The sequence below is a fragment of the Neobacillus sp. NPDC058068 genome, from assembly GCF_042885335.1.
In the GTDB taxonomy this organism is placed as follows: Bacteria; Bacillota; Bacilli; order Bacillales; family Cytobacillaceae; genus Neobacillus.
In genome coordinates, this window is sequence record NZ_JBHVSI010000014.1 from 1 (window position 1) to 84,102 (window position 84,102).

At 39.9% G+C, this 84,102-nt stretch carries 71 protein-coding genes, 7 tRNA genes, 1 riboswitch and 2 other annotated features; of the genes, 22 read left to right on the forward strand and 56 right to left on the reverse strand.

Features of this window, described 5'->3' with window-relative positions; genetic code table 11:
• Window positions 1-16: 16 nt before the first annotated feature.
• The 8 genes from ACFVSW_RS16845 to ACFVSW_RS16880 form a co-directional block, all read right to left on the reverse strand.
• Window positions 17-93, reverse strand: a tRNA-Arg gene (locus ACFVSW_RS16845).
• Between the two features lie 59 nt (window positions 94-152).
• Window positions 153-239, reverse strand: a tRNA-Leu gene (locus ACFVSW_RS16850).
• 62 nt (window positions 240-301) lie between these two features.
• Window positions 302-386 (reverse strand) — tRNA-Leu (locus ACFVSW_RS16855).
• A 29-nt stretch (window positions 387-415) separates the two neighbouring features.
• Window positions 416-490: transfer RNA gene (locus ACFVSW_RS16860), tRNA-Gln, on the reverse strand.
• Window positions 491-546: 56 nt separating this feature from the next.
• Window positions 547-618 (reverse strand) — tRNA-Glu (locus ACFVSW_RS16865).
• Window positions 619-628: 10 nt separating this feature from the next.
• Window positions 629-719, reverse strand: a tRNA-Ser gene (locus ACFVSW_RS16870).
• A 4-nt stretch (window positions 720-723) separates the two neighbouring features.
• A tRNA-Asn gene (locus ACFVSW_RS16875) sits at window positions 724-798 on the reverse strand.
• 108 nt (window positions 799-906) lie between these two features.
• Window positions 907-1,380, reverse strand: coding sequence for a SprT family protein (locus tag ACFVSW_RS16880; RefSeq protein WP_387317820.1), 474 nt, complete (start codon window positions 1,378-1,380; stop codon window positions 907-909).
• A 95-nt stretch (window positions 1,381-1,475) separates the two neighbouring features.
• Here ACFVSW_RS16880 and cmpA point away from each other — a divergent pair, with 95 nt between their 5' ends.
• Entirely contained in the window at window positions 1,476-1,589 is a 114-nt protein-coding gene (gene cmpA, locus ACFVSW_RS16885) for a cortex morphogenetic protein CmpA (RefSeq protein WP_007083554.1), read from the forward strand.
• A 17-nt stretch (window positions 1,590-1,606) separates the two neighbouring features.
• Here cmpA and ACFVSW_RS16890 read toward each other — a convergent pair whose 3' ends face one another.
• From ACFVSW_RS16890 to acpS, 6 genes are all read right to left on the reverse strand, one after another.
• Entirely contained in the window at window positions 1,607-3,790 is a 2,184-nt protein-coding gene (locus ACFVSW_RS16890; protein WP_387317821.1) for a Tex family protein, read from the reverse strand.
• 169 nt (window positions 3,791-3,959) lie between these two features.
• Window positions 3,960-4,310 (reverse strand): type II toxin-antitoxin system endoribonuclease NdoA, encoded by a 351-nt coding sequence (ndoA, locus tag ACFVSW_RS16895; protein WP_007083556.1) that lies wholly within the window; start codon window positions 4,308-4,310, stop codon window positions 3,960-3,962.
• A 4-nt stretch (window positions 4,311-4,314) separates the two neighbouring features.
• On the reverse strand, window positions 4,315-4,596 hold the full coding sequence (locus tag ACFVSW_RS16900; protein ID WP_024030950.1) for a CopG family ribbon-helix-helix protein: 282 nt from the start codon (window positions 4,594-4,596) through the stop codon (window positions 4,315-4,317).
• A gap of 267 nt (window positions 4,597-4,863) precedes the next feature.
• Window positions 4,864-6,027 carry an alanine racemase gene (gene alr, locus ACFVSW_RS16905; RefSeq protein ID WP_387317822.1) on the reverse strand — a complete coding sequence of 388 codons (1,164 nt, stop codon included), beginning with the start codon at window positions 6,025-6,027 and terminating at the stop codon, window positions 4,864-4,866.
• 299 nt (window positions 6,028-6,326) lie between these two features.
• Window positions 6,327-7,340 carry a LolA family protein gene (locus ACFVSW_RS16910; RefSeq protein ID WP_387317823.1) on the reverse strand — a complete coding sequence of 338 codons (1,014 nt, stop codon included), beginning with the start codon at window positions 7,338-7,340 and terminating at the stop codon, window positions 6,327-6,329.
• Window positions 7,341-7,494: 154 nt separating this feature from the next.
• Window positions 7,495-7,842, reverse strand: a complete 348-nt coding sequence (acpS, locus tag ACFVSW_RS16915) for a holo-ACP synthase (protein ID WP_387317824.1) — start codon at window positions 7,840-7,842, stop codon at window positions 7,495-7,497.
• Window positions 7,843-7,933: 91 nt separating this feature from the next.
• Here acpS and ACFVSW_RS16920 point away from each other — a divergent pair, with 91 nt between their 5' ends.
• From ACFVSW_RS16920 to ACFVSW_RS16935, 4 genes are all read left to right on the forward strand, one after another.
• Window positions 7,934-8,662, forward strand: a complete 729-nt coding sequence (locus tag ACFVSW_RS16920; RefSeq protein WP_387317825.1) for a rhomboid family intramembrane serine protease — start codon at window positions 7,934-7,936, stop codon at window positions 8,660-8,662.
• 246 nt (window positions 8,663-8,908) lie between these two features.
• On the forward strand, window positions 8,909-10,453 hold the full coding sequence (locus tag ACFVSW_RS16925) for a spore germination protein (RefSeq protein WP_387317826.1): 1,545 nt from the start codon (window positions 8,909-8,911) through the stop codon (window positions 10,451-10,453).
• Entirely contained in the window at window positions 10,454-11,614 is a 1,161-nt protein-coding gene (locus ACFVSW_RS16930) for a Ger(x)C family spore germination protein (protein ID WP_387317827.1), read from the forward strand.
• A gap of 228 nt (window positions 11,615-11,842) precedes the next feature.
• Complete coding sequence (locus tag ACFVSW_RS16935) at window positions 11,843-12,958, forward strand: GerAB/ArcD/ProY family transporter (protein WP_387317828.1); 1,116 nt, start codon at window positions 11,843-11,845, stop codon at window positions 12,956-12,958.
• A gap of 34 nt (window positions 12,959-12,992) precedes the next feature.
• Here ACFVSW_RS16935 and cshA read toward each other — a convergent pair whose 3' ends face one another.
• From cshA to ACFVSW_RS16960, 5 genes are all read right to left on the reverse strand, one after another.
• Window positions 12,993-14,474, reverse strand: a complete 1,482-nt coding sequence (gene cshA / locus ACFVSW_RS16940) for a degradosome RNA helicase CshA (RefSeq protein ID WP_387317829.1) — start codon at window positions 14,472-14,474, stop codon at window positions 12,993-12,995.
• 231 nt (window positions 14,475-14,705) lie between these two features.
• On the reverse strand, window positions 14,706-15,395 hold the full coding sequence (locus tag ACFVSW_RS16945; protein ID WP_387317951.1) for an alpha/beta hydrolase: 690 nt from the start codon (window positions 15,393-15,395) through the stop codon (window positions 14,706-14,708).
• 34 nt (window positions 15,396-15,429) lie between these two features.
• Window positions 15,430-16,809: a UDP-N-acetylmuramoyl-tripeptide--D-alanyl-D-alanine ligase gene (locus ACFVSW_RS16950; RefSeq protein WP_387317830.1), complete on the reverse strand. Its 1,380-nt coding sequence runs from the start codon at window positions 16,807-16,809 to the stop codon at window positions 15,430-15,432.
• Window positions 16,810-16,964: 155 nt separating this feature from the next.
• Window positions 16,965-18,044, reverse strand: a complete 1,080-nt coding sequence (locus ACFVSW_RS16955) for a D-alanine--D-alanine ligase (RefSeq protein ID WP_387317831.1) — start codon at window positions 18,042-18,044, stop codon at window positions 16,965-16,967.
• Window positions 18,045-18,189: 145 nt separating this feature from the next.
• Entirely contained in the window at window positions 18,190-18,966 is a 777-nt protein-coding gene (locus tag ACFVSW_RS16960; RefSeq protein WP_387317832.1) for a hypothetical protein, read from the reverse strand.
• A 500-nt stretch (window positions 18,967-19,466) separates the two neighbouring features.
• On the opposite strand from ACFVSW_RS16960, the gene mgtE reads away from it, so the two are divergent.
• Both mgtE and ACFVSW_RS16970 read left to right on the forward strand, forming a co-directional pair.
• Entirely contained in the window at window positions 19,467-20,825 is a 1,359-nt protein-coding gene (gene mgtE / locus ACFVSW_RS16965; RefSeq protein ID WP_387317833.1) for a magnesium transporter, read from the forward strand.
• Window positions 20,826-20,979: 154 nt separating this feature from the next.
• The gene (locus tag ACFVSW_RS16970) at window positions 20,980-22,167 is read left to right on the forward strand and encodes an FtsW/RodA/SpoVE family cell cycle protein (RefSeq protein WP_387317834.1); all 1,188 of its coding nucleotides are present in this window, start codon (window positions 20,980-20,982) and stop codon (window positions 22,165-22,167) included.
• Window positions 22,168-22,350: 183 nt separating this feature from the next.
• Here the strand turns inward: ACFVSW_RS16970 and ACFVSW_RS16975 are convergent, their stop codons facing one another.
• Entirely contained in the window at window positions 22,351-23,871 is a 1,521-nt protein-coding gene (locus ACFVSW_RS16975; protein ID WP_387317835.1) for an RNA-guided endonuclease InsQ/TnpB family protein, read from the reverse strand.
• 187 nt (window positions 23,872-24,058) lie between these two features.
• On the opposite strand from ACFVSW_RS16975, the gene uptA reads away from it, so the two are divergent.
• On the forward strand, window positions 24,059-24,652 hold the full coding sequence (uptA, locus tag ACFVSW_RS16980) for an undecaprenyl phosphate transporter UptA (RefSeq protein ID WP_387317836.1): 594 nt from the start codon (window positions 24,059-24,061) through the stop codon (window positions 24,650-24,652).
• Window positions 24,653-24,708: 56 nt separating this feature from the next.
• Here uptA and ACFVSW_RS16985 read toward each other — a convergent pair whose 3' ends face one another.
• From ACFVSW_RS16985 to argS, 4 genes are all read right to left on the reverse strand, one after another.
• Window positions 24,709-25,887 carry a NupC/NupG family nucleoside CNT transporter gene (locus ACFVSW_RS16985; RefSeq protein ID WP_387317837.1) on the reverse strand — a complete coding sequence of 393 codons (1,179 nt, stop codon included), beginning with the start codon at window positions 25,885-25,887 and terminating at the stop codon, window positions 24,709-24,711.
• Window positions 25,888-26,271: 384 nt separating this feature from the next.
• A complete protein-coding gene (locus ACFVSW_RS16990; RefSeq protein WP_387317838.1) occupies window positions 26,272-27,465 on the reverse strand; it encodes an MFS transporter in 1,194 nt (397 codons plus the stop codon).
• Window positions 27,466-27,555: 90 nt separating this feature from the next.
• Entirely contained in the window at window positions 27,556-28,020 is a 465-nt protein-coding gene (locus ACFVSW_RS16995) for a DinB family protein (protein WP_387317839.1), read from the reverse strand.
• Between the two features lie 73 nt (window positions 28,021-28,093).
• Window positions 28,094-29,788 carry an arginine--tRNA ligase gene (gene argS, locus ACFVSW_RS17000; RefSeq protein WP_387317840.1) on the reverse strand — a complete coding sequence of 565 codons (1,695 nt, stop codon included), beginning with the start codon at window positions 29,786-29,788 and terminating at the stop codon, window positions 28,094-28,096.
• Window positions 29,789-29,839: 51 nt separating this feature from the next.
• Window positions 29,840-30,054, reverse strand: a binding site (T-box leader).
• 287 nt (window positions 30,055-30,341) lie between these two features.
• On the opposite strand from argS, the gene ACFVSW_RS17005 reads away from it, so the two are divergent.
• Complete coding sequence (locus tag ACFVSW_RS17005; protein ID WP_024028896.1) at window positions 30,342-30,596, forward strand: alpha/beta-type small acid-soluble spore protein; 255 nt, start codon at window positions 30,342-30,344, stop codon at window positions 30,594-30,596.
• Between the two features lie 39 nt (window positions 30,597-30,635).
• On the opposite strand, the gene ACFVSW_RS17010 is transcribed toward ACFVSW_RS17005, so the two are convergent.
• On the reverse strand, window positions 30,636-31,208 hold the full coding sequence (locus tag ACFVSW_RS17010) for a TetR/AcrR family transcriptional regulator (RefSeq protein WP_387317841.1): 573 nt from the start codon (window positions 31,206-31,208) through the stop codon (window positions 30,636-30,638).
• A gap of 187 nt (window positions 31,209-31,395) precedes the next feature.
• On the opposite strand from ACFVSW_RS17010, the gene ACFVSW_RS17015 reads away from it, so the two are divergent.
• Genes ACFVSW_RS17015 through ACFVSW_RS17025 form a run of 3 tightly spaced genes read left to right on the forward strand, consistent with a single transcriptional unit; the run spans window position 31,396 to window position 35,254 of the window.
• A complete protein-coding gene (locus ACFVSW_RS17015; RefSeq protein ID WP_387317842.1) occupies window positions 31,396-32,967 on the forward strand; it encodes a spore germination protein in 1,572 nt (523 codons plus the stop codon).
• Window positions 32,964-34,166, forward strand: coding sequence for a Ger(x)C family spore germination protein (locus tag ACFVSW_RS17020; RefSeq protein ID WP_387317843.1), 1,203 nt, complete (start codon window positions 32,964-32,966; stop codon window positions 34,164-34,166). The genes ACFVSW_RS17015 and ACFVSW_RS17020 overlap by 4 nt, the downstream gene beginning before the upstream one ends.
• A complete protein-coding gene (locus ACFVSW_RS17025) occupies window positions 34,163-35,254 on the forward strand; it encodes a GerAB/ArcD/ProY family transporter (protein ID WP_387317844.1) in 1,092 nt (363 codons plus the stop codon). Before ACFVSW_RS17020 ends, ACFVSW_RS17025 begins: the two co-directional genes overlap by 4 nt.
• Window positions 35,255-35,505: 251 nt before the next feature.
• On the opposite strand, the gene ACFVSW_RS17030 is transcribed toward ACFVSW_RS17025, so the two are convergent.
• The 5 genes from ACFVSW_RS17030 to ACFVSW_RS17050 form a co-directional block, all read right to left on the reverse strand.
• Entirely contained in the window at window positions 35,506-37,521 is a 2,016-nt protein-coding gene (locus ACFVSW_RS17030) for an ABC transporter ATP-binding protein (RefSeq protein ID WP_387317845.1), read from the reverse strand.
• A 63-nt stretch (window positions 37,522-37,584) separates the two neighbouring features.
• Complete coding sequence (locus ACFVSW_RS17035) at window positions 37,585-38,628, reverse strand: asparaginase (protein ID WP_387317846.1); 1,044 nt, start codon at window positions 38,626-38,628, stop codon at window positions 37,585-37,587.
• A 64-nt stretch (window positions 38,629-38,692) separates the two neighbouring features.
• Window positions 38,693-39,634, reverse strand: coding sequence for an ABC transporter permease (locus ACFVSW_RS17040; protein WP_387317847.1), 942 nt, complete (start codon window positions 39,632-39,634; stop codon window positions 38,693-38,695).
• A 5-nt stretch (window positions 39,635-39,639) separates the two neighbouring features.
• Window positions 39,640-40,575 carry an ABC transporter permease gene (locus ACFVSW_RS17045; RefSeq protein WP_387317848.1) on the reverse strand — a complete coding sequence of 312 codons (936 nt, stop codon included), beginning with the start codon at window positions 40,573-40,575 and terminating at the stop codon, window positions 39,640-39,642.
• Window positions 40,576-40,660: 85 nt separating this feature from the next.
• Window positions 40,661-42,307 (reverse strand): peptide ABC transporter substrate-binding protein, encoded by a 1,647-nt coding sequence (locus tag ACFVSW_RS17050; RefSeq protein ID WP_387317849.1) that lies wholly within the window; start codon window positions 42,305-42,307, stop codon window positions 40,661-40,663.
• Between the two features lie 256 nt (window positions 42,308-42,563).
• Between ACFVSW_RS17050 and pepV the strand changes: the two genes are divergently transcribed.
• Window positions 42,564-43,973, forward strand: a complete 1,410-nt coding sequence (pepV, locus tag ACFVSW_RS17055; RefSeq protein ID WP_387317850.1) for a dipeptidase PepV — start codon at window positions 42,564-42,566, stop codon at window positions 43,971-43,973.
• Window positions 43,974-44,046: 73 nt separating this feature from the next.
• Here pepV and ACFVSW_RS17060 read toward each other — a convergent pair whose 3' ends face one another.
• From ACFVSW_RS17060 to ACFVSW_RS17075, 4 genes are all read right to left on the reverse strand, one after another.
• Window positions 44,047-46,155, reverse strand: a complete 2,109-nt coding sequence (locus tag ACFVSW_RS17060; protein WP_387317851.1) for a sigma-54 interaction domain-containing protein — start codon at window positions 46,153-46,155, stop codon at window positions 44,047-44,049.
• A 166-nt stretch (window positions 46,156-46,321) separates the two neighbouring features.
• On the reverse strand, window positions 46,322-47,104 hold the full coding sequence (locus tag ACFVSW_RS17065; RefSeq protein WP_387317852.1) for an ABC transporter permease: 783 nt from the start codon (window positions 47,102-47,104) through the stop codon (window positions 46,322-46,324).
• Window positions 47,105-47,110: 6 nt separating this feature from the next.
• Window positions 47,111-47,914 carry an ABC transporter permease gene (locus tag ACFVSW_RS17070; protein WP_387317853.1) on the reverse strand — a complete coding sequence of 268 codons (804 nt, stop codon included), beginning with the start codon at window positions 47,912-47,914 and terminating at the stop codon, window positions 47,111-47,113.
• Window positions 47,911-48,888, reverse strand: coding sequence for an ABC transporter ATP-binding protein (locus ACFVSW_RS17075; protein WP_387317854.1), 978 nt, complete (start codon window positions 48,886-48,888; stop codon window positions 47,911-47,913). Before ACFVSW_RS17075 ends, ACFVSW_RS17070 begins: the two co-directional genes overlap by 4 nt.
• Before the next feature lie 207 nt (window positions 48,889-49,095).
• Here ACFVSW_RS17075 and ACFVSW_RS17080 point away from each other — a divergent pair, with 207 nt between their 5' ends.
• The gene (locus ACFVSW_RS17080; RefSeq protein WP_387317855.1) at window positions 49,096-50,001 is read left to right on the forward strand and encodes a nuclease-related domain-containing protein; all 906 of its coding nucleotides are present in this window, start codon (window positions 49,096-49,098) and stop codon (window positions 49,999-50,001) included.
• A gap of 683 nt (window positions 50,002-50,684) precedes the next feature.
• Here the strand turns inward: ACFVSW_RS17080 and ACFVSW_RS17085 are convergent.
• On the reverse strand, window positions 50,685-50,810 hold the full coding sequence (locus ACFVSW_RS17085) for a bacitracin ABC transporter ATP-binding protein (protein WP_387317856.1): 126 nt from the start codon (window positions 50,808-50,810) through the stop codon (window positions 50,685-50,687).
• Window positions 50,811-50,946: 136 nt separating this feature from the next.
• A riboswitch (cyclic di-AMP (ydaO/yuaA leader) is annotated at window positions 50,947-51,092 on the forward strand.
• Window positions 51,093-51,231: 139 nt separating this feature from the next.
• Between ACFVSW_RS17085 and ACFVSW_RS17090 the strand changes: the two genes are divergently transcribed.
• Window positions 51,232-53,058, forward strand: a complete 1,827-nt coding sequence (locus ACFVSW_RS17090) for an APC family permease (RefSeq protein ID WP_387317857.1) — start codon at window positions 51,232-51,234, stop codon at window positions 53,056-53,058.
• 62 nt (window positions 53,059-53,120) lie between these two features.
• On the opposite strand, the gene ACFVSW_RS17095 is transcribed toward ACFVSW_RS17090, so the two are convergent.
• From ACFVSW_RS17095 to ACFVSW_RS17105, 3 genes are read right to left on the reverse strand one after another with little or no spacing between them, the layout of a single operon-like run.
• Entirely contained in the window at window positions 53,121-53,759 is a 639-nt protein-coding gene (locus ACFVSW_RS17095) for a hypothetical protein (RefSeq protein ID WP_387317858.1), read from the reverse strand.
• 15 nt (window positions 53,760-53,774) lie between these two features.
• On the reverse strand, window positions 53,775-54,173 hold the full coding sequence (locus tag ACFVSW_RS17100; RefSeq protein ID WP_387317859.1) for a permease prefix domain 1-containing protein: 399 nt from the start codon (window positions 54,171-54,173) through the stop codon (window positions 53,775-53,777).
• Complete coding sequence (locus ACFVSW_RS17105; RefSeq protein ID WP_387317860.1) at window positions 54,170-54,499, reverse strand: PadR family transcriptional regulator; 330 nt, start codon at window positions 54,497-54,499, stop codon at window positions 54,170-54,172. The genes ACFVSW_RS17100 and ACFVSW_RS17105 overlap by 4 nt, the downstream gene beginning before the upstream one ends.
• A 286-nt stretch (window positions 54,500-54,785) precedes the next feature.
• Here ACFVSW_RS17105 and ACFVSW_RS17110 point away from each other — a divergent pair, with 286 nt between their 5' ends.
• The 3 genes from ACFVSW_RS17110 (at window position 54,786) to ACFVSW_RS17120 (ending at window position 58,945) form a co-directional block, all read left to right on the forward strand.
• On the forward strand, window positions 54,786-55,694 hold the full coding sequence (locus ACFVSW_RS17110; RefSeq protein WP_387317861.1) for a nuclease-related domain-containing protein: 909 nt from the start codon (window positions 54,786-54,788) through the stop codon (window positions 55,692-55,694).
• A gap of 955 nt (window positions 55,695-56,649) precedes the next feature.
• Window positions 56,650-57,699, forward strand: coding sequence for an ROK family transcriptional regulator (locus ACFVSW_RS17115; RefSeq protein WP_387317862.1), 1,050 nt, complete (start codon window positions 56,650-56,652; stop codon window positions 57,697-57,699).
• A gap of 13 nt (window positions 57,700-57,712) precedes the next feature.
• Window positions 57,713-58,945: an MFS transporter gene (locus ACFVSW_RS17120; RefSeq protein WP_387317952.1), complete on the forward strand. Its 1,233-nt coding sequence runs from the start codon at window positions 57,713-57,715 to the stop codon at window positions 58,943-58,945.
• Between the two features lie 206 nt (window positions 58,946-59,151).
• On the opposite strand, the gene ACFVSW_RS17125 is transcribed toward ACFVSW_RS17120, so the two are convergent.
• From ACFVSW_RS17125 to ACFVSW_RS17190, 14 genes are all read right to left on the reverse strand, one after another.
• Window positions 59,152-59,847, reverse strand: coding sequence for an AIM24 family protein (locus tag ACFVSW_RS17125; RefSeq protein ID WP_387317863.1), 696 nt, complete (start codon window positions 59,845-59,847; stop codon window positions 59,152-59,154).
• A gap of 652 nt (window positions 59,848-60,499) precedes the next feature.
• A complete protein-coding gene (locus tag ACFVSW_RS17130) occupies window positions 60,500-60,859 on the reverse strand; it encodes a hypothetical protein (protein ID WP_387317864.1) in 360 nt (119 codons plus the stop codon).
• 231 nt (window positions 60,860-61,090) lie between these two features.
• Window positions 61,091-62,008, reverse strand: a complete 918-nt coding sequence (locus ACFVSW_RS17135; RefSeq protein ID WP_387317865.1) for a class I SAM-dependent methyltransferase — start codon at window positions 62,006-62,008, stop codon at window positions 61,091-61,093.
• 170 nt (window positions 62,009-62,178) lie between these two features.
• Complete coding sequence (locus tag ACFVSW_RS17140) at window positions 62,179-62,730, reverse strand: DJ-1/PfpI family protein (RefSeq protein WP_387317866.1); 552 nt, start codon at window positions 62,728-62,730, stop codon at window positions 62,179-62,181.
• Window positions 62,731-62,823: 93 nt separating this feature from the next.
• Entirely contained in the window at window positions 62,824-63,576 is a 753-nt protein-coding gene (locus tag ACFVSW_RS17145) for a hypothetical protein (RefSeq protein WP_387317867.1), read from the reverse strand.
• A gap of 4 nt (window positions 63,577-63,580) precedes the next feature.
• Window positions 63,581-64,300 carry a hypothetical protein gene (locus ACFVSW_RS17150; protein WP_387317868.1) on the reverse strand — a complete coding sequence of 240 codons (720 nt, stop codon included), beginning with the start codon at window positions 64,298-64,300 and terminating at the stop codon, window positions 63,581-63,583.
• Window positions 64,301-64,507: 207 nt separating this feature from the next.
• Window positions 64,508-65,530: a DUF4179 domain-containing protein gene (locus ACFVSW_RS17155; protein WP_387317869.1), complete on the reverse strand. Its 1,023-nt coding sequence runs from the start codon at window positions 65,528-65,530 to the stop codon at window positions 64,508-64,510.
• Window positions 65,523-66,056, reverse strand: coding sequence for a sigma-70 family RNA polymerase sigma factor (locus ACFVSW_RS17160; RefSeq protein ID WP_387317870.1), 534 nt, complete (start codon window positions 66,054-66,056; stop codon window positions 65,523-65,525). The genes ACFVSW_RS17155 and ACFVSW_RS17160 overlap by 8 nt, the downstream gene beginning before the upstream one ends.
• 872 nt (window positions 66,057-66,928) lie before the next feature.
• Window positions 66,929-67,756, reverse strand: a complete 828-nt coding sequence (locus ACFVSW_RS17165) for a DUF1835 domain-containing protein (protein ID WP_387317871.1) — start codon at window positions 67,754-67,756, stop codon at window positions 66,929-66,931.
• Window positions 67,757-67,788: 32 nt separating this feature from the next.
• Entirely contained in the window at window positions 67,789-68,403 is a 615-nt protein-coding gene (locus tag ACFVSW_RS17170; RefSeq protein ID WP_387317872.1) for a DUF6518 family protein, read from the reverse strand.
• Window positions 68,404-68,472: 69 nt separating this feature from the next.
• Window positions 68,473-69,966 (reverse strand): PH domain-containing protein, encoded by a 1,494-nt coding sequence (locus ACFVSW_RS17175; RefSeq protein WP_387317873.1) that lies wholly within the window; start codon window positions 69,964-69,966, stop codon window positions 68,473-68,475.
• The gene (locus tag ACFVSW_RS17180; protein WP_387317874.1) at window positions 69,963-70,457 is read right to left on the reverse strand and encodes a PH domain-containing protein; all 495 of its coding nucleotides are present in this window, start codon (window positions 70,455-70,457) and stop codon (window positions 69,963-69,965) included. The genes ACFVSW_RS17175 and ACFVSW_RS17180 overlap by 4 nt, the downstream gene beginning before the upstream one ends.
• A 51-nt stretch (window positions 70,458-70,508) precedes the next feature.
• A complete protein-coding gene (locus tag ACFVSW_RS17185) occupies window positions 70,509-71,414 on the reverse strand; it encodes an ABC transporter ATP-binding protein (protein ID WP_387317875.1) in 906 nt (301 codons plus the stop codon).
• A complete protein-coding gene (locus ACFVSW_RS17190) occupies window positions 71,414-72,103 on the reverse strand; it encodes an ABC transporter permease (RefSeq protein WP_387317876.1) in 690 nt (229 codons plus the stop codon). The genes ACFVSW_RS17185 and ACFVSW_RS17190 overlap by 1 nt, the downstream gene beginning before the upstream one ends.
• A 167-nt stretch (window positions 72,104-72,270) precedes the next feature.
• Here ACFVSW_RS17190 and ACFVSW_RS17195 point away from each other — a divergent pair, with 167 nt between their 5' ends.
• The 3 genes from ACFVSW_RS17195 (at window position 72,271) to ACFVSW_RS17205 (ending at window position 76,098) form a co-directional block, all read left to right on the forward strand.
• Complete coding sequence (locus ACFVSW_RS17195; protein WP_387317877.1) at window positions 72,271-72,987, forward strand: response regulator transcription factor; 717 nt, start codon at window positions 72,271-72,273, stop codon at window positions 72,985-72,987.
• A complete protein-coding gene (locus tag ACFVSW_RS17200; RefSeq protein ID WP_387317878.1) occupies window positions 72,974-74,701 on the forward strand; it encodes a sensor histidine kinase in 1,728 nt (575 codons plus the stop codon). Before ACFVSW_RS17195 ends, ACFVSW_RS17200 begins: the two co-directional genes overlap by 14 nt.
• A gap of 152 nt (window positions 74,702-74,853) precedes the next feature.
• Window positions 74,854-76,098 carry an aminopeptidase gene (locus tag ACFVSW_RS17205; protein ID WP_387317879.1) on the forward strand — a complete coding sequence of 415 codons (1,245 nt, stop codon included), beginning with the start codon at window positions 74,854-74,856 and terminating at the stop codon, window positions 76,096-76,098.
• Window positions 76,099-76,160: 62 nt separating this feature from the next.
• Here the strand turns inward: ACFVSW_RS17205 and ACFVSW_RS17210 are convergent, their stop codons facing one another.
• Together ACFVSW_RS17210 and ACFVSW_RS17215 are read right to left on the reverse strand one after the other, a co-directional pair.
• The gene (locus tag ACFVSW_RS17210) at window positions 76,161-76,667 is read right to left on the reverse strand and encodes a DUF1648 domain-containing protein (RefSeq protein WP_387317880.1); all 507 of its coding nucleotides are present in this window, start codon (window positions 76,665-76,667) and stop codon (window positions 76,161-76,163) included.
• Window positions 76,668-76,916: 249 nt separating this feature from the next.
• Complete coding sequence (locus ACFVSW_RS17215) at window positions 76,917-78,530, reverse strand: acyl-CoA dehydrogenase family protein (protein ID WP_387317881.1); 1,614 nt, start codon at window positions 78,528-78,530, stop codon at window positions 76,917-76,919.
• 95 nt (window positions 78,531-78,625) lie between these two features.
• Here ACFVSW_RS17215 and ACFVSW_RS17220 point away from each other — a divergent pair, with 95 nt between their 5' ends.
• Window positions 78,626-79,018, forward strand: a complete 393-nt coding sequence (locus ACFVSW_RS17220) for a MerR family DNA-binding protein (RefSeq protein WP_387317882.1) — start codon at window positions 78,626-78,628, stop codon at window positions 79,016-79,018.
• 414 nt (window positions 79,019-79,432) lie between these two features.
• Here the strand turns inward: ACFVSW_RS17220 and ACFVSW_RS17225 are convergent, their stop codons facing one another.
• Together ACFVSW_RS17225 and metG are read right to left on the reverse strand one after the other, a co-directional pair.
• A complete protein-coding gene (locus tag ACFVSW_RS17225; RefSeq protein ID WP_387317883.1) occupies window positions 79,433-80,719 on the reverse strand; it encodes a serine hydrolase domain-containing protein in 1,287 nt (428 codons plus the stop codon).
• A 1,126-nt stretch (window positions 80,720-81,845) separates the two neighbouring features.
• A complete protein-coding gene (metG, locus tag ACFVSW_RS17230) occupies window positions 81,846-83,483 on the reverse strand; it encodes a methionine--tRNA ligase (protein WP_387317884.1) in 1,638 nt (545 codons plus the stop codon).
• Between the two features lie 48 nt (window positions 83,484-83,531).
• Window positions 83,532-83,786: a binding site (T-box leader), on the reverse strand.
• Window positions 83,787-84,102: the final 316 nt, after the last annotated feature.

The window sequence follows — 84,102 nt, forward strand, 5'->3', positions numbered from 1 at the left end:
CTACTTCCCGTTTATATGGCGCGCCCGGAAGAAGTCGAATCCACAACCTTCTGATCCGTAGTCAGACGCTCTATCCAATTGAGCTACGGGCGCATCTCTTAAAGCAACTTTTAAAGTATAGCATCTTCATTTTCTGATGTCAACACTTTTTTTGGTGCGGCCGAGAGGACTTGAACCTCCACGGGTTATTCACCCACTAGGCCCTCAACCTAGCGCGTCTGCCATTCCGCCACGACCGCATGATAATTAGCGACAAAGACAATCATAACACATTAACCACATTAACACAAGAGGAAATGTTTGGTGCGGGTGAAGGGAGTCGAACCCCCACGCCTTGCGGCGCCAGATCCTAAGTCTGGTGCGTCTGCCAATTCCGCCACACCCGCGTAATAAAGCTTATGAATAAAAAAAGTAATGGCTGGGCTAGCTGGATTTGAACCAACGCATGTCGCAGTCAAAGTGCGATGCCTTACCGCTTGGCTATAGCCCAATGTTGATAAAGTTTAAGAAACAGGAAATGAATTCAATGTCATTCCCCGCTCCTGATGACCCCTACGGGATTCGAACCCGTGTTACCGCCGTGAAAGGGCGGTGTCTTAACCGCTTGACCAAGGGGCCGATAATATTATGGCGGAGAAGGAGGGATTTGAACCCTCGCGCCGGTTACCCGACCTACACCCTTAGCAGGGGCGCCTCTTCAGCCTCTTGAGTACTTCCCCATAATGGCTCCGCAGGTAGGACTCGAACCTACGACCGATCGGTTAACAGCCGATAGCTCTACCACTGAGCTACTGCGGAATAATTAAAAACAATAAGGCAAATGCCCTATCGACTCTTTACATTATAATGACGATACAAGCTAAAGTCAATATGATTTTTCAATAAGATTTTTGCCAATTTCTTACGTCATTCCAAGGTTACTTCTTTTATTTTCTTTAATTTGCCTTTGCATTTTCCACAAACATATCTGTTAGTATCAATACTTCTTTTCCTTCTATATGAAAGCTGGCATTTTGTACATTGATATAAAAGGATTTTCTTTACTGCACGCTTTACCTCGCGACTAGAAAGCTGTGTGCAAAATCGAGGTGCCCCTGTTTTTTTTAATAAATCCTTAAATTCCTGATCCTTATGCTGATAGCCCTTCCCTTCAAGATGAAGATGGTAATGGCAGAGCTCGTGTTTGATGATGCCGATTAACTCCTTTTCACCCAGTTCATCTAAATATTTTTTATTAATTTCTATATTGTGTGAGCTAAGAAGATATCTCCCGCCTGTTGACCTTAATCTCGGATTGAACGATGCTTGATGGTTAAATCGTTTACCAAATGACTCAACCGATATTTTTTCGACCAATAATTGAAGTTCTGCCTGTTCCATTTTACTCCCCACACTTTCCGAGCGAACGTGACAACCTATTATAGCATATCATTATATATACTTTATTTACGATGAACTTTTCGGGAGGTTTCCCTATGCCAACTTGGTTGCAAAACCAAATGAAAAGAGCTTTCTATGAGAAGGACCGCTACCAGATTAAGCTGTTAAACCAATGCTGGTTTTTTTACAGAAAAAAACACTGCTCCTAGAAGCAGTGTTTTTAACATTAATTTGAAGGAGATAACATGGTTAAAGCGACGCGCCCTTTTTTCATGTCAACCGAGTCAACCCAAACTGTTACTACATCTCCTACGGAGACAATATCCAGTGGATGTTTCACAAATCGATTGCTGAGCTTAGAGATATGAACAAGTCCATCCTGTTTCACACCAATATCAACAAACGCACCGAAATCAACGACATTTCGAACGGTCCCTTGCAGCTCCATTCCCGTTTTCAGATCTTCTAACTTCAAGACGTCCTTTTTCAAAAGCGGTCTAGGTAAATCATCACGCGGATCACGTTCCGGTCTTACTAAGGCATCAATAATATCCTTTAAGGTTAATTCACCGATCGCAAGTTCTTCAGAAACAGATTTCAAATCAAGGCCGCTTAGTGCCTTTTTCAACTCTTCCGAACCCAAATCATCCGTTGTAAAACCTAGGCTGGCTAATAGCTTCTTCACTTCATCGTAATTTTCTGGATGGATTCCTGTCCGGTCAAGCGGCTGCTTTCCATCTAATACTCGCAAGAAGCCAATCGCCTGTTCATAGGTTTTCGCACCAAGGCGCGGCACTTTCTTTAGTTGAACCCTGCTCGTGAATTTTCCTTCCTCTTCGCGTTTTTTAACAATATTGTTGGCAGCCGTTTTGTTCAACCCAGCAACATATTGTAAAAGCGAGGATGAGGCGGTATTTACATTTACCCCGACACGGTTAACCGCTGTTTCAACGACAAAATGCAAGGAGCCAGAAAGTCGCTTTTGAGAGACATCATGCTGATATTGACCGACACCCACTGATTTCGGATCTATTTTCACCAGTTCGGCTAATGGATCCTGTAAGCGCCTCGCAATCGAAACAGCACTTCTCTCTTCGACCTGGAAGTTCGGAAACTCTTCTCTGGCAAGGTCAGAGGCAGAATAAACGCTGGCCCCTGCTTCATTAACAATCAAATAGAAAATTTCTTCCTGCATTTCTTTTAAAATATCGGCAACAAACTGTTCAGTTTCCCTTGATGCCGTCCCGTTGCCAATCGCGGCCATTTCTACCTTATACTCGCGCAAGATTTGAATAAACTTTTCGCGCGCTTCTTTTGTTTTCGAGACCGGTGGATGCGGATAGATGACATCTATTTTCAACACCTTGCCCGTTTCATCAACGACAGCCAATTTACAGCCTGTCCGGTAGGCTGGGTCGACGCCGATGACCACCTTTCCTTTTAACGGCGGCTGCAGAAGTAAATTCCTTAGGTTTTCAGAGAAGATATGGATGGCCTGCTCTTCACCTTTTTCGGTTAATTCACTGCGAATTTCCCGTTCAATCGATGGCTGGATTAATCGTTTGTAACTGTCTTCAATTGCCTCTAACACGCTTGGAGCTGAAGGAGAGTGCTGAATCTTGATCCACTTTCTTGATAGATAGGTCATTATTACATCTGCATTCATTTTAATCGCTACTCTTAGAATATCTTCCTTTTCACCGCGATTTAAGGCAAGAATTCGATGGGGAACGATTTTGTTAACCGGTTCTTCGTACTCATAGTACATTTCATAGACATTTTTTTCGTCCTTTTCCGCATCCTTTACCACAGAAATAACAGCACCAGATTTAAATGTCTCTTTCCGAATCCACTTGCGGCTCTCTGCATCATCAGAAACCCATTCAGCGATGATGTCCTTGGCACCGGCAATTGCATCATCAACAGCAACAACTTCTTCGGTTAAAAATTCCTTTGCTTTTTCAGTGACGCTTTCCCTTGAAAAAGTCATTAGCCATTCAGCAAAAGGTTCGAGTCCTTTTTCCTTAGCAACGGTAGCCTTTGTCCGTCTCTTTTGTTTATATGGTCGGTATAAATCCTCCACCTCTTGAAGCTTTTCCGCCTTCGTAACGGCTCGGCTAAGTTCTTCTGTCAGTTTCCCTTGCTCCTCTATAATCCGAAGAACTTCTTCTTTTCTTTGTTCAAGATTTTGTATGTATTGCCACCGTTCCAGTATGTTTCGGATTTGCACCTCATCAAGGGCACCCGTCATTTCTTTTCGGTAACGCGCTATAAAAGGAACCGTATTGCCTTCATTTAATAACGAAATAACACTTTTCACTTGTTTATAAGAGATTGCTTGCTCCGCAGCTATCTTACCTAAAAGCTGTTCATCCTTTACAACTGTATCATTCACAAAACAGTCCTCCATCCTTTTTTCCTTATTGTAACAGAACCACTGGACCATTTCATTTATGGGCGCTCTGCCCCTTTTCCACGCAAAAAGAAAAGCAAGCTGTTTTAGCTTGCTGGGCAGAATGAGAGTATGAGGTCAAGATATGTACGAAAACACGCTCTTCCAAAAAAGAGCGTGTGTTTAACTAAAATTCGATGAGTCCCAGGCTTACTTGCAAGGCTTCATCCACTTTCTCCATCATTTCGTCATCGAGATGGGTGATTTTGTCGGTTAACCGCTGCTTATCAATTGTACGAATTTGCTCTAACAGAATGACCGAATCTCGCTCAAATCCGTAGCGCTTCGCATCAATTTCTACATGAGTAGGAAGCTTCGCTTTTTGAATTTGAGCTGTAATCGCTGCAACAATCACTGTGGGACTAAACCGATTCCCGATGTCGTTTTGGATGACAAGTACAGGTCGGACGCCGCCTTGTTCAGAACCAACAACTGGGGATAGGTCCGCGAAATAAACGTCACCACGCTTGACAATCAAAGGTTTACCCTCCGCTTACAAGACGTTCAACTGTGTGTTCTGCCTCATATTCTGCTTGGAATGCTTCTGATGCAATTCTAAGATTGATCTTTGCCATTTCCATGTAGCCACGTCTCATTGACTCGCGAATTTGTCTCTTTTTTCGTTCGCGTAAATACATTTTTGTTGCTTGGTAGATAAACTCACTGCGGTTTACATTCTCTTGCTTAGCAAAACCATCTAATTCAGTTAAAAGATGTTGCGGTAACTTCACTAAGATTTCCGTAGTTGCGCCGGATTCAGACACAAACATACACCTCCACCATCACTACACACCAATTTTTTATCTAACAAGAACTACATTTTAAAACGCATAAATACAACGCCTTATGAAGCAATCTTAAGAGATGCGCCATTCGACGAGTTATAGCTGTACCATATTTTATAATAACACTAATCATGCCTACTGCATAGACTAAATATAATCTACTGTATTATAAGCCAATAAAAGGTGCTTTTATGCACAAATTACCGCAATATCATAAATATGTTGGATATTTCTTATTTACGACCATTAATTGTTGAGAAGCGCATTTTTTAAATCGACAATTTGCCCGCCCCGTTTATAAAGACGCGGAATGCGATTAGCAATGATACACGGCACTTCATAATTGATGGTTTCTAATTTAGCAGCAATTTCGTTAACCGACAGGAATTGATTCTTTTGACCGCCAATTAACGTAACCGTCGTGCCAACAGGAACATAATACGGAAGACGAATCATACATTGATCCATGCAGATTCTGCCGACAATCGGCGAACGCTTGCCGTCCACTAGCACATCTTGGCCGCTAAGCTTACGGATCCACCCGTCTGCGTAGCCAATCGGGATTGTGCCAATCCACTCTTCCCCCGCACTTTCATAAGTTGCACCGTAGCTGACCTTTTCTCCCTTTTCCAGCTTTTTCACATGAACAAGCCTTGATCGTAATGAAAAGGCTTCTTTTAATGAAAAGGGGATTTCTTTTTCCATTTCAATGGATGGCGTCAACCCATACATCGCAATTCCAATTCGAACCGCATTGAAATAGGCACCAGGAAAGCGAATAGCTGCTGCACTGTTGCTCGAGTGCACAAGCTTAGGACGCTCTGCTAAAATGCTTATCATCTTTTCAAATACCGACAATTGCTGTTGAAAATAGGTCATATCCAGTTCATCAGCCGTCGCAAAATGGGTATAAATCCCTTCTAGATGGAACCGTTCATTCTTAACAATGATTTGCTCAATTTCTCTTAACTCCACGGGTGTCCGAACTCCAAGTCGACCCATCCCTGTATCTACTTTGATATGCAATGAAATTCTTTCATCCATTTTTATATGATTTAATGCCTCTTCCAGCCATTCCTTCTGAAAAACAGTAAGGGTTATCGCAAATTTAGCTGCCACATGCACATCTTCAGGCCGTGTAGCACCTAAGACTAGAATGGGCGCTTTGATTCCTTTATTCCTTAGTGCAATGGCCTCATCCATAAAAGCAACTGCCAAATAATTTGCCCCTGCTTCTAGTGCTGTTTTTGCCACTTGGGCATCCCCGTGCCCATAAGCATTCGCTTTAACCACTGCGATAATATTTACTTGTCTAGGCAGGTGTTTTCTTACGGAGATGACATTTTCAGCGATACAATCTAAATCGACCTCTGCCCATGTATCCCGATAGAAATATCCTAACTCATCCATACTTCCACTTCCTACTGACTAAAATTAAAACATTCTTCATTTTATCATATTATGAAAAAAACTGCTTTTTGTTGGACCAGGTAAAAATTAGAACCTCTAGCAGAACAAAAAGCGCAAGCGCCCTGGTCAGCGGCGTATGGCCTGGAGCGCTCCAACTGAGATAAAGGAAACACGAAGAGCCGGAGGCGATTCGATGTTGACTTATCGTAGGGCGGAGCGTGAAGGACACTAGCCGCTAGGGCGCTGGAGCTAGATTCAAAAAAAACAGGCCCTTAAAAGAGCCTGCTGTATAAGATATTTTATTTTACTGAATCGCCTTGAACAGATTCTGCGACCTCAATCAGTTCTTCCTTGGTTAGGTTATTCGATGCAATCATGTAATCCACACCGCCATCGGACCAAGAAATAGATTGGTCAGAAACGGCTCCAATCGTAACTCCTAAGTCAACAATATCTCCTTCTAGATAGGTTGGAGTGGCTAATACCGTTTTCGCTGTTACTTTTTCCTGGATAAGTGTAAACGACTTTTTACCATCATAGGTGAGGATAACCCGCTTCCCATCTTCAATCTTTACTTCCTTTTCACCAATTAATTTTGTACCTTTAAGCTCAAAAGTTGGATATTTAACAGTAAACGCATTATCTTTAGCATCCGCCATTGCAGGCAGCCCAACCTGCGCACGCGTCATGTTCTTCTTCATATCGAAATCGTCCTTTTTAAAGCTCGCTTTAAACTTAACCTTAGAAAATTCAACCGTCACAAGAGCATTCCGGTCGGGGTCCATTACTTTTACGACAGCAGGTGATAAATCATTTTTATTTAGCTTAATCTCTTGGAATGGCAGCATACTATTATTTTGATAACGGGTTTTTGTTTCAAATATATAATAATCTTTTGTGGTCGAGAATTTAGCATCTTTATCCATAACAATATCTTTTATCAATGATTCATACAGGTAAGCTTGACTGCTGTTTTGCGGCCAATCGCTTTGGAAACGGAAACTTTTATTCAGTGCCGGAGTTAGGACAAATACGCCTTGATTATTTCGTAAAATCATTTGACTCTGATCTTTTTCAGCATTTTTCAAATTGACGCGATAGAAGGTAGGATCTTTATGCCAAATTTCTACGTTATAACTCTGTGAATCAGTACCCATTTTCAACGTCATTTTTGCATTCACCTTGTAGCTTGTTAAGTCCTCCTGTTTACTCTTTAGCTCTTTCACCACATCACCTTGTGATTTAGAGCCACAGGCAGCTAGTATAAATACGACCATCAGCCCTGTAATGAGCAGCAAAATCTTTTTCCTCATTCCTTCAACCCCTTCTTGTCTCATTTCTTATGATTAAAAGAAGAGAAAGGCAGGGAAGGACCATAGCTGACCTTGTCTCTCCTATTTCCCTATGAATATATGAGACAACCTAGGGGAATATGCGAAAAAGGTTTCTACGCTTTTTATATTTATTTTACTCCTCAATAACAACCTGGGCGACCGCATAGTCTCTGCTGTGCGAGATGGACAAATGGGCTTGAACCTCAGGCTTTGCAAAAAAAGGCTTTCCGAAACTGTTCGTTTCGATTTCAATATCTAAAAAGGAAAGTTCCTTCCCAATCCCGGTGCCAGCTGCCTTGGAAAAGGCCTCCTTTGCAGAAAATCTTCCTGCTAAAAACTCTACCTGTCTGCGGGAGGACAACCCTTCAAACTTAACTTTTTCCTTTGGTGTTAAGATGCGGTCAACAAATTTCATTTGTGTGCTAATGATTTCCTGAATCCTCGAAAGTTCAATAATATCAATTCCAATACCTTTTATCATCGTTCATCTTCCTTCTATTTATTATCCTAACAGCATAATAGTGTACAAGACGGAAATTAAGGCTATTATGGTTAGTGAGAGGAGGTTTATTATGTTTACCAGAACCGAAAGTTTTCGCGAATTCATTCGCTTTTATCCAGTTGTTTCTATTATAATCGCCATTCATTTAGTCTTATACTTGCTAACAGCTTTACCCTTCTTCCCAAACTATTGGTTCTTCGAAAACCTTTCAGGGGTAAACCTTTATATTATGGAAGGGGAATATTGGCGGCTGATTACCCCGACCTTTATGCATAGCGGCTTTGCCCACGTGCTGTTTAATAGTTTCTCGCTTGTTTTATTCGGTCCGGCACTTGAACGCATTCTTGGCCGCGGCAGGTTTATATTCGTTTATCTTCTATCCGGCTTGATCGCCAATGTTGCTACACTGTTACTCGAACCGTTAACCTATATCCACGTCGGTTCTAGCGGTGCGATATTTGGACTATTTGGCTATTATATTGCGATTATCATGTTTCGCAAACATTGGCTATCGAAGCAAAACTCACAAATTATCCTTACTCTTTGTGTCATCAGTTTGATTATGACCTTTTTACAGCCAAAAATAAATATTACCGCCCATCTATTTGGCTTACTTGGCGGCTTTTTACTTGGGGCGATTCCTTATTTCAACAAAAAGGACTTTGCTGACTCACTTAAAGGCACGACAAACTGGGTCAGCAGCAGAAGGAAAGGTGCTGCCGCGCAATCTCCCGTGAAAATGCTGATTTGGGCCGTGATCATAATCATCGCCATCATCGGATTTTTAGCGCAAAAATAACAGATCCTTTTCTGCCCCAATTTTGTCCTCATGAACCTCCATGAGGACAGGTAAACTCCTATTCGCCCTTACATTTATCCTCATGAAGACTTCCTTAGGGGGAGGTTTCTTTTTTTGGTTCAATATACATGCATCCCCCCCTAACTCCAATTATTTTTAGTATACATCGAATAATATTTACCCCCAAAAAGTATTTTAAAAAGAAAATGGGCATTCTAACAAAAAGTTCGCGGCGGGGTGAATTTAATGCCAATTTTCTCGAAAAATAAACGCAAAGCCGTCCAAAACAGCGCCCATGAGCAGCTGTTTTTGGGCGAGGATTATGACATTCGCATGAAGTGGTTTAATGCCACCTTTCAGAACAGTGATGATATCACCTATCACGAATTAACAGCCAATCAAACCCGCTGTGGAATCGTATTTTTACAGTGTATGGTCGACCAACAATTATTTGACGACCAAGTATTAAAGTATATTGTATCACCGAATTTCGCTTCATCTCGAAAGGATTTATTACATAAGATTCTAGATCTGCAATCGATAAGTACGATGTGCACTAGCATTGTTACCGATATTCAGGAAGCAGCCGATTCAGTCCTTGATGGAAAAATCATCATTTTTTTCGAAGGTGACAGCCGCATGCTTGTGATTCCGCTTACAAGCTTTGAAAAAAGAGCGGTAAGTGAAACGGTCAATGAAAATGTAATCAGAGGGCCAAGAGAAGCGTTTGTGGAGGATATCCATACAAATATCACGATGATTCGCCGAAAAATTAAATCTCCTGACTTAAAAATGGAACAGTTAGTCATTGGAAGGTACACAAAGACTAAAGTAATAATCGGCTATATCAAAGGGCTTTGTAAAGAAGAGTTAATCACTGATATCAAACAACGGATTAACCAGATTGAGATTGATGGCGTATTGGAGAGCAGCTATATAGAGGAGTGTATCGAGCAATTCCCATTATCACCCTTTCCTCAAACCCAAAAGACGGAGCGCCCAGATGTTGCCGCTGCCGCCTTATTAGAAGGAAGAGCCGTTATCTTTATGGACGGGACCCCGATACCCCTGATGGTCCCGGTGACAATGTATATGTTCCTCCAATCTGCTGAGGATTACTATCAACGATTTTTCCTTTCTAGCTTTATTCGGTTGCTTCGTTATATCTATTTACTCGTTTCATTGCTTTTCCCTTCATTTTATATTGCGATTACCACCTTTCACCCAGAAATGATTCCAACCACCTTATTAATTAGTGTGGCGGCATCAAGAGACAACGTCCCCTTTCCTGGTTTAGTGGAAGCATTTATTATGGAGATGGCATTTGAAGGGCTGAGGGAAGCAGGAATCCGAACACCAAAAGCAATCGGGCAGGCCATTGGGGTCCTTGGGGCGTTGGTGATTGGCCAGGCAGCCGTACAGGCAGGAATTGTGTCCGCTCCAATGGTGATTATCGTTTCGCTTACAGGAATTGCATCATTCATTATTCCAGGATATGATTTTGCGTTTACAATCCGATTACTACGCTTCCCTATCATGATATTAGCTGGATCATTCGGTATATTTGGTTTGATGATTGGCTGCATTCTTATCTATATTCACGTCGTAAACCTGCATTCTTTTGGTATACCCTATCTATCTGCAACGGCGCCATTACGTCCGAAGGATTTAAAGGATGTATTTATTCGTGCACCATGGTGGTTAATGAAACGCCGGCCTTCGTTTGTCGCAAGCTCTAACTCCAATCGATTAACAATCAAAAAATCAATACCTGAGGATGATGAGGATTAAATGAAAGCGCTAAAGTGGGCAATGATAATGAGCACCTTATTATTAACAGGCTGCTGGTCCAGAGTCGAGATCAATGACTGTGCTTTTGTTACGGCTATGTATGTGGACAAAGCCGCTAATGGTCAAATGGAATTAACGCTAGCGTTTCCGCTCCCAAATCGACTTGTTCCAGGCACGGCGGGCGGTTCTGCAGCACCTGGAAATCCATATTCACAAGTCTCTAAAACGGGAAGAACAATTACAGAAGCCTATCAAAAAATGCAAATAGATTTACCGCGAAGAATTAGTTGGGGGCATACTAGAATCATTGTCGTTAGTGAAGAAATGGCAAAGGAAGGAATAGGTCATATTTTAGAATTTATTGCGCGTGATCCGAAATTAAACATTAATAACGCCGTATTGGTTGCACCGGGAAAAGCAAAAGATATTGAATATCTTGTTCCGGCATTCGAACGCTTCCCAAGTGAGATTATCCGGGAATTCACCCAAGAAAAGGTCACTTTATATACGACCCCAAAGGACTTTCTCGAAACAGAAAATGGCGATATGATTGTTGGCTACTTAACTAAGGAGAAGGAAAAAATTGTAAGCGAACAAGGAAAGGAGGCCATGTTTGTAGGTACAGACGGAATGGCTTTGTTTCATGGTTATAAAATGGTCGGTAAGATTGGCCTGAAGGAAGGGCGCGGGGCTTTATGGCTGCGAAATTCGATAAAAAACTCCTCAGTTTCCATTACATCGCCAACAGATAAAAAGCTCATTAGTTTATTAATCTTAAGGTCAAAGACGAAGATTCGCCCATCCCAAAAAGAGCCGTTCACATTTGACGTTTATGTCACCGCAGAAGATGATATTTCCGAGTCTTATTCCAACATCGATTTGACAAATGCGAAAAACATTTATCAGCTCGAGAAAATTGCTGAAAAGGAAATTAAGGACAGAATCAACGAGGCCATTAAGGCCTCTAAAGAAATGAAAGCAGATGTTTTCCAATTCGGCGCATACTTATCCTGGTATAAGCCTAAAATATGGAAAGCCATTAAAGAAGATTGGCCAACTGTTTATCATGAAAAGGTGAAGTTAAATATTCATGTAGATTTACACATTAAACGGCCTGGTGCTGAAAATAATCCAATTTGGATAAAGGAAATTAATTCATGATCATGATTATTATTCTCTTCTTTCTATTTACATTTGGTTACGAGTGGGCATACCTAAAGAGGAAAAATCGCAAAAGGAGAACGTTCTGGATTGTCTTTTGCATTATGGGGGTGTCTTTTTCTTACTGTATTGCGACAGTTGTTTTCAAAAACATGCCAAGTCCCAATACTTTGATTCAATTCCTATTTACCCCCATCCAACAGAAAATTTTAGGTAAGGTGGATTAACTTGAAAACTGCACAGATTTCACAGAATCAACTGTTACTTTTTTTAATTCTTTATTTTTATTCCACCTTGGTTGGATTTTCTGCGAGCCACTTAATCCACATATCCCAATATGATACGATACTAGTGCTTTGTATTAGCGGATTGGCAGCGGGGATTTATGCCTATTTTACGATCAAGCTTGCGAATCGAAGACCTAATGAATTTTTCTTTCATTACGGAAAGGAAATATTCCCTCAATGGATTCATATTCTTTTTATGGGATTCTATTCCCTTTCCTTTCTTCATACAAGCGCGTTTGTTCTAAGAGAATATGAAGATTTTATCGTGCAAACCTATCTTGGAGAAACACCTAACTGGGCTGTCGGCGGCATGCTTGGGATAGTGGTGGCGATAACCGCGAGATTAGGAATTCAAACTTTGTTTCGTACAGCGCAAGGCTTATTTTTCCTCACCCTCATTGCCGATATATCCAATACTATTTTCATTGGAAAGGAATTGAAATGGGACCGCTGGATGGCCTTTATTACGAATCATAGCGGACATGGAATATTTGCAGGAACTTATATGACCATTCCCTTTTTTGGCGAGGTCATTGTATTGGTGTTTATCTTTCCTTATTTAACACAAAAAAATAAAACCCTTAAATCTGTATCTTGGGCTATTGTGCTGGGATTACTATTAATCATTGTCAACTTCGTCTTTTTACTATTACTCTTTGGACCAAATTTAGCGAGCCACATTACCTACCCGATGTTAGAAATGGTTCGCTATATTCGTATCGCTGATTTCATTGAAAACTTAGATCCTTTTTTAATTTCGATTTGGTCGACCACCGTTTATTTAAAAATTTCTCTCTTATTCTTTCTTTCTGTTCAAATACTCGCTCAATTTTTCCGTTTGAAAGATCACCGCCCCCTGACTTTTTCACTGGCAGCAGTTATGGTCGCATTATCACTGCAAATGTCAGGTGGTTCAGCATCACTTACCAGCTTTTATACAAAATCATGGGCAACCTATTCCTATTTTATCGAAGGTGTCCCCATTCTTTATTTACTAATGGATACCTTAAAACGATTTATCAAGAAAAGGTCCGCCAAAAAGTATAAGGACATGTAAAAAAGCATGGACAAATTGTCCATGCTTTTCTTTATTAATGATTAAAAGTTCTAGGTTTCGATGATTTGCCGCCGGTTCTTTTTTCACCGCTTCTTGGCTTGTACGGTGCTTTTTTTCTGTTGCGATCTCCGCTGTATGACCCTCTAGAGTCATCTCTTCTGCGACGGTCACGGTCCTGCGGTTTTCTCTCTCTCTTTTGCGGAAGCTGTTCTTCTGTCAACTTAATCGGTGTCGTATCCGGTTCTTTTGTTAACATTTTCAACACAGCTGCGATAACTGTTGAAGCATCATTTTCTTCCAGCAATTCTTGAGCTGCTGCCTTATAATAGTGCAGGTTGTTTGATTCAATCGTTTGGACGATTTTTTCAACAACTGCCTTTTGTTGACCTTCTAGTGCTTCATCAAGCGTTGGAGCCTTCATTTTTTCCATCTTGCGTTTCGTTGTTCTTTCCACGACGGCAAGATAAGACTTTTCACGTGGTGTAATGAATGTTAAGGCTATACCTTTTTTACCAGCACGGCCCGTACGGCCGATACGGTGAACATAACTCTCTGGATCCTGTGGAATATCAAAGTTGTATACATGGGTAACCCCAGAAATATCGAGACCCCTTGCAGCGACGTCTGTTGCTACAAGAACATCGATTGTACCTTCTTTAAACTTACGAAGTACAGATAAGCGTTTGGCCTGGCTTAAATCGCCATGAATCCCTTCTGCCGTATATCCTCTTAACGTTAATGCTTCTGATAATTCATCAACACGGCGCTTTGTCCGGCCAAAAACAATCGCAAGCTCCGGTGATTGAATATCAAGCAGCCTTGTTAGCACATCAAATTTATTTCTTTCTTGCACTTCAAGGTAATATTGTTCAATCGAAGGCATGGTCAATTCTTTCGTTTTCACACGAACAATTTGCGGATCCTTCATGAACTTTTCTGCCATTCTTTGAATCGGCCCCGGCATGGTTGCTGAGAATAACAACGTCTGGCGTTCGGACGGTGTCGCAGCAAGAATCGATTCAATGTCTTCAATGAAGCCCATATTTAACATTTCATCTGCTTCATCAAGGATAACAGTAGTTACAGTATCAAGGCGCATCGTTTTTCTATTAATATGGTCAAGAACCCGACCAGGAGTTCCAACGATGATATGTGGGGCTTTTTTCAACGAACGGATTTGACGGCTGATATCCTGTCCGCCGTAAATCGGAAGGACACGAACTCTTTTTCCGGATCCGATTTTATAAAGCTCTTCCGATACTTGAATCGCTAATTCACGTGTTGGGGCAATGATAATCCCTTGAATGGCATCCTGTTTTACATCTACTTTTTCAACCAATGGAATCCCAAATGCAGCTGTTTTACCCGTTCCTGTTTGAGCTTGCCCGATCAAATCAATATTTTTCAAGCCCAATGGAATCGTTTCTGCCTGGATTGGTGTTGCTTCCTCAAAACCCATCTTGAGGACAGCATTTAAAGTGGCCTGACTTAGGCCCAGTTCTTCAAACTTTGTCAATGTTTTCATTCTCCTTCATCTATTTGAAAATATTTTTGCAAAAGTGCTGAATATATTTCAAGTTACGCATCAAAATGCGGTAATAGGTACTTCTTTATTTTACCAAAAAAAAGACACTCTCCGCAGGAGTATGCCCTTTTCAATCGTTCTTTAGACACGTTGATGGTTATTGTACCACAATTGCTGGCAGCTTGCAATAAATACAAGTTTAATCTTATCCTAAACCGGTATTTACCGCTCCATCAAAAAGTCTAACACTTGAGAAAATAGGGCAGTGTTCTCCTCACAGTGGCAAATAAGATGTTTGGATTGCTTAATAAACAATAGCTTTTTCTCCTTTGCACCTATGGTACGATATAAGTATTCAGCACTTTTGGGCGGCACAATCCCGTCGCACTCACCTTGTGCAATTAACGTCGGCACTTTCACCTGATTTAACAACGGCTTAATAAAAGTAACTAGTCTGCGGAATTGCAAGGTGGCCGCAAAGGGGGTTTCTGTTATTTTTCTTTTATAGTGCAGAAATAATTCATTATCACGCAAGTTTCCGTGCAGGGAATCTAAAAACGCCATTTTTATATCAGCAGCGAGCTGTTTTGGATTAATATAATATGCCGCGGCGCTAAGAAGAATCAGCTTTTTGACAGGATAATTAGCGGCTAGATAACTGGCAATAAGGCCGCCCATGGAAAAACCAATCACATACACTTCATCACAAATTTCACTAAGCTTGCCGAGTTCACCCCCAGCGTGATCAATCCACTCTTGGTAATGGATTCCCTTTAAAGAGCTAAGTTCCCCGTGTCCAGGCAGCGTAGGAACGCTAAAAACCCAATCAGTCCGTTCCTGTAAATAGCCGACAAGCGGCTCCACTTCATAAGGTGCACCCGTAAAGCCATGAATGCACAAACAGCCAATCATCCTTTGCTCCACCTGCCAATTACTCCCGATTTTTTTATTTGTTTTGCAGTGCCATTACGATTTCTTCTAATTTCATACCCCGTGAAGCTTTCACCAAAACTAATGTCGCTTCATCGACATACTGTTCTAACTTTTGAATCAGTTCTTCCTTGTTTGTATAAGCAAACACTCGTTGTTCTCCTAAAACCTTGCTTGCTCCTTTGGCAATGTCTTTTCCCAATGTCCCAAAAGTGAACAGATAATCAATTTTATCGGCATCTAAGCCTTCACCTATTTGAAAATGGTATTGTTCCTCTTGTGGTCCAAGCTCGAGCATGTCACCAAGCACAAGAATTTTTCGCTCATACCCCTGGATGTTGGCCACTAATTCGATTGCTGCCATCACGGAAGTCGGACTAGCGTTATAGGCATCATTGATAATCTTTTCCCCGCGCCGTCCCTCGACAAGCTCCATCCGCATATTTGTCAGCTGGATGCCTGCTAAACCCGCATTTATTTTTTCAAATGGAATTGAAAAATACTGTGCAATCTCCATGGATGCCAGTGCATTTAAAATATTGTGGGTTCCTAGAACAGGGAGCTCGAAGACAACTTCTGAACGGTTAATTTTGAAGCGATTCCCTTGTTCCATTTGCGTTATTTCTGTCGGGTAGATATGATTGGTTTCCTTTCTGCCAAAAGTTTGAACCCGGACATTGCCTTTAATTTGTTGAATCCGCTCCATTAGCAGCGGCTCATCACCATTTAGAACAGCCAGTCCACCATTTTGCAGTCCTTCTAAGATTTCAAGCTTTGCTTCCGCAATTCCTTCCCGTGAACCAAGATCAAGCAGATGGGACTCACCAATATTCGTGATGACGACGGCATCAGGACAGGCAAGTTTTGTCAAGAACTCAATTTCGCCCCTGCCGCTCATCCCCATCTCCAAGACAGCAATTTCTGTATCCTCGCTTAAACCCAAGACAGTTAACGGAAGTCCAATATGGTTATTATAATTCCCTTCCGTTTTTTGCACCTTGTATTGGATGGATAAAAGACTGGCAGTCATATCCTTCGTCGTTGTTTTCCCATTGCTTCCCGTAATCCCGACTACTTTAACAGGTAATTGTTTCCGATATTTCCGTGCAAGTTCCTGCAAGGCAACCAGGCAGTCATCAACCACGAGAATCGGCAAATCGGCCGGCGGGTTCGGAACATCCTTTTGCCAAAGGGCTGCGGCTGCACCCTTACGGATGGCTTCCTCGACATATTTATGACCGTCCGCATTCTCCCCTTTAAAAGGAACAAACAAGTTCCCTGTTGCTATTTTGCGGGAATCAATCGTAACCCCCTCAATCATAACATCAGCAAACGGACTGATATCATTTGCAGCGGAAACCATTTCCGCAATCTGCTTCAAAGAACGATTAATCATTTGATACCCTCCTTTTTTTAAAGTAAACTCGCCGATTGGCGCGCCCGTTAGGGCGGTTCATGAGGCGTAGTTGCACTTATGCCTGATAGGAAAGTTATACTTTCCTATCGGCAAATATAAACGGACACGGCAATCAACCGTGTCTCCGAATGTTTTTAAAAAGTATATTTTATCTGTTGCTTTTCTTCATGTCTTTCTTTGGCAAGATTGACGAGACGCTCAATTAATTGCGGGTACTCCAACCCGGTATGCTTCCACAAAAGCGGGAACATGCTAAATGGGGTAAAGCCCGGCATTGTATTCACCTCGTTGATTAACGCCTTTCCGTCCTTCGTTAAAAAGAAATCCGCACGAACGAGACCTGAGCAATCCAATGCTTTAAACGCTTGAATTGCCATTTCTTTTATCTGCTCGTATTCTTCCTCTTTAATGTCAGCAGGAATAATTAAGGCCGTATCGCCATCCTCATATTTGGCTTTATAGTCATAGAAATCCGTTTTCGGAACAATTTCACCTGGAACGGAGCATTCCGGATAGTCATTCCCTAGGATGCCAACCTCGATTTCACGAGCAACAACACCCTCTTCAATAATAACTTTACGGTCAAATTGAAATGCTTCCACGAAAGCCGTTTCTAGTTCAGCCCGATTCGTACATTTGCTAATACCAACACTCGAGCCAAGATTTGCCGGCTTCACAAAACAAGGAAAACCGAGCTCTGCCTCGACCTTAAAGTACGCCTCTTCTTTTGAGTGCTCCCATTCACTTTTGATAAAGGCAACGTAGTTTACTTGTGCGAGCCCGGCTTGCGCAAAGACATTTTTCATCATTACTTTATCCATTCCGGCGGCTGAAGCAAGCACCCCGTTCCCCACGTACGGCACGTTTAGTAATTCTAATAATCCTTGTACTGTCCCATCTTCCCCGTTTGGTCCGTGCAATAACGGGAAAATGACATCAAGCGGTGCTTCCACTTGTTTTTCTCCGTGGAATAGTGCTGGTGCCAAAGATAAAGGCGATAATTGATTGTCAGAAGAAAACTCAAGCGCATTAACATTTTCTACCGGCCCGCTAAGCTCTGGTCCTTTAATCCACCGGCCTTCAACATTTATGTAAATAGGATGAATTTCAAACTTTTCAAGATCCAATGCTCGAATTACAGCAAGGGCTGTCTGCAGTGACACTTTATGCTCGGCAGATTTTCCTCCGTATAATAAACCTAGTTTTGTTTTCATACCAAAACCTCCATATTCTCATTCACGTTATTATTTTAACACTTTATTAAATAAGAAAGGAAATGCAGCAATGTTTTTTCTATACAGTAATTTATGACATCCACTACTTGGTTAACTACAAAAAACCTCCCCAATAAGGGGAGATTTAAATGACAGTTAACTTCCATTCCTTTGTTTTTTTATCAAAGATAATTTTCGCATGGCAGGGTTTATTGGAGATTTGTTCGTATTCCTCGTACATATCATCCATATTCGCGAAATCGCCCATCACCCAAATGGGAATTTCAATTCGTGCGCGTTGATGGTCCGCGTCCCTTAGAGAAATGCAAATACCTTCTTTGATGAAGGGTGTTAACGACAGGAGAATTTCCTTATTCACTTGGGGATAATCACGTTTTTTCCTAATCCCAAGGATTGTTTTTTCCAGCTTTAGCTCCCCAAGCTTGCCGGCAATTACTCCACTTAGTAAATGGAAAAAATCCTTAAAGCTTCGGTAATAGATTTTATTTAACCAGCCATCATCTTGTGCCAAGTAAACAAAACGATTGCCCAATTTATTATAAAAAGGCAATTTTAAATGCTTCTTGTGATGCCCTAGAAACAGTAATTCAGCCATTTCTTGGTCAGAAAGTTCATTTAAAACTTCTTCCTCAAGAAAATCTATCCAGCAGAAATTTCCGTATCCATATACATCTTCTTGTGCTAATTTGTTAATTCTTTCTTCCGGACAATATTCGAGTTGGGTATGCATATTAAAATCAGCGTCATCAAAGCGATGCTTTAATAAAAGCAATTGATTTAATGAACCTGAAAAAGCAGCAGCAAATTCACCGAATTCGATACCGTAGGACAATACATACTGATCTGATTGATTTAAATGGACATAGATGAGATCCCGTATGTCTTGATGATGCTTTTTCAAAGCCAAACTCCTCCGATCAAACTTGGGTTAAATGATGATAAAAAGACAATTTCCAAGAAACTGCCAAATGGTTTTGTCAATACTTCCTCATTTTATCAAATAATAGGATAAATTGCTTATTTCAATTCTTTTACAAATAATATTTTTAGATTAACATCATGACTTTGCTCTTTCCAATCGTTAACAATGTCAAGAATTCGATTTTCTTCCTGTTATTACATATACTATCTTTAAGGTTCTATAAACTATTATTCGGATTTTTTTATTTTTTAAGCTTTGTTAAAAGTGAATGTTGATTTCCGTTCCAGGCGCTTCGCTTTCCGCGGGGCGGGCGGTGAGCCTCCTCGGCGCTAAAGCGCCTGCGGGGTCTCACCTGTCCCGCTGCTCCCGCAGGAGTCTCGCGCCTTCCACTCCAATCAACATTGTACTCACAATCAACAATGTGCTTTAACACAGCCTATTTTTATAAACCGCACCATGGGAAAGGAGCGCGTCCAAGCATGATCAAAGATATGACGCAAGATGAAATCACCCTATATATCATTAAAACGCTAAAAGAAAACAAAAAGGCAGAATTTGAAGCTGTAATTGAAGAGCTTCATCCCTATGATGTCGCCAAGATCTATCAGGACTTACCCGAGAAACATAAAGGGAGATTCTTATTATTTTTGAAATTTGACGTCCTTGCTGACCTGATGGAAGAGCTTGATAAGGAAGAACAGCTCGATTTATTAAACAAGCTCGGCATTGAAAAATCCAGTAAGGTCCTCGATTTAATGGATAATGATGACTTAGCGCTATTATTAAATGAGCTGTCTCCCGAAAAAAAGGATTCCCTTCTCTCGGGGATGAAGACAGAAGAGTCCAATGCCGTTAAAGGAATTATGAATTATCCACCGGAAACAGCGGGTAGAATCATGACCAACCGCTTTGTCTGGATTCGCGATTATTTCTCCGTTAGAGAAGCAGTCGATAAGTTTAAAGTCTTTGCTGAATTTGCTGAATCGATTAACTATTTATATGTTACTGATGAAGCGCGAAAGCTGGTTGGCGTTGTTTCTTATCGGGATTTATTGCTAGCGGAGCCGGAAGAAAAGATCCGCACGATTATGTATGAACGGGTTATTTCCGTTCCAGTAACGGCTGACCAAGAGGTTGTCGCACAAATGGCAGAACGGTATGATTTCTTAGCGATCCCCGTGGTTGATGCGGACAATGTCCTTGTCGGGATTGTCACGGTCGATGACATCATCGATATAGTAATCAAGGAAGCAAATGAAGATATTGAAAAGCTATCGGCATCAGGTAAATCGATTGACTTTGAAACGAAAACGCTCGTTGCTGCAGCCAGACGGCTTCCTTGGCTGATTTTACTATTATTCATTGGGCTTATTTCAGGAAGAATCATCTCCAGCTTTGAGGATACGCTCCAGCAGGTCGTTGCCCTCGCCTTTTTTATGCCGATGATTGCCGGAATGACCGGGAATACAGGTACACAATCGCTTGCGGTCGTTGTACGCGGGCTTATTTCGCACGATATTGATAAAGGTGTCGTTACCCGTTTAGTGATGCGGGAACTCGGCGTGGGAATAACCATCGGGGTGACATGTGCAATCCTAATTTCGATTATCGCTTATATTTGGCAGGGCAATCTGATATTAGGCGCTGTTGTTGGCTGTTCACTTTTCTTCACGCTCATTATCGGGACACTTGCTGGAACGATTATTCCGCTTATTCTTTACCGCCTCAAGATTGACCCGGCAGTGGCGTCTGGACCGCTGATTACCACCTTAAACGATATCTTTTCCTTGCTCACCTATTTCGGGATTGCAACGATGTTTTTAAAGCATTTAACGTAACCTATTTTTCGGCAAAATAAAGTTGAAACATTTACTGGTAAGAATCGTCATGTTCTATAGATGGCTGTAATATTTTCCCTGAATAGGCTATTGTGAGCAAACTCTTTATTTGCTAGGCTAGAAGGGAATGATCATAGAAAAATGGGTGTAGCTAATGGACAAACAAATGAAAAAAGCAGATCGCTTTGATTGGACGTTAACATTATTATTATTTCTTTTTTTCCTTGTTAGCTGTGCGGCCATTTATAGCGCCCAAGCCTCGGGACAGTATGGCGGGAAGAACTTTTTAGTCATGCAAATTTTTTGGTATTGTTTAGGGGCCGCTATTATATCCGTTGCCATCTTTATCGATGGCTATCAATATAAGCGGCTTTCTTGGTATTTATATGGTTTCGGTCTCATTTTACTTATTGCCGTTTATGCTGCCCCGGAATCAATCGCACCTATCAGAAACGGAGCGAAAAGCTGGTTTGTCATTAAAGGAATCGGGCAGATTCAGCCTTCGGAATTCGTCAAAACCTTTTTAATTTTAGCCCTAAGCCGTGTCATTACATCCCACCAAGAAAAGCATCTTGAAAAATCACTGAAGACTGATTTTCTTTTACTATTAAAATTAGGGATTACAACGGCTGTGCCGCTAGGATTAATCATGCTCCAGCCCGACCTTGGGACAGGGCTTGTCATTTTATCAATTTTAACAGGGCTTATCTTTATTTCCGGGATTTCGTGGAAAATCATTATCCCTATTTACAGTGCAGGTGCGTCGCTCGCTGCGCTTATTTTCTATCTTGTTTTAATTAAGCCTGAATTTCTTGTAAAATACCTCCACGTACAAACCTATCAATTTAACCGAATTTACGCCTGGCTTGACCCAGAGAATTATGCAACCGATTCAAGCTATCACTTGCTGAAATCAATGAGGGCTATTGGCTCAGGACTCATAACCGGCAAAGGTTTCGGCAATCGCGAGGTGTATATTCCGGAGGCTCATACCGACTTTATCTTCAGCGTTATTGGCGAAGAGTATGGCTTTGTCGGCGGCAGTATTGTAGTTGGGCTCTTCTTTCTGCTCATCTATCATTTAATCAAGACCTCATTGGACACCAAGGATCCGTTTAATACCTATGTTTGTACAGGCATAATTAGCGTGATCACCTTTCACGTCTTTCAAAATATCGGTATGACGATTCAAGTGCTGCCAATCACGGGGATACCACTGCCGTTTATCAGCTATGGCGGCAGCTCGCTGATGGGAAATATGTTTGCCATGGGTCTTATATACAGCATTCGTTACCATCATAAAACCTATTTGTTTTCTTCAGAAAATTCGTTAAGTCAATAGGCATGAGTAATGCGTTCCGCTGTTTTTCATTATTTAGGTATATTCGAAGGAAAGGCACCATATTTATTTCTTTATGAGACAAACTGTTATGAGTATCCCCATAGCTAAAGCTAGGGGTTTCGAAAGAATAGGCTTAAAAGCCGCATTGTCTTTACGTGGGCTACCACAGGTCCCGCTAATACATCAGGCCGAAACCTTCAGCTTTGCTTTTTTCTTCCGTTTTGCTTTTTTCTTACTTTTCACGATGATGATCTTCTTAGGAGATTGAAGGAAGTGTTTTCTATCAAGTCCTTCAAAGGCATCGCCAACATGTTTCCGAATAATATTGAACGCCCCATTTACGTCAGCGTGTATTTGAATGTTTGACCCTGTGATTTTATAAAAAGCTCTTTTCACTCGCTGTCCGCTAAAAGTTGTTTGGTGTTCTTCACCAAATGTCGGAATCGGATCCTTTGTTAAAAAACAAGACTTGGATGTGTAGCTTTCTTCGCGGGTAATGACCTGAATTCCTTTGCGTTCGGCTTTGTAACGAATCATGTCAATAAATGTCGTGTAGGGGATTTGGATGAAGGTTTGTTTTGTTGATTTTCTCATGTTTACGTCTAATTTCCACCCCGAATTTTTCCCGATAATGATGGTGTCGATTTCTCTTTCTATGGCAATAAACACTACTCTAGCACTTGCCTTGTGTAAGAAATCCATCACTCGATTGTTTCTTTTTCGGTCCAATGCAACCAAACGGTTCGTCGTAAATACGCCTTCTTTGGGACTCTTTCCGTTTCGAATGATACTCATGTAATTGGCTCGTAATTTATTATAGTATTGATTAATGGATTTTAACCATGTGCCCTTGATAAGCAGAGGTTTAAGCCCCGTGTTATCGACGATAGTTGCCAGGTTATCTACTCCTAAATCAATACCCATTACTTTTTTCGGCTCAAAAATAAATTGATTGTTTTGTTCTGCTGTTCTTACAATCGCCTTTTCTTGCAGTTCAGCTTTGAAAACGATTTCCACAACATAACGACCATAGGAAGGTACGATCTGAACCTGTTGCAGCTTTCCTTCTGAAAGGGCTACCTTTCCTAATTTCAGTTTAAGGCTGGTTCCAGGTAACTTGAGAACATTCCCTTCCTTGATTTCTGTGATTTGATTCGTTAAATAACACGTTGTTCTGTCTGTTTTTGATTTATATTTAGGAATCTTTGGTTTACCCGAAAAGCAGCTTGGATTGATTTTGTATTTTTTTGACGCTTCGAAATAACTCTTCCAATCATCAAATACTTTTTTCATCGTTTGTTGATTAGACTGTGAGGGCATGGAAGTGTAATCAATCTGCTTCATGACTTTAAATAAGGCCTCTACAAAACTATACCCAATGAATGATTGATCTTTGGTTGGCATTTTAAAGAGTTTTAGCTTCGGTTCCAGTTCTTTGCCCTTTTTATCTACTTTCTTAGGCTTTTCCATTTCCTTTTCATAGTGTTTCTGTCGAATTTCATTCATTATCGGTAAATGTGTTTCGATATCCATCAGAGCTTGTAGTTGATTTTCATTTTTCTTTTCTGCCTTCAGAGCTGTATATACCTGTCGAACGTAGTAATTCGTAATATTATACAAATTTTTCGCTTTGAAGCAGAGAGAATCACAATATTCGAATAGTTCATGTTCTGAATGGATTTGTATTTTATAGGCGCTATACATTCTTTTCACCTCCTCCAAAAGGAACCTATGTTCTTATTATGTCAAATAGATTGATAGAATACAAAGTATTTGCCCATTTCAAAAGATAAAAAAAGCAGCGTAAAAACCATACATGAAGTTAGGGGTTTTACGCTGCTTTATGATAAACTAGATAAAGTTATAAATAAAACATTAGCGAAGGTGAACCATGACAGAATTTATAAATAATATATTGGAATTCTTATCCCATTTAGGATATTTCGGTATTGCCATAGGATTAATGATTGAGATCATCCCAAGTGAAATTGTTTTAGGCTATGGCGGCTATATGATCTCGCAAGGACATTTGAATTTTGTCGGAGCAGTTATTGCCGGAACCATCGGCGGTACGATTGCCCAGCTTTTTTTATATTGGGCCGGATATTACGGCGGCAGACCTTTTTTGGAGAAATACGGAAAATACGTACTTATTAAAAAGAGTCATATTGACCTTGCGGAGCAATGGTTTACTAAATATGGCGCCGGAGTTATTTTCTCCGCACGTTTCATTCCCGTTGTAAGACACGCGATTTCGATTCCAGCAGGAATTGCAAAAATGTCAGCTAAAAGGTTTACTCTATACACGGTGGCAGCTGTTTTGCCGTGGACGATTATATTCCTTTATGTAGGGAAAGTCCTCGGTAGTAACTGGGGCGATATTAAAGATAAAGCACATCCTTATGTACTACCAACTATTATTGCGGCAGTTATATTAGGTGTCATTTATTTTATTATAAAGAAAACAAAGAAAACCACCGATTAAACGCGGTGGTTTTCTACTTTTGAAAATTTCCGTATGCCCCAGGCATCATAAGAAGATTATAGCATCAGGCCGGTGATAGCTGCTGTTAATAAGCTAACAAGTGTTGCTCCATAAAGTAATTTAAGACCAAACCTTGCAACAACGTTCCCTTTCTTCTCGTTTAAGCCCTTGACTGCCCCTGCAATAATCCCAATTGATGAGAAGTTTGCAAAGGAAACGAGGAATACTGAGACGATACCGATTGTTTTATTTGATAAAGAATGGCTGACTTTGCCTAAATCGATCATCGCGACAAACTCATTAGACAACAATTTGGTTGCCATGATTGTCCCAGCCTCCACTATATCGGATGCAGGCACGCCGACGATAAAGGCGAACGGTGCAAACAAATAGCCTAGCGCTACTTGGAAACTAATCCCGAAAATTCCAGCAAACACATGGTTAATAAAACTAATTAAGGCAACAAAACCTATTAGCATTGCTCCAACAATAATAGCCACTTTAAAACCATCTAATATATATTCACCAAGCATTTCAAAAAATGTTTGTTTTTCTTCTTGGATATCAAAAATATCTTCTTCCTCACTAACTACATACGGGTTAATGATATTGGCAATGATAAATCCGCCAAATAGGTTTAAAACCAGCGCCGTTATGACGTATTTCGCGTCAATCATTGTCATATAGGCCCCTAAAATCGAAGCTGAAACCGTTGACATTGCCGATGTACACAAGGTATACAGCCGATGCTGCGGCAGATGAGGAAGTAGTTTTTTTACTGAAATAAACACTTCTGATTGTCCAAAAACAGCCGAGGCGACGGCATTATAGGATTCTAACTTTCCCAGACCATTTATCTTGCTCAAGATTAAACCAAGATAACGTATGATGATTGGGAGCACCTTGATGTGCTGCGCGATCCCTATTAGTACGGAAATAAACACAATTGGCATTAGAACATTTAGGAAGAAAGGCATTTCCCCCTTATTGGCTATCCCGCCAAATACAAAATTAATTCCGTCAGCCGCATAAGTTAGAAGATATTCGAACAACCCCGATATCCCTTTAATGATTAAAAGACCAAATTCGGTATTTAGTAACACAAATGCCAGAATTAGCTGCAAAATGATCATCATGACGATCGGCTTAAACTTAATCCCTTTTTTATTGTAACTGACGATATAGGCGAGTAAAAAAATAATCGCTAACGCCGCTAAAAAAATAATAAATTTCAAATCTTTTTCTCCCTTTCCTGGTGTCAGATTAATTAAGTAATGAAGTGAGAAATTATCAAAATAATTCGACAAAAATCGACAGAACTTCTACACACAAACTCGATTATAAAATTACAATAGAATGGCTGTCAATTCAAACGGATAAAGTAACAATATTCAGGTTTCCCCCACTTTTCAAATTTATCCTTCTTTCTATGCCCAACTTAGAAAAGCGCAAGCGCCCTGGTCAGCGGCGTATGGCCTGGAGCGCTCCAACTGAGATAAAGGAAACACGAAGAGCGTAGCGATTCGATGTTGACTTATCGTAGGGCGGAGAGCGAAGGACAGTAGCCGCTAGGGCGCTGGAGCTGGACAAAAAGAAAAAACAGCTTGGTCAATAGCTGCTTATTCCTCTTGGACCATCTTTAAACGATCCTTATATAAGAAAAAGAAATAAAGTAACATCGAAATAAAAACGGATATCGCTGCCGCTAGATAAATACTGCTGTAGCTGAATAGGTAGCCAATTTGGCCGAACACGATGGCTCCTGTACCAATTCCTAAATCAAAAAAGGAAAAGAAGGTGGCATTTGCCATTCCTCTTCTATTTAATGGCGCTTTTTCTATCGACCATGCCTGCAGGGCAGGCTGTACCGTCCCAAAACCAAGACCATACAGACAAGCTGCTGTATAAAGAATGGCGCTATTAGGAAGCCAGGCTAACAAAAGCATCGCTGCCAAAATCAACATAGTTCCAGGGATATAAACCGCCCGATGCCCCTTCCGGTCATATAGTTGACCGGCAAATGTTCTTGTCACCATTAAGGCTATAGCATACAGAAGGAAGTACCATTGAATACCTCCGATATGTTCTTTTGCTGTGTATAACGGCAGAAAGGAGGCAATTCCGCCAAACGTGACCGTCAAAAAGAACATCAGCATGGATGGTCTCAGTGCACTTTTTTCATATAAATCGAGCTTAGCATTTGTTTTCTTCGATTGTGGCTCCACTTTTTTGTAGCTTATTCTTGAAGACAGCAGAAAAGCAACTATTCCTAAACCGGCACAAATTAAGAAAAAAAATTGAAATGATAGGCTGCCGTTTGTTAAAGCAAGCCCGAGCGCAGGACCGAAAGCGAGTGCCAAATTCCCCGATAAGCCATAATAACCCATTCCCTCGCCCCTTCTTGATGGAGGGATTAAATCGGTAGCGATGGTTCCCGAAGCCGTCGTGGAAAATCCCCAACCCACCCCTTGAACCACACGCATGACAAATAAGAGGGTGATACTTGTCAGAAACCCAAATGACCCGACAGATAGGACAAAAATGGCTAAACCAATTAAATAAACAAAGCCTCTCCCCTTTGTTTCAAGCGAATGTCCTGCAATCGGGCGCAAAAGCAGGGCTGAGAAGGTAAAGATTCCGACAACAACGCCAATTAATTGATCATTTCCGCCCAATTGTTCAACAAAAAGGGGAATGGTCGGCAGTGTCATCTGAAAGCCAAGAAAGATAAAAAAATTAGCGAATACAATAAGCACAAAATCCTTTGTCCAAATCTTTTCCTTAGGTCCTTCATTTATCATCTGTTTATCCATTTTTGCAGAGAACTTCCTTCCTATATGTTCGGATAAATGAAAAAACGTCTCTACGATTAGTAGAAACGAACTTTCATTGGATTGTTATTATTACGTTTGAGGCTTTTCTATCACGCGTTTCATGGCTTGAATTTGCCCTAGATGAAGCGACTCATGGAAAACCGCAAAATTTGCGAGTTCACCAAAGGTTTCTTGACCAAGGAACGGCGTTTTCAGCTTTTCACTGAAACTCTCTACATGAATTTCTTTAATCCTACTTAATTGCTCCTTAAGCTGCGTTGACAATTCCTGAACCGATGGAACGTCACCATTCCACTCAGCCGGTTTCGTGCCAGTCGCAAATAACCCCATATAGTTTGCTGGCAGATTGGTTGATTTTTTGGGAAAACCGAACATAAATTGTTCCGTGACAGTTAATGCATGGCCAATGTGCCAGTGAATCGTATTGTTAAATCCCTCAGGCTGTACATCAACAAGACCTTCATCCAGTGAAGCTACATTTTTCAAGAAATAGTTCCTCGTTAACTCAAAGCTCTTAAATAATAATTCACTCATTTCAACTCTCCCCTTTCTAATTTTCCTAGCTATAGTTTATACGATATTAAGCCAGTTATGAAACAAAACGAACTTACATTTCTTCCGGTGCTTCAACGCCTAATAACCGCAACCCTTCTTTAAGGACGACTGTAACACAGTAAACAAGTGCTAAACGCGCCGGCTGCTCCGCACTTTCCTCAAGAACTTTTACTTGGGTATAATATTTATTAAATGCTTGGGAAAGGTCAACTACATATTTGGCCACCTGTGATGGGTCAAGATTTGCACAGGCACGTTGAATAGCATTTGGGAATTCGATCAGCATGCTTATTACCTTCCACTCTTTTTCCCAAGCAGTATGGAAGTCAACGGGAGGTACATCCTCCTGCCAATTGCCTTTTCGTAAAATAGAGCAGGCCCGGGCAAATGTATATTGGACATATGGACCCGTTTCACCTTCAAAGCGAAGCATTTCCTCTAAGGAAAATTCAATATCGTTCATCCGATTGTTCTTTAAGTCGTGAAAAATAACGGCTCCAACACCCACTTGTTTGGCCACTTCATCTTTATTTTCCAGGTTTGGATTTTTTTCTTCGATATTATGTCTAGCCATCGTAATCGACTCTGTTAACACCTCTTCGAGGAGCACAACTTTGCCTTTTCGTGTCGACATTTTCTTGCCGTCCTTTAACATCATTCCAAACGGAACATGAACCATGGTCTCTGCCCACGTATAACCCATTTTACTTAACACGGCAATTAACTGTTTAAAATGAAGACTTTGCTCATGGCCAACGACGTATAAGGATTTAGCAAAGTTGTAATTTTCCTTGCGATAGAGAGCGGCAGCTAAATCACGGGTCGCATAAAGTGTCGCCCCGTCTGATTTTTTAATCAGGCAGGGCGGCAGCTGCTCCTCAGTCAGCTCAACCACCTGGGCTTGATCGGATTCTACCAATAATTGCTGTTCCTCAAGCAGACGAACAACTCGGTCCATTTTATCATTATAAAAAGCTTCGCCAGCATACGAATCAAATTGGACGTTCATCAACTCGTATATTCTTGAAAACTCCTTTAATGATTCGTCACGAAACCACTGCCAGAGCATTAACGCTTCCTCGTCGCCATCCTCGAGCCTTTTAAACCAGCCCCGGCCTTGGTCTTCAAGTGATGGGTCGGATTCTGCCACATCATGGAACTTAATATAAAGTGCGAGTAACTCCTTAATCGGGTTTTGTTTTACCTTTTCGACATCACCCCATAGTTTATAGGCGGTAATTAACTTCCCGAACTGCGTACCCCAGTCACCAAGATGATTAATTTTGATTGGTTTATAACCGCACTTTTCAACGATAAGTGCCAACGAATTTCCAATAACGGTTGAACGCAAATGCCCCATTGAGAAAGGCTTGGCGATATTTGGTGACGACATGTCGATTGTGACATTGCCGCCGCCCCCGAATTCATGGGCACCGAAATGGTTTGTTTGTGCGACAATTTCACTAATAACTTTTTCTGAAACCAGCTTTTTATTTAAAAATAGATTTAGGTACGCTCCCACCACTTCAGTTTGTTCGAAAATGGTTGACTGTATCTTTTCACTTAGTTCTTGGGCAATCATATTTGGTGATTTCCGTTTTAATTTTGCCAATGTAAAGCACGGAAAGGCTAAATCACCGTGCGATGTGTTTTTTGGCTTTTCAATCAGCTGTTCTAATTCAGCTGCTGAAATTTCTTGATCAAGCAGCTCAAATAGGATGGCTGCAAGCTCCTTTTTAAAATCCATTTTTAAGGACCTCCTTAATTTTTATAAATACAAAAAACCCCCGCCTCTATATAAAGAGACGAGAGTTTGAATATCCCGCGGTACCACTCTAATTGTTCAAAAAGAACCAGCTTTCCCTTTGTAACGGAGCATTCTCCGGCGTACCCTACTCGGTTTCGGGTTTGCATCTCAAAAGTGCGCTTCATCATCTGATTTGTATCAGGCTCACACCGCCCCCGACTCGCTAAAACATCCTAGATAACTACTCTCTTTTTCATTGATTTTTCCATCTTGATTATCAGTTATTATACTGGAAAGATAAGGATTAATCCAGTCACTATTGAATTTTTTTATTAAGGCAATCCTATTAGAAAGGCGCAAGCGCCCTGGTCAGCGGCGTATGGCCTGGAGCGCTCCAACTGAGATAAAGGAAACACGGTGAGCGCAAGCGAACCGATGTTGACTTATCGTAGGGCGGAGCGCGAAGGACATTAGCCGCTAGGGCGCTGGAGCTGGACATTTCTCAAAGTCAAAATTTATACATTATTATCTTTTTAACAAAGGAGGGATTTTTGTGGCGAGAAGAAATAAAATACTTGTACCGGAAGCACGGAGAGGTTTGGATGAGTTAAAAGCAAAAGTCGTTCAATCCGGGAGCCCGGAACATGCCAAATTCGAAGCTGCCGAAGAGGTGGGGGTTCCCTTGAAAAAAGGCTACAATGGACAGCTCACATCCGAACAGGCTGGAAAAGTCGGCGGCAGACTTGGCGGCAGCATGGTTCGCGAACTTGTCAAAATGGCACAGGAAAACTTAAGTAAGAGACAGTGACCTTTGGGGCCTACTATATCAGGCCCCCTCGTTTATTTTTCACTTCGGAAGCCCTTGCAATAAAAACACCTTCATAATCTCAGCAATTTGTTCCGAGCTCAACGGGGCATGATTTCTTTCCCAGTCTGAAACAAGAGCGATATACATTTTTAAAAGCAAAAAGCTGGTAATTTCTGTGTTAGCTGCAGGAATGGCTCCTTTAGCAATGGCGGTCTCAATTTTTTGTCTTAAATAGGCGATAATCTCATTTTCCACATGCTGGAGCATTTCCGACACCGCTAATGTTCCCATTTCCGCTTCCTCTTGGACAAGCTTAATCATAAGCTGGTGCTGGGAGCGAAATTCTAATAATCGGTACAAGGCACGATGGACATTTTCAGTAAACGGTAATTCCGACTGGATGACTAAGTCCGCCTCGACAATCATTTCCTTCACCAACGAAGAAATAATCTCCTCAAACAATTCTTCTTTATTTTTGAAAAAGGTATAAATGGTTCCCTTTCCGACATTCGCAAGCTTCGCAACTTGATCCATTGTCGTTGCTTTATAGCCAAATAACGAAAAGGATTTTGTCGCCGCTGCAACAATCATTTTTCTTCTATCAGGTGCCATGCAATCCACCATCCCTATTGACTAATTTAGTTTTTTGGTCACATCTATCTGATTTCACTATAGCATAGTCAATATTTCCTTTCAATTTTTTCTGTAAAGTATTTGGAAATCAACAAAACGTTTCTGGATCAATGTATATACCCCCTCCTTATTGGAAAAATATACACAGGTTAAATAAGGGGGCCTTATGATGTTTCGGTTCCGCAAGCGAAAAAATAAAAAAATTGCTCAACTTCCTGCTAATTACCAAAATGAAGCGCTGAGTTCAATCCTCTCAACAAACGAACAAATGTTAAAGGCAATTTTTCAAAACTGCTCTGACTTTATTATTCGCCCTATATTTGTAAATGGTGAAACTAACATTCTTTTGTTTTATTTAGATGGGTTAACTGACACGAGAATGTTCGAGAATGTACTGTTAAAACCGCTGATGTTTGAGGGAATTCCCACTGGATTAGGTGAGGTTCATACGCTCCGACAAGTAATTGAGCAGCAATTATTCGCAGTCACACCTGTTAATAAAGTTTCAAACTATGACAAACTAGTTGATGGGGTCTTAAAGGGCAATGTCGGTATTTTAGTTAATGGGGAGACAACAGGGTTAATCGCCGATTTCAAAGGTTTAGAACAACGCAATGTTGAGGAACCGGCGACAGAGGTCACTATTCGCGGTCCAAGGGATGGATTTAATGAATCGATTCGAACAAATACCGCGCTGCTAAGGAGAAGGATTCTCAGTTCCCGACTCAAACTTGAGTCATTAACCATTGGCGAATTATCGCAAACAAGTGTAGAGATTGCCTACATAGAGGGAATTGCTCCTGATAACCTTTTGGAAGAGGTCCGCAGCAGGCTTGGCCGCATCAAAATCGATGGGATACTCGAATCGGAGTATATCGAGGAGTTTATTGAGGATAATCCCTATTCACCATTTCCGCAAATTCAAAATACTGAAAGGCCAGACATTGTCATCGCCAATCTTTTGGAGGGAAAAGTAGCGATTATTGTTGATAACACTCCGTTTGCCCTCATTGTTCCCATGACATTCTGGAATGGGCTGCAGTCAGTTGAGGATTACTATGAACGGTTTATCTATACCTCCTTCATACGCTTTATTCGTTATATTTTGTTCATTATTTCGCTTTTTTTGCCATCTATTTACGTTGCCCTTACAACTTATCAACCGAGACTCATTCCGACGACACTGCTAATTAGTGTCTCGGCAGCTCGTGAAGGGGTCCCGTTCCCTTCTATCATCGAAGCATTGATTATGGAGTTTGTGTTTGAAGGTTTAAGAGAAGCAGGGATTCGCCTCCCAAAAGCCGTTGGGTCAGCTGTCAGTATTGTCGGGGCACTTGTTATCGGACAGGCTGCAGTCCAAGCAGGAATTGTCTCTGCTCCAATGGTCATTGTCGTGGCCACAACTGGAATTGCCTCATTTGCTATTCCTCGGTACAATCTCGGAACGGCACTGCGGATGATCCGATTTGCCATGCTGATTTTAGCCGGTATTTTTGGAATCTACGGGATAGTGATTGGCTTTATTGCACTGACCATTCATCTTGTTAATCTTCGCTCCTTCGGCGTTCCCTATTTTAGTCCAGTAGCTCCGCTGATTCCAGGAGATTTGAAGGATGTTTTGATCAGAGGACCAAGATGGACTTTCCAAAATCGTCCAACGTTTATTTTTGGCAGAGATAAACAGCGGATACCGCCTGGACAAAAGCCTAGTCCAAACCAAGGGAGGGACGACCATTGAAAGGAAGACAAATTCTTTGTTTTGGATTTTGCTTCTCCTTACTGTTTATCTCGGGATGCTGGGACCGGAAAGAATTGAATGATCGGGCCATTTGGCTGGCAACAGGATGGGATCTCGGGGAGAATGGCGGTGTTCAAATCAGCGGGCAGATTGTCATCCCCTCCAACATTCAAACCCAAGGTGGAGGCGGGGGAACAATGACGAAGGGTTTTTTCAACATTTCAGAAAGCGGAAAGGATTTCAGCGATGCCCTGCAAAATTTACAGGCGAAACTGCCAAGGGAAGCCTTTTTTGGCCAGCGCCGTGTTGTATTCTTTGGGGAAGAATTCGCTAAACGCGGGTTAAAGGAGGAAATGGACATAAATAATCGAAGCCCGGATGTCAGCCTCCGAACCGATATATTTGTCGTCAAGGGAAGTACCGCAAAGGATGCCCTAAATCTTGCTAATCCTCTAGAGAGCCATCCTGCTGTTGCTGCTTTAAAAGACCACGAACAAAGCGGAGGACGAGGTGATACCGCTTATTTAAATTTTTTATTAGCTGCAACCAGTGCGGGATTTCGCCCAACCATCCCCATAATTGAAATTAGTCAGTCACAAGAACGAAAACACTCGGGACAACAGAATTCTACCAATCCTCCACTCTTGAAGATTGCTGGGGCTGCCGTTTTTGACGAAAACCTTAAAATGATTGGTCGTATAAATATGGAGGAAAACAGACATTTGCTTTGGGTGATGGGACTGCTAAAAAAACTGACGATCAGCATTCCCAAAAATGAGGGCAATGCAAGTATAGTTTTAACGAAAATAGACAGCAAAATCAAACCAACGTTCAGCAAAGACAAACGAATAAGAATTAAAGTTTATCTGACTGGAGAAGGTGCTTTGACGGAAAGTAATACAGGATTAAATGTTGAGTATTCAAAGAATCTTTCACATCTCCAAAAGAGTTTTGAAACATATACGCAAAAGCAAGTTCAGCAAACGGTAACAAAGGTGCAAAAGGAATACGGGCTCGATATCTTTGGCTTGGGCGAGGTCATTCACCGAAAACATCCGCGTCAGTGGAAAACGCTAAAAAATGACTGGGACAAGAAGTTTTCAGAGGCAGAAATTATAGTAAAAGTAGACTTAAAGATTAAACAAATCGGAATGTCAGGTCCTTCCTTATTGTTTAAAGAAAGTGAGATAAAAAAATGAAACTGTCTGGAATGCAACTTTTTTGGTTGATGTTCTCTTTCGAAACTGGAAATATGCTTCTGCTTACCATTGGACCAACTGCTCAAGAGGCCAAACAGGATGCATGGATTTCCTGTTTGGCCGCTAGTGTTTTCGGGATCGCGATTGTCTTTATCGCCTGCAAAACTGCTCTTCTTTTTCCGAAACAATCGTTAATCGAGTTCAGTAAACTTATATTAGGTAAGTGGGTTGGCACGATTGTTATCATTGTCTATCTAATTCAATGGTTTGCTGTTATCGGTAACATTTTAAGAGAATTTGCCGATTTCACGATTACCATTCTGCTTCCTTATACTCCTCCTTGGGCTTTGATTTTAACGATGCTTTTATTAATGATTTATGTAACTACCATTGGGGGAATCGAAGGAATTGGACGGTGCAGCGAGGTGTTTGGAACCATTATATTCTTATCATTATTTGCCTTACTAATTCTTTCTGCACAAAATGTTGATCTTCTGCGAATACTGCCTGTTTTTTCAGACACAGGAATTCAGCGGATTTGGAAAGGGACATTAATCCCTCTTGCTTTTTTAGGAGAGTCCGTGATGGTGTTAATGCTCATCTCGTTCATGGATCAGCCAAAGAAAGGCCTAAAAAGTGCTGTATGGGGAATTACTGCAGCCGCATGTTTCATTAGTACCGTTACCTTATGGGTACTGATGACTTTAGGTCCCGAGTTGACAGCTAAACTGCGCCATCCTGTATTTGATACAGTCAGCTATATCTCGGTAATGGATTTTATCCAAAACTTAGAGATAATTGCCGTCCTAGTCTGGATCCTTAGTGTATTTATCAAATTATCGCTCTACTTCTTTTTTGTATGCTACGGGACGGCTCAATTATTCAAAGTGAAAAACTGGCGGAAAATGATTTGGATTACGGCGCCTTTTTTCTTCGCACTTGCCGTTTTCTATCCAAATAATTCCTACACCTTCGGCTATATGAAAACATATATGGTTTATTTTTTATTACCTATCAATATGGTAGGAATCCCCATCCTGCTTTTAGTTGTTGGGAGTATTCGGAAAAAATTTACGGTAAGCCATTGAGAATTTTTCTGAATCAAACCTGAAATGGGATATACTAATCAAACGTTTGATTAAATGTGGGTTGGAAATGTGCTTTACTAATCAAACGTTTGATTCATTACAAGCTTTATGGGGACAGCGAAACTTATCTTTTCTAACTATCACTAAATGATTGATTATAAATGGAAAACCACGACACCTTTTTTATTCGCGCCACGGCTTCTATCGTCAGTATTTTTTTACTTATCTTGTTATTATGGAACTAGATTTTTTTAAAACAAATGACAAGCAACCCAATGATTTGGTTTCGCTTCTTTCCAAATTGGTGTTACCTGGGCACATGTATCTGTTGCCATGGGGCATCGTGTTCTAAACCTGCACCCACTTGGTGGGTTACTTGGACTTGGAAGATCACCACTTAGAATAATACGATTGCGTTTCTTTTCAATATCAGGGTCCGGGACCGGGACAGCTGAAAGCAAGGCTTGGGTGTATGGATGAAGAGGCTCCTCATATAAATCGTCGGAGGTAGCTAACTCTACTATTCCCCCAAGATACATGACACCCACACGATCACTTATATGTTTGACCATCGAAAGATCATGAGCAATAAATAAATAAGTTAAATTTTTTTCCTTTTGAAGCTTTTTCATTAAATTAACAACCTGTGCTTGGATGGATACGTCTAAGGCACTAATCGGTTCATCCGCGATGATAAATTCCGGCTCAACAGCGAGCGCCCTGGCAATCCCAATTCTTTGCCGTTGGCCTCCTGAAAATTCATGAGGATACCTGTTTGCATGGCTTTTATTCAATCCTACTGTTTCCAGCAGGCGGAATACCTTTTTCTGTCGTTCTTCTTTAGTTGCTGCCAACCCATGTATATCAATTCCTTCAGCAATAATATCCGCTACTGTTTTTCGAGGATTGAGCGAAGAATATGGGTCTTGAAAAATCATTTGCACTTTTCGGTTAAATTGTTTTAGCTGGGAAAGATTCTTTTTCCCGTGAACCTGTTCCCTTTGAAATAATACTTCTCCATCAGTAACGTCATACAATCTCATCAAAGTTCTTCCTGTTGTCGATTTACCACATCCAGATTCCCCGACTAGACCTAGAGTTTCCCCTTTATAAATCGTAAAGGAAACATTATCTACTGCTTTCAGCACTTCATTCTTACCCGTTTTAAAATACTTTTTAAGATTTTTGATTTCCATTAATGGTTCTTGCTGAAAGGGTGCTTTTTCGTTCTGTTTCTTTGCCGGACTTTCTACCACTTTTATTTTCTTTCTTAAAAAATCTGATCGCTCCATTTTTGGTGCTTTTCCATGAAGCAGCCATGTAGCCGCATAATGAGTTTCTGAAATTTTATGCATGGGTGGTTCACGAAGATAATCAATTTTTAATGCGTGTTCGTTTCTTTCAGCAAAAGCATCCCCTGTTGGTGGATGGAGTAAATCTGGAGGGGTTCCTGGTATAGCAGCAAGCTCCCCTTTTGTTTCCAAATTAGGCATTGAACCTAATAATCCCCATGTATATGGATGCTGCGGGTTATAAAATACTTCTTCGACTGTCCCGGTTTCAATAATCTTTCCGGCATACATGACGGCCACTCGATCGGCAATGTTGGCAACCACCCCAAGATCATGGGTTATGATGATAATCGATGTATCCATTTTCTTTTGAATATCTTTCATGAGATCTAAGATTTGCGCTTGAATAGTTACATCTAATGCTGTTGTCGGCTCATCAGCAATAACCATTCTCGGATTACAAGCAAGAGCAATCGCAATGACAACCCTTTGCCGCATACCACCCGAAAATTGATGTGGATATTGGTTTACCCGCTGTTCAGGATTCGGTATCCCGACAAGCTTCAATAAATCAACTGTCCGTTGCTGTGCTTGCTGCTTATTTAGTTTTTGATGGGTCATGATACTTTCAGCGATTTGCTTTCCCACTGTCATCGTTGGGTTTAAGGCTGTCATTGGGTCCTGGAAGATCATCGAAATTTCGGAACCTCTTATTTTTTCCATTTCTTTCTCAGAAAGGTGCACTAAATTTTTTCCTTCAAAAAGGATTTCCCCCTCTTCAATCTGAGCGGTTTTGTTAGGTAAAAGTTTCATGATGCTTTTCGATGTGACCGATTTGCCCGAACCAGATTCCCCAACAATTGCTAGCGTTTCACCCTTTTTTAAATAGAGATTAACCCCTCTGACTGCCTGAACTTTACCGGCATACGTTTGAAAAGAAACATGTAGGTTGTTGATTTCTAGTAATTTCTCCACAATGTCTTCCCTTCCTCTCTCCTAATTAAAAACTCCAGAAACTAGCCGGTTTTTCTCCACTTATTAATTGGTAACCGTTTCACCGTCAAACTTTTCATTATGATGCTTAACTAGCTCAAAATCGGCCTCAATTCGTCCGATCCGGTCATTTCTCGCGTTTAGTACCGGTGCATTTACATATTGATCTAGTATTTGATAAATGGATTCGTCACCAATCTTTAGTTTCTTTAATACTTCCATTGCAACGACGCTTACTGCTCGCGCATTTCCATCCTCTGCCTTAATGGTAATACCGAGGCCTAAATCAACTACCCCAATACATTGAACACCCTCTGCTCCGCCTTTTGCGACAATTTTCCCATTGAAAGCAGCCATTAAATCAGTATCAAATCGGTCCTTTCCTCCTACCATTTCTGGATGCTTCATCATCGCATTGCGAATTCTTTCGAGTGCCTGCGCTCGTTCGCTTTGCTCCCAAGCGTTAGGATTTGCTAAGCGGGCAAAACCTAAGGCAGTATTCCTTAATGGCAGTCGATGAACAGGGACACCGCAACCATCGACGCTGATGTCAATTTTCTCCTTCGGATATTGACATACATCCTCAATGGCATGTAATATCCGCTGTTGATGAGGGTGCGTCAACTCTCGATAACTACTTACATCCTCATTCATATGGACTACTGCCGTTAACATTCCCGAATGTTTCCCCGAGCAGTTACTATAAACAGGTGTTAGCTCGCCGCCCGCTTTAATTAATGCATTATAGCTTTCAATATCCCTTGGAATATGGGTTCCACATTGGAGACTGTTTTCTTCTAGATGAATATGGTTGATTATGTTCATTACACGGTCCCGATGCCTTTGTTCTCCACTATGTGAAGCACAAATGAGTGAAATATCTGCTTCCTCAAAATGATAGGCATCTGCCGCTCCTGTTTCTAAAACGGCAATTGCTTGAAAGGGCTTCATGGATGACCTTGGGAAGGTTTGGCGTTCTGGATCCCCATATGAATAAAGCAGATCTCCTTGTGCGTTAACTACGGCGACATGGATATCGTGCGTACTTTCAAGATACGTTCCACGGTAAACTTTTACTGGTTTTCCCATAAAATATTCCACTCCATAAAATTGATTTTTAGTTTTCACGTTTTTTAACTTACGATGATAATCATTATTTTCTCATTTTCGGATCTAAGGCATCTCTAAGTCCATCCGCTAAAATATTAAAACTAACCATGATTCCAATAATGACTAGTGCCGGATAAAGAAGGAGATAAAAATGGTTTCTCATCCCATGAAAACCATCATTAATTAATACCCCTAAGGACGCAAGCGGCTCTTGCAGCCCCAGGCCAATAAAGCTAAGGAAAGCTTCTGTGAAAATGGCAGATGGGATGGTGAACATCATATTAATAACAATTAACCCAATCGTATTAGGGATTAAGTGGTGTAAGATTAATCGTGTATTGGAGGACCCAAGCGATTTGGCAGCTAAGATATATTCCTGTTCCTTCAATTTAAAGATTTGGGCCCGGACCAATCTCGCCATATTCACCCAACCGGTAATAACCATAGCGACTGTAATGGTGATAATACCTGGTTTCATTAACATGATTAATAAAATCACAACGATTAGATGAGGAATGCCTACTAAAACTTCAATTAATCGCTGCAAGGCATTATCGACCTTACCTCCTAAAAGAGCGGAAATTGCGCCAATTGTTACCCCGATGATTAAGTCAAGCAAGGCTGCAAGGATGGCAATATAAAGAGAAATTCTTGTTCCCTGCCAAATTCTAGTCCATTGGTCTCGTCCAAACTTATCCGTCCCTAGCCAATGTGTTTGGCTTGGTGCTTGATAGGATGCACCATAATCTGTCTGATAGTATTTAAACTCATTCATATAGGGACCAAATATGGCTAACAGGATAATAATTAGTAACGTAATTAAACTTAAAACTGCACCCTTATTCCTCTTAAGTCTTAGCCAGCTATCTTTGTAAGCGGATAAAGTCGGCCGCTCAATTTTTTCACTATCTTCTACCTTTCTGCCAACCACTTCAAACAAATCATCGGAAAATTCATCTGTCGTAAGTGCTTCTGTGTTTTTCATCCTACTCACTCCTTTGCACCGCTAATGCGAATTCTTGGATCAATAAGGCCATAAAGAAGGTCAATGATCAGCATTGTAAGAACAAAAAAGGCACTATAGAAGAGGGTAAGACCCATTATTGTCGTATAATCATTCACTTTGATAGAATCCACGAATAAACTTCCAATTCCCGGAACCCCAAAGATATTCTCAATAACAAGCGATCCTGTTAAAAGACTTACACTAATTGGACCTAAGACGGTAATTACCGGTATTAAAGCATTGCGGATTGCATGCTTGTAAATAATTTTCAGCTGTTTTACACCCTTGGCTTTTGCAGTCAGCATATAGTCCTGCCCAAGTACCTCAAGCATTTCATTTCTGGTATAACGGGCAATTAATGCAATAACAATTAATGATAAAGCAATACTTGGCATAATTGAACTCGAATAGGATTCCCAAAATGCAACAGGCAAGAGCCCAAGCTTTAATCCTACATAATATTGCAAAAGTGCGGCAAAGACGAAGTTAGGCACCGATATCCCCAAAACAGCAATAAACATCGTCGTAAAATCCCATATTGAATTGTGTTTAAAGGCTGCGATAATTCCTAAAATGAGTCCAATGGTTAAACCTAAAATGACTGCTTGTGTTCCGAGAAGAGCTGATGGACCAATTCGGTCAGCTATGATCTCTTTCACATCCTGGCCTTTAAAATAAAAGGAAGTTCCCAAGTCTCCTTGAATTAAATTCCCCATGTATATCACGTATTGGGTTGTAAGCGGCTTATCTAATCCATATCTTGCAAAAAACTCTGTTCTTTGCTCCTCTGATAAATCAGCAAGCTTCTCTTCATCAAATGGAGAACCAGGAAGCTGCTTCATTAAAAAGAAGGTTACAGTAGCAATGACAAACAGTGTAATGACGATATTCAATAATCTGACAATAAAATACTTTTTCAACCTCTCACACCTCCACTTTTGCGGGGTTAGAACCATTTTTTATGATATAAGGAGAAGAGGAAGACCCCTTCCCCATCAAAACTAGTTATTTGACTTTAGTATATTTCAACTCTAAAGGCGCACCGTAAGGATGATTGACAAATCCCTTTACATAAGGCTTTTGTAAAAATGCCGATCCTTGGTAGTAAAGCGGGCCTAAAACGGAATCATCTTTAAGCATGATTTTTTCAGCTTCAACAAGTTTTTCCATACGTACTTTATCATCAGCCTCATTCTTGGCTGTATTAACCAGTTCATCATATTTTGTATTTCCATAATTTCCACGGAATGGCTTCGAAGGTGACATCCATAAATCCAAATAAGTCATTGAATCGTTATAGTCCGCGCCCCACTTAGAAACAACCATTTGGTAATCATTATCTCTCATCGTTTGAAGTCGTCCACTATACGGTTTTGTGACAAGTGAAATATCAATCCCTAAATTCTTCTTGTATTCGCTTTGAAGGAATGTACCAGTATCTTTAGATACCGTATCATCAGCAGTTAATAGGGTAATTTCAGGAGTTTTACCCAATTCTTTTACTCCTTGTTCCCATAGTTCCTTGGCCTTTTTACTATTTGGCTTGATCACATCACCACCAAGTTCACGGAAGGTCTTTCCGTCGACTCCTGCCATTTTAGGAGCAATCAATCCATAAGCAGGCTCAGATCCATTATTTAAAACAACATCGGTCAACACTTTGGGATCATATCCTAATTGAAGTGCTTTTCGGATATTTGGGTTAGAAATTGGCTCTTTTCCTAGGTTGAATTGAATATAGTAAGAGGTAAATTCTGTTTCAGTTCCAAACTCTTTACTATCTTTAAATGAATTTACATCTGCGGATGAAAGGACTACTCGATCAAGATCTCCAGCTTCATATAAATTTAAAGCGGTACTTTGTTCTTTAATGACTTTTAGGTTGATTTTTTCAACAGCCACATTTTTCTTATCCCAATATTCAGGATTTTTCTCTAAAACTACTCCCTTTGCCTGATCGTAATCAGTTAACACATATGGACCGTTATAAAGAATGTTGTCATACTTTAGAGCAAATTGGTCGCCCTTTTCAGTAACAAATTTTTCATTTAACGGAAAATAAGTAACAAACGCAGTCAAACCTACAAAGAATGGTGTTGGTTTTTCTAGATGAACAACAAGTGTTTGATCATCTTTTACTTCGATTCCGACCGTATCAGCCTTAGCCTCTCCAGCCGTAAATGCTGCTCCGCCTTTAATATAGTCCGCAAGAATAAAAGAATACGACCCCGCCGTATCCGGATTCATCGCTCTTAACCAAGAGTATTGGAAGTCCTTTGCGGTTATTGAGTCTCCATTGCTCCATTTCACATTATCACGAAGATGGAAGGTATAGGTTAGCCCACCATCAGTTACATCAACGCTTTTAGCCATCGCTGGTTCCGGTTCATTATCCTTATTTAATCTGTATAAACCTTCCATGACATTATTTAAGACAGAAAAAGAAATCGAATCTGTCGTTTTTACTTGATTTAAATCAGGAATATCATTGTCAAGGCTTAAATTGAGTACATTTTCGGGCTTTCCATTAGAACTCTTTACGTCTTTTCCATTCTTTGTTCCAGTTGAGCTTTCCTTGAAATTACAGCCCCCTAGTACAACCATCAAACTGAGTAATAGCAAATACAACATTTTCGGCCATTTTTTTCTCAAATTAGTTACCCCCTAAAAGTTTTTTCATGTATTATTAATGCAATTTCCATGCCAACAATTGAAATCCGTTATTTTACACTGAAATTTGAATAATCAACCTTTTCTAAAAATAAATAGGTTAACCACTTTTGCATAATTTCAGTTCTATTTAGATAATTGGTTACCCTATTTTTCTTTTAACACTATTCCCATAAGAAAGGAAACTTGGTACAAAACTTGCATCTATGGTAATTGAACTGAAAAGGAGGGGCTACCATTGAATTGGAAGGAAGAAGTAAATAAAAGGAAGGATTTATTAGTAGATGATTTAACTACTCTATTAAAAATTCCAAGCGTGAAAGATTTATCAACCTCATCTGAACAAGCTCCGATGGGAGCAACAATTAAAAAAGCGCTTGATTTTATGCTGGAAAAAGCTAAACAGGATGGATTTAGGACAAAAAATATCGATAATTATGTTGGATTCGCTGAACTAGGTCCCGAAGATGCATCACACTATATTGCTATCTTATGCCATTTGGATGTGGTTCCTGCCACCGGTGAATGGGATACTGATCCCTTCTCCCCTGATATAAGAAACGGCAAGTTATACGCCAGAGGAGCAATCGACGATAAAGGGCCCACAATGGCCGCATATTATGCACTAAAGATTATTAAAGAGAATGAATTATCTTTAAAGCATAGAGTGAGGATTATTTTTGGAACAGATGAGGAAAGCGGAATGACGTGCATGAAAAAATATGTTCAAGTGGAGCCTGCACCTTTAACAGGCTTTGCCCCAGATGCAGAATTCCCGATTATTCATGCTGAAAAAGGCCAAATTAATGCTGTATTAAAATGGAGAGCGCAGGATACCCAAAATGACGATCCATTCAAGGTAGTTTCTTTTTCCTCAGGAGAAAAAGGAAATATGGTACCGGATCAAGCACAGGCTACACTCATTGGCCATAACCTTGAATATGTAGAAAGAGAGTTTATTAGATTTGCAATTAGTCAGAAGCTTGAGTTCTCCTATGAAAATAATGGAAATTCAATCAGACTAACACTAAAGGGAACATCAGCTCACGGAATGGAACCAGACAAAGGGATTAATGCAGGGAATACACTAGCACAGTTTCTCATTAAAAATTCAATTGACAATGGATCATACTTTACATTTATTTCAGATTGTTTAGCGGAGGATTTTTGGGGAGAAAAGCTGAATATCTCGTTTTCTGATGAAATAACAGGACCACTCACGGTAAACGCAGGAATTTTCCGCTTCGCACACCAAGAGGATGCCTATATCTCATTAAATATACGATGCCCTGTTGAAACTCCTTATTTAAGGACAATAGAAAAGTTAAACGAAACCGCTCAAAAATATGGATTCGATGTGGAAGAGGTAAGAGAAAAGAAACCACATCACGTTGACCAGAATCACCCAGTAATCAAGGTCCTTCAACAAGCATATGAAGAAGAAACAAATACTCAGGCGACTTTGTTAACTACTGGAGGAGCCACCTATGCTCGTTTTATTGAAAACGGAGTAGCTTTTGGGGCGGTTTTCCCTGGTAAAGAAAATACCGCCCACCAAAAAAATGAATATGTTGAAATGGAAGATCTCAATAAAGCCACAGCCATTTATGCTAACGCTATTTTCCATCTGGCAAACCTTGATTATTAATAGCTTCTTTTCAGAAAAAAAGCAAGTGCGTTAACACTTGCTTTTTTCGCCTATCAGGAAAGTATCCGTTCAACTACACCTCTATCTTCGCCCTTCGAAGTTCTCCAGCCAGCGGATTTTCTTTATAATACTCAAGGAATTTCTTTCCTTTTTCGGCAATCCTGCTTCCTTTTCTTCCTTTTTCTATGATGATTAATTCATGATGATTGAGTAACCCCTGTCTGTACCGTAGCTGCTGGTCTGTCAGATTGAATTCCCGCTTATTCAAATAGTCTACTATCGCCGACCTGCCGGCAGAGGAAACATGCTCAGAATTTAAAAACTCTAACATAACCAATATCTCAGAAAGGAACCCTTTTCTTTTAAATTCTTCCGCAATCACTTTTAATGCTTCATTCATAAGAAGGTCTGACTGGTATGTAAATGCGTTACTCCCCATCGGAAGGTCTTCTTTAAAGACAATGTCACCGGAAATATGAGCAGCATATTCTACAACATTGCGGAGCTCTCTAATATTCCCTGGCCAATGGTATTCTTGACAAAGCTCTAAGGCTGCTTTTGAAAAAGCAAATGGGGGTCTACCAAGCATTTCTTGAAATTCTTTAATAAAAATATTGATCAGCAGTGGTATGTCTTCTTTTCTTTCCCTTAGTGGCAGGAGCCTCAAAGGTAAAACATTTAGTCGATAAAATAAATCTTCACGGAATGTCCCTTCAGCAATCAGTTGATGTAGATCTTTATTTGTTGCCGCGATCACTCTAACATCTAAGGGAATGACTCTGTCCCCGCCTACCCGCATGATCTGTCTTTCCTGAAGGACTCTTAACAGGCGATTTTGAATAACAGCTGATGCATCGCCAATCTCGTCGAGAAAAATACTCCCCATATGGGCTTGTTCAAACATTCCAATACGACCACTTTTATTTGCACCTGTAAACGCTCCTGCTTCATAACCAAATAGTTCACTTTCCATTAAACTCTCAGAAATAGCCGCAAAGTTTACCCCAATAAAGGGTTGGGGTTTTCTGGGTGAATGATTATGGATGGCTTGTGCCAACACTTCTTTGCCTGTACCAGTTTCACCTAAGATTAGGATGGTTGAATTACTTCTTGCCAGCCTTTGGGCTATTTTGATCATATTTAAAACAGATTCATTGACTGTTTTAACGTCATCGAAGTAATACCTTGCTAATAAGTTTTTTTGCTTTGCTTTAAAACGGTAGTCATGCTCGATTTTTCGATAATCCTCTGCTTTCCGAAAAATGATAAGCGTTGAGTACACCTGTGCATCGATAATAATTCTCTTTTTCCTCATATAAAAGGTTGTTTCATCAATTTCGACAAAGCTTTCTTGACCGACTGCCATATTCTTAATCGCGTCACGATAGGAGTCACTTAAATCATTCAAATAAGGTTTGGTCGACTTTACCGAGTCGAGCTCCAGAATTTCTCCCGCATGTTGATTAAATACTTCTATTTGTAAGCTATTATTATAAACTAAAACCGCATCATCCATATTCTGAATGATATTTTCCAAACTCTTTTGCAATAGTTTCGAGCGAAACATTTCGTCACTAAGTTCTTTTGTAATATCAACCAACGATTGCATAAATCTTGCAGATAAATGAGTAGTTGAAGAAAAGGGTGAAATTTGGAAATGATTAAATAATTCTACTAATGTTGAGATATCTATTAATCGACTTCCAATATTAATCACTTTTTTAATATGTGTTGGCACTAACTGTGGCTCCCCGGCCGTCACAGCTATCGTAATATCTTTGTTTGGTTCTTCTTGTGAATAAAACGGACGAAAATCTAGATCAATTCCCGTTTCTTTGAGGATTCGGATAGTTTCTTCTGTCGACTGTTTTAAATCACTTACCAAATAAACCATTGTACCTTTCGGAATTTCCAACAATCCCCTAATATTTGCATAATTGATTGTTCTTTTCGTAATGATATACTGCATATCTTCAGGCAAATAGGGTTTTACCATTTTATAAACAATCGCGCTTGAAATAAGCACGAGGGAATACTTTCTTATTGAAAGATGATCCAACTCATCTACTTTTCTAGCATCAATGTGAAAATAATCTTGTAAACCAATTTCGGTTAATTGGGAGACAAGCGACTGTAACGTGTTCTTCATATATGCTACAACAAGAATACTGTTTTTTTCCAAGCATACTCCCCCACCCCTCTATAGTAGAACCCCTAGAGAATATTTTATCATATTTCAATATTTACTCTTCGTTACGTACACTTTACCCTCCTCTACCAATACCTTTCCACTTGCCACCTATAAGTAAATACTTTCTTGTCAAAAATTAACCTTCATCATTCATTGATTATGACCCAGTGGACCGATAGTGCCTGACACCAAATTTCCAGACGAGAAAACATGGAAGGATAAACAGGCTCCCCAGAACGGGAGTCAGCATATGGATAAGCTCGTTTCCGTCTGCTTTTCCGAGAATATATTGTAATGGCAGGTAATTTACGGTTCCAAAAGGAATGACATAGGTAAAGAAACGGGCAACCCATTTTTGATAAATATTTAACGGGTATTGCGCCATCTCCCTGCCTCCGTCGGTAAAAATACTTGCTACTTCAAGGCCTTGAACCGTCCAAAAACACATCGCGGCGGCAAGCATATAGATTCCGGTGAAAATAAACACACCACTCACAATCATCAGCGCAAGGGTAATGGCTTTGATTGCGCTCCACTCGATGGGAAGATTGCTTAAAGCCCAGACTAAAACAATCACACTCTGAAGCAGTCGGCCAACTCTTGTAAACTCAAATTTTGAGCCGATGACTTGAACAAAGGTACTCCGCGGCCGCACAAGCAAGCGATCAAACTCCCCTTTGATGACAAGGCTAGAAAACATGTCAAAACCGCGGGCAAAACATTCGCTCAAACTGAAGGCCATGTGGATAATCGCAAAACACAGGGCCACCTCGAAAAATTGCCAGCCCTTTATTTGCCCAAACCGTTCAAACAAAAAGTACAGGCCGGCAAAGATGGAAAAAGGGATAAAAAACTGACCAATCGATAGCAGCCAAAACGAGGTGCGGTATTGCATTTGCGATTTGAAATGGATTGAAAGATATTTAAAATAAAGTTTCACCGCTTTCTAACCTCCCTGAACTACTACTTTTTTTAGTACACCGTTAAGTGCTTTTCTACCTATCCAAACGAGGACAGTCAGATAGGACAGCTGAACGAGAATTCCGATGATTGCATCTTGCTCCGGGATATGTCCGGAATAGACCCGAAACGGAAAATCGGCCGTCCAGCGAAACGGAAGCACATAAGCTATTTTTTGCAGCCAATCCGGCATCAATGGTACAGGAATAACTAATCCGGCAAAAAATTCACTAAGAATGCCAAACAAAAGTAGTGACCCCGTAGGCGACAAGGTGATGAATACGGATATATATAAGAACATCGAGATGGCAACCAACAGCAGTAAGCCCAATAGTAAGGCGCTTAAAAACAATAAAAATGCCCATATGCTAGGCGGGGGTTCTAGGTTGTATGGTTTGGGCAAAAGATAGGCAACGATTAAAATCGGGAAACAGCGTAACAAAGCGCTCGACAAACGTTGTGCGAGGAGCTTGGCATACCAAAAGCCGTAAAGTCCGCTTGGCCGGCAAAGCTCATAAGCGATATTCCCGCTTGTAATCAGATCGAATAGTTCATTGTCGCGAAACCACATCATGACGAAAACAAGAAACGCCTGCTGCAGCCATATGTATTGAATTAATTCTTTTAAGGAAATTGGCGGTGTTTGGGCAGCGTGTTCGTAGAATGCTTCAAATACCATAATCATGATAAATCCCCAGAAAAATTGCGTCGCCACCCCGGCGAGTGCAGCCGCCCGATATTGCATCCCCATATTAAGCCGCAGCCTCAAAACCGCTAGATACATCTTCATATTTGATACTCCTTGTAGAGCTGGACGATAATGTCTTCGATTGGCTGAGTTTCAATGGTGACATCGAGGAGTTCAACCTTGTTGGACAATTGAGTAATGACCTCTGAGGTTTTTACCCTTTCCGTATCGATGCTCAGCACTATTCTTTCAGGTGTCCATGAAAGTGTGGCGGTCCCGGGGATTTGAATGGGAACAGTATTTTTTGCATAATCAGCCGTTATTATTTTAGTGGTGCCGAATTGTTTCCTTAATTCCTCTAGGTTTCCATCATATAACAAGCTGCCCTTACCTATTAAAATGACCCTGTCAGCCAAGGCCTCGATATCATTCATATCGTGTGTCGTCAGAATGACTGTGACTCCCTTTTCCTGATTAATTGTTTTGATAAATTGGCGGACAGCAATCTTTGAAACAGCATCCAGTCCGATGGTTGGTTCATCTAAAAATAATATTTTCGGATTATGAATTAGGGAAGCTGCAATCTCGCAGCGCATCCGCTGCCCTAAGCTTAGTTGACGGACGGGTGAATGGATGATATTTTGCAGTTCGAGAGTTTCAATGAGTAAGTCAATCGTAGGTTTATATTCTTGTTGTGGCACCTTATAAATATCTTTTAGGAGTTCAAACGAATCGATCACCGGCACATCCCACCAGAGCTGGGACCGCTGACCAAAGACTACACCGATATTTTTTACATACTCAGTTCGGTCTTTCCACGGTGTATAACCCATAATTGTGCATTTCCCGGTGTCAGGCGCCAAAATGCCGCTCATGATTTTGATCGTTGTCGATTTGCCCGCTCCGTTCGGACCGATATAGCCGACGATTTCTCCTTGATTAATAGAAAAGGAGATGTCCTTCAGTGCGTTAACTATCGTATGTTCTCGGTAGAAAAGTGCTTTTGCTGCCTCCCGTAGTCCCGATGAACGCTTGGCAATCTTATAGGATTTGCTAATGCCTTCTAAGTAAATCAACTTGTTTCCCCTCCCCTGCTTTTTTAAGTCACAGAGGAAAATAATAGCATTTAATGCGTTGTGGTGTCAAGAATTTTCCGAACAATGGGAATATAGCCGTTCCTTCGGAAAAATTAACAAATTATTCATTTTTTCGAGCAGTGTTGTTGGCATTTTTCTATAGAATGGAGGTGAAATGTTTTTGTGAAATAAGAAAGGATGTGGCACATGAATAAAAAGCCTCTCATAAAACCGGCCGAATTAATCATTCTGGGCTTTTTAAACACTCGGATGACTTTGTCCAAGGATGACAGAAAAAACTACTTAAGCCTTAAAAAAGGCTATGAAGGCGAGGTGCTGTTTAATTCCTTGACGGACAAGCTAGAGTGCGAATGTTTGACAGTAAACGGGGTGCTGCTTGAGTTCAACAATACTAAGTTCCAAATTGATTCATTGATTATTTTACAACAAACTATTTACATGAACGAGGTTAAAAACTTTGAAGGTGATTATTATTACGAAAAGCAATTGCTCTACTCAGCAAATGGCTCCGAGCGAAAAGATCCGCTGCTTCAGTTGAAACGTAGTTCATCTCTGCTCCGCCAGCTGCTCCAAAATCTTGGCCTTTATATGCCTATTGAGGCTCGGGTAGTTTATGTCAATCCCGAGTTCACCTTATACCAAGCCTCCCGGAACGAGCCAATTATTTTTCCTACTCAGGTTAATCGTTATCTAAAAAACATAAATACGACTCCTTCAAAACTAAATGGAAAGCACGAGAAACTAGCCAACAAATTTATTTCTCTAGATATTATAGAGCCACCATATCCAAGGCTGCCGCCATATGGGTATGATAAGTTACGAAAAGGGATTACTTGTGAGTTATGCAGCTCCTTTTCGATTTTTGTCGGTGTTAATAACTGTGTTTGTGGTGATTGCGGACATGTGGAGAGTGTTGAGTCTGCCGTAGTGCGGACTGTTAGGGAGATTAAGCTTCTTTTTCCGGATTGGAAAATTACTACCAGTGAGGTTTTTGAGTGGTGCAAGGTGATTGAGTGCAGGAAGAGGATAAGTAGGATTCTGGGGAAGAACTTTAAAATTATAGGGGTCCGGAATTGGGCTTATTATGAATAATCGCTTGATTGATGGTACCTAAACTAAACAATGTATCATATTCTTTTATCTTATTTATCCCCGTGGACCTAATGAGGGTAATCATGGTCTTCGCTTAAGTGGCGTTTTGTCTCTGGAGTACCTTACGAAGGACAGTTTTCCTCTTTCCCGGGCGACCTTTGTCCTTCGGGCGACTTACGAAAGACAGTTTCTCTCTTTCCTGGGCGACCTTTGTCCTTCGGGCGACTTACGAAGGACAGTTTCCCTCTTTCCCTGGCGACCTTTGTCCTTCGGGTGACCCACGAAGGACAGTTTCCCTCTTTCCTGGGCGACTTTTGTCCTTCGGGTGACTTACGAAGGACAGTTTCCCTCTTTCCTAGGCGACCTTTGTCCTTCGGGTGACTTACGAAGGACAGTTTCCCTCCTTATCGGGCGACCTTTGTCCTTCGGGTGACTTACGAAGGACAGTTTCCCTCTTTCCCGCGCGACCTTTGTCCTTCGGGTGACTTACGAAGGACAGTTTCTCTCTTTCCTGGGCGATCTTTGTCCTTCGGGGCGACTTACGAAGGACAGTTTCTCTCTTTCCCAGGCGACCTTTGTCCCTCGGGTGACTTATGAAGGACAGTTTCCCTCTTTCCCGGGCGACCTTTGTCCTTCGGGTGACTTACGAAAGACAGTTTCTCTCTTTTCCTAGAGTTTTGTTGTCAATTGTCCTGCTTTACCTGCATATCACTGTTTTCATATTCGGGACCGCCATATAGTTGAGAAATTTCTTTTGCCAATTCGTCTAAAAACTCATCTGTTAATATCGGTTTCTTTTGAGTAGACATGTTATCCATCCTATTCTGGGGTATGAAATATCATTATTATTTACCTACCATGGTTCAAGGATTCACGAGTCCCTAATATTATAATTTTTTTATTTACTTTTTCTAAGTACGGGAGTATGATAATCAACAGTTTCAAATTTCTAAATCGCTGAAACCTTTTGGTACGGGGGAACCATTTTTTTGGGTTATTAATAACCCAAGGGGTGAATCCTAATTATAGGTAGGGCTACTCAATGGCCCGAATCCGACAGCTAACCTCGTAAGCGTTATATGAGAAGGAAGGTGGAACTTGTGGGACATGGAATGTAATGTCTACAGGTCTATTCATTTATGACTTGTAGGCTTTTTTTGTTTTAAAATTATCTTTTGATTTCAGGAATTTTTTAAAAAAAGAATACTAACTATACGGCGGTGAACGGCTGTGATTTCTTCTATAAAGAGGTTTTTAATTGGACGTCCTTTAAAATCAACGGCTTTAGGGGAACAAAAGCTTATTAAAACAAAAGCATTAGCGATTCTTTCTTCCGATGCATTATCTTCCGTTGCATATGGTCCGGAACAAATATTGATTGTCCTTGTTACACTGGGAACCCTTGCCTTCTGGTACTCCATTCCCATTGGGATCGGAGTGTTAATTCTACTTGCCGCATTAATTCTATCCTATCGCCAAATTATCTTTGCCTATCCACATGGCGGCGGAGCGTATGTGGTTTCGAAGGAAAATTTAGGGGTTACTCCAGGACTAATTGCTGGAGGATCGTTATTAGTTGATTATATTTTAACGGTCGCAGTAAGTATCTCAGCTGGCACGGATGCCATTACATCTGCTTTTCCTGCTTTACATTCACATAAGGTAAGCATTGCGATTATATTCGTCCTGTTAATAACAATCTTGAACTTAAGAGGGCTAACAGAGTCCGCTTCGATTTTAGCCTATCCTGTTTATTTATTTGTGTTTGCCTTATTTATCTTAATTGGAGTTGGGTTATTCAACATCTTAACAGGTAAAGTTTCACCAGATTTATCTGCACCACTCGGTACACCTGTAGCAGGAATTAGTCTGTTTATTCTTTTAAGGGCATTTGCTTCCGGCAGCTCTGCACTTACAGGGGTTGAGGCTATATCCAATGCGATACCAAACTTTAAAGACCCAGCACCGAAAAATGCAGCCAAAACATTAATGGCCATGGGAATTTTACTAGCTTTACTTTTTTCCGGTATCGTATTTCTAGCCTATTATTATGGAATTTCTCCTCGTGCTGATGTGACGGTCGTCTCACAAATTGCGGAGGCAACCTTTGGACGGAATGGAATGTATTACTTTATCCAAGGAACAACGGCATTGATTTTAATCCTTGCTGCCAATACGGGTTATTCAGCTTTTCCATTGCTGGCTGTGAATCTGGCTAAGGATAAATTTATCCCAAGAATGTTTACTATTCGAGGTGACAGACTGGGTTACTCCAATGGCATCATCATCCTTGGATTTGCTTCGATCCTTTTAATTATAGCTTTCAATGGTCAGACGGAGCATCTAATCCCTCTTTATGCAGTTGGGGTTTTCATTCCGTTTACGCTGTCGCAAACAGGAATGATGGTGAAATGGGTTCGCGAAAAACCTAACGGATGGATAGTAAAGCTGATTATTAACACAACGGGGGCATTGATTAGTTTTACTGTTACGATCGTGTTCTTTTTAACTAAGCTCGATCGGGTATGGCCTGTGTTCATTTTCCTACCCCTAATCATTTTGGTCTTTCACAGAATAAGAAAGCATTATGATGCAGTAGGCGACCAACTACGGATCACAACTTGTGAGCCTGCTGTTCCGATTGAAGGAAATGTCATCATCGTACCTGTTGCGGGCATTACACATGTGGTAGAAAACTCCATCAATTATGCTAAATCTCTTTCAGCTGACCAAATCATTGCTGTTTACGTCTCTTTTGAAAGGGAAGATGAAAAAAAGTTTGAAGAGAAATGGAAGATGTGGCAGCCCGATGTTCGACTCGTGACCCTTCACTCCCACTATAGAAGTATTATTCAACCATTGACTAAATTTGTTGATACGGTTGAACATAAAGCGAGTGAATCAAATTATCAAGTCACCGTGGTGATACCGCAGTTTATTCCGAAAAAAGGCTGGCACAATATTCTTCATAACCAATCTAGCTTACTGATCCGTTCATTTTTGCTATATCGGAGAAACGTTATTATTACGACTGTGCCTTACCATTTGAAAAAATAACCTTCAAAATGGATATCAATGAAAAAGCAGAGAAAAGTCTCTGCTTTTTTTTATTAAAAAAATCACTTTATTAATTTTCTTTTATACACGAAATAGTACATACTTAGAGGCCACCATAGTACACAAAAAATTGGGTAAACCGCCCAAATGGTATCGGGTGTGGAAATCACATTCACGCTGATAAAGAATACACCGATTAACAGACTGGCATGGATGGAGAATTCGAAAAATGTCTTTTTCTTTGCATGATAAAGGGCAAGCGGCCACCATAACACGACGAAGGCTGGATAAATCACCCAAGGATACCCTGGAGAAAGAACAACATTAAGAATGGAATAATATAAAATAATACTGATGCTTCCAACCAATGCAACAGTCATTGTTAGCGCACGCTTCTCTAAAAATGTAAGAATTGGCCACCAGAAGATTGGATAAATGGCATATATCGACCACGAGTAGTTAGGTGAATTGAGATAATTCTCAACGGTCAAAAACGCTAGAATAAGTGCACTATAAGAAATGGCAAGATGTTTGTGTTTCCCCTTCCTTACACAATACAAACCGATTGGCCAGAGCAAAAGAACAAAGGAAGGATAAATAAACCAAGGATAATGTGGACTTGTTAAATAATTGACAAGTATAAAAAACACCATAGTCATTACACTTCCCGCGACTGCAAAACCTTCATCATATTTCTTCATCTTAATCAACCCTCCTTACTTTGAACGCAGCCATTTGAAATACATCGTTAACGGCCACCATAATACCGCAAATGTCGGATAGACAAACCAGATCACCTTAGGGGAATAAGTAAGATTTATAAAAATAAACAAAGCAATGATCAGCAGACTGCCCCAAATGGAATAGCCTAAATTTAATTTTGACATATCTTTCTTAACTGGCGGGTTTACACCCAGTTCCTTTTTTAAATCTTCAATATCGCCAAAATCAACGATTGCCTTATTAATCGCATCCTCCTCTTCCTTACCTTGTTCCATTAAGTCGAGCACTTTTTCTTCAAGGTTTTCTAAAACCTCCTGCTTAACGGCCTTCTTTTGCTCACTCTCTGGAACATCTTTAAACAGCTCATCCACATGATTTGTTAGCTTCTTCACTTTAATCCCTCCATAAATAAATCGATGACTTCCTTTGTTTCTATCCATTCCGTAATCATTTCTCTTAGGTAGGCTTTACCAAGCGTCGTGATTGTGTAATACTTCCTTTTCCCGCCTTGGGAAACACTTCCCATGTAAGATTCGATGAGTTCCTTTTTCTCTAGCCGCTGAAAAACCGCATATAATGTTGCCTCTTTAATCTGGAAGCGATTGTCTGTCCGTAAGCTGATTTCCTTCGATATTTCATACCCATACCTGTCTTGTTCAAAAATCAGGCGCAAGATAATCGAATCCAAATGACCGCGAATAAGATCGCTTCTTATCATGTTTTCACTTCCTTGCTCGTTAACTATTCTATCTGATAGAGTAATTTTACTTAATATTACTCTATCTGTCAAAGTAATATTGAATAAAATTTTTTAATGGGTAAAATAGAGGCTATTTATAGAAAATCTGGTATGAAGCACTGCATTATAGTGACAGGTACTTTAAGGCAGCATGGAGCTGACACAGAAGGTTCAAAAAATGTTAACAAACTATTCATTCCTTCAGGCTTTTAGTGGTAGTATTTTCCTGTAAAATGAATTTGGAAAATAAGAAAGGATGTGGCATATGGCTTATAAACCTCGTACTAAATCCACTGAATTAATTATTCTCGGATTCTTAAACACACGGATGAATTTGCCTGAAAAAGACAAGCAGCACTATTTCAGCCTAAAAAAGGGTTATGAAGGGGAGGTAATGTTTGATTCGCTGACAGAAAAGCTTCAATGTGAATGCTATATTTTAAATGATTTGCTGTTTAAGGTGAACAACACTATGTTTCAAATTGACTCACTTATTATTTCTGAAACTATTTACGTTTACGAAGTGAAAAATTATGAAGGCGATTATTTTTATGACGCGGCCGCAGACAGATTATACAAGAAGCCCAAAAAGGAATATAATAATCCACTACATCAATTGAATCGCGGCGAATCCTTGCTACGTCAATTACTCCAGAATATTGGGTATAACTTCCCTATTGAGGCCCAGGTTGTTTTTATCAATCCCGAGTTCACCCTATACCAAGCACCCCTCGACAAGCCTTTTATTTTTCCAACACAGGTAAATAACTATTTGAAAAATTTTGATTCGACACCATCAAGATTAAGTGGAAAACACAAGTTGCTGGCTGAGAAATTAATTTCACTACATATTGAAGGAAATCCTTATACACTATTACCCCCTTATAAATATGAGGATCTTCGGAAAGGGAATAATTGTGAGGTATGTAACTCGTTTTCGATTACTGTTAGTGGGCAAAAATGTATATGTGGAGATTGTGGGCACGAAGATTTGGTTACATCTGCCGTTTTGCGAAACGTGAAGGAATATATGCTTCTTTTTCCTGAGCGGAAAATTACCACTAATAATATTTATGATTGGTGTGGCGGTGTGCCGTGTAAAAAGACGATTAGAAGAGTTTTAGCGAGGAATTTTAAACAAGTAGGAGTTCATCAATGGTCTTATTATGAATGAAATAAATGAAGGACTTTTACTCCGCTTTCTTGCGGGGATTTGTCCTTCATCGACGGTATGAAGGACTTTTACTCCGCTTTCTTACCGAGATTTGTCTTTCATCGACGGTATGAAGGACTTTTTCACAGCTTTCTTACCGGGATTTGTCCTTCATCGACGGTATGAAGGACTTTTACTCCGCTTTCTTGCGGGGATTTGTCCTTCATCGACGGTATGAAGGACTTTTCCTCTGTTTTCTTGCGGGGATTTGTCCTTCATCGACGGTATGAAGGACTTTTACTCCTCTTGGCTTGCAGGGATTTGTCCTTCATCCACGTTATGAAGGACTTTTTCACAGCTTTCTTACCGGGATTTGTCCTTCATCCACGTTATGAAGGACTTTTCCTCTGCTTTCTTACCGGGATTTGTCCTTCATCGACGGTATGAAGGACTTTTTCACAGCTTTCTTACCGGGATTTGTCCTTCATCCACGTTATGAAGGACTTTTTCTCTGCTTTCTTACCGGGATTTGTCCTTCATCGACGGTATGAAGGACTTTTACTCTGCTTTCTTACCGGGATTTTCCTTCATCGACGGTATGAAGGACTTTTTCACAGCTTTCTTACCGGGATTTGTCCTTCATCGACGGTATGAAGGACTTTTCCTCTGCTTTCTTGCGGGGATTTGTCCTTCATCCACGTTATGAAGGACTTTTCCTCTGCTTTCTTACCGGGATTTGTCCTTCATCCACGTTATGAAGGACTTTTCCTCCGCTTTCTTGCGGGGATTTGTCCTTCATCGACGGTATGAAGGACTTTCCCTCTGCTTTCTTACCGAGATTTGTTTACTTTATGTTTGAGTTATTGAATGAATTTCAATTTCCATTGTTTTCAAAAATTTAATATGGTATATTAACCTTAACTTATTAAAGTTCTTTAAAAAGTTCTTTAATAAGTATTTTTAGGTGGTGAATTTAGTGAGTGAATTACTAGCTACTCCAAAATCTATGAAGAAGATCATCCTTCGTGGCATTCGTTCAACTCTTTTAGAATTTGGAAGTGCAACAAAACTTGAACTAAGCCATACATTAGAGATCAGTCTCCCGACAATAAGTAAGTTCCTAGCACAGATGGAGAAGGATGAAGAAATTATTTTAGTCGGTTTAGATGATTCAAGTGGCGGGAGAAGGGCAAAAAGATATACATACAATCCTGAATATATGCTGGGCTTAGCTATTTTCTTAGAGCGAACTGAGACGAATTATGCAATTTTTAATTGTGTTGGAGAAGTAAAGGAACAAGGGAAGGTTCCAAGTGTTTTAGTTGAGGATGGTTTACATTTATTAACTACGTACATTGAAAAATTAATGACTGCATATCCAAAAATCAGTTCTATCGCAATCGGTGTTCCTGGTTCTGTTGATAATGGAAGGATTTTTTATATACCTGGTTATGAGCAGTTTCAAAATCTTGATGTAAAAGGATTCTATGAGAAACATTTTTCTATACCTGTTGTAGTAGAGAATGACATGAATGCTGCTGTTCTAGGATATCATCATATTAGGGGGATTAATGAGAATCAATCCCTTGTATATTTGTATTCCGGCCAAAATGGTCCTGGTGCGGGATTTATGATCAATGGAGATGTGGTGCGAGGAAATACATTCTTCGCCGGAGAGGTTTCATTCGTCCCTCAGGATAATGACCGGAATTTCCGGCAAGCATTGGAAAATGGAACCGGACCCAAAAAGGTACCGATCTGCGAAGATTATCAGATTCTTGCAATTAGCAGATTAGTAGCCTCGTTTACGGCTATCATTAACCCCCATAGCATCATTTTTTGCAATGATGAAGTCGAAGAATCAGTAATAGAAAAAATCGTCATAGTCACCTCTAAATATATTCCGTCAGAACATCTTCCAAACCTTAAAATAAGTGATTGGAAACAAGATTATTTATATGGATTACAAAGACTGGGGCTTGAACTTATGTTGAATGCAACAAAAGATAAAAAAATTAAAAAGTAGGCGGGATAAAAATATGGCGACACTCCTTTTAGTGATAATTTATTTGGCTTTTATCAGCTTAGGTTTACCTGATTCATTGCTTGGGGTAGCGTGGCCTGTGATGCAATCTGATATTGGGGCCCCATTGGAGACGGCTGGATTCCTTTTTATGACCATTGCAGGTGGTACTATTATCTCCAGTTTAGCCAGCGGGAAGGTGCTTAGAAGGTTCGGGACTAGTAAGGTCACATTTGTCAGCGTCTTAATGACTGCTGGTGCTTTGCTAGGATTTCATTTTGCTCCATCGATAGTTTGGTTATTTGTATGTGCTATACCACTTGGATTAGGAGCAGGAGCGATCGATGCAGGATTAAATGATTATGTTGCTACACATTATAAGGCACACCATATGAGTTGGTTACATTGTTTTTGGGGAGTTGGAGCAACTCTTGGTCCTATCATTATGGCTCAGTTTATTTCAGGACAAAATTCTTGGAGAAACGGATATTTTGCTATTTCTGGAATTCAGCTTGCGTTAGCTATAATCCTTTTCTTCACATTGCCCTTATGGAACAAAGTGAAAAATAACAGCAATATTACCAAGAATGGAGGAACCGAAGAGTCAAAAAGTATTTCTTATGATGAAGAAGCTAAAGAAATAAAACCTTTACAAATTAAAGGAGTTAAACTGGCTCTTACATCCTTCTTGTTTTATTGTGGGGTTGAAGCAACAGTGGGTCTTTGGGGAAGTAGTTATTTGGTAAATGTTAAGGGGTTACACGTAGCACTTGCGGCACAATGGGTTTCCTTTTATTACGCTGGAATAACAATTGGTAGATTAATTACAGGCTTTATTACCTTTAAGATTAGTAATCTTACTCTCATTCGGATGGGGCAAATAATAGCATTATTGGGTGCCGTACTTCTTTTCCTACCATTGCCGTCCATTTTCTCACTTGTAGGTTTTATAATGACTGGATTGGGATTAGCACCGATATTTCCGTGTATGTTACACGAAACACCAACACGTTTTGGGAAGGAGCATTCCCAGACAATTATGGGCTATCAAATGGCTTTGGCCTATACAGGCAGTACATTTTTGCCACCTCTTCTCGGTTTCATTGCAACACATTCAACAATAGGAATCTTCCCGCTTTGTATTGTTGTTTTTGTTGCAGTAATGCTCCTAAGCTCAGAAAAATTAAACAACTTACTTAAAAAGAAAGAGTTAACAACGAGGAAAGACACAAGCTCAACAGCATTTTAATCATATAATTTTTGAATTTTTAACTTTTCCACCCATTAGTCATTTCCATAAAAAAATTCCAAGAGAAATTATAAAGAAATCGCTATATATCAATAAAAAATGACTATCAAATTAATATACAATTTGATAGTCATTTTCCTTTACATTTTTTATGTTTGCGATAGGTAACAGAACCCGTTTCAACTAAGCGGGTTTTCTTTTACTTATTACCCCTGTTTAGAATTCATATAAACCTCTTCATATGGCTGAACGACCACAAATCCATCTCCTTCAAACCGCATTTGAATTGACTCGCCGCTGCCCCTGCCAAGGAAGGTTTTGAAACTAATATCGGTTTGAATAACCGGCTGAAGGTTTCCAGACCAGGCGACGGTTGCATTTGGATCGGTAATAACGGGCTGACCCGGTGTAACTCTTAATGTGAGTGGTTCATAATGGGTAGTAAAAGCAATCATCCCGGTTCCTTCACAATAGACATTAAATAGTCCACCGGCCATCATTCCGGCAATCCGTTTCATTAATTTAATCTTCCACTTAATACTTGGTTCAAATGCAAGCAGATCATTGCCGTTAATAAAGATTGAATCGTTTTGTAACTTCAGGATAACAATCTTTTTACCGCTATCTGCAAGATATAATTTCCCCCTGCCATTTGCTTTCATTAACGAGGCGCCCTCCCCGGTTAATGCCTTTTTGAAGGCTGTCCCAAGACCGTGCTCCAGGATTCCTTCTCGGACAAATTTCATTTCTCCATGGTAGGCAACCATCGAGCCTGCCTTGGCCCAAACTTGACCGTCCAGGTTTACTTCGAGCAAACGTGGAGTCTCTAATTCAAAGAACCCCTCACCCTTATCCACTTGCTCCGTTTTTTTAATAAATTCTTCAATTGAATATCTGCTCATTCAGCACACCTTCCTTCCCTAACTGTATGTACGAAAAATAACCATGAATGTTTCATATTTTACGTGGCTCCTGTAAATTTATGCTATCTGCCGCAAATCACAAGCCTCACACCTACATTTAATTGATTAAAAAAACGAACAGTGCCACTGGCATTGTTCGTTTTCCGGCTATAAGCCTCTTTTTTCAGCAGTCAGGGACCATTTTTCTAGAGTCCTTTAAGAAAACATTTTTGTGTCTTGATATCGTTGTTTTTAACATTGTAACTGTTAATATTTTAATTAAAATCAAAATGACACCACATACATAAAAAACAAAATCTGGGCTATGGCCATAATAATAAAAAATAAAACATGAAACCCCATATAATATGAATAAAAACAATTCAAACAAAAATGTAGTAAAGATAAACAATAAATAAGAAATAACAATCTTTTTGTGAGATACATGTTTTAGAGTAAGACCTTCCCAACAAAGATTTGCTATTTTCCCCAACGAAATCACCCCAAAGGACTTTCTTTATCCTACAGTATGACCATAAGGGCTGTTTCTTAACTCTTAGTTACAAAAAAAGGCAGCACTCAATCTCTCGGCCGCCTTCCTTGCTATTATCTTCATGGTTTATAATTTATACTAGGTTTATAAAATTGATATTTATTCTTTGTGTTCTTGCAATTCTATTATCTTATTATTAATAAGATCAAATTGTATTAACTCTTTTGTATTCTTTTTATAAGTGTAAAAATACCATTTATCTGGTTCATTTTCCAAAGTAACAATTGCTTGATATTTATCAATTTCGTCATTATCGATTTGTTCGTGGAAATCCAATATAAATATATCTTTTATATCAGTTTCTTCATCATAGCCCGTTCCTACTAAGTATGAAATGGTATCCTTTTTTAGAATATTCTTTTGTTCCTGTTTTGACACATTTGACAAATATTGATAAAAACCAGAAATAATAAGTATCCCTACTAATAAAGAAATTACAAGCCATTTCTTTTTATTCAAAATTTAGCCTCCAAACTAATTTTATAAGTTCGTTACTTTAAGTAAAATTTTTCAAAATCTCTGTTTTTACTTTAACATAAATATCCAATAAATAGTTTGATCTATTAAGAAAAAATGACTATCAAATTAGCTTTCCATTTGATAGTCATTTTTGGTTATATTTTTAAATGTTTGCGATAGAAAACCGAACCTGTTATTAAAAAATTTAAATGGTGTTTGAATCTCTTCTATTTATTTATGAACGACTAAATGCGCAAAATGAAAATGGTCGAAGGCGTGCAATCCATCTTCCCGGGCTGCGAAGTATAATTCATTAATATTCGCAGGCGAGAGATTTTCATATAATAACATATTGCATTCTTGCAGTTCGCGATCCAGTTCAAACGGATCAAAGCCGGTAACCATTGGTTCACCTGTTTGGGCGGTAATTTGTCTCATTTGAGTTAATTTTTTTGAAGCTAGTTTATCATTAAAGGCGGTATCGTCAAGGTAATCAAATACGAACGAGCTTCCGTTCATGGACATAGCTGAAATAGAAGAAAGAAGTTTGTAAAAATCGCGTTTCTCTAAGTACATCACGACACCTAACAAACTAAAATAGGCATATTTCTGTTCATCATAGCCGCTTCGCTTCAGCTCGTCGCGTAAGGAATCATGTTTAAAATCTAAGGGAACAAATTTCACATTAGCAGGAATGGCAATACCCATTTCGTGAAGGCGGTTTACTTTAAATGCTTGGGTTGCGGGATGGTCTACCTCATAGATGATAAAGTCGTCTGGGAGATGTTCTTGTCTTAAGGCAAAGGTATCAAGGCCGGCACCTAAAATGACATATTGTCTTACACCTCTTGCGATAGCCGACACGAGACCGTCTTCTGCATACCTTGCCCGGCTGACTAATTGGGGAACCGTCTGGTTATTCATCACCCATTCCAACTTTTCGTCAAACGTCTTTAATGCAGCACCCTTCTCCGGATCAAAGAAAGCTATAGCATTGGCCCAGTTAGCAGCAATTAACTGTTTTTCTTCATCATGCAAAAGTGAATGAGCAACACGGTCATTAAAGACAGGATGGCTGCTCTTCGATGCATGATATCCCCTGGCAAAGCAGCTGACTAGCGCAGTTAAACTCTTTTTGGTTTTATCCAAAATAACTCCCCCTTCGTTTAAAAAGCAAAAAACTCCCAGCTAAAATATAGCCAGGAGTTCATAATACGACGGAAGTAATTATATGTAAACAAACCATAAATTATAGCACAAATAAAAATTTTTGTCAATAACTTTTTTGTTGGTGTCAGGCACCGCTGTGGATAAGTTCCTTAATGGTTTAATTGTTTAATAAATTCCCTCATGAAGCCCGGCAAATCCGGCCAGGCATGACCGGAAACAAGATTTCCCTGCACATGCAGTGGATTCTCGATATAGGTGGCACCTGCTGCTTCAACATCTGGTTTGCAGGCGATATAGGCGGTCAGCTCCCGTCCTTCCATGTATTGGCGAACCGTTGTCAAAACTAGACTTGCATGACAAATGGCGCCAACTGGTTTATTCGCTTCAAAGAAATGCGCGACAATTCTTGGAACATTTTCATTTAAGCGAATGTACTCAGGAGCCCTTCCCCCTGGGATAATTAATCCATCATATTCTTCAGGGTTCACATCTTCAAAGGCTATTTGGGCTTCAATTAAGTATCCTTTGCTTTCCGTATAAGTATCCCAGCCGATAAAGTCATGCACAACTGTTTGCAGCTTTTTCTTCGATGGCGCCGCAATGTGCACTTCATAGCCTTCTTCTAGACAGCGAAAATATGGATAATAAATCTCTAGTGCCTCAACGGCGTCCCCGGCGATCAATAAAACTTTTTTTGACATGATTTCATTCCCCCTCGTAAAAATATGGCTATTCCACCTTTATTTATATATTCTAGACTTTTCCTTTCATTCCCTCTATTTTATCCTAGGTGTTTATTCCCCATCTTTCGGAGACTCAATTTTCGATTCATTCAAATACATGACGAAATCTATGTCTCCACCTCCGCTCGAAAATCCCTGGTTATTATCACCATTTGGGATTGTCTCTTTCCCCAGTTGGTCATAGGCGGTCCAGCCAAAATACATCCTTTTATCGGGGAAAAGGGTTTTGATTAATTTATCAGGATTTTTAGCCGATTCTACTTTTTTAAATGTGTTCATGAATACTGCCCAATCATCAGGCAGCTGCAATACACCATAAGATTTCTCATGAAGGGCGACCTTTTTCGCCATTTGGACTCCGGGATCATATGTCACTTGCCCATTGCTGCCATGGAATCCTCTCTCTCTGATTAAATAAAACGTTAGATAACCGATTTGATCAGCCGGATGAATATTCCATACAAAGTGAAAGGTTGAAGGATCTTCGCTATTAATCTTCCAAATATAAGGCTGTTCTGTTGTATTAATGGAGGCAATCTCCCAATTATGCTGCTGCCATTCCCAATTACTAAAGCCATACTTGTCTCCCTTAGCAACAAACGGGACAACCCAATGTCGTTTATCGATAGAAATCATGTCTTGAATGACTTTTACATCCGCTTCTGGAAAGAGCTGATTAATTTCCTCAATCAATTGTTTATTTGTTAGAAACGGATCAGGTTTTGAAAAATAAAACCAATAAATCGCTATTGCTGACAGGACAACTACCACTAACAAGGCCAAGAACCAGATTTTTTTTTTCATCAGATTATTTCCCTCCTTTCAGCAAGGAGTCTTTACAGCGAAAATAGAGCTGTTTATTCGGTGCCGTTACCAAAATTCCTTTTCCATCAGCTTCAACGTATATAATTACTTTCACTCCGCTCCCCCATTTTGATAAAGTTCCGCTGAGTTGATAGGGAAACCGTTCGTTTATCTTTTTAGAATCAGCCCCCTTATATGTCTCTTCGTACCACTCTTCGCTATAACTCGTTTCTTGTCTCATGTTATGTAATTGGCTCTGCAGTTTTTCTATATTTAGTGAGTGATCTCCCGCAGAAGGATGAATATTGATAATAGCGGCATTTTCTACGTTTGAGATATACGTTGAAACCTCGTCTTCAGGATATAGTAGCAGATGGGCCGGAATGGCTATGAGCGTTGCTGCCAAGAAAATAAAGTTTGCCCAAAAGCCTAACCAAGCGAAACGCCGATATATCTGCCAGCGCCCTTCCATTCTCTTCAATATTCCATACAAAATCCAAACACCAAGTGGTAAGATTGGGATTTTGAGAATCGCACCAAAAAATTGCAAATTAATCGAAATACAAAAAATACCGACCAGTACACTTACAATAACTTTCCAGACCTTTGGCTTCGCAGCTTGTTTTTTATAGATGCGATAGACAATAAATCCAATAACACACCATGCTAAAAATTCAGTTATATACGCAATAAGATCCAACGAAAAATCAAAATGAATGTTCATCTCCCCGCCCCCTGTTTTACATAATTCACCATAAACCTACAAATTCCCTGCAGGAACATTATGCTTTTTCAAGAACCGGGATAATGCAACCTTACCCTGCAACTTTTAGATAGTAAGAAAAAAAGACTTAGCCCATTAAATACGGGACAAGTCTTAGAAGTAATACTTAAAAATAGTGGCTTGGGAAAAGATTGATTGTTGACATCTTTATTTCGTTTTCTTCAAAGGAACGACCAGCTCTAATTCCTTTATATCTTCTCTATACCCTTCACTATTTATATCCGCTGGCTTAAGTGTGAGTGACTTTGGTATCGTATCCATTGGCGGCAATGCTAGAACCATATGGTGTCCGTAGTTTCCAGCCATTCCCGCTTGCAGTTTTAGTCGATCATAGACAATCCCATTATTATCGACTACGGAGAAATCAAACCATTTCCATCTATCATTTTCATCTAGTTCAGCGGGGTAATCGACTGTTACATCTATTCTTGTTGATAGTGGCGAAAATGTTACTTTGTCAGCTGTTAACGTATAAACTTCGTTAACCTTCTCAGTTTTCACATCTGGATAGAACTCGTGTATATCACCCTTTATCTTTTCAAGTGGGAAGGACACCCCCCATTTACCTTTGTAGCCAAACAAATCTTTCCCATGGACAGCTACCTCAATTTTATCGCCGTATTCATTGTATTTAGCTAGAGTGAATTGATGTTGCTCAATAGTTGTTTTAGAATTGATCGGACGTTGCGTACCGGAACCAATCGCTACCTGGAATTCTTCTCCATTAATTGTTACATAATTATATCCGACGTTCTCTTCCTTAAGTGAGAGTGCTTTTTCCCCTGAATAGACCACTGTTACGATTAGCCTGCCACCATCGTAAGCCGCTTCTTTAACAGTCATCGTTAAGCCATCATGGCTATCCTGTTTTTCAATCACTGTCGCAAGTTGATCTCTCTCTATTTTATCAGTTGCAATATCCCTAAATTCCTTATAAATGGGGCCAATGAGTGGTATATTCGATAACACTGCGGCCATACCCGAGGATACAAATCCAGAGCCGAATAAGATTATACATAAACCGCAGGCAATTAGCATTGAATGCTTCGTTGTTCTGCCAACCTTCCGCATTTTCTTTGCTTGGGACATAGCGGCCTTTTCCCTCGCTAGTAACTTCTCAAGAGGTAAATCTATGTTATCAATTGATTGATTAAAGTTTTCTTTATTCATAAATATAACCCTCCTTTAAAATTGGCCTCAGTTCTTTTTGTACTCGATGTAAGTGGGATTTTACCGTTCCTTCCGGATAATTCATAATGGCTGCAATTTCCTTAATAGAAAGATCGTGATAGTACCTCAGTAAAATAATTGTCTTGTATTTGGGATCCAAAAATTTAAAGGCCTCGGATAAATCCATTGAATGGGCTATGTAATCGACGTTTTCATTAGAAATTAATTCAGCAAATATTTTCTCATCATCTGTACTAAAGTGCCGCGATTCTTTTCGAATAAAATCAATAGCTTTGAAAACGAGAATCTTTGTAATCCAGCTCTGAAAACTTTCGGGTTTTTTTAACATTTTAAGAGAAATGTATGCTTTGTAAATGGTTTCTTGATAAATATCTAAAGCATCTTGCTCATTTCTTACATATGAATAGGCAGTCCGATACAATTTCGGGCGAACAGAACTAATCAGCTGTTCAAATGCTTCATCATTACCCTTCTTCGCCTTTTGTACTAATTTAGCAATATCCATTTTTTCTATCCCCTCCTTTTCATTATAAAGTCGAATGGGGAAGTCGAAACGTTGCAACCTATTTAATAAATAGTAATATATCAACTTCTATTATTTAAGCGCAGGCACCTTATTTCAGTAGCAATATAGACTTGTAAGCATATCAACGGCTCTAGTGATCTAATCAAACGTTTAATTGGTTTTTGCACGCCAGTCATATCAACGGATCCAGCGATTTAATCAAACGTTTGATTGGTTTTTGCGCGCTAGTCCTATCAACGGCTCCAGCGACTTAATCAAACGTTTGGTTGGTTTCTGCGCACCAGTCATATCAACGGATCCAGCGACTTAATCAAACGTTTGATTGGTTTTTGTACGCCAGTCATATCAACGGATCCAGCAACTTAATCAAACGTTTGATTGGTTTTTGCACGCAGTTATCAAAAAAAGGGCAGTCCCCACCATTTTGCTTAGCGGGGGGCTGACCTTGAAATTTATTATTTCCTCCACTTTTTTACATATGAATTCTCTATGGTTAAAAATATTATTGGAGTGAGGGTGAATTACCATGATTTATGGTGAATTTAAGTGTGCAATTCAATATATTGTTATTCTGTCCTTATTAAGCTGATGAAGGACAAAACTCAGTTGGAAATAGAGGGAAGTGTCCTTCATCAGGCCGATGAAGGACAAAACTCAGCTGGAGATCGAAAGAAATGTCCTTCATAAAGCCGATGAAGGACAAAACTCAGCAAGAGATCGAAAGAAGTGTCCTTCATAAAGCCGATGAAGGACAAAACTCAGCTGGAGATCGAAAGAAATGTCCTTCCTAAGGCCGATGAAAAACACACTGAGCAAAATGATTACGATCACAGGATTTAGCTTTTCCTCTCCTAACGCAATTTCACACTGTAGTACCTCATAGCGATCAAACTGCCTTCTACATCAAAAACCCCTTTTTCTATCAGCTTTCTTAGGCGATATTCCAAAAATTCATCACCAACATATTGGTCTAAATGCCCTAGCACCTCGCCAATTAATCTGGCAGATTTCATAAAGTCTTTTGTATCCTGCCTTCTATGTAACTTTTTAGCTTTTCGGATGATAAATGGGTCGTAATAGTCTTCCGGAACACTCACAATCCTTCCATTTCTCCAGATTCTTAAAGTTTCCTGATTTTCTGATAAAGAAATCCATTCATTCTCATAATCTTCTTTATCATGGTCAGTTAGGACTCTTCCTTCTCCTTGATCATATATTATTTGGAGTTTGTCAGGATTTATTTCGCCTGAATGCAAAAAGATATATTGTCTTCTTCCTGTATTAAAAAGTTCTCCATATGACTTTGTCGTGTTAATAACGGTTATATCGTTATTTTTCCCCTTCAATATATCCAAAACAAATCGCAGTCCTATCTGTTCATGTGCGTTGTCAGCAGTCCAAATGGTAATAGGTGCCTCTACAGGAATGGATCTTATCTGATTAATGGTCTTCTGGAAATGATGCGAATATTCCTTAAATTCCCCAAATTCATCATTCTTTACGTCCTTCATCCATTCAAAACGTGACCCCTGCCCTGCTTCTTCATGTAACCCCCGAACAGGACCAATCGAAAACATATCCCAAAAGGAAATGATTTGTTCTTTTTTATCTATTCCTTTCTCCCTAAAGCCTGCTCTTAAACTGCCCGCAGAAGATTGGCCAAACAGAATATGAATCATCTTATATGCTCCTTTCAACAGAAAATTTCATTTTATCCCTGCAAGTAATAGAGTATTCCTAACCGCTCCATCAAGAAAAATAGCACAGTGACAATAGGTAGCATGCGTAAGCGTTGAAAATGATTTGCAGGCAAAATGATAAATAACATAGCAGCTGAGATGATATCAAACCCCTGGGGGATTGAGAACGTATAGAAAAAACTATAACCTTCCACCAATAGTCCACTAATTGGTAAAGCAGCACAAAGTGCAGCAATCCAGCCATTTCCTTTGGCGTACCACACCGCATAACCGCCTATCGGTGAAAGTAAGGCAATACTTCCCCAAGTGATAAAATAATCCATTGAAAAAAATCCAAACTGCACCATGGAATAGATATAATAAACAATCAGCATTGTCATTAGAAAAATAAATGTATGTAATGCCGCAGCTTTAGGCGACCGACTTCGAACGGCAATGATTGTTGCAATTACAATCCAAAAACTGAGGTAAGTTCCAATTAGCCCTATAACTGAGCCATCTGAGAAGTTTGCCAAGAATCCCAATAAAGCTCCTAACAAAAATACAAACAATACCCTTACTGATCTCTGTTGTAAGGGAGGCACTTTATCCGATTTAGCTCTGATGTAAACCAGTTTTTCTTTCATTCCACACCACCTACAAGGGTTGAGTTTCTGTAAAAAGGAAAATCTCTTGGTCAGAATGGTAAACCACATTTATTCATTTTCAATTTCAATTTCGTTTCTGCGTCCCATATACCATTTGTAAAACGAGTCAGCAAATTCTACTGGCACATCCTCAATCCCATTATGCTGTATTGGTTTCGCTCGATTGATTGTTTCTATCGAGGCAAGCCCTAACCATTTTTGAAAAATAGACCGTGTTACTTTTACTTCAATCACTTTTTCTCGTTTGGAAACGAATAAAGAAGTAGTTAGACTGCCCGTTTTGTGTTGAATGAAGCGATCGTTCAAAATATATTTTGTATGTATGAAATCTAGCCATCTTATTACAATTATTATTAATAACAAAGCAGCCGATAATATCCACCATGCTTGTCCCACCCCTAAGACAGCTGGTCTAAAATAAAATAGAACTGCCGTGGCAATCACCCAGATCCAACTCGGGCTAAATAAGCGGACCCATAAAGATTTTTTTGGTAGACGCTTCATCTTTGGTGTTACTTCATAAGTCGGTAAAATTTCCGATACCATTTCATAAGCTCGTTGAACGGGGAGGAACGGGTAAAGTGAATTAATTTCAAGCGTTTCCTCTCCGAAACTAAGACTGCCAGCACTAGTCAGCTTCACTTCGGCAAGGCCAAGCAAACGTTTCAGTATGGACTGCTTAATTTCAATTGCTTGCACCTTTTCTTTTGCAATCGAAAAGGCCGTTTCATCGATGACACCTTTTGTAATATAAATACGATTCTGGTCGGAGGAAATTTCATACTTCCCATATTTTATAAATGCCCTTGCGATTCCAAAAGCAACAGAAGCCATGATGAGGACAACGACAATGGTTGTAACAATCCACCAAGAACTGATGATATAGAAAAAGATCCCCTCTGTTTCTTTTTCCAGATGAAGGATTTCATCAATTTTAGAATAAATCGATAAAAGGAAAGGAATAAATACGAGAAAGCTTAATGATGTAAAACTTGCTTTTAAGATATCCTTTTTCATTGGTTTAAAATGAATAATTCGGATGGAATCTACTTTTTTTACTGCTATTTCTGAAGGAGACAGATTCATAGCATTATCGTTTACTTCACTTGTTATATGCTGTTCCATTCGCAATGATTCTAGTTGCGAAACAACTTCGAATTTCACAGCAGCTTCTTCACCTGTCATTCCCGTTTCAAAGCTGATGGAAGTCACTTTAAACAACCGATGAAAAAGAGAGGTATGACGGTTGACGTTTTGAATTTTTGAAAAAGGAATGGTTCGCTCTGATTTGTTGAAAATTCCTTTGTACAGATGAAACGACCGACCATCAAGTTCATATTTATGGGTGAACCATTTTAAAATAATGTAAATAAACGCCACTCCAAAAACTATGAAAAATAGGATCCTGCCATATAGAATGAAGGGTGATTGCGACCTAGCTTTGATCACAAACAAAAAAATAAAAATGAAAAAATTGTTCTTTAGTACCGACCATAGGTCAAAAAGCATCAGAAGTGGGTGGTATCGTTTTGCTGGTATCATGACTCTACTTCCTTAATTTTTGCATAATGAGCAATCTGGTTCCTTAATTCAATGGCGGCCACTTTAGGCAGGGCCGGAATGGTGTGAGAAGAAGCAATAGTTTCAATGGAAACGGAACAAAGCCCATATTTTCTCAGTACCGGTCCTTGATTAGTTGCTACCGATTGTATTTTGGTCATCGGGACTAGTAGATATTTTTCATTTAATACACCTGATTTCAATTGTAAAAACTCTTCATTGACATCATAACGCCAGCTTTTATAAAGTAGTATCGACTTAATCCATGACCAGACTGCGCCTAGCAAAGAAATCAGGAGCAATCCCTTCAGAATCCAGCCAATCCACTCTTTCCAAGAAAAACGATAGTCCAGATAAAGTAGAATCCCAAGGATAATGAATCCAATTACACTCGCAATCGTTTCACTTATGATCCATACTTTCACTGCATCCTTAGATAATCGTTTTTGGGGTCCATTCATTTGAGAATACATAAAAATCACCTTCTTTATTTCGACGCCTCTGTGTTTAGTAAGATATCGAAGTTATTCATCCAGAAATATATCTTCAAGCGATGGTTCTTCTACTTCAACACGAAGGACATCTGCCCGACACTGCTGAAACGCTCGGATGATTTCAGCAATTCGTTTCTCATCTTTTACGGTAATGGTTACATAGGGATCCTTCACTTCCAAATCCGTCCCTGCTGACTCCAGCCACTGATGTAATTTCATTTGTTCCGATGTCGGCACCGGAGAATGCTTGACCCTAACCTTGATGGTCGACCGATTAAAAGCTCTCAGTTCATCCATTGTGCCGCAATTCACAATCTGCCCTTCTTTCATAATCGCAATTTGTGTACAAAGTTTCTCTACTTCAGCCAGATTATGGGATGTCATAAATATAGTCTTTCCTCTTTTTTGCAGACCACGGATCAGCTTATGGGTATGAATTGCAGATTCAGGATCTAAACCGGAAGTAGGTTCATCAAGAAAAATGAGCTCAGGATCATGGATGATGGCTAGCGCAATCCCTAGTTTCTTTTTCATACCAAATGAGAATTTAGCCACTTTTTTACGAGCATCAGTTTCCAGACCCACTAACTTTAGGATCTCCAAACACCATTCTTTTCCGGCCGGCTTTCCTGACAAGGCCGAAAGATATTTTAAATGCTCCAACGCGGTTAAGGAGCCATATAAAGTGGAGTAATCAGGCATTACCCCTATCCGTTTCTTTACTTGATCGTTGGGACCTTTTACACCTAACAGGGAGTATGTACCAGAGCTTGGTTGAATAATGCCAGTTAACATGTTGATAAAAGTGGATTTTCCAGCTCCATTCCGACCTAAGAAACCAAAGATTTCCCCTTGTTTCACGATAAGATCTATTCCTTTTACGATTGGCGTCGCTCCATATGATTTCTTCAGCTGCTTTGTTTCAATGGCAATCATCAACATTCTCTCCTTTTAAATATAAAATTGGCGAAAAAGAGCATGATACCTGCTACTATAAAAATCACTAAAAAAGAAAAATCTTCGCGCTCTAAATAATAAAAAGGGGTAAAAAACTTCGTCCAACTCACCCAAACATTCGACGTAAACACAACCCATAATCCCAAAATCGGAAAGGAAAGTCCAAGCACAATTCCTAAAAACATCGTAAATCCAGGCTTAGGGATCAGGACTGAAAGCAAGATAGTTAAGGAAATTTGATAGGTTACTAAACTCATGGTCTGAGAAAAAATAAAAATATCGATTTTCTGTGCAAACATACTGATAATCAGGAAGGAGATTATCAGGCAAATAAACCAAAACAGCCAAATACCCAAAAATTTTCCAAGTACTATGGACGTTCTTGACGTTCTTGTTACTAAAAATCGCATCGTGCGTTCGTGTGTCTCTCGGTTGATTGTATCATGGGAAAGGCCTGTTATAAACAATTGGCCGAGGAGTAACAGCAAGCCTAAAAGACCAACCGTGTGAATATTTTCAGCTTCCTTTGCTGAAAGCTCGATCCCCGACAGTAAAAAATTCGCAAACTTGGCTGAATAATAGGAAGTTACTAATAAAATTGCAATGACGATAAGCGATTTTACCCCTTTGAATAAACTCATAAATTCCCTTTTACCGATTACATACATAGTTTGTTTCTCCTTTCCGCTTCTTTCTTGTGTGAATCTTTACCATCATTATAGTGGTTCTATCTTAACCCAACTAAAATCCCACCTTAATTGTTCCTTAATTCCTAGATATTTGGCAACTGAATGATATGATAATGTATAGATTGAAATAGAATAGGAGTTTCTTTATGCACGAGCCACAATTATTAATTGTCGATGATGAGAAAGCTATTTTACATATGTTAACAACGATTCTAAAAAAGGAAGCCTTTAACCTGATCGATACGGCAAGTTCAGCTGAGGATGCTCTTGCCTTATGTCAAACCAAACGATATGACTTAATCCTTTTGGATGTAATGCTTCCAAACCGCAGTGGTTTTGAAATTTGCCCGCTCATTAGGGAAACAACCGATGCCCCGATTTTCTTCCTGACAGCACGGTCAACAGATTTGGATAAACTTTCGGGCTTTGCATTAGGCGCAGACGATTATATCACAAAACCCTTTAATCCCTTAGAAGTCGTCGCAAGAATCAAAGCACATTTACGGCGTCACTCAGGAAAGATCACAAACACATCTAAAACGATTTACCAATATGGATCCATCCATGTAAATACCCTCTCTGGGGAAGTGGCCGCAGGAGGCAAGACTGTGGAATTACCAGCACAGGTCTATCAGCTCCTGCTATTCTTCTGTAAACATCCAAATCAGCTATTTAGTAAAAGCCAGCTATACGAAAATGTGTGGGGCGAAGAATTTCTAGGTGAGGATAATACCGTTATGGTCCATATTAGAAAGCTTCGGGAAAAGATCGAGGACAATCCAAGTAAGCCGCGTCACATTCTTACTGTAAGAGGGCTTGGCTATAAATTTGTACCAGATGGTGGCAGCCATGAACATCCATAAACGTTTTATTGTACAGTTTTTTATCCAGTTAATCCTTGTGTTTATCCTCTTTTTCTTTCTATTAATCTCCATTTGGGGCATTATTGGCTTTTCGATTATGAATGATGAGGTTACCCAAGATCTATCCAAGGCAGATGACGCTTTTTTTTCTAATCGGATTACGATACATGGAAATAAAGCAACATTTAATGATGAATTAAAATCGTTGACGGCAAATCAGAACGGCTGGCTCCTTATGCTTACACAAAAAGGCGATATCATTGGATCTTATCAAGCACCGAAACAAGTCCCGGCCCATTTTACACAAAGCGAACTGGCCGCTATACTGCTGCAAGATAGCTCTGTCACTACGGAATACACGCATTGGCTGTTAAAAGAAACTGGCCCGCAGACGTACTTACTTTTATTCGGAAGAAAGAATGCAGAGACTAGATTATTAAACGATATGAAGGCAGATGTCGATTGGAACAATCATCAGCTTCATCTTTCTGCTGCCACTCTTCAACAATTGAATGAAGAAAAAGGCTGGGCTCAATTGATTGATTCAACCGGTAAAGTACTTGATCAATACGGTACAGATAAGGAACCCATAACATACTCGATTCAGGATCTTCACAACTTAACAAAGGAAAAACACGAATCCATTGCCGCTTACTTTGATACAAGGTCAGAACAAACGATTATTGTGGGCATAAATGAATCAGGATCAACCCCAAATCTTGAAGTAAGCCTCGTCAAAACGATGACTAAAGGTTTTTTAATCATTCCTGTATTATTATTTCTGCTATTGTTGATAGGCACTTTCTGGTATGCACGTAAATTCGGGGTTCCATTGATTATGATGATGAAATGGATTCAAAATCTTGGCAGTGGTTTATTTGAGCAGCCGCAGGATCTCCATCAACGCCAGATGATGTTAAATAAAAAAGGAAAATTAAAAAGAAAGTATCGTTTATACAAGGATCTCATTGCAACCCTCTCACAATTAACGGAAACCCTAAAACAAAACGAAGCACAAAGAGGGAAAATGACGCAGACGCGGGAAGAATGGATTAGCGGTCTTTCCCATGACTTAAAAACACCGCTTTCCTCCATTTCCGGTTATGCGCAAATGCTTGAATCGAAAAATTATTCCTGGACAGAGACAGAGACAAGGGAATTCGCCGGAATCATAACGGAAAAATCAACATATATGATGGACTTACTTGAGGACTTAACCTTAACGTATCGTTTAAAAAATCAGGCTTTACCAATGGCAAAAGAACAGGTAGATATGAATGAATTTATCCGTCGAACCATCATCTATTTCATGAATAATCCAACTAACAATGATAAGGAATTTCTCTTCCATCCACATAATGGAACCATTTTCGCATCAATTGACCCCAAATGGTTTCAAAGGATTATTGATAACCTGCTAGCGAATGCTATCAAGTATAATCCTTCTGGTACGAAAATTACGGTATCGATTTCATCTATTGAACAGCATCTTATAATGATTACTATTGAAGATGATGGTATCGGGATGGACAATGAAACACTCAATAAACTCTTCCATCGCTACTATCGGGGCACCAATACAAGCGACTCCGGCAGTGGAACTGGTCTTGGAATGGCCATTACCAAACAATTAATTCATATACACGGAGGCTCCATTAATGTAAAAAGTGCGCCTCAAAGAGGCACAACCGTTCGAATCATCCTCCCCCTATAATAAAATGGAAGTGGTTCTGGATAAGCTTTAGACATTTTTTCTAATTAATAATGGAGTTAATGAAAGTTTAAGAAATATTTACTTTCAGAAATTTGGGTCTAATTGTGCTAATATGATATGGTAATTAGAAAAAAACTATTGGGGGTAAAAAAATGGTACTACCAAATTTTGAAGCAAATTTGCAAAAATACGCTAAACTTTTAGTGGCGAAAGGAATTAATGTTCAACCTGGTGATTGGGTAAAAATGACCATTACTGTTGATCAAGCTCCTTTAGCTCGATTAGTCACGGAAGAGGCTTATGCTTTAGGCGCAGAAAAAGTAATTGTCAAATGGTCCGATGACGAAATTAGCAAACTTCATTACATACATCAACCTGTAGAAGTACTGACCGACATTCCTGAATACGAAATTCAAGAATCCGAGGACCATGTATTAAATCATCGCGTAAGCCGCCTTTCTATTGTATCAAGTGACCCTGGCTTACTAAATGAAGTCGATCCTTCTAAAGTGGCTGCATATCAAAATGTATTTGGAAAAGCGTTCAGCGCTCAGCGCAAGGCGACGCAAAATGATGATTTGAAATGGACCGTTGCAGCTGCAGCAGGAGCTGGTTGGGCGGCAAAAGTGTTCCCTGACCTCACAACTTCTGAAGAACAAGTCGATGCCTTATGGGATCAAATCTTCAAAACCTCCCGCGTTTATGCAGACGATCCAATTGCTGCCTGGGATGAACATAAAGAGACATTGAATGAAAAGGCAACAAAATTAAATGAAATCCAATTCGATGCCTTGCACTACAGAGCTCCTGGTACGGATTTAACGTTAGGCTTACCGAAGAACCACATCTGGGCATGTGCTGAAAGCTATAATCCAAAAGGAGAAGAATTTATTGCTAACATGCCGACGGAAGAAGTTTTCACTGCTCCTGACACCCATCGCATGGATGGTGTGGTCCGCAGCACAAAGCCGTTAAGCTATGCCGGGACATTAATTGAAGGCATTGAAGTGCACTTTAAGGATGGCAAGATCGTGGACATTTCTGCTGAAAAAGGCGATGAAGCGATTAAGAAATTGGTGTTTGATAACGAAGGCGGTACTGGCTTAGGTGAGGTTGCCTTAGTACCAGATCCATCCCCAATTTCGCAATCAGGGATCACTTTCTTCAATACTCTTTTTGATGAAAATGCCTCAAACCACTTAGCAATCGGGGCAGCTTACCCGACTACGATTCAAGGTGGAACAAAAATGAGCCAGGAAGAATTATTAAAAAATGGCATGAATACTTCCACTGTTCACGTTGACTTTATGATTGGCTCTGACAAGATGGATATCGATGGCATCAAACAAGACGGCACCATTGTTCCAATCTTCCGTAATGGAGACTGGGCGTTTTAATGCAATCAAGCAAGGCGAAGGTTCTTGTGCTTCACTAAAATGAAGCATAAGAACCTTCCCTGTTATTTAATCCGCATAAGCCCCATAATTCCAAATAAGATTGGAAGACCAAATCCAATAAGCGCTAGCGGTAAAAACCAAATGCCAAAACCGCCGCCCCAGCCTAAAGGTATCGAAATGGATTCAACTAAGATGAGTGAAAAAAGAATCAGACAGATGTTTTTTAATTGATTAACAATTTTTCGGCTTTGTAAATAAAACTGTTCTGCATTTGATTCATTTAATCGTTGAGGATAATTATGGATTTCAGGGAATTTTTCCAAAATACCCATTAGAAGTGCAATGAATATCCCCACAAACGGTAAAATAAGAAGCTCCCATTTTGATCCCCAGCGGTCTACCTCACCTGCAGCATCGTAATGTGCAGGCACTTCTCCCGGAAGTGTCCTCCAAACATAAAGTAAAACAATAATCGATCCGAAAAAAAATAAATATCCAATTACATTCCAAATCCACTCACTCTTTGTCTTGGGTATTTTTAATTTTGGTCTGCCCAAATAATTCGACATCCTCATTTCTCCTCCCTTAAAATGTTTTTCTTATTGAATGTACCCACTCATTGCAGTGAAGCACTTTTTTATTACAAAAATTGTAATTCGATTCATACATAAAACAAGCCTCTATTATTCCCATTTTATATTATTTTTTACAGCAAAAGATAGAATTTTTAAAAAGGGAAAAAGGGAACTTCTCACAATTAAGAAGTCCCCTTTTTACTTATTCTAGTTAACTGTCAGAAATTCCACTTTCATACCGAATTACTTTATCTCCGCTAATGCCACTTCCTGATAGGCTTTAAAGAAGGCACTGCAAAACGCGTCCCACTCTATTGCTGCTTCCATCGATCCTTCGCTTACTTCTCCGAGGACCGGCCGTTGCAGCAGGTCTACTAGTTGCTCTGAAAATGTTTGGATGGTTTCCTGTGATGCACCGTCAAGCACATTACGAACAAAATCAGATGGGGGATACCAATCTGCCACTCTACTAATATCACGATAAATTTGGGTTAATAACAGATTTCGTGGTCCTTCCCATTGTTCGTTTACCACGACATCTCGGAATATCCGCGGGAGTGAGGAGAACTCTTCCATCACGCCATGACCGGCAAACACCGAGATTGCCTCGCGTAATACTTCTACTCCCTCTTTGGTAGCGCCAATTTTCTGCAGTAAAATTAATTCTCTTAGATTAAATAGTTGTTTTCTGATTTCAAGCGGGTGGTCTGATTTTAGTCCAGGATTGAGCGGTTTTTCTAGCCGAAGGAAAAGATCATAAATTTTAAAGGCAGCAGCCGTTGTCCGTTGTGTTGCATTCTCTATTAGCTTTAATTTGCTTGCTGCAAGCGGATAGTCTTTTATCTTTTTACCAAAAACGGAGCGGAATTCACTATAAAGATTTGCTTCTCTTGATGCACGGAGCATAAATCCGGCGCAGGCAATGCCGATTTCAAGACGGGATAATGTCAGTACAATCCCGACTGCTACGGCAATGCCTTTATCTTTTGGACCGATTGGATAAGCAAGAGCCCCATTGTATTGGAATTCGCCGGTTGGAACCTCAGCGGTACCCATTTTCCATTTAATCCGGTTAATTTGATAACCATTTCTCTTTTCCTTCTCTTTATCTCCTGGCAGCCATGATGGAACAATAAAGGTGGATACTTTGTTTGAGCCGGAAATTTTGGCGGTGACTACGGAATAATCGGCATGGGCGACGGAACAGAAGAATTTATTGCCATATAACCGATAGTTTTTTCCATCGGGAATGGCTTCTAATAAATTGGCAGGCAAATCAGAGCCGCCCTGGATTTCTGACATAAACTGGGCGCCAATAGCAAATTCCCCGTTAACTCCTTCTTTTGTATGCGTTAAAATCTTTTGGAGTTCTGGATGAATCTCATCCGGAAATTCTTCAATTAGGGCAATTAATCCGTGAGTACATGTTAAAGGACAGGTAACCCCCGCTTCTCCTAGTTGATGAATCAACATTCGTTTAACAAAACTTTCCCAAGCAGTCATTTGACTAGAGAATAGCCCTTCACCAAATACTCCTTTTTCTAAAAGCTGGGTTTCCATCGGCCGCACCACTCTGTCTATCCTATGGTTAAATGCATCATAGTGAAGCATATGCGGACGGACTTCCGGCCTCGCGCTTTGTACGGCTAAATGATTCCATTTAGAAGAAACCGTTGGAGAAAAGGACAGAATTTTTTCGTGAATTTGTTCAAAGTCAGAACCAGTGAATTTTTCCACTGCCTTTTGCAAAAATAGTTCATCACGATACCAATCAAGGTTTTCGCGGTTTGCAACAAATTCATCAAAGGTGTAGGAATTTTTCCCTCTAGCCTCTGTATCTTGGGAGGTTATGCTCATCAACTAATCACTCCTTATTTTCAATTGACAAATTGAATTATTCAGAATTATTATAATGTTAAGTTAACGTTAACGTCAACTAGGAGGATAAATGAATGTCAGAGGAAAGTCTTTTTTCAATAAGCGAACTTGCATCAATGTTTGATGTCAGCTCAAGAACGATTCGATACTATGAAGAAGTCGGAATGCTAACGTCAGAAACGCGCGACAGCTTAACAAAGCAGCGAAGCTACACAAACCAGGAACGAAGAAGGTTAAAACTGATACTTCGTGGTAAAAAGCTGGGTTTCAGTTTGCAAGAAATAAAGGAAATGATTGAGCTATACGAAGCGAACCCTGAAGGATTGGATGAGAAAAAAAGAATCATCCAGCATGCAGACCGAAAGATTCAGGAGATGAATGAACAAATCCTGCAGCTCCAGATGTTAAGAGATGAGCTCATCGTTCATAAGGAAAGGTATCTCCAAAAAAGCGATTCTAAAGAGTAGGATGAAGGTGGAAAATAATAAGTGATGAATAGCGCAATTTGTTTGTAAAAAAGTTAAACAAACGTTTGGTTAGTTTCTCAAACCTGACTCACTTAGTGTCTAAAATTCAATCAAACGTTTGATTGGTTTCCCCAGGCTAGTCATACCAACGGATTCAGCGATTTGATCAAACGTTGGGTTAGTTTCACAAACCTGACTCACTTAGTGTCTGAAATTTAATCAAACGTTTAATCGGTTTCCCCAGGCTAGTCATACCAGCAGGTTCAGCCATTTAATCAAACGTTTGATTGGTTCCCTCATGCTAGTCATACCAGCAGGTTCAGCCATTTAATCAAACGTTTGGTTAGTTTTTCAAACCTAACTCACATGGTGTCCAAAATTTAATCAAACGTTTGATTAGCTATTAGTGCCAGTTCATGGACTCTTAATATACACTTTTTTAGCACCATACGAATCTATCAACTCAACAGATTGTGGTATTCCTTTTTCACTCAAACGGAAAATATAGGTATCATGAATAAAATCGCTTTTACAGATGACTTTTTCAAGATTCGTCTCAATTGGTACAAGTTTGAACTTATAGGGAACTCCGTACATTTTTGGAACGACCGCATAAAGTTCTTTGTCAAAATGAATCGATAAGGTCTCTTCCCCATTCATATATGTCCCTACAAGGTTTTCACTCTCTAGCTCGACTGGATTAAACGGCTGAGTTCCCTCAACCTTTTTTCCAAATACAATGTTGATAAGGTCGCTGCTAATCTGCGTTACCGGCGTAATATTGATATTACTTAGTACAATCACGACAAGTTCATCCTCCGGATACATTACAAGATGATTGACGAAGCCATTGATATCACCAAAATGACTGACCTCTTTTTGTGCTCCATCCTCAATGAACCAGCCAAACCCATACCCATTTATGCTCGTAAACATTTGATTTTGTAACTCTTTGTCTATTAAAGAATTGCTTATTAGTGCCTGACACCAACGGTATAGATCCTCAACAGTTGAAAATATCCCGTAAGCGCCCAGTGGAAATGACATGTCGATATGCTCTGTATGGATAACTTTTTCCCAAACTGTGTGGCCTTGTGCCAGTGATTTAATGATTGTTCGTCCGTTATCAACTCCAGTGTTTGCTAAACCTAGTTTATCGAAAATTTCTTTTTGAAGAAAATCAGCAAAAGTCATTCCTGATACTTTCTCAATAATGGCGGTTAATAATAAATAACCGGAATTGCTGTAGTTCATATCTGTTCCTGGATCAAACTCCAGCGGCAATATCTTAAAAGCATCAATAGCCTCCTGCAAATTTACCGGCAGTCTCATCGTGCTTGTCCAATAATCCGGTGTAGATGTAAAATTGGCTATTCCTGATGAATGATTTAATAAATGGCGGACTGTTATTAGGGAGCCATTCGGATAATCTGGAAGAATCGCATCGATAGAATCATCAAGATCCAATGCTCCTTTGGAATAAAGTTTCAAGATCACCATTGCAGTAAATGCCTTCGTTAACGAACCAATGCGAAATTTAGTGGACGGCATATTCGGAATATCATACTGGAATGATGAAAATCCGTACCCTTTCTTTAACAGGACTTCCCCTTTGTAGCCTACGAGAACCGCTCCATTAAAATAGTTGTGCGCAGCCAGTGAATTCATGTATTCATTAAGCAAATTGATTTTTGTTTCCATTTTCTTAGTTACCTCCTTTATTCCTTAGATTTATTGATTTCAACCAACTTCTTTAATGTTGAATTTATATTATGTAAGCTTAATAGAATAAACCCCAACATAACAAAGGTAACAATCTCACCTGTAAAAACTGAGACAATACCCAATATTACCGCATACACACAGTACAACCAGATATTCATATCGTTCATTCCTCTCAATCATGTTTATTTCGTTAGTCCGCCCTCAAAAAATATACTCATTATCCATTTTAACATAATTTTCCATATTATTTTTCGAAGAAATTGCGAACCGGCACCTCGCTTCCTTGATAATTTATGATTAATTACCTCATCATTTCTATAACGACAAGCTGACCTGAAAATTAGATGGTTCGGGCTTTATGAACTATTTATAATGACCGTCTGACCCGAAAGCTGGTTGGAACAGGCTTTATAAACCGGTTATAATAACCAGCTGACTCAAAAATTGATTGACTCGGCCTTTATGAATCGGTTATAACGACCAGCTAACCTGAAAATTGGATGGTTCGGGCCTTATAAACCGGTTATAACTACCATCTGACTCAAAAATTGATTAGCTCGGGCTTTATGAACGGTTTATAACGACCATCTGACCTGAAAATTGGATGGTTCGGGCCTTATAAACCGGTTATAACGACCAGCTGACTCAAAAATTGATTGGCTCGGGCTTTATGAATCGGTTATAACGACCATCTAACCTGGAATTTGGATGGTTCGGGCCTTATAAACCGGTTATAACGACCAACTGGCTCAAAAATTGATTGGCTCGGGCTTTATGAACCGGTTATAACGACCAGTTGGCTCAAAAACTGATTGGCTCGGGCTTTATGAACCGGTTATAACGACCAGCTGGCTCAAAAATTGATTGGCTCGGGCTTTATGAACTGTTTATAACGACCAGCTGACTCAAAAATTGATTAGCTTGGGCTTTATGAACTGTTTATAACGACCATCTGGGTCAAAAATTGATTGGCTCGGGCTTTATAAACCGGTTATAACGACCAGCTGACTTAAAAATTGATTAGCTCGGGTTTTATGAATTGGAGATAATGACCGTTTGCCCCGAAAGTTGGTTGAAACGGTCAAAAGGAATCGTTTAGCTTTTATCGCTTAGATGAATCAACCAAATAATTATATTCTTCCTCAATCAACTGAATATCTAAGCGTTCGAACAACGGTAATACGGATTCTACTTTACTTGGCAGTTGTGATTGTTCATGCCATTCAACTGTTGAGACACCTAACATTTTTCGAATTCTCTCTGCGGAAAAAGGCAAAAATGGCTGCAGTAATTGGGCTAAATTCGCAATGATATACGTACAGGTTGCTAACGTAATATCGCCTTTAATAGGATTATCCTTTACTTGAATCCATGGTTGTTGTTCATCAAAATAACGGTTCGCACCACGAATATATTGAAAAATCCCCTCTAGCGCTTGTTTAAAATGACCTTTTTCAATTAACGTACCAGTAGTGTTGAAAAGTTCAATCGTCTTTTTCTTAATCTCCGTTTCAACTTCTACTTGCGGTATGTTGCCCCTAAACGATTTTTCAATAAACTTTAACGTGCGATTAACAAAATTTCCATAGGCCCCGAGCAGTTCTCCGTTGTGGCTATAGATAAATTCACGCCACGAGAAATCGGTATCGCGATTTTCTGGAGCATTGATGGTTAAGAAGTAGCGAATGGAATCGGGATCATATTTACTTAAAATATATGGAACCCAAACCGCCCAATTTTGGCTCGTTGATAACTTCCTTTTCTCCAATGTTAAATATTCATTCGAAATAATATGTGTCGGCAATGCTTTGCTCCTAATACCCATTAAAACAGCGGGCCAAATAACCGTATGGAATGGAATATTATCCTTCCCGTGGACGTAATAAGAAATTGTGTCTTCGTTCCATAACTGTTCAATACTTTTACCATTTTGTTTAGCCCATTCCATACTGGCCGTTAAATATCCTGCAACAGCTTCAATCCAGACATAAATTTTCTTCCCCTCAAATCCTGCGACGGGAACATCTACACCATTCGGTAAGTCCCGCGTAACGGCTCTATCTGGAACGCCTTCTTGCAGATATCTTTTCGTTAACGCCACAGCATTTTCCCGCCAGTGATGATCCTCATCTGCTTTGCCGACGAAGTCCTCTAACTCCTGTTGAAATTGACTAAAAGCAAAATAAAAATGCTCCGTTTCCTTAATTACTGGCTCATTTCCGCAAATTTTACATCGTTTTTCAAGTAAATCCAGCGGATCAAGAATTTTCGAACAGTTATCACACTGGTCACCTCTCGCCTTGGCACCGCAATTAGGACAAATCCCCTCGACAAAACGATCCGGTAAAAATTGCTTGTCATGCTCACAATACGCTTGTTCAATCTTTTTCGGATATAAATAGCCATTTTCCAATAGCTGTAAAAATATCTTTTGAACTGATTGATGATGATGTTTAGCATCTGTTCTTGTGTAAAGATCGTAGGTGAATCCTAATTTCCTAAAACAGTCAGCAAACTCCTCATGGTAGCGGTTTGCGATGACCTCTGTTGTTGTATGTTCTTGATTAGCCCGAATCGAAATTGGGGTGCCATTACAATCACTTCCTGAAACATAAACGACTTTTTCTCCTTTTTGTCTGTAATACCTTGCTAAAATATCGCCTGGCAACAATGCCGCAATATGGCCTAGATGCAACGATCCATTGGCATAAGGCCATGCTCCTCCGATTACGATTGTCATTTCTAATTCCTCCCAAAAATAAATAAAAAAAAACGCCCTAATCATTACGATTAGGACGAGTTTACCCGTGGTACCACCTACATTTACAAATAGCTCACACTATTTGCCTCTATCAGTACGTCTTTTAAAAGAGATACTGCCGCTGTAATAACGAGTGCCATTCCCGTCGCAGCCTACTAGCTCATAAGCGTTCGGTGCGAAGCTCAAAGGTCATTTTCAAAAGGGTTCATTTACTTCCTTTCCACCATCGGAAGCTCTCTATCAAATACTGCCCTATTTACTTTTCCTTCTCAAAGCTTTCAGTTTCCAAAATATATAAACAATTATATTATTTTTTACAAAAAAAGCAAATGGATTTTCAGTTAAATTGGCCTGATTTGAATTAAAAACAAAATTGTCGAAGAATTTCCCCTTGCAAAACACTTAAGACCCTTAACATTGTGATGTAGGACAATTTCCACTTAAAAATTGTGGGTGGCGGCCTTCGGAAAGCTGCCGATGGACACTTCTCACCTAAAAATCAGAGAAAGTGTCCTTCGGGATGCCGCCGATGGACACTTCTCACCTAAAATTAAGAGAAAGTGTCCTTCGGGATGCCGCCGATGGACACTTCTCACCC

Excerpts from the sequence above, each read along its gene's own strand:
- ACFVSW_RS16910 (WP_387317823.1), bottom strand. The coding sequence starts at position 7,340 with ATGAGGAAAAAGATTTTGCTGCTCATTACAGGGCTGATGGTCGTATTT.
- ACFVSW_RS16930 (WP_387317827.1), top strand. The coding sequence starts at position 10,454 with ATGAAAGCGCTAAAGTGGGCAATGATAATGAGCACCTTATTATTAACA.
- ACFVSW_RS16925 (WP_387317826.1), top strand. The coding sequence starts at position 8,909 with ATGCCAATTTTCTCGAAAAATAAACGCAAAGCCGTCCAAAACAGCGCC.
- ACFVSW_RS16920 (WP_387317825.1), top strand. The coding sequence starts at position 7,934 with ATGTTTACCAGAACCGAAAGTTTTCGCGAATTCATTCGCTTTTATCCA.
- ACFVSW_RS17105 (WP_387317860.1), bottom strand. The coding sequence starts at position 54,499 with ATGATAAGAAGCGATCTTATTCGCGGTCATTTGGATTCGATTATCTTG.
- ACFVSW_RS17015 (WP_387317842.1), top strand. The coding sequence starts at position 31,396 with ATGATGTTTCGGTTCCGCAAGCGAAAAAATAAAAAAATTGCTCAACTT.
- ACFVSW_RS16975 (WP_387317835.1), bottom strand. The coding sequence starts at position 23,871 with ATGTATAGCGCCTATAAAATACAAATCCATTCAGAACATGAACTATTC.
- uptA (WP_387317836.1), top strand. The coding sequence starts at position 24,059 with ATGACAGAATTTATAAATAATATATTGGAATTCTTATCCCATTTAGGA.
- ACFVSW_RS16890 (WP_387317821.1), bottom strand. The coding sequence starts at position 3,790 with ATGGAGGACTGTTTTGTGAATGATACAGTTGTAAAGGATGAACAGCTT.
- ACFVSW_RS17215 (WP_387317881.1), bottom strand. The coding sequence starts at position 78,530 with ATGAGCATAACCTCCCAAGATACAGAGGCTAGAGGGAAAAATTCCTAC.
- ACFVSW_RS17190 (WP_387317876.1), bottom strand. The coding sequence starts at position 72,103 with ATGTATGTAATCGGTAAAAGGGAATTTATGAGTTTATTCAAAGGGGTA.
- ACFVSW_RS17125 (WP_387317863.1), bottom strand. The coding sequence starts at position 59,847 with ATGAGCAGATATTCAATTGAAGAATTTATTAAAAAAACGGAGCAAGTG.
- ACFVSW_RS17225 (WP_387317883.1), bottom strand. The coding sequence starts at position 80,719 with ATGGAAACAAAAATCAATTTGCTTAATGAATACATGAATTCACTGGCT.
- ACFVSW_RS16880 (WP_387317820.1), bottom strand. The coding sequence starts at position 1,380 with ATGGAACAGGCAGAACTTCAATTATTGGTCGAAAAAATATCGGTTGAG.
- ACFVSW_RS16955 (WP_387317831.1), bottom strand. The coding sequence starts at position 18,044 with ATGAAAACAAAACTAGGTTTATTATACGGAGGAAAATCTGCCGAGCAT.
- ACFVSW_RS17120 (WP_387317952.1), top strand. The coding sequence starts at position 57,713 with ATGGCGACACTCCTTTTAGTGATAATTTATTTGGCTTTTATCAGCTTA.
- ACFVSW_RS17140 (WP_387317866.1), bottom strand. The coding sequence starts at position 62,730 with ATGTCAAAAAAAGTTTTATTGATCGCCGGGGACGCCGTTGAGGCACTA.
- ACFVSW_RS17025 (WP_387317844.1), top strand. The coding sequence starts at position 34,163 with ATGAAACTGTCTGGAATGCAACTTTTTTGGTTGATGTTCTCTTTCGAA.
- alr (WP_387317822.1), bottom strand. The coding sequence starts at position 6,027 with ATGGATGAGTTAGGATATTTCTATCGGGATACATGGGCAGAGGTCGAT.
- ACFVSW_RS17150 (WP_387317868.1), bottom strand. The coding sequence starts at position 64,300 with ATGAACATTCATTTTGATTTTTCGTTGGATCTTATTGCGTATATAACT.
- ACFVSW_RS16945 (WP_387317951.1), bottom strand. The coding sequence starts at position 15,395 with ATGATTGGCTGTTTGTGCATTCATGGCTTTACGGGTGCACCTTATGAA.
- cmpA (WP_007083554.1), top strand. The coding sequence starts at position 1,476 with ATGCCAACTTGGTTGCAAAACCAAATGAAAAGAGCTTTCTATGAGAAG.
- acpS (WP_387317824.1), bottom strand. The coding sequence starts at position 7,842 with ATGATAAAAGGTATTGGAATTGATATTATTGAACTTTCGAGGATTCAG.
- ACFVSW_RS17145 (WP_387317867.1), bottom strand. The coding sequence starts at position 63,576 with ATGAAAAAAAAAATCTGGTTCTTGGCCTTGTTAGTGGTAGTTGTCCTG.
- ACFVSW_RS17205 (WP_387317879.1), top strand. The coding sequence starts at position 74,854 with ATGGTACTACCAAATTTTGAAGCAAATTTGCAAAAATACGCTAAACTT.
- mgtE (WP_387317833.1), top strand. The coding sequence starts at position 19,467 with ATGATCAAAGATATGACGCAAGATGAAATCACCCTATATATCATTAAA.
- ACFVSW_RS17155 (WP_387317869.1), bottom strand. The coding sequence starts at position 65,530 with ATGAATAAAGAAAACTTTAATCAATCAATTGATAACATAGATTTACCT.
- ACFVSW_RS17165 (WP_387317871.1), bottom strand. The coding sequence starts at position 67,756 with ATGATTCATATTCTGTTTGGCCAATCTTCTGCGGGCAGTTTAAGAGCA.
- ACFVSW_RS17085 (WP_387317856.1), bottom strand. The coding sequence starts at position 50,810 with ATGTCTACTCAAAAGAAACCGATATTAACAGATGAGTTTTTAGACGAA.
- ACFVSW_RS17185 (WP_387317875.1), bottom strand. The coding sequence starts at position 71,414 with ATGATTGCCATTGAAACAAAGCAGCTGAAGAAATCATATGGAGCGACG.
- ACFVSW_RS17220 (WP_387317882.1), top strand. The coding sequence starts at position 78,626 with ATGTCAGAGGAAAGTCTTTTTTCAATAAGCGAACTTGCATCAATGTTT.
- ACFVSW_RS16990 (WP_387317838.1), bottom strand. The coding sequence starts at position 27,465 with ATGGATAAACAGATGATAAATGAAGGACCTAAGGAAAAGATTTGGACA.
- ACFVSW_RS17035 (WP_387317846.1), bottom strand. The coding sequence starts at position 38,628 with ATGGGAAAACCAGTAAAAGTTTACCGTGGAACGTATCTTGAAAGTACG.
- ACFVSW_RS17010 (WP_387317841.1), bottom strand. The coding sequence starts at position 31,208 with ATGGCACCTGATAGAAGAAAAATGATTGTTGCAGCGGCGACAAAATCC.
- ACFVSW_RS16995 (WP_387317839.1), bottom strand. The coding sequence starts at position 28,020 with ATGAGTGAATTATTATTTAAGAGCTTTGAGTTAACGAGGAACTATTTC.
- ACFVSW_RS17175 (WP_387317873.1), bottom strand. The coding sequence starts at position 69,966 with ATGATACCAGCAAAACGATACCACCCACTTCTGATGCTTTTTGACCTA.
- ACFVSW_RS17210 (WP_387317880.1), bottom strand. The coding sequence starts at position 76,667 with ATGTCGAATTATTTGGGCAGACCAAAATTAAAAATACCCAAGACAAAG.
- ACFVSW_RS17180 (WP_387317874.1), bottom strand. The coding sequence starts at position 70,457 with ATGTATTCTCAAATGAATGGACCCCAAAAACGATTATCTAAGGATGCA.
- ACFVSW_RS16970 (WP_387317834.1), top strand. The coding sequence starts at position 20,980 with ATGGACAAACAAATGAAAAAAGCAGATCGCTTTGATTGGACGTTAACA.
- ACFVSW_RS17080 (WP_387317855.1), top strand. The coding sequence starts at position 49,096 with ATGAATAAAAAGCCTCTCATAAAACCGGCCGAATTAATCATTCTGGGC.
- ACFVSW_RS17160 (WP_387317870.1), bottom strand. The coding sequence starts at position 66,056 with ATGGATATTGCTAAATTAGTACAAAAGGCGAAGAAGGGTAATGATGAA.
- metG (WP_387317884.1), bottom strand. The coding sequence starts at position 83,483 with ATGACAATCGTAATCGGAGGAGCATGGCCTTATGCCAATGGATCGTTG.
- ACFVSW_RS17170 (WP_387317872.1), bottom strand. The coding sequence starts at position 68,403 with ATGAAAGAAAAACTGGTTTACATCAGAGCTAAATCGGATAAAGTGCCT.
- ACFVSW_RS16950 (WP_387317830.1), bottom strand. The coding sequence starts at position 16,809 with ATGATTAATCGTTCTTTGAAGCAGATTGCGGAAATGGTTTCCGCTGCA.
- ACFVSW_RS17070 (WP_387317853.1), bottom strand. The coding sequence starts at position 47,914 with ATGAAGATGTATCTAGCGGTTTTGAGGCTGCGGCTTAATATGGGGATG.
- ACFVSW_RS17095 (WP_387317858.1), bottom strand. The coding sequence starts at position 53,759 with ATGAAGAAATATGATGAAGGTTTTGCAGTCGCGGGAAGTGTAATGACT.
- ACFVSW_RS17200 (WP_387317878.1), top strand. The coding sequence starts at position 72,974 with ATGAACATCCATAAACGTTTTATTGTACAGTTTTTTATCCAGTTAATC.
- argS (WP_387317840.1), bottom strand. The coding sequence starts at position 29,788 with ATGGATTTTAAAAAGGAGCTTGCAGCCATCCTATTTGAGCTGCTTGAT.
- ACFVSW_RS17110 (WP_387317861.1), top strand. The coding sequence starts at position 54,786 with ATGGCTTATAAACCTCGTACTAAATCCACTGAATTAATTATTCTCGGA.
- ACFVSW_RS17195 (WP_387317877.1), top strand. The coding sequence starts at position 72,271 with ATGCACGAGCCACAATTATTAATTGTCGATGATGAGAAAGCTATTTTA.
- ACFVSW_RS17040 (WP_387317847.1), bottom strand. The coding sequence starts at position 39,634 with ATGAAAAACACAGAAGCACTTACGACAGATGAATTTTCCGATGATTTG.